Origin of the sequence: Novosphingobium bradum (assembly GCF_042646485.1) — a bacterium.
Taxonomy (GTDB): Bacteria; Pseudomonadota; Alphaproteobacteria; order Sphingomonadales; family Sphingomonadaceae; genus Novosphingobium; species Novosphingobium bradum.
Map to the genome: position 1 here is coordinate 1 of NZ_JBHRTQ010000013.1, position 102,264 is coordinate 102,264.

The 102,264-nt window shown below is 70.2% G+C and carries 106 protein-coding genes, 1 tRNA gene and 1 pseudogene; 47 read left to right on the plus strand and 61 right to left on the minus strand.

Features of this window, described 5'->3' with window-relative positions:
• Positions 1 to 60: 60 nt before the first annotated feature.
• The 4 genes from ACFOD9_RS13625 to ACFOD9_RS13640 form a co-directional block, all read right to left on the minus strand.
• Positions 61 to 2,379, minus strand: a complete 2,319-nt coding sequence (locus ACFOD9_RS13625) for a heavy metal translocating P-type ATPase (RefSeq protein WP_379510677.1) — start codon at positions 2,377 to 2,379, stop codon at positions 61 to 63.
• Positions 2,380 to 2,603: 224 nt separating this feature from the next.
• Entirely contained in the window at positions 2,604 to 3,278 is a 675-nt protein-coding gene (locus ACFOD9_RS13630; RefSeq protein ID WP_379510678.1) for a DUF2490 domain-containing protein, read from the minus strand.
• A gap of 38 nt (positions 3,279 to 3,316) precedes the next feature.
• Positions 3,317 to 4,777, minus strand: coding sequence for an amidohydrolase family protein (locus ACFOD9_RS13635; protein WP_379510679.1), 1,461 nt, complete (start codon positions 4,775 to 4,777; stop codon positions 3,317 to 3,319).
• A 32-nt stretch (positions 4,778 to 4,809) separates the two neighbouring features.
• On the minus strand, positions 4,810 to 6,597 hold the full coding sequence (locus ACFOD9_RS13640; protein ID WP_379510680.1) for a hypothetical protein: 1,788 nt from the start codon (positions 6,595 to 6,597) through the stop codon (positions 4,810 to 4,812).
• Between the two features lie 192 nt (positions 6,598 to 6,789).
• Here ACFOD9_RS13640 and ACFOD9_RS13645 point away from each other — a divergent pair, with 192 nt between their 5' ends.
• Positions 6,790 to 7,029 (plus strand): DUF3606 domain-containing protein, encoded by a 240-nt coding sequence (locus ACFOD9_RS13645; RefSeq protein ID WP_379510681.1) that lies wholly within the window; start codon positions 6,790 to 6,792, stop codon positions 7,027 to 7,029.
• Between the two features lie 68 nt (positions 7,030 to 7,097).
• On the plus strand, positions 7,098 to 7,529 hold the full coding sequence (locus ACFOD9_RS13650; protein WP_379510682.1) for a DUF983 domain-containing protein: 432 nt from the start codon (positions 7,098 to 7,100) through the stop codon (positions 7,527 to 7,529).
• A 55-nt stretch (positions 7,530 to 7,584) separates the two neighbouring features.
• Here the strand turns inward: ACFOD9_RS13650 and ACFOD9_RS13655 are convergent, their stop codons facing one another.
• The 3 genes and pseudogenes from ACFOD9_RS13655 to ACFOD9_RS13665 all read right to left on the minus strand — a co-directional run bounded on the left by ACFOD9_RS13655 (position 7,585) and on the right by ACFOD9_RS13665 (position 9,188).
• Positions 7,585 to 8,052, minus strand: a complete 468-nt coding sequence (locus ACFOD9_RS13655; RefSeq protein ID WP_379510683.1) for a MarR family winged helix-turn-helix transcriptional regulator — start codon at positions 8,050 to 8,052, stop codon at positions 7,585 to 7,587.
• A 126-nt stretch (positions 8,053 to 8,178) separates the two neighbouring features.
• Positions 8,179 to 8,739: pseudogene (locus ACFOD9_RS13660) on the minus strand (pseudouridine synthase); the annotation flags it as partial.
• A gap of 38 nt (positions 8,740 to 8,777) precedes the next feature.
• Entirely contained in the window at positions 8,778 to 9,188 is a 411-nt protein-coding gene (locus tag ACFOD9_RS13665; RefSeq protein ID WP_379510684.1) for a winged helix-turn-helix domain-containing protein, read from the minus strand.
• 255 nt (positions 9,189 to 9,443) lie between these two features.
• Here ACFOD9_RS13665 and ACFOD9_RS13670 point away from each other — a divergent pair, with 255 nt between their 5' ends.
• From ACFOD9_RS13670 to ACFOD9_RS13680, 3 genes are all read left to right on the plus strand, one after another.
• Complete coding sequence (locus tag ACFOD9_RS13670; protein WP_379510685.1) at positions 9,444 to 11,861, plus strand: TonB-dependent receptor; 2,418 nt, start codon at positions 9,444 to 9,446, stop codon at positions 11,859 to 11,861.
• A gap of 128 nt (positions 11,862 to 11,989) precedes the next feature.
• Positions 11,990 to 12,352: a hypothetical protein gene (locus ACFOD9_RS13675; protein WP_379510686.1), complete on the plus strand. Its 363-nt coding sequence runs from the start codon at positions 11,990 to 11,992 to the stop codon at positions 12,350 to 12,352.
• A 58-nt stretch (positions 12,353 to 12,410) separates the two neighbouring features.
• Positions 12,411 to 12,484, plus strand: a tRNA-Gly gene (locus tag ACFOD9_RS13680).
• Between the two features lie 47 nt (positions 12,485 to 12,531).
• On the opposite strand, the gene ACFOD9_RS13685 is transcribed toward ACFOD9_RS13680, so the two are convergent.
• Positions 12,532 to 13,830 carry an MFS transporter gene (locus tag ACFOD9_RS13685; protein ID WP_379510687.1) on the minus strand — a complete coding sequence of 433 codons (1,299 nt, stop codon included), beginning with the start codon at positions 13,828 to 13,830 and terminating at the stop codon, positions 12,532 to 12,534.
• 152 nt (positions 13,831 to 13,982) lie between these two features.
• Between ACFOD9_RS13685 and ACFOD9_RS13690 the strand changes: the two genes are divergently transcribed.
• A complete protein-coding gene (locus ACFOD9_RS13690) occupies positions 13,983 to 14,447 on the plus strand; it encodes a VOC family protein (protein WP_379510688.1) in 465 nt (154 codons plus the stop codon).
• Between the two features lie 43 nt (positions 14,448 to 14,490).
• Here ACFOD9_RS13690 and ACFOD9_RS13695 read toward each other — a convergent pair whose 3' ends face one another.
• Positions 14,491 to 14,829, minus strand: a complete 339-nt coding sequence (locus ACFOD9_RS13695; protein WP_379510689.1) for a rhodanese-like domain-containing protein — start codon at positions 14,827 to 14,829, stop codon at positions 14,491 to 14,493.
• 197 nt (positions 14,830 to 15,026) lie between these two features.
• Here ACFOD9_RS13695 and ACFOD9_RS13700 point away from each other — a divergent pair, with 197 nt between their 5' ends.
• On the plus strand, positions 15,027 to 16,097 hold the full coding sequence (locus ACFOD9_RS13700) for a tyrosine-protein phosphatase (protein ID WP_379510690.1): 1,071 nt from the start codon (positions 15,027 to 15,029) through the stop codon (positions 16,095 to 16,097).
• Positions 16,098 to 16,114: 17 nt separating this feature from the next.
• On the opposite strand, the gene ACFOD9_RS13705 is transcribed toward ACFOD9_RS13700, so the two are convergent.
• On the minus strand, positions 16,115 to 16,843 hold the full coding sequence (locus ACFOD9_RS13705; protein WP_379510691.1) for a pirin family protein: 729 nt from the start codon (positions 16,841 to 16,843) through the stop codon (positions 16,115 to 16,117).
• A gap of 138 nt (positions 16,844 to 16,981) precedes the next feature.
• On the opposite strand from ACFOD9_RS13705, the gene ACFOD9_RS13710 reads away from it, so the two are divergent.
• The 7 genes from ACFOD9_RS13710 to ACFOD9_RS13740 all read left to right on the plus strand — a co-directional run bounded on the left by ACFOD9_RS13710 (position 16,982) and on the right by ACFOD9_RS13740 (position 22,179).
• Positions 16,982 to 17,863: a cytochrome b/b6 domain-containing protein gene (locus tag ACFOD9_RS13710; protein ID WP_379510692.1), complete on the plus strand. Its 882-nt coding sequence runs from the start codon at positions 16,982 to 16,984 to the stop codon at positions 17,861 to 17,863.
• Entirely contained in the window at positions 17,856 to 18,620 is a 765-nt protein-coding gene (locus tag ACFOD9_RS13715; protein ID WP_379510693.1) for a molybdopterin-dependent oxidoreductase, read from the plus strand. Before ACFOD9_RS13710 ends, ACFOD9_RS13715 begins: the two co-directional genes overlap by 8 nt.
• Positions 18,621 to 18,658: 38 nt before the next feature.
• Complete coding sequence (locus ACFOD9_RS13720) at positions 18,659 to 19,657, plus strand: SDR family NAD(P)-dependent oxidoreductase (RefSeq protein ID WP_379510694.1); 999 nt, start codon at positions 18,659 to 18,661, stop codon at positions 19,655 to 19,657.
• Positions 19,658 to 19,727: 70 nt separating this feature from the next.
• On the plus strand, positions 19,728 to 20,282 hold the full coding sequence (gene dcd, locus ACFOD9_RS13725; protein ID WP_379510695.1) for a dCTP deaminase: 555 nt from the start codon (positions 19,728 to 19,730) through the stop codon (positions 20,280 to 20,282).
• Between the two features lie 111 nt (positions 20,283 to 20,393).
• The gene (locus ACFOD9_RS13730) at positions 20,394 to 20,930 is read left to right on the plus strand and encodes a hypothetical protein (protein WP_379510696.1); all 537 of its coding nucleotides are present in this window, start codon (positions 20,394 to 20,396) and stop codon (positions 20,928 to 20,930) included.
• 74 nt (positions 20,931 to 21,004) lie between these two features.
• Positions 21,005 to 21,667, plus strand: coding sequence for a 6-phosphogluconolactonase (locus ACFOD9_RS13735; protein WP_379510697.1), 663 nt, complete (start codon positions 21,005 to 21,007; stop codon positions 21,665 to 21,667).
• Positions 21,661 to 22,179, plus strand: coding sequence for an NUDIX domain-containing protein (locus tag ACFOD9_RS13740; protein WP_379510698.1), 519 nt, complete (start codon positions 21,661 to 21,663; stop codon positions 22,177 to 22,179). Before ACFOD9_RS13735 ends, ACFOD9_RS13740 begins: the two co-directional genes overlap by 7 nt.
• On the opposite strand, the gene dinB is transcribed toward ACFOD9_RS13740, so the two are convergent.
• The gene (gene dinB, locus ACFOD9_RS13745; RefSeq protein WP_379510699.1) at positions 22,139 to 23,284 is read right to left on the minus strand and encodes a DNA polymerase IV; all 1,146 of its coding nucleotides are present in this window, start codon (positions 23,282 to 23,284) and stop codon (positions 22,139 to 22,141) included. The two genes, ACFOD9_RS13740 and dinB, sit on opposite strands and share 41 nt — an antisense overlap.
• Before the next feature lie 94 nt (positions 23,285 to 23,378).
• Between dinB and ACFOD9_RS13750 the strand changes: the two genes are divergently transcribed.
• A complete protein-coding gene (locus tag ACFOD9_RS13750; protein WP_379510700.1) occupies positions 23,379 to 24,641 on the plus strand; it encodes a multidrug effflux MFS transporter in 1,263 nt (420 codons plus the stop codon).
• Here the strand turns inward: ACFOD9_RS13750 and ACFOD9_RS13755 are convergent.
• Genes ACFOD9_RS13755 through crtY form a run of 4 tightly spaced genes read right to left on the minus strand, consistent with a single transcriptional unit; the run spans position 24,604 to position 28,881 of the window.
• Entirely contained in the window at positions 24,604 to 25,587 is a 984-nt protein-coding gene (locus ACFOD9_RS13755; RefSeq protein ID WP_379510701.1) for a phytoene/squalene synthase family protein, read from the minus strand. The genes ACFOD9_RS13750 and ACFOD9_RS13755 overlap by 38 nt on opposite strands.
• Complete coding sequence (locus tag ACFOD9_RS13760) at positions 25,584 to 26,165, minus strand: LOG family protein (RefSeq protein ID WP_379510702.1); 582 nt, start codon at positions 26,163 to 26,165, stop codon at positions 25,584 to 25,586. Before ACFOD9_RS13760 ends, ACFOD9_RS13755 begins: the two co-directional genes overlap by 4 nt.
• On the minus strand, positions 26,162 to 27,688 hold the full coding sequence (locus ACFOD9_RS13765) for a phytoene desaturase (protein ID WP_379510703.1): 1,527 nt from the start codon (positions 27,686 to 27,688) through the stop codon (positions 26,162 to 26,164). The genes ACFOD9_RS13760 and ACFOD9_RS13765 overlap by 4 nt, the downstream gene beginning before the upstream one ends.
• Entirely contained in the window at positions 27,685 to 28,881 is a 1,197-nt protein-coding gene (gene crtY, locus ACFOD9_RS13770) for a lycopene beta-cyclase CrtY (RefSeq protein ID WP_379510704.1), read from the minus strand. The genes ACFOD9_RS13765 and crtY overlap by 4 nt, the downstream gene beginning before the upstream one ends.
• Positions 28,882 to 29,169: 288 nt before the next feature.
• Between crtY and ACFOD9_RS13775 the strand changes: the two genes are divergently transcribed.
• On the plus strand, positions 29,170 to 30,312 hold the full coding sequence (locus tag ACFOD9_RS13775; protein WP_379510705.1) for a Yip1 family protein: 1,143 nt from the start codon (positions 29,170 to 29,172) through the stop codon (positions 30,310 to 30,312).
• On the plus strand, positions 30,312 to 30,926 hold the full coding sequence (locus ACFOD9_RS13780) for a DUF2585 family protein (RefSeq protein ID WP_379510706.1): 615 nt from the start codon (positions 30,312 to 30,314) through the stop codon (positions 30,924 to 30,926). Before ACFOD9_RS13775 ends, ACFOD9_RS13780 begins: the two co-directional genes overlap by 1 nt.
• A 10-nt stretch (positions 30,927 to 30,936) precedes the next feature.
• Here ACFOD9_RS13780 and ACFOD9_RS13785 read toward each other — a convergent pair whose 3' ends face one another.
• Both ACFOD9_RS13785 and ACFOD9_RS13790 read right to left on the minus strand, forming a co-directional pair.
• Positions 30,937 to 31,413, minus strand: coding sequence for an MEKHLA domain-containing protein (locus ACFOD9_RS13785; RefSeq protein WP_379510707.1), 477 nt, complete (start codon positions 31,411 to 31,413; stop codon positions 30,937 to 30,939).
• Between the two features lie 59 nt (positions 31,414 to 31,472).
• Positions 31,473 to 31,784: a hypothetical protein gene (locus ACFOD9_RS13790; protein WP_379510708.1), complete on the minus strand. Its 312-nt coding sequence runs from the start codon at positions 31,782 to 31,784 to the stop codon at positions 31,473 to 31,475.
• A 306-nt stretch (positions 31,785 to 32,090) separates the two neighbouring features.
• Between ACFOD9_RS13790 and thiC the strand changes: the two genes are divergently transcribed.
• Positions 32,091 to 33,956 (plus strand): phosphomethylpyrimidine synthase ThiC, encoded by a 1,866-nt coding sequence (gene thiC / locus ACFOD9_RS13795; protein ID WP_379510709.1) that lies wholly within the window; start codon positions 32,091 to 32,093, stop codon positions 33,954 to 33,956.
• 76 nt (positions 33,957 to 34,032) lie between these two features.
• On the opposite strand, the gene ACFOD9_RS13800 is transcribed toward thiC, so the two are convergent.
• The 3 genes from ACFOD9_RS13800 to ACFOD9_RS13810 form a co-directional block, all read right to left on the minus strand.
• Positions 34,033 to 34,167: a hypothetical protein gene (locus ACFOD9_RS13800; protein ID WP_379510710.1), complete on the minus strand. Its 135-nt coding sequence runs from the start codon at positions 34,165 to 34,167 to the stop codon at positions 34,033 to 34,035.
• A gap of 67 nt (positions 34,168 to 34,234) precedes the next feature.
• The gene (locus ACFOD9_RS13805) at positions 34,235 to 34,714 is read right to left on the minus strand and encodes a YaiI/YqxD family protein (RefSeq protein WP_379510711.1); all 480 of its coding nucleotides are present in this window, start codon (positions 34,712 to 34,714) and stop codon (positions 34,235 to 34,237) included.
• 141 nt (positions 34,715 to 34,855) lie between these two features.
• On the minus strand, positions 34,856 to 35,044 hold the full coding sequence (locus ACFOD9_RS13810) for a hypothetical protein (protein ID WP_379510712.1): 189 nt from the start codon (positions 35,042 to 35,044) through the stop codon (positions 34,856 to 34,858).
• Between the two features lie 181 nt (positions 35,045 to 35,225).
• On the opposite strand from ACFOD9_RS13810, the gene ACFOD9_RS13815 reads away from it, so the two are divergent.
• Positions 35,226 to 35,714 (plus strand): glycine zipper 2TM domain-containing protein, encoded by a 489-nt coding sequence (locus ACFOD9_RS13815; protein WP_379510713.1) that lies wholly within the window; start codon positions 35,226 to 35,228, stop codon positions 35,712 to 35,714.
• Between the two features lie 3 nt (positions 35,715 to 35,717).
• Here the strand turns inward: ACFOD9_RS13815 and ACFOD9_RS13820 are convergent, their stop codons facing one another.
• Positions 35,718 to 36,833, minus strand: coding sequence for a potassium channel family protein (locus ACFOD9_RS13820; protein ID WP_379510714.1), 1,116 nt, complete (start codon positions 36,831 to 36,833; stop codon positions 35,718 to 35,720).
• 87 nt (positions 36,834 to 36,920) lie between these two features.
• A complete protein-coding gene (locus ACFOD9_RS13825) occupies positions 36,921 to 37,502 on the minus strand; it encodes a nucleotidyltransferase family protein (protein ID WP_379510715.1) in 582 nt (193 codons plus the stop codon).
• A gap of 167 nt (positions 37,503 to 37,669) precedes the next feature.
• Between ACFOD9_RS13825 and ACFOD9_RS13830 the strand changes: the two genes are divergently transcribed.
• Positions 37,670 to 39,022: an MFS transporter gene (locus ACFOD9_RS13830; RefSeq protein WP_379510716.1), complete on the plus strand. Its 1,353-nt coding sequence runs from the start codon at positions 37,670 to 37,672 to the stop codon at positions 39,020 to 39,022.
• A gap of 56 nt (positions 39,023 to 39,078) precedes the next feature.
• Positions 39,079 to 40,254, plus strand: coding sequence for a glycoside hydrolase family 68 protein (locus ACFOD9_RS13835; RefSeq protein WP_379510717.1), 1,176 nt, complete (start codon positions 39,079 to 39,081; stop codon positions 40,252 to 40,254).
• Between the two features lie 31 nt (positions 40,255 to 40,285).
• Here the strand turns inward: ACFOD9_RS13835 and ACFOD9_RS13840 are convergent, their stop codons facing one another.
• Entirely contained in the window at positions 40,286 to 41,320 is a 1,035-nt protein-coding gene (locus tag ACFOD9_RS13840) for a LacI family DNA-binding transcriptional regulator (RefSeq protein ID WP_379510718.1), read from the minus strand.
• 249 nt (positions 41,321 to 41,569) lie between these two features.
• Between ACFOD9_RS13840 and ACFOD9_RS13845 the strand changes: the two genes are divergently transcribed.
• Both ACFOD9_RS13845 and ACFOD9_RS13850 read left to right on the plus strand, forming a co-directional pair.
• Positions 41,570 to 42,727, plus strand: coding sequence for a pyridoxal phosphate-dependent aminotransferase (locus tag ACFOD9_RS13845; RefSeq protein WP_379510719.1), 1,158 nt, complete (start codon positions 41,570 to 41,572; stop codon positions 42,725 to 42,727).
• Positions 42,728 to 43,026: 299 nt separating this feature from the next.
• Positions 43,027 to 43,503, plus strand: a complete 477-nt coding sequence (locus ACFOD9_RS13850; RefSeq protein ID WP_379510720.1) for a hypothetical protein — start codon at positions 43,027 to 43,029, stop codon at positions 43,501 to 43,503.
• A gap of 278 nt (positions 43,504 to 43,781) precedes the next feature.
• Here ACFOD9_RS13850 and ACFOD9_RS13855 read toward each other — a convergent pair whose 3' ends face one another.
• The 19 genes from ACFOD9_RS13855 to ACFOD9_RS13945 form a co-directional block, all read right to left on the minus strand.
• On the minus strand, positions 43,782 to 44,384 hold the full coding sequence (locus tag ACFOD9_RS13855; RefSeq protein WP_379510721.1) for a response regulator transcription factor: 603 nt from the start codon (positions 44,382 to 44,384) through the stop codon (positions 43,782 to 43,784).
• 121 nt (positions 44,385 to 44,505) lie between these two features.
• Complete coding sequence (locus ACFOD9_RS13860) at positions 44,506 to 44,892, minus strand: flagellar export chaperone FliS (protein ID WP_379510722.1); 387 nt, start codon at positions 44,890 to 44,892, stop codon at positions 44,506 to 44,508.
• A gap of 22 nt (positions 44,893 to 44,914) precedes the next feature.
• Positions 44,915 to 46,372 carry a flagellar filament capping protein FliD gene (gene fliD / locus ACFOD9_RS13865; RefSeq protein ID WP_379510723.1) on the minus strand — a complete coding sequence of 486 codons (1,458 nt, stop codon included), beginning with the start codon at positions 46,370 to 46,372 and terminating at the stop codon, positions 44,915 to 44,917.
• An 82-nt stretch (positions 46,373 to 46,454) separates the two neighbouring features.
• On the minus strand, positions 46,455 to 47,594 hold the full coding sequence (locus ACFOD9_RS13870; protein WP_379510724.1) for an EscU/YscU/HrcU family type III secretion system export apparatus switch protein: 1,140 nt from the start codon (positions 47,592 to 47,594) through the stop codon (positions 46,455 to 46,457).
• Positions 47,591 to 48,388, minus strand: coding sequence for a flagellar biosynthetic protein FliR (gene fliR / locus ACFOD9_RS13875; RefSeq protein WP_379510725.1), 798 nt, complete (start codon positions 48,386 to 48,388; stop codon positions 47,591 to 47,593). The genes ACFOD9_RS13870 and fliR overlap by 4 nt, the downstream gene beginning before the upstream one ends.
• Positions 48,385 to 48,660 (minus strand): flagellar biosynthetic protein FliQ, encoded by a 276-nt coding sequence (locus ACFOD9_RS13880; RefSeq protein ID WP_379510726.1) that lies wholly within the window; start codon positions 48,658 to 48,660, stop codon positions 48,385 to 48,387. Before ACFOD9_RS13880 ends, fliR begins: the two co-directional genes overlap by 4 nt.
• On the minus strand, positions 48,660 to 49,502 hold the full coding sequence (gene fliP / locus ACFOD9_RS13885; protein ID WP_379510727.1) for a flagellar type III secretion system pore protein FliP: 843 nt from the start codon (positions 49,500 to 49,502) through the stop codon (positions 48,660 to 48,662). The genes ACFOD9_RS13880 and fliP overlap by 1 nt, the downstream gene beginning before the upstream one ends.
• The gene (locus ACFOD9_RS13890) at positions 49,499 to 49,780 is read right to left on the minus strand and encodes a flagellar biogenesis protein (RefSeq protein ID WP_379510728.1); all 282 of its coding nucleotides are present in this window, start codon (positions 49,778 to 49,780) and stop codon (positions 49,499 to 49,501) included. Before ACFOD9_RS13890 ends, fliP begins: the two co-directional genes overlap by 4 nt.
• The gene (gene fliN / locus ACFOD9_RS13895) at positions 49,780 to 50,049 is read right to left on the minus strand and encodes a flagellar motor switch protein FliN (protein WP_379510729.1); all 270 of its coding nucleotides are present in this window, start codon (positions 50,047 to 50,049) and stop codon (positions 49,780 to 49,782) included. The genes ACFOD9_RS13890 and fliN overlap by 1 nt, the downstream gene beginning before the upstream one ends.
• Before the next feature lie 25 nt (positions 50,050 to 50,074).
• A complete protein-coding gene (locus tag ACFOD9_RS13900) occupies positions 50,075 to 50,995 on the minus strand; it encodes a flagellar motor switch protein FliM (protein ID WP_379510730.1) in 921 nt (306 codons plus the stop codon).
• Between the two features lie 10 nt (positions 50,996 to 51,005).
• A complete protein-coding gene (locus ACFOD9_RS13905; protein WP_379510731.1) occupies positions 51,006 to 51,605 on the minus strand; it encodes a flagellar basal body-associated FliL family protein in 600 nt (199 codons plus the stop codon).
• Between the two features lie 34 nt (positions 51,606 to 51,639).
• Complete coding sequence (locus ACFOD9_RS13910; RefSeq protein WP_379510732.1) at positions 51,640 to 53,025, minus strand: hypothetical protein; 1,386 nt, start codon at positions 53,023 to 53,025, stop codon at positions 51,640 to 51,642.
• A 36-nt stretch (positions 53,026 to 53,061) separates the two neighbouring features.
• Positions 53,062 to 53,484, minus strand: a complete 423-nt coding sequence (locus ACFOD9_RS13915; RefSeq protein ID WP_379510733.1) for a hypothetical protein — start codon at positions 53,482 to 53,484, stop codon at positions 53,062 to 53,064.
• Entirely contained in the window at positions 53,481 to 54,827 is a 1,347-nt protein-coding gene (locus ACFOD9_RS13920; protein WP_379510734.1) for a FliI/YscN family ATPase, read from the minus strand. The genes ACFOD9_RS13915 and ACFOD9_RS13920 overlap by 4 nt, the downstream gene beginning before the upstream one ends.
• 10 nt (positions 54,828 to 54,837) lie before the next feature.
• Entirely contained in the window at positions 54,838 to 55,431 is a 594-nt protein-coding gene (locus tag ACFOD9_RS13925) for a FliH/SctL family protein (RefSeq protein ID WP_379510735.1), read from the minus strand.
• Positions 55,424 to 56,467 carry a flagellar motor switch protein FliG gene (gene fliG / locus ACFOD9_RS13930; protein ID WP_379510736.1) on the minus strand — a complete coding sequence of 348 codons (1,044 nt, stop codon included), beginning with the start codon at positions 56,465 to 56,467 and terminating at the stop codon, positions 55,424 to 55,426. Before fliG ends, ACFOD9_RS13925 begins: the two co-directional genes overlap by 8 nt.
• Positions 56,464 to 58,122: a flagellar basal-body MS-ring/collar protein FliF gene (fliF, locus tag ACFOD9_RS13935; RefSeq protein ID WP_379510737.1), complete on the minus strand. Its 1,659-nt coding sequence runs from the start codon at positions 58,120 to 58,122 to the stop codon at positions 56,464 to 56,466. The genes fliG and fliF overlap by 4 nt, the downstream gene beginning before the upstream one ends.
• Before the next feature lie 3 nt (positions 58,123 to 58,125).
• On the minus strand, positions 58,126 to 58,500 hold the full coding sequence (fliE, locus tag ACFOD9_RS13940) for a flagellar hook-basal body complex protein FliE (RefSeq protein ID WP_379510738.1): 375 nt from the start codon (positions 58,498 to 58,500) through the stop codon (positions 58,126 to 58,128).
• Positions 58,497 to 59,843, minus strand: coding sequence for a sigma-54 interaction domain-containing protein (locus tag ACFOD9_RS13945; RefSeq protein ID WP_379510739.1), 1,347 nt, complete (start codon positions 59,841 to 59,843; stop codon positions 58,497 to 58,499). The genes fliE and ACFOD9_RS13945 overlap by 4 nt, the downstream gene beginning before the upstream one ends.
• Before the next feature lie 246 nt (positions 59,844 to 60,089).
• On the opposite strand from ACFOD9_RS13945, the gene ACFOD9_RS13950 reads away from it, so the two are divergent.
• Positions 60,090 to 60,914, plus strand: a complete 825-nt coding sequence (locus ACFOD9_RS13950) for a flagellin N-terminal helical domain-containing protein (RefSeq protein ID WP_379510740.1) — start codon at positions 60,090 to 60,092, stop codon at positions 60,912 to 60,914.
• Between the two features lie 173 nt (positions 60,915 to 61,087).
• Positions 61,088 to 62,311, plus strand: a complete 1,224-nt coding sequence (locus tag ACFOD9_RS13955; protein WP_379510741.1) for an MFS transporter — start codon at positions 61,088 to 61,090, stop codon at positions 62,309 to 62,311.
• Positions 62,312 to 62,339: 28 nt separating this feature from the next.
• Here ACFOD9_RS13955 and ACFOD9_RS13960 read toward each other — a convergent pair whose 3' ends face one another.
• From ACFOD9_RS13960 to ACFOD9_RS14020, 13 genes are all read right to left on the minus strand, one after another.
• Positions 62,340 to 63,173 carry a flagellar motor protein MotB gene (locus ACFOD9_RS13960; protein WP_379510742.1) on the minus strand — a complete coding sequence of 278 codons (834 nt, stop codon included), beginning with the start codon at positions 63,171 to 63,173 and terminating at the stop codon, positions 62,340 to 62,342.
• Positions 63,174 to 63,176: 3 nt separating this feature from the next.
• A complete protein-coding gene (gene motA, locus ACFOD9_RS13965) occupies positions 63,177 to 64,040 on the minus strand; it encodes a flagellar motor stator protein MotA (protein ID WP_379510743.1) in 864 nt (287 codons plus the stop codon).
• A gap of 40 nt (positions 64,041 to 64,080) precedes the next feature.
• On the minus strand, positions 64,081 to 64,998 hold the full coding sequence (locus ACFOD9_RS13970; RefSeq protein WP_379510744.1) for a flagellin N-terminal helical domain-containing protein: 918 nt from the start codon (positions 64,996 to 64,998) through the stop codon (positions 64,081 to 64,083).
• A 32-nt stretch (positions 64,999 to 65,030) separates the two neighbouring features.
• A complete protein-coding gene (gene flgK / locus ACFOD9_RS13975) occupies positions 65,031 to 66,389 on the minus strand; it encodes a flagellar hook-associated protein FlgK (protein ID WP_379510745.1) in 1,359 nt (452 codons plus the stop codon).
• 3 nt (positions 66,390 to 66,392) lie between these two features.
• Positions 66,393 to 66,698, minus strand: a complete 306-nt coding sequence (locus ACFOD9_RS13980; protein ID WP_379510746.1) for a rod-binding protein — start codon at positions 66,696 to 66,698, stop codon at positions 66,393 to 66,395.
• Positions 66,695 to 67,786: a flagellar basal body P-ring protein FlgI gene (locus ACFOD9_RS13985; RefSeq protein WP_379510747.1), complete on the minus strand. Its 1,092-nt coding sequence runs from the start codon at positions 67,784 to 67,786 to the stop codon at positions 66,695 to 66,697. The genes ACFOD9_RS13980 and ACFOD9_RS13985 overlap by 4 nt, the downstream gene beginning before the upstream one ends.
• An 11-nt stretch (positions 67,787 to 67,797) precedes the next feature.
• Positions 67,798 to 68,598, minus strand: coding sequence for a flagellar basal body L-ring protein FlgH (locus ACFOD9_RS13990; RefSeq protein WP_379510748.1), 801 nt, complete (start codon positions 68,596 to 68,598; stop codon positions 67,798 to 67,800).
• A 31-nt stretch (positions 68,599 to 68,629) separates the two neighbouring features.
• Complete coding sequence (gene flgG, locus ACFOD9_RS13995) at positions 68,630 to 69,418, minus strand: flagellar basal-body rod protein FlgG (RefSeq protein ID WP_379510749.1); 789 nt, start codon at positions 69,416 to 69,418, stop codon at positions 68,630 to 68,632.
• Positions 69,419 to 69,512: 94 nt separating this feature from the next.
• On the minus strand, positions 69,513 to 70,256 hold the full coding sequence (locus tag ACFOD9_RS14000; RefSeq protein WP_379510750.1) for a flagellar basal body rod protein FlgF: 744 nt from the start codon (positions 70,254 to 70,256) through the stop codon (positions 69,513 to 69,515).
• Between the two features lie 167 nt (positions 70,257 to 70,423).
• The gene (locus ACFOD9_RS14005) at positions 70,424 to 71,233 is read right to left on the minus strand and encodes a flagellar hook-basal body protein (RefSeq protein ID WP_379510751.1); all 810 of its coding nucleotides are present in this window, start codon (positions 71,231 to 71,233) and stop codon (positions 70,424 to 70,426) included.
• 17 nt (positions 71,234 to 71,250) lie between these two features.
• Complete coding sequence (locus ACFOD9_RS14010) at positions 71,251 to 71,616, minus strand: flagellar hook assembly protein FlgD (RefSeq protein ID WP_379510752.1); 366 nt, start codon at positions 71,614 to 71,616, stop codon at positions 71,251 to 71,253.
• Positions 71,613 to 72,026 carry a flagellar basal body rod protein FlgC gene (flgC, locus tag ACFOD9_RS14015; RefSeq protein ID WP_379510753.1) on the minus strand — a complete coding sequence of 138 codons (414 nt, stop codon included), beginning with the start codon at positions 72,024 to 72,026 and terminating at the stop codon, positions 71,613 to 71,615. The genes ACFOD9_RS14010 and flgC overlap by 4 nt, the downstream gene beginning before the upstream one ends.
• A 2-nt stretch (positions 72,027 to 72,028) precedes the next feature.
• A complete protein-coding gene (locus ACFOD9_RS14020) occupies positions 72,029 to 72,376 on the minus strand; it encodes a flagellar basal body rod protein FlgB (RefSeq protein WP_379510754.1) in 348 nt (115 codons plus the stop codon).
• A 251-nt stretch (positions 72,377 to 72,627) separates the two neighbouring features.
• Between ACFOD9_RS14020 and ACFOD9_RS14025 the strand changes: the two genes are divergently transcribed.
• From ACFOD9_RS14025 to ACFOD9_RS14065, 9 genes are all read left to right on the plus strand, one after another.
• Complete coding sequence (locus tag ACFOD9_RS14025) at positions 72,628 to 73,329, plus strand: MotA/TolQ/ExbB proton channel family protein (protein WP_379510755.1); 702 nt, start codon at positions 72,628 to 72,630, stop codon at positions 73,327 to 73,329.
• The gene (locus tag ACFOD9_RS14030) at positions 73,329 to 73,760 is read left to right on the plus strand and encodes a hypothetical protein (protein ID WP_379510756.1); all 432 of its coding nucleotides are present in this window, start codon (positions 73,329 to 73,331) and stop codon (positions 73,758 to 73,760) included. The genes ACFOD9_RS14025 and ACFOD9_RS14030 overlap by 1 nt, the downstream gene beginning before the upstream one ends.
• Before the next feature lie 58 nt (positions 73,761 to 73,818).
• Positions 73,819 to 74,346 (plus strand): flagella basal body P-ring formation protein FlgA, encoded by a 528-nt coding sequence (locus tag ACFOD9_RS14035; protein WP_379510757.1) that lies wholly within the window; start codon positions 73,819 to 73,821, stop codon positions 74,344 to 74,346.
• Positions 74,347 to 74,456: 110 nt separating this feature from the next.
• Entirely contained in the window at positions 74,457 to 74,780 is a 324-nt protein-coding gene (locus tag ACFOD9_RS14040; RefSeq protein ID WP_379510758.1) for a flagellar biosynthesis anti-sigma factor FlgM, read from the plus strand.
• Positions 74,777 to 75,124, plus strand: a complete 348-nt coding sequence (locus tag ACFOD9_RS14045; RefSeq protein ID WP_379510759.1) for a flagellar protein FlgN — start codon at positions 74,777 to 74,779, stop codon at positions 75,122 to 75,124. Before ACFOD9_RS14040 ends, ACFOD9_RS14045 begins: the two co-directional genes overlap by 4 nt.
• 68 nt (positions 75,125 to 75,192) lie before the next feature.
• Entirely contained in the window at positions 75,193 to 76,053 is an 861-nt protein-coding gene (locus tag ACFOD9_RS14050) for a lytic transglycosylase domain-containing protein (protein ID WP_379510760.1), read from the plus strand.
• Positions 76,054 to 76,056: 3 nt separating this feature from the next.
• Positions 76,057 to 78,171: a flagellar biosynthesis protein FlhA gene (locus ACFOD9_RS14055; protein WP_379510761.1), complete on the plus strand. Its 2,115-nt coding sequence runs from the start codon at positions 76,057 to 76,059 to the stop codon at positions 78,169 to 78,171.
• The gene (locus tag ACFOD9_RS14060) at positions 78,168 to 78,932 is read left to right on the plus strand and encodes a sigma-70 family RNA polymerase sigma factor (protein ID WP_379510762.1); all 765 of its coding nucleotides are present in this window, start codon (positions 78,168 to 78,170) and stop codon (positions 78,930 to 78,932) included. Before ACFOD9_RS14055 ends, ACFOD9_RS14060 begins: the two co-directional genes overlap by 4 nt.
• A 107-nt stretch (positions 78,933 to 79,039) precedes the next feature.
• Complete coding sequence (locus tag ACFOD9_RS14065; protein ID WP_379510763.1) at positions 79,040 to 79,738, plus strand: Crp/Fnr family transcriptional regulator; 699 nt, start codon at positions 79,040 to 79,042, stop codon at positions 79,736 to 79,738.
• A gap of 69 nt (positions 79,739 to 79,807) precedes the next feature.
• Here the strand turns inward: ACFOD9_RS14065 and ACFOD9_RS14070 are convergent, their stop codons facing one another.
• Complete coding sequence (locus ACFOD9_RS14070) at positions 79,808 to 80,503, minus strand: OmpW/AlkL family protein (protein WP_379510764.1); 696 nt, start codon at positions 80,501 to 80,503, stop codon at positions 79,808 to 79,810.
• Positions 80,504 to 80,722: 219 nt separating this feature from the next.
• Between ACFOD9_RS14070 and ccoN the strand changes: the two genes are divergently transcribed.
• The 10 genes from ccoN (at position 80,723) to ACFOD9_RS14120 (ending at position 90,290) form a co-directional block, all read left to right on the plus strand.
• Positions 80,723 to 82,393 carry a cytochrome-c oxidase, cbb3-type subunit I gene (gene ccoN / locus ACFOD9_RS14075; protein WP_379510765.1) on the plus strand — a complete coding sequence of 557 codons (1,671 nt, stop codon included), beginning with the start codon at positions 80,723 to 80,725 and terminating at the stop codon, positions 82,391 to 82,393.
• 12 nt (positions 82,394 to 82,405) lie between these two features.
• Positions 82,406 to 83,191: a cytochrome-c oxidase, cbb3-type subunit II gene (gene ccoO, locus ACFOD9_RS14080; protein WP_379510766.1), complete on the plus strand. Its 786-nt coding sequence runs from the start codon at positions 82,406 to 82,408 to the stop codon at positions 83,189 to 83,191.
• Entirely contained in the window at positions 83,188 to 83,349 is a 162-nt protein-coding gene (locus ACFOD9_RS14085; RefSeq protein ID WP_379510767.1) for a cbb3-type cytochrome c oxidase subunit 3, read from the plus strand. The genes ccoO and ACFOD9_RS14085 overlap by 4 nt, the downstream gene beginning before the upstream one ends.
• Entirely contained in the window at positions 83,342 to 84,283 is a 942-nt protein-coding gene (gene ccoP, locus ACFOD9_RS14090; protein ID WP_379510768.1) for a cytochrome-c oxidase, cbb3-type subunit III, read from the plus strand. Before ACFOD9_RS14085 ends, ccoP begins: the two co-directional genes overlap by 8 nt.
• A gap of 73 nt (positions 84,284 to 84,356) precedes the next feature.
• On the plus strand, positions 84,357 to 85,826 hold the full coding sequence (gene ccoG / locus ACFOD9_RS14095; RefSeq protein ID WP_379510769.1) for a cytochrome c oxidase accessory protein CcoG: 1,470 nt from the start codon (positions 84,357 to 84,359) through the stop codon (positions 85,824 to 85,826).
• Complete coding sequence (locus ACFOD9_RS14100) at positions 85,823 to 86,290, plus strand: FixH family protein (RefSeq protein ID WP_379510770.1); 468 nt, start codon at positions 85,823 to 85,825, stop codon at positions 86,288 to 86,290. Before ccoG ends, ACFOD9_RS14100 begins: the two co-directional genes overlap by 4 nt.
• Complete coding sequence (locus ACFOD9_RS14105) at positions 86,287 to 88,446, plus strand: heavy metal translocating P-type ATPase (RefSeq protein WP_379510771.1); 2,160 nt, start codon at positions 86,287 to 86,289, stop codon at positions 88,444 to 88,446. Before ACFOD9_RS14100 ends, ACFOD9_RS14105 begins: the two co-directional genes overlap by 4 nt.
• A 36-nt stretch (positions 88,447 to 88,482) precedes the next feature.
• Positions 88,483 to 88,638: a cbb3-type cytochrome oxidase assembly protein CcoS gene (ccoS, locus tag ACFOD9_RS14110; RefSeq protein WP_379510772.1), complete on the plus strand. Its 156-nt coding sequence runs from the start codon at positions 88,483 to 88,485 to the stop codon at positions 88,636 to 88,638.
• Positions 88,635 to 88,901, plus strand: coding sequence for a hypothetical protein (locus tag ACFOD9_RS14115; protein WP_379510773.1), 267 nt, complete (start codon positions 88,635 to 88,637; stop codon positions 88,899 to 88,901). Before ccoS ends, ACFOD9_RS14115 begins: the two co-directional genes overlap by 4 nt.
• Positions 88,902 to 88,928: 27 nt before the next feature.
• Positions 88,929 to 90,290, plus strand: coding sequence for a radical SAM protein (locus ACFOD9_RS14120; RefSeq protein ID WP_379510774.1), 1,362 nt, complete (start codon positions 88,929 to 88,931; stop codon positions 90,288 to 90,290).
• A 234-nt stretch (positions 90,291 to 90,524) separates the two neighbouring features.
• On the opposite strand, the gene ACFOD9_RS14125 is transcribed toward ACFOD9_RS14120, so the two are convergent.
• Together ACFOD9_RS14125 and ACFOD9_RS14130 are read right to left on the minus strand one after the other, a co-directional pair.
• Positions 90,525 to 90,968, minus strand: coding sequence for a response regulator (locus ACFOD9_RS14125; RefSeq protein ID WP_379510775.1), 444 nt, complete (start codon positions 90,966 to 90,968; stop codon positions 90,525 to 90,527).
• Positions 90,969 to 91,116: 148 nt separating this feature from the next.
• Positions 91,117 to 93,210, minus strand: coding sequence for a protein-disulfide reductase DsbD family protein (locus ACFOD9_RS14130; RefSeq protein WP_379510776.1), 2,094 nt, complete (start codon positions 93,208 to 93,210; stop codon positions 91,117 to 91,119).
• Positions 93,211 to 93,255: 45 nt separating this feature from the next.
• On the opposite strand from ACFOD9_RS14130, the gene ACFOD9_RS14135 reads away from it, so the two are divergent.
• Together ACFOD9_RS14135 and ACFOD9_RS14140 are read left to right on the plus strand one after the other, a co-directional pair.
• The gene (locus tag ACFOD9_RS14135) at positions 93,256 to 94,923 is read left to right on the plus strand and encodes an alkaline phosphatase family protein (RefSeq protein WP_379510777.1); all 1,668 of its coding nucleotides are present in this window, start codon (positions 93,256 to 93,258) and stop codon (positions 94,921 to 94,923) included.
• A gap of 58 nt (positions 94,924 to 94,981) precedes the next feature.
• Entirely contained in the window at positions 94,982 to 96,211 is a 1,230-nt protein-coding gene (locus ACFOD9_RS14140) for an FAD-dependent monooxygenase (RefSeq protein WP_379510778.1), read from the plus strand.
• A gap of 205 nt (positions 96,212 to 96,416) precedes the next feature.
• On the opposite strand, the gene ACFOD9_RS14145 is transcribed toward ACFOD9_RS14140, so the two are convergent.
• A complete protein-coding gene (locus ACFOD9_RS14145) occupies positions 96,417 to 98,237 on the minus strand; it encodes an ABCB family ABC transporter ATP-binding protein/permease (protein ID WP_379510779.1) in 1,821 nt (606 codons plus the stop codon).
• A gap of 122 nt (positions 98,238 to 98,359) precedes the next feature.
• Here ACFOD9_RS14145 and ACFOD9_RS14150 point away from each other — a divergent pair, with 122 nt between their 5' ends.
• Positions 98,360 to 99,277, plus strand: coding sequence for a hypothetical protein (locus ACFOD9_RS14150; protein WP_379510780.1), 918 nt, complete (start codon positions 98,360 to 98,362; stop codon positions 99,275 to 99,277).
• On the opposite strand, the gene ACFOD9_RS14155 is transcribed toward ACFOD9_RS14150, so the two are convergent.
• Both ACFOD9_RS14155 and ACFOD9_RS14160 read right to left on the minus strand, forming a co-directional pair.
• Positions 99,274 to 100,806, minus strand: a complete 1,533-nt coding sequence (locus ACFOD9_RS14155; RefSeq protein WP_379510781.1) for an oligosaccharide flippase family protein — start codon at positions 100,804 to 100,806, stop codon at positions 99,274 to 99,276. The genes ACFOD9_RS14150 and ACFOD9_RS14155 overlap by 4 nt on opposite strands.
• Before the next feature lies 1 nt (position 100,807).
• Positions 100,808 to 101,809 (minus strand): glycosyltransferase, encoded by a 1,002-nt coding sequence (locus ACFOD9_RS14160; protein WP_379510782.1) that lies wholly within the window; start codon positions 101,807 to 101,809, stop codon positions 100,808 to 100,810.
• Positions 101,810 to 102,264: the final 455 nt, after the last annotated feature.

Below are 102,264 nucleotides of genomic sequence, written 5' to 3' on the forward strand. Positions count from 1 at the left end.
TTCCTATCCGCTGTCCTCATCGTCGCCGCCATCATCTGGTGGGCCAATTGAGTCCGGACCCTAGAGCCTCACCGCGCGCAGGCGCAGCGAATTGCCGATCACCGCCACCGAGCTGAAGGCCATGGCCGCCCCTGCGATCACCGGGCTGAGCAGCAGGCCGAACAGCGGATAGAGCGCGCCGGCCGCGAGCGGGATGCCGGCCGAGTTGAACACGAAGGAAAAGAACAGGTTCTGGCGCACGGTCCGCATCACCGCGCGGCTCAGCCGGCGGGCGCGCACAATCCCGGCCAGATCGCCGCCGACCAGGGTGATGCCCGCGCTTTCCATGGCAACATCGGTGCCCGTGCCCATGGCGAGGCCGACATCGGCGGCAGCCAGCGCGGGGGCATCGTTGATCCCGTCGCCGGCCATGGCCACCCGCGCGCCAGCTGCGCGCAGGGCCGTGATCACCGCCTGCTTGGCTTCGGGCAGGACCTCGGCGCGGACCTCGTCGATCCCGCCGATCTGCCGGGCCACGGCCTCGGCCGTGGCCCGGCTGTCGCCGGTGAGCATGACCACGCGCAGCCCTTCCGCGCGCAGGGCGGCAAGCGCCTCGGCCGCGCCGGGCTTGACCGGATCGGCCACGGCGACCAGCCCGGCGAGGCGGCCATCGACCGCCACCAGCATGATCCCCTCGCCGCCATGCCGCCGGGCCTCGGCGGCGGAGTCCAGCGGCGCCGGATCGGCCCCGGCCTGCCGCATCAGCGCCACATTGCCGAGCGCGACGGCGCGCCCGCCCACCGTGCCGCTGACCCCAAGGCCGGGGTGCGCGCGGAAACCGTCGGCCCTGGCGAGGGCCAGCCCGCGCGCCTGTGCTCCGCCGACGATCGCAGCAGCCAGCGGATGCTCGCTGGCCCGTTCGAGCGCGGCGGCCAGTGCCAGCAGATCGTCCTCGGCAAAGCCGGGCAGCGCCGCCACGCCCACCAGCCGGGGCTTGCCGAGCGTGAGGGTGCCGGTCTTGTCGATCACCAGGGTGTCGATCCGCTCCATGGTTTCCAGTCCCTGGGCATCGCGGAACAGCACACCCGCGCCCGCCCCCCGGCCGGTGCCGACCATGATCGCCATCGGCGTGGCCAGGCCCAGCGCGCAGGGGCAGGCGATGATCAGCACGGCGACCGCATTGACCAGGGCATGGACCAGCCGCGGCTGCGGCCCGAGCAGCGCCCAGGCGAGGAAGGTGAGCAGGGCCACGCCGACCACCGCCGGCACGAACCAGCCCGAAACCCGATCAGCGATGGCCTGGATCGGCGCACGCGAGCGCTGGGCCTGCGCCACCATCCGCACGATCTGCGCCAGTATGGTATCGCGGCCAACCCGCTCGGCCCGCATCAGCAGCGCGCCGGCGCCGTTGACCGTGGCTCCGGTGACCGGGCTGCCGGGGTGCTTTTCCACCGGGACCGGTTCGCCCGAGATCATCGCCTCGTCGACCGCGCTGTGGCCCGCGGTCACCGTGCCGTCGACCGGCACCTTCTCGCCCGGGCGCACCCGCAGGGTCTGGCCGGGCTGGACCTGGTCCAGCGCGATGTCGGCCTCGCTGCCGTCGACGCGGACCAGCCGGGCGGTCTTCGGGGCAAGGCCCAGCAGGGCGCGGATCGCCCGGCCGGTGGCCGAGCGGGCGCGCAGTTCCAGAACCTGGCCCAGCAGGACCAGCGCCACGATCACCGCCGCCGCCTCGAAATAGACCGGCACCATCCCGCCCATGGTGCGGAACTGGGCGGGAAAGGCGCCGGGCCGCAGGACCGCGACCAGGCTGTAGCCATAGGCCACGCCCACCCCCAGCGAGATCAGGGTGAACATATTCAGGTGCCCGCTGCGAAGCGAGGCCGCGCCGCGCTGGAAGAAGGGCGCCGCGCCCCACAGCACCACCGGCGTGGCCAGGGCCAGTTCGGCCCAGGGCGCGACGGCCATCGGCAGGAGATGCAGGCCCGCGAGGTCGGCCGCCATGGTCAGCACCAGTAGCGGCAGGGCCAGGACCGCGCTGACCGCGAAACGGCGGGTCATGTCGGCCAGTTCGGGATTGGGCGCTTCATTCAGCGCGGGTTCGAGCGGTTCGAGCGCCATGCCGCAGATCGGGCAGGCGCCGGGGCCGGCCTGGCGCACCTCGGGGTGCATCGGGCAGGTCCAGATCGCGCCGTCCGGTGGCGGTGGGGCCGGCGCCGGGGCATCGGGCGGGGCGAGATAGCGCTGGGGGTCGGCGGTGAACTTCGCCGCGCAGCCCGCGCTGCAGAAATGGTAGTCCACGCCCGCAACGACCGCGCGGTGGGGCGAGCGGGCGGGATCCACGGTCATCCCGCAGACGGGATCCTTCACCGTGGCCGTCCCGTGGTGTCCGTCCGTCATGCCATGGCCTCGCTACCGGCAGGTCCGGGGGCAAGGAAAGGCCTGTGCGCCGACGGCGTCAACCGGCAATTGCGAGGAGGATGCGGGGGAAAGGGTGACGATCCGGCGGATTGGAACCTGGGGCTGGTAGGTCGGGGTCTGCCGGATCGTCGCTTGCAGCCTTAGCGCTGCCGGTGCCCCGGCAGCGTGAAGGGCGCATTACCGATTGGTAAGGGTCGGACTTTTCAGAAGCTGGCGGTCAGGCCCAGGGTCGCCACGTGATCGTCGGTATCCGGCCCGCTCCGCACGAAGCCGTGCTGGTTGAGATAGCCCAGGTCAACCGAGATGTTCTTGGCCACAGGGGTGCTGATCGAAACCCCGGTCCGCCAGCGATCGTAGCCCGACACCTTCTGGAAACCGGTGGTGTTGAGGTTGATGAAGCTTTCGTGGGTGAGGTTGAGGTTGGTCTTGCCGTGGATCGGCAGCGACAGCTTCACATAGGGGCGCAGTCGCCAGCCGGTGCCGGCCAGGCCATCGCGCCAGCGCTCTTCCAGCCGCAGCCGGGCATTGACGTTGACCGGACCGATCTTGGCGATGTTGTCGAAGCTGACCTGCTGGCGGAAGCGGTGCTCCGTGATGGTGAGGTTGCCGTGGGTGTACTGGGGATCGAGCGTGTAGCCGAGCCAGTAGGTCACGTGCTTGTTGGCCTTGTAGCCGAGCATCAGGTTCTGCTCGACCTCGTAGAAGCCCTTAGCGTCGCTGGTCCGCAGGACCGTCTCGCTCGATGCCTTGAGCGGGCCGCCAAGCCCGGCATTGAGCGTGACCGTGCCCCAGGCCTGGGTATCGTCGGCAAGGGCCGGGGTGGCCGTGGCCAAGGCGGCGGCGGCGGTGGTCAGCGCCAGGCAGGCAGTCATTCGCATCGTGGTAAGCTCCGTGGCCTTGTCTCGTGGGCTGGCCACTATGACGGGTTTGTTACACTTCCATGACCATGATCTGACCCGTTTGCGACCTTCCGCTCGAACCACACCGCGCCCGCGCCCACGGTCATCCGCACCAGCCCGGCGCCAAGGCTCTCGCGGGCCTTGGCCCAGCCGCGATCAAGCAGGCACAGGTCGGCCGGGGCGCCGGGGGCCACGGTTCGCTGGCGTTCGGGCGCCTCGCCGTGGCCCAGGAACAGGGCCAGCGCCGCTTCGGGCGACAGCGCCTCGCTGGCGCCGATGACCTGCCCGGCCAGGGTTTGGCGCGAAACGGCGGCGGCCATCGCCGCCCAGGGGTCGGGCCGGCCGAACGGGGCATCGCTGCCCGCCGCCAGCGGCACCCCGGCGTTCAGGAAGGCGGCGGCGCGATAGAGCCAGGGTCGGTCGGCCGGATCGACTGCGGCGAGATAGGCATCGCCGCGCTCGGCGATGAAATGGGGCTGGGTGACGACGATCAGGCCCAGCGCGGCGATTTCGGCCACCTGTTCATCGGGCGCGATCGAGGCGTGTTCGATCCGGTCGCCGGCGAGCGGCCCGGCTTCGCGCAGCGCGGCCAGCGCGAAGACCAGCTCGGCCAGGGTCACGCAGTGGACGGCGACCGGGCGCCCCGCCGCATGGCTGGCGGCGACAAGGCCCACGGTTGCCTCATAGTCGGGCAGGCGGGCATCGTGGAGGTGCAGCTTGGTGTAGCGCACGCGCAGGCGCGGATCGGCGCTGGCGGGAAGATCCGCCCGCCCGGCCAGGACCAGCCGCTGGCGCAGCGCGCCGCTGTCCTGCTGGGCGGCGAGACAGGCTAGCGCGGCGGCATCGTTGGAGGGGGTCATCTCGGTCAGGCCGGTCAGGCCCAGCCGGGCAAGGTCGGCGCTGGCCGGGGCAAGATCGGGGAACTGGCCCGTCAGCCGGGCGCGCAGCCATTCGTCGCCATCGTCGATGTGGCCTCGCGCGCGGTCGAGCCGGGGCGGTGGCGAGGCACCGCCGGCCAGCAGGAGATCGAGCGCGGCAGAGTTGACGATCCAGCGCCGCCCGCCGCGATGCTGCACGCGGATCGGCCGGTCGGGGCCGTGGGCATCGAGCCAGGCGCGGTCGAGCCAGTCGGGGCCAAGATCGCCCGCCACGCTTTCGTGATAGCCGGTCCCGCGCAGCCAGCCGGAGCCGGGGGCTTGCGCGAGGCGGCGGGCCAGCGCTTCGGCCCCGTCCACCTCGGGCGGCCCGCAGAATACCGAGGTGCGCGCGGCGGCCAGGGCGAAGAGATGGCAGTGGTGATCGTGCAGCCCCGGCAGCAGCGCGCCGCCCGCCGCATCGATCACCCGCTCACCGTCGGCGGGGTCCAGCCGCCCGATCGCGGCGATGCGCCCGCCGGCCAGCCGCACGTCGGCCAGTTGCCCGCCGCCCCGCCATGGGTTGCCGGCATATCCTTCCAGTTCGGCATTGCGGATCAGCACCTGGCGCAGCCTTCCCGGCGGTTGCCCGCGCGTCAATCGGCCCGGCCGAAGGGGACGATGCGGCAGCCGGCCTTCGTTGCCGCCCGGCGCAGCGCGATCTGGGCCGGCCCCGGCCCGATCCGGGGCGGATCCTCATAATAGCGCGAAAGTTCGGCGAATTCACTGGCATCGGCAAAGGCCAGGCTGTGGCGCGGGCACAGGGCGGCCAGTCCATCCGGGGTGATCACGTCACCCGCCAGGACCAGCGGCCGGTTGCCGAGGTCGGGCCGGTTGGACACGAAATTGTGATCGAACGGGATGCGCCCGCTCTCGAACACCACGAAATCGGCATCGGTGCGCGCCACCGCCTGGCGCGCCTCGGCGAAGGGGGCGATGAAGCCGCGCACCATCAGCGCGTGCAGCGGCAGGAGCACCACCAGCGAAACCAGGGTCGCCGCCTGAAAGGCCCGCACCGGCGCGGCTCCGCGCGCGGCCAGCCAGCGCCAGCCATATCCGGCCAGCAGGCAGCACGATCCGATCAGTCCGTGGAGGTAGCGATAGCCCCAGCCGTGGCCCTGGGGGGGCAGGAGGATGGTCATCGCTGCCACGGTCAGCACCACGCCCCCGGCCAGCGCCCGGGCGAGATCGTCGGTCCCGGCCAGCTTGCGCGCGCCGACCAGCGCCAGCGGCACGAGCAGCGCGTGCTGCCAGGTGCAGAAGCGCAGGAGATTGCCCGCCATGACCCACAGCGCATCGAGGTTGGGCGCGATGGCCACCAGGGCGAACAGCCGGTCGACCAGCCCGGTCGGGCCGGCGAGCGCGCCGGGGCCGGGGCCGGACGCGATCGCGGCGGTGATCCAGTGCGGCCAGGCCAGCCAGAAGGCGCCGATCGCCGCATAGGCCGCGATGTAGCCCGCCAGCAGGCGCCATTGCCGCCGGCGGTGCAAGAGGTCGAGAAAGGGCAGGACGAACAGGGGGTGGAATACCGGCTGGTGGATGCCGGTGGCCAGCAGGCCGGTGATCATCGCCCCGGCGTGGCCGGCGCGCGTGCCGCGCAGGAAGCAGGCCAGCCACAGCAGGTTGAGCGCGAGATGCGTGGTCATCGCGAAGGTCGCCGTGCCGGTCAGAACGACCTGCGAGGAGCCGGCCAGACACAGCAGGACCACCGCTTGCGTGGCCCGGTCGTCCGGCCAGATCCGCCGGGCCACGCGCCACAGGAGCAGCCCGGCCATGCCGGTGAGCAAGGGTGAAACCAGCGCAGGGGGGATAACCTTGCCCAGCATGGCGCGGATCGCCGCGTTGACCGGCAGGTAATTCGACACCCAGGCCGAATGATCGGGCACCGGGAACAGGAACAGGTCGTTCAGCGGGGCGTACAGCGGGCGCACGGCCTCGGGCAGGCGCCAGAACAGGTGGCCGGCGCCGTAGATCGCCGCGTCGAAGCTGGCCATCTGTTCGTCGCGGGTGAAATCGTGATCGAACAACACCAGCACCCGGATCGCCCAGGCACCCAGAACCAGGCCGGCAACCAGGATCGCCACGCGCCGCCCGCTGGCCTCGGCCATGGCTCGCGCGGCGGGTGGGTGCGCGCGCAGCAGGCCCGAGGCGACGAACAGTCCGGCCAGGCCAAGCGCTACCGGGATGTCCTGGCGGCGGGCGCACAGTTCGGTCAGATACAGGAGGTTTCCGGGATAGCGCGGGCTGGGGAAGATCAGCAGCGCACCCAGCGCGGTGGAGACCAGCAGCAGCAAGGTGGCCAGGGTCGCCCGGCGCAGGGTTCCGACAGGATCGCTTTCGTTCTGCACCCCGTCCGCATCGGCCATCGCCGGCAAGCCCCGCATTGCCCCATCTCCAGCCACCGCCCCTTGGCGCCCGCCTTGCGCCATAGGGCGGCGGCAGGGGCGGGGCAAGGTGGCGCCAGGCCGCGGATCGCCCCGCCTGGGAACTTCCCGCGGCGCGCCAACGTTGGACGTGGCGAGAGGGTGGGCACGGTGGCTTCGGGTCACCGCGCCCGGGCACCCGCGGAGACAGTGATGGCAGACGATCCAGGCAAGCGCGCGCCTTCGGCAAGGAACCGCGCCGCGACCGACCGGGGCTACGAATTGCGCTATTTTGCCCGCAAGCACGGGCTGACCACGGCCGAGGCGAACGACCTCATCCGACGGATCGGCAATGACCGGGCCAGGCTCAACGAGGCGGCGGTCCGCCTGAAGCGCAGCCAGGCGCCGCCGCGCGCCCGGCACGAGGGCGGATCGTCGGCATCCGGCCAGTAGCGCGGGCCGGTTGCCGGGGGGCGGGCGGGGCTTGACGCGCGATGCCCCGGGGCCGAGGGCTGGCCGTCATGGCCGAATCGACCTCGCAGCGTGCGTCCGCCCCGCCGCCGGCAACCGCCGGCGCGCTTCCCAGCGGCTTCGGCGCGGCCATGGCGCGCGGCCTGCGCTGCACCTGCCCGCGCTGTGGTGCGCCGGGCCTGTTTCGCCGCTGGCTCAAGCCGGTCGATCGCTGCGCGGCCTGCGACATGGACTGGAGCCTGCAACGGGCCGATGATTTTCCCGCCTATATCGCGATCATCGTTACCGGGCACCTGCTGGCCCCGATCATGATCGCGCTGGCCACCGATGCCGCGCTTGGCCCGCTGGGGCTGGCCGCGGTTCTCTTCCCAAGCGCGATCGCCATGATGCTGGGCCTGCTCCAGCCGGCCAAGGGCGTGGTCATCGCGCTGCAATGGTGGCACGGGATGCACGGCTTCGTGCGCGAACGCGCCGGCGGTTGATTTCTGTTTCAGTCAGACTGAAACAGTTGCCGCCTCCTCGTCAGTGGACCAAATTCTAGGCCGGCACGGCCTCGGGCACCAGGTTGTCGCGCAGGCGATTGAGCAGGCCGACCAGTTGCTGGAATTCCTCGGGCGCGAAGTTCGAGAGGGTCTCGGCCATCAGCGCCTCGGCCATCTTCTGCAATTCGACCAGCAGGCTTTCGGCCGCCGGGGTGATGTAGAGCAGCCAGGCGCGGCGGTCGGCCGGGGCGGGGCGGCGCTCGACCATGCCGGATTTCTGGAGTCGGTCGATCATCCGGCCCACCGTGATCGCCTCGACGTCGAGCAGGCCGGCCAGGGCCGCCTGGGTGATCCCCGGGCAGAAGTTGAGCGCGGCCAGCACCCGCCATTGCGGGCCGGTCACCCCGAGCGCGCGGGCGGTGGTGTCGAACCGCTTGCGATAAAGGCGCCCGATATCGTTCGCGAGAAACGCGATGTTGGTTTGCACGGGCCGGGTCGGCCCCGGGCGGTCGCCGGTGGACATGGCGCCTTACCTAGCACCCGGGTGCCGCTTGTAAACGCTTGCCGTCCGCTGGCCCCGTGCCTCACTGCGTGACTGACTGCGCGACTGGCCGCGCGACTGGCCCTCCGGCTGGCCCGGCGATTCGACCGCGACCTCGCGCCATTCGCCCGGCCCCAGCCCGGCCAGCGTCCATTCCCCGATCCGCCAGCGCACCAGCCTGAGCGTCGGGTGGCCCACGGCGGCGGTCATCCGGCGCACCTGGCGGTTGCGTCCTTCGCGGATGGTCAGTTCCAGCCAGCAATCGGGCACGGTCTTGCGGAAGCGCACCGGCGGATCGCGCGGCCACAGCGCGGGCGGATCGATCCGGCGCACCTCGGCCGGCCGGGTCGGGCCGTCGGCCAGGGTCACACCCCGGCGCAACTGCTCCAGCGCGGTGGCTTCCGGCTCGCCTTCCACCTGGACCAGGTAGGTCTTGGGCAGCTTGAAGCGGGGATCGGCGATGCGCGCCTGGAGCCGGCCATCGTCGGTCAGGAGGAGCAGTCCCTCGCTGTCACGGTCGAGCCGTCCGGCGGGATAGACGCCCGGCACCGCCACCAAGCCCGACAGGGTCGCGCGCGCGCCGTCGCCGGCCTGGTCGCTGAATTGCGAAAGCACGCCATACGGCTTGTTGAGGAGGATGAGCCGCGAGGCTGGCGATCCGTCAGGCATGGTGCCGCCATAGGCCGCGCCGGCCGCGTGCGACAGGCCTATTCGGCCCGGTCGTCGTGGATGCTGTCGAGCACGTAGCCGCGCGAGCGCACGGTCCGCAGCGGATCGGGCACGCCCTGTTCGCGCAAGGCCCGGCGCAGGCGGCCGGTCCAAACGTCGACCGTCCGCTCGTCGATGAGGCCGCTGTCCTTGCCGAGGCTGTCGATCAGGGCCGTGCGGCTGAACACCCGGTCGGGATTGGCGACGAAATGGGCGAGCAGGCGAAACTCGTTGGGCCGCAGCGCCAGGACCTGGCCGCGGAAGCGCGCGGCGAAGGCCACCGGATCGATGGTCAGCTCGCCATGCCGCAGCCGCCCGGCCAGATTGGACTCAGGCGTCTGCGCCAGCTGGGGCGCCGGTTGAGGTGTCATCTGGGGCTGGTGCGAGGCGACAGCAGGGTGATCGCTCATGGGGGGCTGCATGAATGTGGACACTGCGACGGTGATGCAGCCCCCGCATGACGAACTCATGACGGTTTTTTGACAGGCGCACCGCCCGCCCGGCGTGCGGGCCGCGTGTCATATTGCGGTCATCGAACTGTCCACGAACTGCAACGCGGGAGGCCTAGCCGGGCCGTGGCCAAGGGGGTTCCGGCGCTGCCGAATCGACCATGAGGGTTTGTCCCCCCGCGTGCCGGAACGAAAGCCTCCCCGGAAGGGAACACCATGCACACGTCCATCAAGTTTTCCGCCTCGCTCCTCGCGCTTGCCAGCGCCTGGATCGCCGCCCCCGCCTTCGCCGAGGAAGCGCCCGCCGCTCCGGTCGAATCCGCCGTCGAAGGCGATGCCTCGCGCCTGACCGAGATCGTCGTCACCGCGACCAAGCGCGAGACCAACCTCCAGAAGACCCCGATCGCCATCTCGGTCCTCGCCCCCGAGGCGATCAAGGATCGCCACGTGCAGAGCCTGATCGATATGGCCGATGGCGTGGTGCCTTCGCTGCGCGTCGCTACCTTTGAAGCCCGCCAGTCGGCGCTGGTCGTCGGCATCCGCGGCATCGTCCCCTTCGACCAGAACCAGACCGCCCGCGATGGCGGTGTCGGCGTCTATGTCGATGGCATCTATCTCGGCCGCTCGCAGGGCTTGAACGCCGCCCTCCTCGACGTGCAGCGCCTTGAAGTGCTGCGCGGTCCCCAGGGGACCCTGTTCGGCCGCAACACCGAAGGCGGCGCGCTCTCGATCGTGACCAAGGCGCCCACCGGCGAATTTGGCGGCCGGGTTACCGCGGGCGTGGGCAATTATGGCGCCTACAATGGCGAAGTGCACATCGACTTCCCGGCGATCTACAACATCGCCTTCAAGCTCGATGGCGTGATCCAGCACCAGGGCGCAACGGTCTCCAACCCGCTGTCCGGCCAGTTCGGCTGGAACTACAAGAACAGCAAGGGTGGCCGCGTCAGCGCGCTGTGGAAGCCGGTCGACGGCCTGTCGATCGATGTCGCCTACGATCGCGGCCGCGACGAGAACACCCCGTTCTACAGCCAGCTGGTGAGCTACAACCCCAACAAGTACAACGTCGGCAGCTTCGTCGGCTCGACGCTGACCTATAACAACACGGCCTGCAACGTGGTGGTCAACAAGGTCACCACCAACCCCTGCATCCGTCCGCTTTCCTCGATTGTCACTGTCGGCGGCACCCGCCAGTCGGCGGCCGAGATCGGCGTGCCGCAGCAGCCCAGCACTGACGATACCGACGGCACCTCGATCACCGCCAAGTACAAGGTCTCGCCCGACCTTGAACTGCGCTCGATCACCGGCTGGCGCGGCGTCACCACCTGGCAGTGGGACAATTCGGGCGGCGCGCATCGTTCCACCTTCGGCCCCAATGCCACCTTCAGCCGCTACAGCCTGTCGTACCTGCGCCAGCGCCAGTTCAGCCAGGAGCTCCAGGCCGTCGGGCACCTGACCGACATCGACTATGCGGTGGGCCTCTACTACTTCACCGAAAACGTGCGCGAATATGCCGCTACCCCGCAGACCAACACCTGGAACGCGACCGGCACGGCCTATACCATCAACAACGCGCTCAACTGGGATCCGGCCAACTGGTCGCGCCAGCGCGACAGCAACGCCACCGCGCACTCCTATGCCGCCTTCGCCCAGGCCACCTGGACCCCGATCGATCCGCTCCACATCACCGTGGGCGGGCGCTACACCAAGGACAAGCGCCGCGGCGCGCTTACCTTCGTGCAGGGCAAGGTCGCCAACTTCCCGTTCACCTTCAGCAATGGCCGCTTCGATCCGATGGTCACCCTGGCGGTGGATGCGGCCGACGGGGTCAACCTCTACGCCAAGTACTCGACCGGCTACCGTGCCGGCGGCGCCAACTCGCGTTCGTCGACCTTCACCGCCTTCAATCCGGAATCGGTCAAGGCCTACGAAGTCGGCGCCAAGCTTGACCTGCTCGATCGCAAGCTGCGCCTGAACCTGGCCGCCTATGCGATGGACCGCACCGGCACCCAGATCGATTTCGACAATGTCGACACGGTCATCGGCAGCCCGACGCTGGGCCTCCACACCGAGGAAACCCGCAACGCTCCGGGCGTTTCGAAGATCCGCGGGCTGGAAGCAGAGCTGACCGCCCGTCCGGTCGAGAACCTGACCATGGGCCTGTCCTATGCCTATACCGACGCGAAGATCCCGCTGACGCCGAACCCCTTCTTCGCCAATGCCCCGACCCAGGTCTTCGTGGTGTTCACCCCGAAGAACGCGGCCTCGGGCTATGTCGACTATGACCTGCCGCTTGGCGGCGCCGGCGCCCGCCTGCGCTTCCACGTGGATGCCAACTACGCCAGCAGCGCCTATTCCTTCCAGAACCAGGCGACCAAGGTCGATGGCAGCTTCGTGGTCAACGGCCGCCTGGCGCTGGTCGATATTCCGATGGGGTCGGGCAGCAACCTGGTGACGATCTCGGCCTGGGGTCGCAACCTGTTCAACGAACAGCACATCTACCGCCGCGATGCGTCGAACTCTTCGCCGACGCTGAGCGCCGATGGTTCGCTGAGCTACAGCGGCATCCTGGGCGACTATGCCAACTTCAACGCCCCGCGCACCTTCGGGATCGACGCGACCGTTCACTTCTGATCGGTTCGGGATAGTTCCACCCTGACTGGGGCGGGAGGTCGCATGGCCTCCCGCCCCTCTTTTTTGCGGGGGCCGGCCAGCGCGCGCGGAGCCTTGCGGGCAAGGTAGTCATTCCCCGCTTGCCTGCCTTGGACGCGCTTCTCATCGAGCTGCGAAGTCGGCTGCGACAAGAGGAGTCAAAGACCGTGCTCGTTAACAGCTTCGGCCTGCCATGGACGCCAGATGGCTTCGGCGGCAGCTTCAACCGGGTGCGCGACAAGGCCAAGATCGTGCACATCGACCCTCATTCGGGAAAGGCGATCAAGAAACACCTCCACGATGTGCGCGGCACATTCTGCACCAAGCTGATCACCCTGGCGAAACTTACCGACCAGGAGGCCGCCGGGATCATGGGCTGGTCACCCGAGCAAGTCGCCGGAATTCGCAGAACTTATGTTGACCAGGGCGCCGTGAATGTGGCAATCGCGGCGCGCCTGCGGGACAGCTTGTAAACCTTGCTGTAAACCGCCAGCGCACGCCATCAGCGAAACCACGGTTTCCTGCGGGCTTGCGGGTGTAGCTCAATGGTAGAGCAGAAGCTTCCCAAGCTTACGACGAGGGTTCGATTCCCTTCACCCGCTCCAGCCCTCCGCTCGATCGGCCCCCATCATCGCCCCGGCCCCGCGTCCGGTTATCCGGCGGGCAGCAGTTCGCCCTCGCACGGTTCGGCGGTGGGGGTTTCGAAGGCGGGGTAGGGCTTGAGCGCGGCGATCACCGCCGCGATCGCCAGCGACCAGGGAATGCCGGCCAGCAGCAGCGGCCGGTAGCTGCCGGCCACGTCGAAGACGAAGCCGGCCAGCATCGGGCCAAAGCCGCCGGTCAGGGCCAGCAGAGCCGTGGCGATGCTGTAGACCTGGGCGAAGCTTCGCATCCCGACATAGCGGGCGACCAGATAGGCCGAAAGCTGGAGCAAGGAACCCGCGCCCAGTCCGGTCAGGAAGATCGCGGCGAGGATCAGCAACCCCGGCCCCTGCGCCAGCAGCAGCAGCAGGCAGGTCGCCCCGGGCACGGCGAAGCAGGCGGCGGGCACCAGCCGGCTGGCGGTCCGGTCGGCGATCCAGCCCACGGCCAGCTTGCCGACGATCGAGCCGATGGCGATCCCGGCCGCCATCGGCGCGGCTGTGGCCAGGGGAATGCCGCGTTCGCCCAGGATCGGGATCATGTGCACGGTCAGCGAAACGACCAGAACCATGATCAGGAAGATCCCGGCCAGCAGCGCGATCACCCACCTGTCGCGCATGGCTTCCTGGAAGGTCAGCCCGGACTGCACCGGGCCGTCGCCCGGGGCAGGGGGCGCGCCATGGGCTCCGGCAGCCTGGCCCTCGGCGGCGGGCGGGGCACCGTCGACGCAGGTGACGACCAGCAGGCAGGTGATGAGCGAATAGGTCATGCCGACCACGCCAAAGGCCAGGCGCCACCCGAAGGCGTCGATCGCCCAGCGCGTCAGTAGCGGGGTACAGGCGGCGCCAAGCGCCGAGCCGCACATCATCACCCCGATCGCCAGGCCCCGACCGCGCACGAACAGCCGCGAGACGATGGTCGCCCAGATGACCGGGTTGGCGGCCGCGGAGCCCAGGGTGAACAGCACCCACAGCGCCCACCACAGGGCCAGCGAGCCATTGACCAGGCCCAGGGCGGCGAAGCTCGCGCCCATCAGCACGGTTCCGGGCATGGCCACCCGCCGCGGCCCGACCCGGTCGACCAGGCGGCCGACCATGGGCAGGGCGAACAGCGAGGTTATGGCGAAGACCATCAGGCCCGAGGTAATCTGGGTGCGCGACCAGCCCAGTTCCGCGCTCATCGGCGCCATGATCTGGCCGATCGAGTAGACCGCGATCCCGGTCAGTGCCATGCCGGCCATGCCGACCAGGATGCTGGGCCAGCCGCGTGCCCATTCGCTCTGCGCCGCTGTGTCCGGTTGACCGGCCATGCTGCTCTCCCTGTCATTTTTCTGTTCTCGCGCCGCTTGCCTGCGCCGCGTCGAATCGGGATATGACACAAGTCGGCGCGCACGAGCCACGAATATTCACGCGCGGCGCCGACGGATCGCGCGTCGGGTGGTCGCACAGGGGAGAATGCCGGATGAAACGATTGCTGCTGGCTGGCGCTTGCGCGCTCATCGCCGTCACAGGGACCGGGGCCGCCACCGGGGCCGGGGCGCAAACCGCGCCCGTCGCGCCGACCATGGTCGGGGTCAAGATCGCCGTGGCCGACATGGCGCGCACCAGCGCCTTCTATGGCGCGCTCGGGATGAAGCCGGGCCTGCGCTACAATGATCATGAAACCGCGCTCACTTGGGGCGCCAGTCCGCTCCCGATGGTGGTCATGGTGCGCGATGACCAGCACCGGATGGTGCGCGGCGGCGCCTTCCTGATGGTCAGCGTGGCCGATTTTGACGGCACCCTCGCGCGGCTGGCCGCTGCAGGCTTCCCGGCGTCGGGCAAGCCGCTGGTCACGGCGCGCTTCACCCAGCTCATGCTGACCGACCCGGACGGCAACCGCATCGAACTGCTCGGCCCGGGCACCGCCGGTCGGACCCAGCCTTAGGCGCGGCTCCGGCCCCAGCCCCGGTTCGCGCCGGCCGCGCGGCTCAGCGTTCGACCGGCAGGCCGGCGCCGGTCCAGGCGCCGAAGCCGCCCGCCAGATGGGTATCGACCAGCACTTGCGCCGTGGAGCACTGGTCCAGCGCCATGCCGGACCGCTTGCCGCCCAGGCAATTGAGCACCAGCCGGCGCCCCTGCGGATCGGGCAGGAGCGACACCTGGAAGCGCGAGAGCGGCAGGTTGACCGCGCCCGGAATGTGCCCGGCGGTAAACTCGTCGGCCTCGCGCACGTCGACCACCATGGCCTCGCCAGCGTCAAGCATGGCCGCCAGTTCCTGCGCGCTGACCTGCCTGTGGGCGCCGTCCTTGCTGAAACCGAAAACCATGGCCCAATCTCCTGCCAGCCCGGCTCACCCCGCGGGGCGGTGAGCCACTGTTTCATTCGCCTTATAATATAACCAAGCCATTATATAAGTCAACGGCGATGCTGTCGGCCTGGCGGCCGCTCCCTCGCGCCGCCTGTTCAAGCCGTGCAAGCTTCGCTAGGCCTTGCACCTTCCCGCGTGCCCAAGGAACCGCGCCGATGTCCCGCACCCGCCTTTCGTCCGTTTTCGCCATCGGCCTGCTGGCCGGGTTCGCCGGCCTGTCCGCCGCCGGGGCCACCCCGCCGGCCGATCCCGTGGCCCAGCGCCAGGACGCCGGCACGGTCATGGTCTCATGGCAGGCCGCCGGCCCGGTCGACGTGCTGGTGGCCGATCGCGCCGATGCGCCGGTCAAGGCGGCGCGGCTGGTCGCGGCGGGTGATCGCGACGGCCGGGCACTGGTGCCCGAGGCCGCCGGCACCCGCCGCTACATCCTCCTGCGCGATGTCCGCAGCGGCGATGTCGCGCGGGTGGCCGAACGCCTGCTGCCGCTCGAGGCCGGCTCCAACTTCCGCGATATCGGCGGCTATCCGGCGGCCGGCGGGCGGCACGTGAAATGGGGCCTGATCTACCGCTCGGGCGCCACGCCCCGGCTGACCCCGGCCGATCAGCAGCAGATCGCCAGGCTCGGCCTTGCCAACATGATCGACCTGCGGTCCGACGAGGAGCGCGTGGTTGCCCCCACCCGCATCGATGGCGTGCCCTATGTCGCGGTCGGCTATTCGATGGGCCAGCTCATGGGCAAGGTCACCATGGCCGGGATGTCGGATGGGCTCTATCGTGGCCTGCCCGGGCTGATGGCCCCGCACCTGCGTCAGATCTTCGCCCGGCTACTGCGCCAGGAAGGTCCGCTGGTCTACAATTGCTCGGCCGGGCAGGATCGCACCGGCTTCGTCTCGGCGGTGATCCTCTCGGCGCTGGGCACCCCCTACGCCACCATCGTCGCGGACTATCACCTGTCGACCGCCTGGCGCCGGCCCGAATTCGAGATGCCCCATCTTACCCCCGAACAGGTCGCGGCCAACCCGGCGATGGGGATTTTCGCCCGGATGCAGGACGATCCGCGCGCCCGCCAGCCCCAGCCGCTCAAGACCGCGCAAGGCAAGCCCTACCTCGATTTCGCCTTCGCCGAGATGACCGACCGGTGGGGCGGGGTCGAAGGCTACCTGCGCCGCGAGATCGGCCTCGCCCCGCGAGACATCGCCCGGCTGCGCGCGCTCTACACGATGTAGGATGCAGCTGGGCGGGGCTAGCTGGCGTCGACCAGCACCAGCTCGGCATCCTCCAGCGCGGTCACCGTGATCGCCCCGGTCCCGGTGATCGCCACGCCGTCGCGCGCGCCGGCCTCGACCTGTGCGCCGCCTTCTGTCGCCGCGATCCGCACCCGGCCGGTGGCGGGAACGAGATAGAGGTGCCGCTCCGGCCCGGTCGCATGGGTCACGCTGCCGCCGGCACGCACCATCGCGCCCAGCACCCGCGCCCGGGCATTGATCCGCAGCGCAGCCTCGTCGCCCGGCAGGCCCGAGGCGAGGGGGACGAAAGCCCCGGCGCGATCATCCCGGGGGAAGGGGCGCGTGCCCCAGCTCGGCGCCGCCCCGCGCGCGTCCGGCAGGATCCAGATCTGGAACAGCCGGCATTCCTCGTCCTCCAGGTTGAATTCGGCGTGCTGGATGCCGGTCCCCGCGCTCATCACCTGGACGTCGCCGGCCCCGGTGCGGCCTTCGTTGCCCAGGCTGTCGCGATGCGAGATCGCGCCTTTCCGCACATAGGTGATGATTTCCATGTCGCGGTGGGGGTGCGGCGGAAACCCGCTTTTCGGCGCAATGGCATCGTCGTTCCACACCCTGAGCGCGCCCCACTGGTCACGCGCCGGATCGCGGTAGTCGGCGAAGGAAAAGTGGTGGTGGGCATCGAGCCAGCCGTGATTGGCCGCGCCCAGCGAGCCGAAGGGACGCAGTTCGATGGTGGGGTCGCTCATGGGGCCGGTCTCCGGGGCGGAACGCCCAAGGCTCCGCCGCGCGTGCGAGATAGGCATCGCCGGGCGATCCACAACCGGCAGGGCGGATTTGCCGCCGCGCCGCGCTTGCGGTAAACCGTGCGCCAGAGGAGATCGCGCGTGCAGTCAGCCGCCGCTTCCCGGAGTGCCGAAGCCTTGCCCGATGCGCCGCCCGCCCCGCGCGGCGGGGATCGCGTGCGCCGCCACCGCCTCTCCACCCGGCTGTGGCACTGGACCAACCTTGTCGTCCTCACCATCATGCTGATGAGCGGGCTGATGATCTTCAACGCCCACCCCCGGCTCTACTGGGGCGCCTATGGTGCCAATCCCGACCGGGCCTGGCTCGAGGTCACCGCCGAAAACGGACGCGGCAGCCTGCGGATCGGCACCCATGCCTTTGATACCTCCGGGCTCATCGGCACGGCCACCGATGCCCATGGCGCCGTCCAGGCCCAGGCGTTCCCCGGCTGGATGACCATCCCCTCCACCTACAGCCTCGCCGATGCGCGCCTCTGGCACCTGGCCTTCGCCTGGCTGCTCGCTCCGGCCCTGCTGCTTTACCTGCTGTGGTCGCTGGCCAACGGGCACCTGCGCCGCGACCTGCACATCACCCGCGCCGAATGGTCGCCGCGCCACCTGTGGCACGATGTGGCCGCCCATGCCCGCCTGCGCTTTCCCACCGGCGCCGCGGCCCTGCGCTACAACGTGCTCCAGAAGCTGGCCTATTGCGGCGTCCTGTTCGGGCTGATCCCGCTGGCGATTTTTACCGGCCTCACCATGTCGCCGGCCATGAACGCGGCCGTGCCCGGGTTGCTCGACCTGTTCGGGGGGCGCCAGTCGGCCCGCTCGCTCCATTTCCTCGCCGCGCTGGGGCTGGTCCTGTTCGTCGTGGTCCACCTTGTCATGGTGGTCCTGGCCGGGCCGATCAACGAGGTGCGTTCGATGCTCACCGGCTGGTATCGCCTGCCGCCCGATCGCACTGGAACGGGCGATCATGGCTGATCCGCTCACCCGCCGCCGCCTGCTCGCGCTTGGTGCCGCTGGGGCCGGGGGGCTGGCGCTTTCGGGGTGCGATCGGCTGAGCGGCTCCCCCGCTTTCCGCAGCCTGCTGGAAAGCGCCGAAGATGCCCACCGCGCCAGCCAGCGCCTGCTCGGCGGCGGGGCGCTGGCGCCGGAATTCACCGCTGCCGATCTTTCCCCCCAGTTCCGTGCCAACGGCAACCGCACCGCCGCCGCCAATGCCGAATGGGCGCGCCATGCCGCCACCGGCTTCGCGCGTTGGCACTTGCGGGTCGATGGGCTGGTCCTGCGCCCGCTCGATCTCTCGCTCGAAGCGCTCGGGTCCCTGCCCCAGCGCACCCAGATCACCCGCCATGATTGCGTCGAAGGGTGGAGCGCCATCGGCCAGTGGACCGGGCCGCAGCTGGGACACGTGCTCAAGGCCGCCGGCCTGCTCCCCGCCGTGCGCTTCCTGGTGTTCCACTGCGCCGACAGGTTCGGCGCCGATCCCTATTACGAATCGATCGACCTGATGGATGCCTTCCACCCGCAGACCATCCTTGCCCACACGATGAACGCCGCGCCGCTCACGGTTGCCCACGGCGCCCCCCTGCGCCTCCGGGTCGAACGCCAGCTGGGCTACAAGCAGGCCAAGTTCGTCCAGCGGATCGAGGCTCGCGCCACGCTGGCAGGCCTTCATGGCGGGAAGGGCGGCTTCTGGGAGGACCGGGCCGACTATGCGTGGTATGCCGGCATCTGATTAACCCTTCGCTCAAACGGTTGCGCTAGGGGGCGCTCATGCAGGTTCTCGTCACCGGCGCCGCCGGCTTCATCGGCTTCCACGTCGCCCGCGCCCTCCTCGCCCGGGGCGACAGCGTCGTCGGCGTCGACAATTGCAACGACTATTACGAGCCCGCGCTCAAGCAGGCGCGCCTTGCCGTGCTGCACGAGGAAGGCGGCGCGCGCTTCACCTTCCTCGCCCACGACATCGCCGATCATGCCGGCCTCGTCGCCGCGCTCGCGCCCCATGGCTTTGAACGGATCGTCCACCTCGCGGCGCAAGCCGGGGTGCGCTATTCGATCCAGAACCCCCACGCCTATGTGCAGTCGAACCTGGTGGGTCACGTCAACCTGCTGGAGATCGCCCGCCAGCGCGGCACGGCCCACATGGTCTATGCCTCCTCCTCCTCGGTCTATGGCGGCAACAGCAAGGTGCCCTTCGCAGTGGAAGACCGGGCCGATCACCCCGTCTCGCTCTATGCCGCCACCAAGCGGGCGGACGAACTGATGAGCGAGGCCTACGCCCACCTCTACCGCCTGCCGCTCACCGGCCTGAGGTTCTTCACCGTCTATGGCCCCTGGGGCCGCCCCGACATGATGCTCTGGATCTTCGCGCAGAAGCTTTATGCCGGCGAGGCGCTGCCGGTGTTCAACCACGGCGAGATGTTCCGCGATTTCACTTATATCGACGATATCGTCGCCGGCGTCCTCGCCAGCCTTGATCATGCCCCGCCCGATGATGGCCAGGAAAAGGCCGGCGGCAGCAAGGCGCCCCACCGGCTCTACAACATCGGCAATCACCGCAGCGAACACCTGATGAAGGTCATCGGCCTGCTCGAACAGGCGACCGGCATCGCCGCGCGGCTCGATCTCCAGCCGATGCAGGCCGGCGACGTGCCGCGCACCTATGCCGATATCGAGGCGATCGCCGCCGATCTCGGCTACCAGCCCACCACCGCGATCGAGGCCGGCGTGCCCCGGTTCGTGGAGTGGTACCGGCAATACCATCGCCTCTGAGCCGTGCGGGCAGGGGGATAAGTCCGCGCCCAGCCTTGCCCGCGGCCGCCCCATCGGGAATCACCGCGCCATGACGATTCTCTCCGACCGCTGGATCCGCAACGAAGCCGTCCACAACGCCATGATCGAGCCGTTCGTGGAGCGCCAGCAGCGCGACGGCTGCATCTCCTACGGCCTCTCCTCCTACGGCTACGACGCCCGCGTGGCCGATGAATTCAAGATCTTCACCAATGTCGACAGCGCGGTGGTCGATCCGAAGAACTTCTCCAGCAATTCCTTCGTCGATCGCAAGACCGACATCTGCGTGATCCCGCCCAATTCCTTCGCACTGGCCCGCACGGTCGAATATTTCCGCGTGCCCCGCGACGTGCTGGTGATCTGCCTGGGCAAGAGCACCTATGCCCGCTGCGGGATCATCGTGAACGTCACCCCGCTCGAACCGGAATGGGAAGGCCACGTCACCCTGGAATTCTCCAACACCACGCCCTTGCCCGCCAAGATCTACGCCAACGAAGGCGCCTGCCAGTTCCTGTTCCTCAAGGGCAACGAACCCTGCCAGATCAGCTATGCCGATCGCGCCGGCAAATACATGGGCCAGCGCGGCGTCACGCTTCCTCGTCTGTGAAAGGAAAGGCCATCCGGCCTTTCCCAGCGGCCCGGTGCCGCAAGCCCTTGGCGGATGCCAAGGGCGTACCCAACAAATGACTCGCGCTCACCCGCCTGCTAGTCCGGGGCGGTGAGCGGCTTCCTCTTCGCCCTGATCGCCTGCCTTCTCGCCAGCCTCGGCGCGCGCGACCAGGTGCTGCTCGCCCGGTTGACCGTGGCGCAAGGGCCGCGCCCGCTGCTGCTTGCCGTGGCGCTCATCTCCGCCGCCGCCACCGCCGCCTTCGCCGCCTGGGCCGGGGCGCGCGTGCTGGCCGATCTCGCCCCGCCGCTGCGGACCATCGCCGCCGCCCTCGCCCTGCTGCTGGCCGGCGGCGAGATGCTCCTCCTCGGCCCCGGCAAGCCCCCGGCCGAGCCGACCCGCTCGCTGTTCGCCGCCTTCCTGGTCCTCGCCGCGCAGCAGGTCACCGACAGCGCCCGCCTGCTGGTCCTCGCCTTCGCCGTGGGCACCGCCGCGCCGATCCCGGCGGGGCTGGGCGGGGCGCTGGGCAGCGGCGCGGCGCTGGTTCTCGCCTGGCTCGCGCCCGTGCTGCCCGCCCGCCTCGGCCGCGCCCGGCCGCTGGCCGGCGCCCTGATCGCCCTCATCGGCGCGGTGCTGCTGGTCCGCTGAATCGTCCGGCAACCCGCGGCGCATAGCAATGCACCGCCGTTCCGCCCCCGCCCGTCCGGTGATAGATTGCCCCCATGGCCATAACCCTCATTGACGCCGCCCCTGATGCGGCCATCGCCGACTGGATTGCCGAACGCCTGCTGATCGCGCTTGGTCGCGCCGCCGGCGGGCCGGAGCGGGGCGGCATCGCCATCACCGTGCCCGGCGGCACCACCCCGTTCCCGATCCTGGCCGATCTTGCCGCGCGGCCCCTGCCGTGGGAGCGGATCACCGTCTGGCCGGGGGATGACCGGATCGTGGCGGAAGATCACCCGGCCAGCAATGTCGGCCGCATCCGCGCCTTGCTCCAGCCGGTGGGCGCGCAGATTGCGCCTCTGGCGCAAGGCGCGGTCCCGCCGCGCTTCGCGCTGGCCTGGCTGGGCATGGGCAATGATGGCCATGTCGCCTCGCTGTTCCCCAACACCGATCCGCGCGCCGATGCGCCGGCCCATGTCGTGCGGATCGTGCCCGATCCGCTGCCGCCCGAAGCCCCCTTCGAACGGCTGAGCCTGACCATCCCCACCCTCATCGCCAGCGATGCCCTGCTGTTCGTGATCCGGGGCGCGGACAAGCGCGCGCTGTTCGAGGCCGCGGCCTCGGGCGCCCATGGCGTTGCGGCCCATGATCTCCCGGTCGGCCGCCTGCTTGCCGCCGCGTCCCATGCCGTGCCGCCGGTCCCGGTCACCTGCTTTTGCTGATCCGCCTGCTGCCCGCGCCGGTCCACATCGCCGGCCTGCGCCTGGCCCATGCGGTGCGTCGCCAGTGGTGGCGGCTGGGCGGACGGCTCGGGCGCCCGCCGGTGCGCGGCTGCCGGGTGCTGGTGTTCGATGCGGCCGACCGCCTGCTCCTGATCCGCCATTCCTACGGCGCCCCGCACTGGACCCTGCCCGGCGGCGGCCTGGGGCGCGGGGAAGACGCGCTGGCCGCCGCGCGCCGCGAAGTGCGAGAGGAAACCGCCTGCCACATGGCCGAGGCGGTGCTGCTCGGTCTGGCGGGGCAGGGGGCGGGCGAAACCCTCACCGGCCGCCACGAGGTTCACCTCGTCGCCGGCTGGACCGCCGATGCGCCCTGCGCCGATGGGCGCGAGATCGTCGCCGCTGCCTTCTTCGCGCTCGATGCCCTGCCCCAGCCGATCTCGGCCCGCCTCGCCGCCGACCTGCCCGGCCATGTCACCACAGCGAAAGCTGCCCGGCCTTCGCTTCCGGGCTGACCGGCGGGGCTTCCGGCTCCTCACCGACCAGCGCCGAAAGGGTCAGCCCCATCAGCCGCACCGGCTGGGGCAGGGGCAGCAGGTCGGCCAGCAGGCCATGGCCCAGCGCGGCGAATTCGGCCTTGTCGGCCACCGGGCGGGGTAGCGAACGGGCGCGGGTCAGGGTGGAAAAATCGCTGTGCCGCAGCTTTAGCGTCACCGTTCGCCCTTGCCCGCGCGCGCGCTCGATCCGCTCCCACACGATGTCCACGATCCCGTCCAGCGTCTCGCGCAGGGCCGGGCCAGAGGAGATGTCGTGATGAAAGGTCCGCTCGCCCCCGATCGACTTGCGCGGCCGGTCGGCGCGCACGGCCCTGAGGTCGATCCCTCGCGCGGCGCGATAGAGATAGTCCGCCAGGCTGCCGAAATGCTGGCGCAGGAACGGCAGGTCATGGCCGCGCAGGTCGGCGCCGGTGTGGATGCCCAGCCGCGCCATCTTTTCCGCGCCCTTCGGCCCCACCCCGTGGAACCGCTTCACCGGCAGCCCGGCCACGAACCGCGCCCCTTCGCCCGGACGGATCACGCACAGGCCATCGGGCTTGTTCTGGTCGCTCGCCAGCTTGGCGATGAACTTGTTGTAGGAAACCCCGGCGCTGGCGGTCAGCCCGGTTTCGGCCCTGATCCGCGCGCGGATCAGCTCGGCGATGCGCGTGGCCGAACCGATCCCGCGCCGGTCCTCGGTCACGTCGAGATAGGCTTCATCAAGGCTAAGCGGCTCCACATGGGGCGTATAATCGAGGAAGATCGCCCGGATCGCCTGGCTCACCGCGCGGTAAACCTCGAAGCGCGGCTTCCTGAACACCAGCTCCGGGCAGAGGCGCAGCGCCTTGGCCGAAGCCATGGCCGAACGCACCCCGAAGGCCCGCGCCTCGTAGCTGGCGGCCGCCACCACCCCCCGCTCGCCGGCAAAGCCCACGGCCACCGGCCGCCCGCGCAGGTCCGGTTCGTCGCGCTGCTCCACGCTGGCGAAGAAGGCGTCCATGTCGACATGGATGATCTTGCGAAGGCCCGGCGCGCCGCCAGCGGCCTGGTCCGCTCCGTCTTCCGGCTCCGCGCGCAAGGTCATCGCCCGATCATATCCGCCTGCGCCGGGGCTGCAAAATGCTGTTTGCGGCCAAAGGGGGTGGCCTCGTTCGCGGCTTGCCCCCAAAGAGCCGGGCATGGCACGTTCACAGGCACCCTCCGGCAAGGCCGATTTTCCCATCGGCATTCGCGAACTGGTCGCCATGCTGGCCTTTTCCCAGGCGCTCCAGGCGCTGGCGATCGACTCCGTCCTGCCCGCCCTGCCCGATCTGGCCGCCGATCTGCGCGTGGGCGATCCCAATCACCGCCAGCTGGTGGTCGGCCTGTTCATGATCGGGATGGGCGCGGGCGCCCTGCTGCCGGGCACCCTGGCTGATCGTTATGGCCGCAAGCCGGTCCTGCTCGGCGCGATCCTGGCCTATACGCTGACCGGCGCGGCCTGCGCGCTGGCCACCGATTTCAGCGTCCTGCTCGCCTTGCGCCTGCTGGGCGGGCTGCTCTCGGGCGGATTGAGCGCGGTCGGCAGCGCCATCGTGCGCGATCGCTTCGAGGGCGATCGCATGGCCAGCACCCAGTCGCTGATCTTCGTGGTGTTCATGGTCGTGCCGATGCTCGCGCCCACTGTTGGGCAAACGGTCCTGCTGGTGGCCGGCTGGCGCTGGATCTTCGGGATGACCGCGCTGCTCGGCGCGGGCATGGCGCTGTGGATCGGCCTGCGCCTGCCCGAAACCCTCGCCCCGGAAAACCGCCAGCCGATCTCGTGGCGGCGCGTGTTCGGCAGCACCGGCGAAGTCCTGCTGAACCGGGGCTCGATCGGCTACGTGCTGTCCAGCGCGCTCACCATGGGGGTGATGTGGGGCTACATCCAGTCGTGCCAGCAATTGCTGGGCGAACATTTCGGCGCCGGCCAGGCCTTCCCGCTGGTCTTCGGCGGCATGGCCCTGTCGATGGCCGTGGCCAATTTCACCAATTCGCGGGTGGTCATGCGCTTCGGGGCGCGGCGCACCGGCCATGCCGCGCTGATCGTCTACCTGCTGAGCGGCTGCGTCCAGTTCTGGCTCGCCCATCGCGGCGGCGAAACCCTGTGGCAATTCGTACCGGTGATGGTGGTCAACCTGATCTGCGGCGGCTTCATGGGGGCCAACTTCTCGTCGATCGCGCTCCAGCCCTTTGCCCGCATCGCCGGCGCGGCCAGCTCGCTCCAGCTGTTCATCCGCACCCTGCTGGCCTCGGCGATGGGCGCGGTGATCGGCCAGGCCTATGACAACAGCGCCCGTCCGCTTTCCACCGCGATCGTGCTGGCCGGCGTCGGCGGCCTCGCGCTGATCCTGTTCAGCGAACGCGGACGTCTGTTCCGCCGGCTCAACCCGCCCGGAACGCCACCCCACCCCGAGCCCTGAGCGCCAGCTCCCGGCGCGACCACCGGGGCCGCGCCGCCTCGGCGCCCGGCCCGCGCAGTGCCGCCACGAAGCCGCGCGCCACGTGGCCCAGCTTGGCCCAGCCGCTCGTCGTCACCCGCCGGTCCCAGGCGTGCGGCCCGCGCGCCGCCACCTCGCGGGCGATCGCGCCATAGATCCCGGCGGCGGCCAGCACCGCCCAGCGCTGGCGAAAGGCCAGCCGCGCGGCCCCGATCCGCGCCGAAGCCTCGTAAACCGCCGCCAGCCCGGCCATCCGCAAGGCGATGGCCGCCAGCGCCTTGCGGTAGGGCGGCTTCAACTGCTCGCCCGGCGGAATGTCGGCCTCGGCCAGCCACTCGGCCGGCACATAGCAGCGCCCGGCCCGGTCATCCTCGGCGAGATCGCGCGCCACGTTGCCGAGCTGGAAGGCCAGGCCCAGGTCGCAGGCGCGGGCCAGAGTATCCTCGTCGTCCGCCGCCACCCCCATTACCGCGGCCATCATCACCCCCACCGCGCCGGCCACGTGATAGCAATAGCGCAGGAGGTCGGCCTCGCCGCGCGGCTGCCAGCCGTCCGCGTCCAGCGCGAAACCGGCGATCACGTCCTCGGCCATGTCCGCACTGATCCCGCACTCGCGCGCCACCACGGCGAAACAGTCGAAACTGGGCCGTCCGGTGGGTTCGCCGGCCAGCGCCAGCGCGGTCAAGGCGCGGATCGTCGCCAGCCGCTCCGCCGCGCCGCTCTGGTCCCCCAGCGCCCCGCCCAGATCCTGGGCATCGGCGATGTCGTCGCATTCCCGGCACCAGGCATAGAGCAGCCACACCCGCTCGCGCGTTTCCCGGTCGAACAGCCGCGAGGCGGCGGCGAAGCTCCTCGATCCGCGCGCGATCACCTGCCGGGCATGGTCCACCAGCGCCGCGCGGTCGAAAGCCTCGCGCCCCGCGCTCACAAGTCCCCGGCCAGCATCCGGAAGATCGGCAGGTGCGGGCGATAGGCCGCCATGCGGGTCAGCAGCAGGTCCAGCTCATGCTCGGCGATCAGGATCGCCTCGTGCGCCGGACGGATGAACCCGGTCTCGATCATCTGGCGGTTGAAGGCGAGCAGGGCATCGAAGAACCCGAAGGCGTTCAGCAGTCCCACCGGCTTGTCATGATAGCCCAGCTGCGCCCAGCTCACCGCCTCCCACAATTCGTCCATCGTGCCGACCCCGCCGGGCAGCGTCAGGAACCCGTCGGAAAGATCGGTGAAGGCCTGCTTGCGCGCGTGCATTCCGGGCACCACGATCAACTGCGAGCAATCGGGATTGGCGATCTCGGCCTGGGCCAGCGCCTCGGGGATCACCCCGATGACCTCGCCGCCGGCCGCCAGCGCCGCCCCGGCCACGGCCCCCATCAGCCCCCGCCTGCCGCCGCCATAGACCACCCCGATCCCGCGCTCGGCAAGGCTGCGCCCCACCGCGGTTGCAAGGGCCATGTAGCGCCCGTCCGCCGGCGTTGCAGAGCCGCAGTAAACCGCCAGCCGCTTCACGCAGAAAGATCCCCGATCATCAGCCCCGCCGTCGCCTTGGCACTGCCGACCACGCCGGGAATCCCCGCCCCGGGATGCGTGCCCGCGCCCACCAGGTAGAAGTTGCGGATGCGGTCATCCCGGTTGTGCCCGCGAAACCACGCGCTCTGCGTGAGGATCGGCTCAAGGCTGAAGGCGCTGCCCAGGTGCGCGTTGAGATCCAGCGCGAAATCGCGCGGGGCATAGTGGAACTTGGTCACGATCCGGTCGTGGATGTCGGGGATCAGCCGCCGCCCCACCTCGTCGAGAATGCGCTTTTCGAGAACGGGGCCGAACTCGTCCCAGTCGATCGGCAGCTTGCCCTGGTGCGCCACTGGGACCAGCGCATAGAAGGTGCTCTTGCCGGCCGGCGCCACCGAGGGATCGGTCACCGTCGGATGGTGAAGATAGATCGAGAAGTCGCGCGGCAGCACGCCGTGCTGGTAGATGTCGTCGAGCAGACCCTTGTAGCGCGGGCCGAACAGGATCGAATGGTGCGGAATGCCCGGCCAGGTCCCCTCCATCCCGAAGTGGACCACGAACAGGCTGGGCGAAAACCGCTTGCGCGCCAGCTTCTTGGCCTGGTCCTGAGCGGTGAGGTTGTCGGCCAGCAGGTCGCGGTAGGAATGGACGATGTCGGCATTGCTGGCCACGGCGTCGAACCGGTGGGTCCAGCCGCTCTGGCATTCCACCTCGGTCGCCCGGTCGCCCAGGGTGTGGACCCGCAGCACCGGGTCGTGAAGCCGCATGGTCCCGCCGATCCGCTCGAAATGCCGAACCATCCCGGCCACGAGCCGGTTGGTGCCGCCCCTGGCCCACCACACTCCGCCGTCCTTCTCCAGCTTGTGGATCAGGGCATAGATCGCGCTGGTGGTCATCGGGTTGCCGCCCACCAGCAGGGTGTGGAACGACAGCGCCTCGCGCAGCTTCTCGCTCTTCACGTAACCCGAGACGATCGAATAGACGCTGCGCCAGGCCTGGTGCTTGATCAGCGCCGGCGCGGCCTTGATCATGCTGGCGAAATCGAGGAACGGCACCGTGCCCAGCTTGACGTAGCCTTCCTCGTAGACCCCGGCGGCATAGCGCGAAAAGGCGTCGTAGCCATCGAGATCGCCGGGCGCCACGCGGGCGATCTCGGCGCGCAGGGCCGCTTCGTTGTTGGAATAGTCGAAATTGGTCCCGTCGGGCCAGTTGAGCCGGTAGAACGGCATGACCGGCATCAGCTCGACATCCTGCGTCATGTCATGCCCGGTCAGCGCCCACAGCTCCTGGAGGCAGGCCGGATCGGTGATCACCGTTGGCCCGGCATCGAAGGTAAAGCCCTCGCGCTCCCAGAAATAGGCTCGCCCGCCGGGCTTGTCGCGCGCCTCGATCACCGTGGTGGCGATCCCGGCCGATTGCAGGCGGATCGCCAGGGCCAGCCCGCCGAAGCCCGAACCGATCACGCAGGCCGTGCGCCCGCCGTCCACCACCTTGGCCACCGCCTTGCTCGCCGTGCCGGTCATGCCCCGCCTCCCAGCGAGCCGAGCGGCACGCGCCCCGCGATCACCTTCAGGGCCGCGCCCAGCGGAACCGGCGGCTTGCCCGCCAGGATTCGTGCCTTGTCCATCATGGTCGATCCGCCCGCATAGAACCGCTCGATCAGCCCCGGAGAAAGGCGATAGAAGCGCTGCATTACCCGCCAGCGTGCGCCGGGTGGCGCCGCGCCCAGCAACATCGCCGCCAGGATGCGATAGAACGCCCCGGCGCGCCAGTGCCGCTCTGCCCATGCCCGGCTGGCCGCCGCAAGACCAGTGCCCGAAAGGTCCGGCAAGCCGGCCACCATCAGCGCGAAACGCACCGCATCGGGCAGCGAATAGCTTGTCAGCGGCTGGAACAGCCCGGCCCGCACCCCGGCCAGGGCCACGCCCCCGTGGCTCCCGGCCTCCATTGTCGCCCGCCAGGCCGCGAAGTCGCCCCCGGCCACTACGGGGAGCACGCCCGTCTCTTCCGAGAGAACCTCGGCCACCTGCCAGCCTTGCGCCGCCGCCCATTCGCCGATCCGCCCGCGCAGGGCGCCCGGGTCAAGCTGTGGCCCGTCGCTGTAATAGGTATCCTCGATGAACACCGTGTCGGCCGAGAAGGGCAGGGCATAGACGAAGCGGTAGCCGTCCGCCTGCGCCACGCTGGCATCCATCACCACTGGCCGGACCAGGCCATGCGGCGCGGCGGTCCGCACCATCTGGCCAACGAACTTCTGCCATCCGCCCACCAGGTGCGGCAGGCGCGCCGCCCCGCGCGCATCGATCACCGCGCCGGCGCGCAGGGTCCGCCCATCGGCCAGGGTCACCCGGCCCGGCTCCACCGCCGCCACCTCGCCCTGGACGATCGCCCCGCCAGGCAGGCGCTCGCGCAGCACCGCGTCCAGCTTCGCGCTGGTGATCGAGCAGTAGGGCGTTGCCAGGGTGCGGGAGAAGGCCGGAAACCGCACGTCGTAGCCCGCGTCCCACCGCGCCGCGATCAGCGGCTCGACCAGCGCCGCCCCGCCGTCGGCCAGGTCGCTGGCGAAGAACGACCACAGGTGGTTTCCGCCCAGCCGCGCCTCGCGTTCGATCACGGCCAGGCGCAGCCCGGGCCGCCGCTCGGCCAGGGCCAGCGCGATCAGCCCCCCGGCCAGCCCGCCGCCAAGGATCGCGATATCGGTGTGTCCCGCCTCCATCTGGCCCGCTGTCTAGAGCCTGTTTCAGTAAAACTGAAACAGGTACGGCACCGGCCCACTCCCCCTCCCGGCCACCCATAGGGTACTATCGTTGGGTGGCCGGGAGGGGGAGTGGGCCGGTGCCGATTCCACGTGAGTGGAAACCTCTCTAGCCGCCCCGCGCCCCCGCGCCAATGCGGCTGGCTGGTTGGCGCCCCTTTTTCTCTGGCCAAACCGGGGCGCCCGTGAAACATTCGGGCCATAACGCCGCATGGGGTCGCTCTCCTTCACCACCCAGGGGGCCAGCTGATGACCGACCTTTCCGCCACCACCACCCCGCTCATCGCGCGGGTCAGAGCCATCCTGCTCAATCCCGCCGAAGAATGGCCGGTCATCGCCGCCGAACCGGACGACACCGCCGGCCTGTTCACCCGTTATGCCCTGCCGCTGGCCGCGATCGGCCCGGTCTGCACCTTCCTCCATGGCCAGCTGTTCGGCTACGGGATGCTGGGCGTCACCTGGAAACCCAGCCTGCTGGGCGGCCTCGCCGGCATGGTTTCCAGCTATGTCGTCGCGCTTGCCGGGCTTTATGTCCTGGCGCTGATCGTCGATTTCGTGGCGCCCAAATTCGATGGCCAGGCGGGGCGCGGCCCGGCGCTCAAGCTGGTCGTCCATGGCGCCACGGCCAGCTTCCTTGCCGGCTTCGCCCAATTGCTCCCGGGGCTCGGCATCCTGGGGCTGCTCGGGCTTTACAGCTTCTACCTGTTCTACACCGGCGCCACCCCGCTGATGAAGGTGCCGCAGGCCAAGGCGCTGTCGTTCACTGCGGTCACCGTGGTCAGTGCCCTGGTCGTCTCGATCGTCGCGGGTGCCGTCTCGCGCCCGGTGATCGGCCTTTTCGGCGGCGCGCCGGGCCTGTCCGATAGCGGCGAAGTCAGCGGCAAGCTTACCGTCCCGGGCATGGGCGCGGTCGATCTCGACAGGATGAAGGCCGCCTCCGCCCAGATGGAGGCCGACAGCAAGAAGCCGCCGATCCCCGCCGCGCAGCTTCAGGCGCTGCTGCCCGCCGCCATCGGCGCCTACCAGCGCACGGCCACCGAAAGCACCGGCGCCGGAGTGATCGGCTCCTCGGCGCAAGGCACCTACAGCGCGGCTGATCGCAGCTTTACCCTGCGGATCGTCGACATGGCCGCGCTTGGCGGCATCGCCGGCTTTGGCGCGGCGCTCGGCGTCGAACAGAACAAGGAGGATGCCTCCGGCTACGAGAAGACCGGCACGGTCGATGGCCATATGCAGACCGAAGCCTGGCGCCAGGGCGATCACAATGGCAAGTTCGGCGTGGTCCTGGGCCGCTTCTCGATCGAGGCCGAAGGCTCGGCCCAATCGATCGACGAACTCAAGGCCGCCGTCGCCGCGATCGATCCGGGAAAACTGGCGAGCCTCGGTTCCTGATGCACGGCCCCCCGCCGGCGAGAGTCCCGGCCAGCCTCCTGCCCAATCGCGCCGGGATTGCCCTGTCGCTCGCCATGGCCGCCGCCCTGGCCGCGCTGCTCCTCGCTATGAGCCGGGTGCCGATCTGCGCCTGCGGCCACGTGGCCCTGTGGACCGGCGATGTGAACGGCCCCGAAAACAGCCAGCAGATCAGCGACTGGTATTCGTTCAGCCACGTGATCCACGGCTTGCTGTTCTACTTCTTCGCCCACCTCCTGTGGCGCAAGTGGAAGCTGTTCGGCGGCCGCCCGGCCTTGTGGGCCTTGCCCATCGCGGTGGCCTTCGAAGGCTTCTGGGAACTGCTCGAAAACTCGCCGCTGATCATCGACCGCTACCGTTCGGTCACCGTGAACTATGGCTACAGCGGCGACAGCGTGCTCAATTCGGTCTCCGACCTTGCCTGCATGGCCCTCGGCTTCCTGATCGCCAGCCGCCTGCCGGCCTGGGCCAGCGTGGTGCTCGCGCTGGCCTTCGAGCTGCTCACCTTGTGGACCATCCACGATAACCTGACCCTCAACGTGGTCATGCTGCTCTGGCCACTTCAGGCCATCCGCGACTGGCAGGGCATGGTCTGAACCGGCGGGCCTAAAGCTCGGTCCATCGGCTGAAGGCCGCCGCCTGGCCGTGAACCGTCCCGTCCGGGTCCACCAGGTTCCACACGGTCGCCGCCTCGATCCGGAAGCGGCGGCCATCGGCGGCGATCCGCACGCCGGCATAGTCGTCGATGAACCCGTCGCGGCTTACCCGTTCCAGCAGCGCCTGGCGCTCGTCGCGCAGCGGCGCCTCGGCGGAAAACCGGCTGGGCATTCCGATGAATTGCGCCGCATCCATTCCGAAACGCGCCAGCGCCATCCGGCTGGCGAAGAAGAACAAGGGATCGGTCTCGGTCCCATGAGCCACGATCGCCAGCGGCGCCTCCCACAGCGCCCGCACCGGAGCGGTCACCGGCTCGGCGCAAGGCCCGACCAGCGGCCGCCCGGTCAGTGCGACATGGCTGGTGGCGATCCGGGCGATCGCGGCGCGGCGATCGTGGTCAAGGTAAGGGGCGGGGAGGTCGGTCATGCCGCGATCCGTTGCGCGCGTCCACTCGTGCGCGCAAGTCCTCTCCCGCCCCTGTTCGGTCAGCCCCTGGGCCTGGCCGGGGTGGCCGCGGCATGGTGCCGGTGCGCCATGCGGTGATGCCGGGCCTTGGCGTGGTGCCGGGCGTGGCCCCGGGCATGATGCCTGCCGTGATTCTGGCCGGGATGCGCCGCCATGCCGTGGTGACCCATCGCCGCGTGGCCCGAGCCGCCGCGCTGCACGCAGTGATCGGTCACCGTGGCCGAACAGGTCGGCAGGCCGGCGGCCGACGGGGCATCCTGGGCCATGGCGGGAACGGCCACCATGGCGGCGGCGGGGGCCAGCAACGAAAGCAGGATCGACTTGAATGCCATCAGGAAATCTCCTTGGATCCCGCCCGTGGCCAACCTGCGGTTGCCAGCATGGGCGCCCCTTGGCCGGATGATTACCCTTTCGTCATGAACCGCCCGGCCGGGGCTTCCCAAGGACGCCGCCCATGCCTAAAGTCGCGCCCATCCCCGGGGAGCCTGTGGCCGTGGCGATCGTTCGCGCATGGCAGTCATCATTGGCTGAGAGGGGCTGGTCACGCAGCCCGACCCGTCGAACCTGAACCCGTTAGCACGGGCGGAGGGAGTGGCCGTTTTCCGCCATTTTCCGCCGTCCGTCACAGGAGTACGCACATGGCGGACATCAATTCCAAGCTCGAAATCGGCGTCACGACCGGCCCGATCCGTGGGTCCGCCAAGATCCACGTCGAATCGCCACGCCTGCCCGGTGTGCGCGTCGCCATGCGCGAGATCGCGCTGGAACCGTCGTCGGGCGAGCCGCCGGTCCGCGCCTACGATACCTCCGGCCCCTACACCGATCCCGCCGCCACGATCGACATTTCCGCCGGCCTGCCCACCTTGCGCCGCGAATGGATCATGGCGCGCGGCGATGTCGAGGAATACCAGGCCCGCGCCGTCAAGCCGGAAGACAATGGCCTCAAGGGTCCTGATCGCTCCGCCGGCGTCCCGGGCTTCCCCAAGGTCGTCCAGCGGCCCCTGCGCGCCAAGGCCGGCCAGAACGTCAGCCAGATGCACTATGCCCGCCGGGGCATCATCACGCCGGAAATGGAATATGTCGCGATCCGCGAGAACCTGGGCCGCGCCGCGCTGAAGGAACAGCTCATCCGCGATGGGCAGGATTGGGGCGCCGAGATCCCCGATCACGTCACCGCCGAATTCGTCCGCGATGAAGTGGCGCGCGGCCGCGCCATCATCCCGTCCAACATCAACCACCCGGAAAGCGAGCCGATGGCGATCGGCCGCAACTTCCTGGTCAAGATCAACGCCAACATCGGCAATTCCGCCGTGGCGTCGGATGTGGCGCAGGAAGTGGAAAAGATGGTCTGGTCGATCCGCTGGGGCGCGGACACCGTGATGGACCTCTCCACGGGGCGCAACATCCACGATACCCGCGAATGGATCCTGCGGAACTCGCCCGTGCCCATCGGCACCGTGCCGATCTACCAGGCGCTGGAAAAGGTTGGCGGGATTGCCGAGGATCTCACCTGGGAGATCTTCCGCGATACCCTGATCGAACAGGCCGAACAGGGGGTGGACTATTTCACCATCCACGCCGGCGTGCGCCTGCCCTACATTCCGCTGACCGCCAAGCGCGTCACCGGCATCGTGTCGCGTGGCGGTTCGATCATGGCCAAGTGGTGCCTTGCCCACCACAAGGAATCGTTCCTCTATGAACGGTTCGACGAGATCACCGAGATCATGAAGGCCTACGATGTCGCCTATTCGCTGGGCGATGGCCTGCGCCCCGGCTCGATCGCCGATGCCAACGACGAAGCCCAGTTCGCCGAACTCTACACCCTTGGCGAACTGACCAAGCGCGCCTGGGAACAGGACGTGCAGGTGATGATCGAAGGCCCCGGCCACGTGCCGATGCACAAGATCAAGGAGAACATGGACAAGCAGCTCAAGGCCTGCGGCGAAGCCCCGTTCTACACCCTCGGGCCGCTCGTCACCGACATCGCGCCGGGCTACGATCACATCACCAGCGGCATCGGCGCGGCCATGATCGGCTGGTTCGGCACGGCCATGCTCTGCTACGTCACGCCCAAGGAACACCTCGGTCTGCCGGATCGCGATGACGTGAAGGTCGGCGTGGTCACCTACAAGCTCGCCGCCCACGCGGCCGATCTTGCCAAGGGCCACCCGGCGGCCAAGCTGCGCGACGATGCCCTGTCGCGCGCGCGCTTCGAATTCCGCTGGCGCGACCAGTTCAACCTCAGCCTCGATCCCGACACGGCCGAGCAATACCACGACCAGACGCTCCCGGCCGAAGGCGCGAAAACCGCGCACTTCTGCTCGATGTGCGGTCCCAAGTTCTGCTCGATGAAGATCACCCAGGAAGTGCGCGAATTCGCCGCCAGGCAGAACGCCGAAATCGAAACCTTCGTCGCGGCTGGGGATGCCGAGGCCGGCATGACACGGATGAGCGAAGTCTACCGCGAGAAGGGCAGCGAACTCTACCTGCCGGCGGCCGAATAACCCGTCCCTGTTCCTCCCCATTTCCGCGCAGCGCAAATGGGGAGGGGGATCGTCCGGCAAAGCCGCGCCAGATTCGTCACTTGTTCCGGATATTGTCCAGCCCCGGCAGCACCCCGGGCTTGGTCGATGGGTTGGAAGCATTGAGCTTCCTGGGCTTCTCCGCCTTGGGCTTGCGCGCTTCGCGGGTCGATTTCTTCTGGCCCTTGGCCATGATCGTTCTCCAGCGGGCCAATGCCCGCCCATGCAGCCTAGGCTCTAATCGCCGGCAAGGCGAACGCTCATCCCCGCGCCAGGCGCACCAGCGCCTCGTCAAGCGCGGATAGAAACCGCGACCGGTCCTCGCGCGAGAACGGCGCCGGACCGCCCACGATGTCGCCGCCCGCGCGCAGGTCGGCCATGATCGCCCGCGTGGCGATCTTCCCGCCGATCGAACTGGTCGTAAACGGCTTGCCCGCCGGCGAAAGCACCGTGGCCCCCGCCTTCAGGCATCGCTCGGCCAGAAGGATATCTGCTGTCACCACCACCGACCGCGCCCCGGCCTCCGCCGCGATCCAGTCATCCGCCGCATCGAACCCGTCGCTCACCACCACCCGGCGCACCAGAGGATGGACCGGAATGCGAAAAGCCGAATTGCTCACCACCACCACCGGCACATTGCGGCGGAAGGCCACCTTGTAGATCTCCTCCTTCACCGGACAGGCGTCGCCATCGACAAGGATGGTCGGGGTGGCGGGGAGAGGAACGGGCGAACTATTCATTCCACCCCGCTGCCACGCCAGCCCCACCAAGCGCAACCCAAACTCCCCTCTCGCAGGCGGGAGGGTTTGGGGGTGGGCAGGCGCCCCGGCACCACTGGCTGGAGCCACTTTGCCGCCCGAACCCAAGATTTCCATGTGGTGTCAGTGCGACCTGTTGCCGCCCAGGTCGGTCAGGTAGTCGCCGCTCTCGATCGACCACAGGATCGCCCGGGCCGCGTCCAGTTCGCCCGCTGCGCGCGCTGCCGCGCCCGTTGGGCCAGCTTCGGCCAGGATCTCCAGTTCGGCGATGTAGCGCTCAAGCCAGGCGCAGATCAGGGCGCGTTCGTCCATCCTCGCAAGAACGGCCGCGCGGGGTTTCGGTTAACTTCAGGTGTGCGGTTAACGGGGGCGATGAAGGGCTGCGCGGAACAACCTGCGCCTGGCGGGCGTTCTGGCTGACGGCGACGGATGCCCACCGCGCCCGCCCGCCGGCGCTCCCGCGCCCCGGTCCGGATGGCCTGCCATGGTCCGGATGACCAGAAGGAGACTCCCCGTGAACAAGGCCTTCCTCCTCCCCCTTGCCGCCCTTGCGGCGACCACCGCGCTGGCGGGCTGCGATACCTATGGCAATGGCGAAGGCCCGGGCTATGCCTCGCAGGACAACGGCTGGGGCTACTATGACCGGAACTACTCCAGCCGCTACGGCCACTACGACTGGAACGCGCCCGATCCGCGCTACAACGGCTACTATGCCGACAACTACTACCGCCAGGATCGCCGCTACCGCGAGAACCATCTGAACCCCAACGATCGCATCTATCGTGGCCGCGACGGGCGCTACTATTGCCGCCGTTCGGATGGCACCACCGGCCTGATCGTCGGCGCGATTGCCGGCGGCATCCTTGGCAACATCATTGCGCCGGGCGATTCGCGCACGCTGGGCACCGTGCTGGGCGCGATCGGCGGCGGCGCGGCCGGGGCGGCGATCGATTCCGGCAATCCCGACGTGCGCTGCCAGTAGGGCTCAGTCGGGGAGCCGGGCGGCGCGCGGGGCGTTGAACACCGCGCCCGCAGCCACCCGGCTGCCGCGAATAACCAGGACCAGGGTGTCGCCGGCCTCGATCTTCACCTCCTCGCCGGGGTGGACGAAACTCTGTCCTCCGGAACCGTTGGCGCCCTCGCCGCCGCCCCGGTCAAGCTGGACGATGAAGAACGAGCCGCAGCCCAGCCGCTCCGCCTCGCCCACCGTGCCCCCGGCCAGCCCCGAATGGGCCGGCACGGTCACCGCCTCCAGTTCCAGTCCGAATTCGGCAAGCCCGGTCTTGAACTGGCGCAACTGCGGGCTTTCCCCCAGGAACTGCGCGGTGCGCGGATAGAGGATCAGCTCGGCCATCCGTTCCGCGCCGATATGGGTGGGCAGCACCACCTGGTCGGCCCCGGCCTGGATCAGCTTGCTCTCGGTGCTGGGAACCTCGCCCCGGGCGATGATGTGGAGGCGCGGGTTGAGGCTGCGGGCCGAGAGGGTGATGAACACGTTGCTGGCATCCGATGGCAGCACGGTCGCCAGCACCCGGGCGCGGGCGATCCCGGCCTGGGCCAGGCCCGCCTCGTCGGTGGCGTCGGCCAAGAGGGTGAGGTAACCGAGCGCTTCGGCCTCGGCCAGCTTTTCGGGGCTGCGCTCCATGATCACGAAGGGCGAGCGGGCGGCATGGAGTTCCTTGGCGAGCTGCACGCCGATCCGGCCGAAGCCGCAGATGATGGCATGGTCGGTCAGGCGTTCGATCTGGGTCTGCATACGGTCGATCCCGAGGAGGCGCTTGAGCTGGTAATGGGTGAAGGCCTGGACGAGCGCGCCGGTCAGAACGATCATCCCGGTGCAGCCCAGCACGATGGTGGCGATGGCAAGGCCGCGCAGGTAGGGCGTGGCCACCGGGTGAACCTCGCCGTAGCCCACCGAGAAAATGGTCAGCGTGACCATGTAGGCCGCATCCCCGGCGGGCCAGCCGGCGGCCATGAAGCCCAGCGTGGCAGCCATGAACACCACCGCCATGTAGGCCACGATGCCCAGGATGTTTCGCAGCGGCGAATGGAACAGCGATTGCGCCGCCCTGCCGAGTTCCTGCCTGGTGTATTGCGTCATGCCGACCCCCATCGGCCAGAGTGGCTAGCCGATCGGGTCCTGTCCAGCATGGACGCAGGTCAAATTCGGAGGGTCAAATTCGGAGGGTCACATTCGCCGCCCGGCAAGGATCGCCTCGGCCCGGGCCAGCGCCACGGGCGTGTCGACGTCGACCAGGTCTTCGGCCGGGCAGGCCAGCAGCAGCACCGCCGGATCATCGGCGAGCAGGGCGCCCGCCCCCCGGTCGCCGGTGAGGGCGCAAAGTTCGGCGAAGCGATCGGCTGGAAACCGCGCCGGAACCCCGGCGCGGCCCGATGGATAGTGGCAGGCGGCCAGCCCCGGCACGGCGGCCAGCGCCAGCAGCAGGGCGGCCGGAACGCAGGGCATATCGGCCAGGTGGATGATCAGCGCCGGCGCCTTGCGGGCCAAGGCCTCGCGCGCGGCAAGGGCAACCGAGGTCGCCAGGCCGTCGGTCGCCGCCGGATTGGCGATGGCCGGGATGCCCTCGGGCAGCCAGGCGGGGCGCGGGCCGGGCGCGGTGATGCACAGCGCGGGCAGGCCGGTGGCGAGCACCGCGCGGGCGGCATGGCTCGCCAGCGGCTGCCCGGAGCAGGGCGCGGCCAGCTTGTCCGCCCCGAACCGGCTGGCCCGGCCGGCGGCGAGCAGGGCGATGAGCGGGGCTTCGGTCATGCCCCGGCGATAGCGGGCGCGCGCGCCGGCGGGAAGGCCTTCGCGCCGGCCCCGACTCCCGCCCCGCCCCCCCCGACCATCCGCCCCGCCTGAAGCTGTTGCCATGTGCTGCCGATCTGGCATGACCCTGCCGGGGGTGGCCATCCCGTGGCTGGCCGGAGAACACGATGAGCCTGTCCGTCACGCGATCGCGTCCCCGCCTGTCGGGACTGCAACTGGTGGAGATGAACCTCGGGTTCCTTGGCCTCCAGTTCAGCTTCGGGCTCCAGCAGGGCAACATGGGGCCGATCTATTCCTGGCTCGGCGCTCACGAGGGCGAACTGCCGATCCTCTCGCTGGCCGGGCCGGTCACCGGGCTGATCGTCCAGCCGCTGGTCGGCGCCCTGTCCGACCGGACCGGCGGGCGCTGGGGCCAGCGCACCCCCTGGCTGGTCGCCGGCGCCCTGCTCTGTGCCCTGGCCCTGTTCTGGATGCCGCTGGCCTCGTCGCTGGTCATGGCCGCCAGCCTGCTGTGGCTGCTTGATGCCGGCAACAACATGACCATGGAGCCCTACCGCGCGTATGTCGCCGATCGGCTGACGCCCGACCAGCGGCCCGCCGGGTTCCTGGTGCAAAGTGCGCTGACCGGGCTGGCGCAGATGCTGGCCCTGGCCACGCCCGTGGTGCTGGTCGGCCTCGGGATGTCGCGCGACAGCGTGGATGCCCACGGCGTTCCCCACACGGTCCGGGCGGTGTTCTGGCTCGGTTCGGTCCTCTCGCTGGCAACGATCCTTTTCTCGTTGCGCCGGGTGCCGGAACTGCCGCTCGCCCGGGCCGAGCGCGAACGGATCGCGGCGGCGCCGCGCGGGCTGGGCGCGGCGCTGGTGGAAGTGGGCGCGGCGATCCGCGCCATGCCGGCGCAGATGTGGCGGCTGGCGCTGATGAACCTGTTCCAGTGGTTCGCCCTGTGGGGCTACTGGCACTATGCGGTCTATGCGATCGCCCGGCGCCTCTATGGCGTGGCCGAGCCGGCCAGCCCGGGTTTTCGCCAGGCCGTGCTCACCTATGGGGCCATGGCGGCGGCGGCCAATGCGATCGCCTTCGTCTCGGCGCTGGCGATGATCCCGCTGGTGCGCCGCTTGGGGCCGGCGCGGCTCCATGCCGCCTGCCTGGTTGCGGGGGGCATGGCCATGCTCGCGGTTCCGCAGGTGGCCGAGCCGGCCTGGCTGGCCCTGCCGGCGCTCGGGATCGGCCTTGCCTGGGGCAGCATCATGGGCAATCCGCTGGGCATCCTGGCCGCGGCGATCCCCCCGGCCCGCACCGGGGTCTACATGGGCATCTTCAACATGATGATCGTGATCCCGATGCTGCTGTTCGCCTTGACCATGGCCCGGCTCGACCTCGGCTTTGCCGCGCTGGGCCTCGGGCTCTACGATCGCGTGCTGGGCGGGGAACCGTTCCGGCTGCTGGCCGTTTGCGGGGGATGCATGATGCTGGCCGCCTTGGCGAGCCTGCGCTTGCGTGTTGATGCAATGGATTGAATTCCTGCCGGATCGGGGCCGATGGGCTTGGATACGGTAGATCGGGCGCCAGGAAGATGAAGCTGGAAGTCGGCAATCACGGTCCGGGTCGCGCCGCGAACCCGCCCGGGGCAACCACCACCGCGTGGCGCCCCACCCCGCTTGCCGGCCAGGTTCCGGCCGATCGCTTCCCCACGATCCCGGCCGACCAGGCCCGCCCGCTGCTGCCGGGCCTTGACCTGTGGGATTGCTGGCCGCTGGCCCACGAGGACGGGCACACCGCCGCCGTCATGCTTGGCGGGGAGAGCCGCAGCCTGTGGTTCTTCCTCAGCGCGCCGCGCTTTCCCGATCCGGCCGACCGCCACGCCCATGCCCGCATCCGCCTGCTGTCGCGCGGGGCCGGCGGCTGGCGCGACCATGGCCCGGCCCTGCCGGATGGCTGGTGCCCCGGCTCGCGCGAATGGGCCGGCTCGGCCGTGCTTGGCGCCGATGGCCACACCGTCACCCTCTACCTGACCGCCGCCGGCCGGCGCGGCGAGGCGCGGCCCACCTTCGAACAGCGGCTGTTTGAAGGTGGCGCCAAGCTTGGCCCTGACGGACTCGCCGCCTGGCGTGAGCCGGAGGAACTGGTGCGCGCCGACGGGCACCATTACCTGCCGGTCACCGCGCGCGAGGAAGGGGCGCCCGGCACGCTCAAGGCCTTCCGTGATCCCTTCTGGTTCCGCGATCCGGCCACGGGTGGCGAACACCTGGTGTTCACCGCCAGCGCGGCCTGGTCGGCCGATCCGCACAACGGGGTGGTCGGCCTCGCCACGCGCACCGCCCGGGGCTGGACCCTGGAGGCGCCGCTGGTCGAGGCGGTGGGCGTGAACAACGAGCTGGAGCGCCCGCAGCTGGTGGTGCGCGGCGGGCGCTATTACCTGTTCTGGTCCACCCAGGCCCACACCTTCTCGCCCCGCGCGCCGGGCTACCCCACCGGGCTCTACGGCATGGTGGCCGATCGCCTGCGCGGGCCGTGGCGTCCGCTCAACGGCCATGGCCTGGTTGCCGCCAATCCGGCGGACGAACCGGCCCAGGCCTATTCCTGGTGCGTGACCGGCGAGGACGAGGCCTGGAGCTTCGTCGATTACTGGGGCATGGCGGGACGCAGCCTGGCCGATCACCCCGATTGCCGGCGCGGCCAGTTCGGTGGAACCCCGGCGCCGGTGCTGCGCCTGCGCTATGCGGGCGACCGGGTGCGGCTGGAGCGCTGACCCGCGCCGCCACCAGCCGGGCCGCCGCCGATCAGGCGGTTTCGCGCACGATCACCCTGGGTTCCAGCACGGTCGGGCCGGCATCCTCGCCGCGCAGCCGGGCAAACAGGTTGTCGACCATGGCCCGGGCGCCGGCGGCGATGTCCTGGCGCACAGTGGTAAGCCGGGGCACGGTCTGCATGGCCATCGGCAGATCGTCGTAGCCGATCACCGCGATCTCCTCGGGCACCTTGCGGCCCCGTTCGCGCAGGATCCGCAGCACGGCCATGGCGATCACGTCGGAGGCGGCGAAGATGCCGTCGGTTTCAGGGGCCATGCGGTCGATATGCTCGGCCACCTGGGCGGCGGTCTCGTCCACCGCCAGTCGGGTGGGGAAGGCTTCAAGACTGGCCCCGGCGCCGAACCGGTCAACCGCGGCCCGGGCGCCGGCCAGGCGCTCGGCGATTTCGATTCCGGTGGTCTCGCCGAAGAAGGCCAGGTGCCGGGCGCCGCGCGCCAGCAGGTGTTCCGCCGCCAGCCGGCCGCCAACGAAGCTGTCGGTCCCGACCGAACAGTGGTGCTGGCCCGCGCGGTGCGTGCCCCAGACCACCAGCGGACGATAGTGCCGGGCCACGCGCTCGATCGTCGTGAACTGGTCGGACTGGCCGATCATCAGCACGCCCTCGAGCATCCCGGAATCGGTGATCCGCTCCAGCCAGTCGTCCTCGTCCGAGGGGATCACCCGGCTGAGCATCAGATCATAGCCGCGCTCGGTCACCGCGTCGGCAAGGTGGCCGATCAGGGTCATGAAGAACGGATCGGACAGAAGCTGCGCGCGTTCGTGGCCCAGCGGGACCACCACCCCGATCACCCCGGTCTGCCCGGTCCGCAGGCGGCTGGCCATCTGGTTGGGCCGAAATCCGTGTTCGCGGGCCAGGGCCTGGATCCGCTCGCGCGTTTGCCGGTTGACGAGATCCTTGCCCGCCAGTGCCCGCGAGACGGTGCCGGCCGACACGCCAGCAAGCTTGGCCAGCTCGCTGATGTTGCGGATGCGGCGGCCGTTCTCCCCCATTTTCATAGATGTCATGGATTGCGACCCCCAGGACGAAGTTACATCGATGCAAGCATGGTCGCGCCGGCTTGCCAACCCCGGGTGCCGATCTGGTGGACCATGAATACGTTCAATGACTTACGGATGGTTCCTGATGAAGGCAAGCCTTTGCAGAAACGGGTCCGCAAGGCAGGCCGGCTGGCCCTTCGGGCGCCCCCGGCGCCGGAGGGGCGGGCCGTGGCGATCCGGCTTGTCTCGCTCCCGCGCCGGCCCTAGCACCGGGACATGAAGATAGCCCGGGTCCAGCCCTTCGAAGCGATTGCCATCAGCCGGCTGGCGCACGAGCTGGCCGAGGCCGGGCTCGACGTGATCCACATGGAATTCGGCCAGCCGTCGACCAGCGCGCCCGCCGCCGCCATCGCCGAGGCCCACCGGGTGCTCGATGCCGAGGCCATGGGCTATTGGGAAAGCAATCCGCTGAAGGCGAGGATCGCCCGCCTCTATGCCGATCGCCACGGCGTGACGGTGGACCGCGAGCAGGTGATCCTGACCTGCGGCGCCTCGCCGGCCTTTGTCCTGGCCTTGTCCTGCCTGTTCGCGCCGGGCGCGCGGGTGGCCCTGGCCCGGCCGGGCTATGTCGCCTACCGCAACACCCTGAGCGCGCTCTACCTCGAACCGGTGGAGCTTCCCTGCGGCGAGGCCGAGCGCTACCAGGTCACCGCCGCCGCGCTGGCCGCCCTTGATCCGGCGCCTGAAGGGCTGATCGTCGCCACCCCGGCCAACCCCACCGGGACCATCATCCCGCCCGATGAACTGGCGGCCATCGCCCGGGTCTGCCGCGCCCGCGGCATCCGCATCGTCTCGGACGAAATCTACCATGGTCTGAGCTTCGGCGCCCCGGCGGCCTCGATGCTGGAGCACGAGCCGACGGCCTTCATCGTCAACTCCTTCTCCAAGTACTATTCGATGCCGGGCTGGCGGCTGGGCTGGGCCGTGGTCCCGCCCGATGCCATCGATGCGGCGCGAGCGCGGATGGGCAACCTGTTCCTGACCCCGCCGGTCATCGCCCAGCGGGCCGGCCTCGTCGCGTTCGACTGCGACAGTGAGCTGGAAGGCCACCGCGCCACCTATGCCCGCAATCGCCAGCTGATGCTCGATGCCCTGCCGGCGCTGGGGCTCAGCCATGTCGCCCCGCCCGATGGCGCCTTCTATCTTTATGCCGACATCGGCCACCTCACCGCCGACAGCGTGGCCTTCTGCACCGCCCTCCTGCGCGATACGGGGGTGTGCACGGCGCCGGGGGTGGATTTCGATCCGGTCGATGGCACCCGGTTCATCCGCTTCAGCTTCGCCGTGTCCACGCCCGAGGTGCGCGCGGCGATCGCCCGGATGACCCCCTGGTTCGCGCGGCGCCAGGCGGAGGCGCGCGGCACCCGAGCCTGAGCCTGAGCCTGAGCGGAGCCGGGGCTGGCGTCCGCCGCCGCCCCCATCCGGCCGGCACGCCGGGCCACTCCGGCCTTTCATCGCGAAAATCCGCCCGCTTGTCGGAACGCACCGGCTTTCGCGGGGTTGGACTCGCGTGCGTGAAGGTGGGTTCACCTCTGCTTCAGGCAGCGTCGCGGAATGGGACACCGGCGCAGATCGCGGCAATTCCCGTGATTGACCGGAAGGCCGGGCGCGCGAAGGAAGCGGGCGATCTTGCGGCGGTTTTCCGCGAGCGATGGCGAAGGAATGCAGTCCCGATGAACCAGTCCGATCCACGCCGGGGTTCCAGCCCGAACGCGGCCGGCACCGGCGCCGGCGATGGGTGGCGGCGCCGATTGGGTGAACTGGCCCTGGCCTGCGCCGGCTCGTTCGCGGCCGAGGAAGCGCAGCGCCTGCACGAATTGCGCCGGCTGCTGGCCGAAGCCCCGGTGCCGGCCCTGTTGCGCGGCCTCGCCGTGCCGAGCGAGGAACGGCTCGACCAGCTGATCGCCGCCGATGCGGCGCAAAGCGCGGCCCTGGCCATGCTTGGCCCCGATTGCGGCTATCTCCTGTCGCGCGGGGCGGGCGGGCAACACCTGGCCTCGGTCATCCTGCCGGGCGCGACGGAAGAGGCGAGTGCCAGCGGCGACAGTTTTGCCCTGGCCCTGGTCAGCGCGCTGGGCCTGGCCCTGATCGAGGCCGAACCCGGCCCGGTGGACCGGCGCCATCCCGCCCGTGCCTCGCGCCTGAACTGAGCGGCATTCGGGCCGAACCTGCCAGCCGGCCAGCCGGCGCGATGAACCCGCCGCACGCGCGGGCTGGCAGCGAGCGCCAGGCCGACCGCCCTGGCCAAGCCAAGCCCCACCGACGCAGCCACAAGCCCCACCGGCGCAGCCAAGACGCATCCGGCGCAGCCAGGCCCAGCCGCGCCGCACCAACGGCCACGCAGGCGGCCATCCCCGACCACGCTGGGCGCCCCCCCGAACCCATCGCCACGCGGCCCCGGCAACAGCCCGGCCGGGCGCCCCGCCGGTCAGTTGACCAGCGAGGCCTCGATGGCGATGCGGATCGCTTCGGAGGTGTGGTTGGCGCCCATCTTGTTGAGCATATTGGCCCGGTGGATTTCCACCGTACGCGGGGAAATGGCGAGCTTTTCGCCGATCAGGCGGTTGGACAGGCCGCCGGCCACCCCGGCCAGCACCTCGCGCTCCCGCCGGGTGAGGCGTTCGACCCGGCTGCGGGCCACGGCTTCGCGCAGCTTGGCCCCGGCGACCGACCGGGCGCGTTCCTCGGCCACGGCCATGCTTTCGATCACCTGGGCATCCTCGAAGGGCCAGACCAGGTAATCGACCGCACCTTGCAGCACGGCCTCGACGATGCGGCTGGTGGCGGGGGCTTCGGCGAAGGCGATGATTGGCAGCCAGTCCCCGGTCTGGCTCATGTGGGTGATGAGATCGGCGATCGCGCTGTCGCTGTCATGGACCAGAAGGACGCCATCGCTGGGCCAGCGCGAATAGAGTTCGCGCACGTCCTCGAACGGTTCGACGTGGAGACCGCTGCCCGAAAGGCAGTGCGAGATGGCGGCCCGGCGGCGGAGATCGCCATCGACGAGGAGGAGATTGGAGCGTCGCATCATGGAAATCTCTTAGCGGATCACGCCTAGGGGATAAGCCTGAGACGAATCCGAATTGGCGGCGAATTGAACCAATCCTGAAAGGTCGCGGTCAAGTCGGGCCGCAAGTTGCCGGCCCGGCGCTTCAGGCGGTCCGCGCCGAATGGAGCGCGCTGGCGATTTCCAGCACGTCGCCGCGCACCTTCCCGATCCGGTCGGGATCGAACGACAACACGCTGTCGAGCAGGGCGTTCTTGGCCGCCTGGTAGAACTGGAGCAGGGCCGCGGCCACGCCCTCGGTCCCCTTCACCCCCAGTTGCAGCGCGGTCAGCGCCGACAGCGCGCGGGTCAGCGCCTCGCTCTTGGCGGCATTGTCGCGGCGCTCGTGGGCAAACAGGGCCGAGCCGAGCGCGGCGACCAGGTGCTCGTAGCACAGGCCCACCAGCTCCATCGGGTCGGCGCCATTGACCCGCGCGTCGAAATCCACCCGGCGATAGACGGAATCGGGCGTGCGGCGGGCAAGCATGGTCATGGCGGGTCAGGCTCCGTCTGGTTCAGGCGTTCTTGCCGTTCCACGCATCGATCTGGTTCTTGAGGAACGTAAGGGTCGAGGTGGAGGCGGAAACGGCGGTCTGGGTGGTGGCGAAGCGGGTGACCAGCTGCTGGCGGAAGGCCTCCTGCTTGTCTGCCAGCTTGGCGAGATCCTCGCTCGCCTGGGTCTTCTGCCTGGCATAGCGCGCGATCGAGGCGGCCAATGACGTGGCGCTGCCGGTGGCGGCCATGGTGCGGCTAAGCCCGTCGATCGTGCCGTAGACGCCGTGGAGGCCATTGGTGAACATGGCGGCAACCCCGGTGGGATCGGCGGCCAGGGTCTTGGTCAACTTCGCCCCGTCGAGTGCGAAAGTGCCGTCGCGCTGGATCGCCAGCCCCAGGTCGGCCAGGGTGCGCGGCGCGCCGGCCGGGGCATTGGGCATGATCACCGCGCCGGACAGCTGCGAGAGCGCCCGCTTCAACGCCCTGGCCCCGGGATCGGAGGCAAGGTCGCCGGTCAGCGGATCGGTGGCCGTCTTGATCATGCCGGCCAGCTCGTTGAGCGCGCCGGTCAGGTCCTGCATGGCGCTGGAAATCGCGCCGGTATTGTCGGTGAACGAAAGTGTCGCCGGCGCGCCCGCATTGGTCGCGGCAAAGGTCGCGTCAAGCCCGGCGACAAGGCCCGTCACCGTGTTCGAGGGCGAGGTCATGGGCAGCCCGTCCAGCTTGTAGGCGGCGTTCTGCGCGCCGGTCAGGAGCTGCGCGGCTGGGCCGGTCGCCGGCTGCCAGGCGAGCTGCGAAAGCCCCGGGCTGGCCGGGTCGAGCGGATCGGACGTGGCCTCGATAATGAAGCCGTTGGCCGCGCCCTGCTGGCCCTTGATCACCAGCCGGGGGCCGTCGCTCGTGTTCGCCACATAGGCGGAAAGGCCGGCATTGGCGTTGGAGATCGCCGTGGCCACGTCGGCCAGCGTGGCGCCCTGCGGGATCGTCAGGTTGACCGGCGCATGGCTGCCATCGGCGGCAAAGGCGCTGCCTGCCACCGAGCCGTAGCGGATGGTCAGCGTGCCCGCGCCGACCGGCGCCTCAGCCGAAGCCAGCGCCGGGCTGGCCAGGGTCTGCGCCTTGGCCAGCTGGGTCACCTCAAGCGAATAGGTTCCCTTGGGCGTGGCCGCGCCGTTGAGCTTGAGCGCGGCAAGGCCGGCGTTGCTCAGCGCGGGCTGGGGCGAAAGGTCGCCGGCGCGCACCCGGTCGCCCAGCGAGGAGGCAAGGCTGAGCAGGGCCGACTTGATGTTGCCGGCGTCGGTGATGCGCTTGTCGAGCGAGTCCGACCTTGCGGCCAGCCGGTCGGTCTGGCCCGCGAACTGGGCGACCGAGAGGTTGCTCGCCAGCGAATTCCAGTCAACCTGGTTGCTGCCGCCCAGCGCCGTCAGGATCGAGCTTGCCGCGCTGCTCTGGGTCGCCGAGGTGCCGGAAGTTGCCATGGCGGGTAGGACGGTTGGCGCGCGGCCGGATTAAGGGCTTGTGCGGGTATTCTTCCTGCCTCTCTCCCCGCCGGGGAGAGAGCTAGATGGCCGCCGCCGCCTCGGGCCGGCCCTCCGGATCGAAGCGCAGGTCCAGCGGCACCACCACCTGCGGCAGCGGCCTCGGTTCCCCGCGCTTCAGGGCCATGACGAAGCCGAGCACGCCGGCGACCGCGGCATAAAGCTCCTCGCGGATCACCTGGTTCTCGCGCGTGGTGAAATAGACCGAGCGGGCCAGCGCCGGATATTCGAGCAGCGGCACGTCCAGCTCGCGCGCCAGCTCGCGCATGGCCAGCGCCTTCTCGCCCCGGCCCTTGGCCACCACGATCGGCGCGGCGGCGCGGTCCGGGTCATAGACCAGGGCCACCGAGAAATGGGTCGGGTTGGTGATGACGAACTGCGCCGCGCGCATCGCCTGCTGGAGCGAACCCATGGCCAGCTGGCGCTGGCGGCCCCGGATCGCGGCCTTCTTCTCGGGGCTGCCTTCGCTGTCCTTATGCTCGTCGCGCACCTCCTGGAGGCTCATCCGCAGGCGCAGGAACCGGCGGACGAACTGGATCGGAAAGTCGATCCCGGCAATCACCAGAAGACCGAAGGACAGCGCGAAGATCAGCCCGGTCAGCGCGTCCCAACCCGTCGCCAGCTGGCCGGCGAGCGGCGCGCGCCCAAGGTCGAGCAGGTCGGGCAGGTGGCTGCGGCCCCAGAACCAGCAGATCGCCAGCAGCAACCCGGCCTTGGCCAGGCTCTTGCCCAGCTCGACCAGCCCCTGCGTGCCGAACATCCGCTTCAGCCCCGACAGCGGGTTGATCCGGCTGGTCTTGGGGGCAAGGTTGCCCGCGAGCCAGCGCCCCTCGCCGAAGCCGAGCTGCGAGGCCAGGCTGGCCGCGCCGACCGCGAGGCCCAGCAGGATCACCGGCGGCATCACGGCCAGCCCCATGGCCAGGGCCAGCCGGCCGGGGGCGAAGTCGGCGATGGCGGCGCGGTCGAAGCTCAGGCCGGTGGCCAGCGTGCCGAGCAGCTCACCAAACAGCCAGGGACCGGCGAACTTGAGCCAGGCCGCGCCCGCCAGCATGGCGGCGGCGGTCGCCAGCTCGCGCGAGCGCAGGACATCGCCTTGTTTGGCGGCATCGCGTTTGCGCTTGTCGGTTGGGGCAAGCGTCTTCTCGCCGGCGCTCTCGCTCACGGTTGGGTTCCGTGGGGCTGGATCACCATGCGCGCGGAATCAAGCGCCTGGGCGGCAACGTCGGCCATGAGATCGCCGGTCAGCGGCGCCGAGACGATCAGCGCGGCAAGTCCGGCCAGCACGCCGGCGGGCAGGCCCAGCGCGAACAGGTTGAGCGAAGGCGCCGAGCGGCTGATCACGCCTGCGGCGAGCTGGACCGCCAGCAACACCAGCGTGACCGGCAAGGCAATGGCCAGCGCGGTCAGGAACATCTGGCTGCCGAACCCGGCGATGGCCGCCAGCCGCTCGGCCCCCAGCCAGGTGTGGTCCGGCGGGAAGGTGGTGTAGCTGTCAAGCACCAGGCGGATGAACAGCAGGTGCCCGCCCAGGCCGAGGAACACCAAAACCAGGACCACGCCGTAATACTGGCCCAGCGCCGGGGAATGGGCGCCGGTCTGCGGATCGGCGGCGCTGGCGATCGACATCCCCATGCCCGCGCCGATCACCTCGGCGGCGATGGTGGGCGCGGCGAAGGCCAGCTGGAGAACGAAGCCGAGCGCCAGGCCCACCAGCACCTCGCCGGCCACGGCCAGCAGGCCGGGGAGCGAGAGCAGGGCCGGCGGCGCGGCGATCGGCAACCAGGCGCAGGCCATGGCCGCGACCGCGCCGGTCACGATCACCCGTGCCTGCATCGGCACCGAGGCCGCCCCGAAGAACGGCGCGGCCAGCAGCGCGGCGCCGATCCGGGTCATCACGAAGAGCCAGCGCCAGAACTCGGCCTCGACCGGGCCGAAGCCGAAGGTGAGGGCGCTCATTCGCGGCCCATCCGGGCGATCTCGGCGAAGATGTCTTGCATGAAATCGCCGACCATCCCCAGCATCGAGCCGCCCAGAACCACCAGCAGCAGGGCGATCACCGCCAGCTTGGGGACGAAGGTCAGCGTCTGCTCGTTCACCGAGGTCGCCGCCTGGACGATCCCGACGACCAGGCCCACGGCCAGGCTGGCCAGCAGCACCGGCCCGGCCACCAGCGCGGTGATCCACAGCATCCGGTCGGCCAGCGAAAGGAGGGAGGCGGTATCGTCCATCACCCGAAGCTCGCCGCGAGGCTGCCCATCAGCAGCGCCCAGCCATCGACCAGCACGAACAGCAGGAGCTTGAAGGGCAGCGAGACGATGGTCGGGCTCATCATCATCATGCCCAGGCTCATCAGCACCGAGGACACGACCAGGTCGATCACCAGGAACGGCAGGAACAGCATGAAGCCGATCTGGAAGGCGGTCTTCAGCTCGCTGGTGACAAAGGCGGGCAGCAGGACCGAGAACGGCACGTCCTCGCTGCGGGCGAACTTCGGCGCGTGGGCCATGTCGGCGAACATGGCGAGATCGTGCTGGCGGGTCTGGCGGATCATGAAGGCGTGGAACGGCTGGCCGGCCTGGCCGATCGCCTGCTCGGCGTTGATCTGGCCGGCGGCATAGGGCTGGATCGCGGCGGCGCTGACCTTGTCGAGCGTGGGCGCCATGACGAACAGCGAGAGGAACAGCGAAAGGCCGACCAGCACCTGGTTGGGCGGGCTCTGCTGGAGGCCCAGCGCCTGGCGCAGGATGCCCAGCACAACCAGGATGCGGGTGAAGCTGGTCATCATCAGCACGAGGCTGGGCAGGATCGTCAGCAGCCCCATGACGACGAGGAGCTGGAGCGACAGGGTCATCCCGCCGCCGGGGCCGCCATTGGCTTGCTGGAAGGCGCGATCAAGCGCGCCGGGGATCGCGCTCTGCGCGAAGGCGGCGGTGGGAGCGAGAAGGAGGGCGAGGGCGACGACGAGGCGGGTCAGCCTTCCTCCCCGGCACGGGGAGGGGGACCGGCTAAGCCGGTGGAGGGGGGCCGCGGCCGGGCGCGGCGGATTGGGGCGGATCTGCCGCGCGCTCATTCGCCCTGCTCCCGCGCCGATCCGGTCATGGGCACTTCGGCGAGGCGCACCAGCCCCTGGCGCGAGGCGGAAACCAGGATTTCCCGGCCCCGGAACTCGATCACCGCCAGCTTGAGCGTGGGCGAAAGCATGGTGGTTTCCACCACGCGCACCGCGCGCGGGGCGCCGACGGGCGCGCCGACGCGGGCCTGGAGCCTGTGGAGCAGCGTCATCGAGCCCCAGATCAGCGCGCCGATCACCGGCAGCAGGAGGATCAGCTTGACGACATACCAGAGCATCACGCCGCCTCCGCCGAGGCATCATCGCCGGCCAGCTCGACGATCCGCAGGGCGAAGCGGCCATTGTCGGCCACGATCTCGCCCCGGGCGATCAGGGTGCCGTTGACCATCACGTCAAGCAGTTCGTCGGTCAGCCGGTCGAGCATGACCACGCTTTCCGGGCCGAGCGTGAGCACGTCCTTGAGCTTCATCGCGGTGCGGCCAAGCTCGACGGTAAGGCGCACGTCGACATCCTTGAGGAGATCGAAGCCGCGGGCAGGAAGGGTCATGAGGGCAGGTCCTTGGGTGTCCGGCTCAGAAAGCCGTGTTGATCTGGAGGGCGACGCGGTCTTCGGCCGCGCCCACGGTGCCGGTGGCGAGGATCGGGCCATCGCCGCCCCCCGCATCGCTCGCTGAATCGCAGATCCGCAGCGGCACCTGGCGGGCGACCGCCACGGGCAGCAGCGTGCCGGGGCGCAGCGCGGCCAGGGTCTTCATCGACATCCGCATATCGACCAGCACCGCCGAGCAGGCGAGGCTGACATCGGCGAAGGGGCGGGCCAGCGGATCGGCGGCGCGGCGCGGGGAGGCAGGGCGCGGCGCGGGGCCGGCGAACAGCGCGGCAAGCGTTGCGGGCGGGACCAGCAGGGTGATCGGCCAGCTGTCGCCGCCCGGTTCGGTCACCTGGAGATCGACCAGCACCAGCCTGTCGTGGCCGGGAAAGGCTTCCAGCTCGTCAAGCAGGCCGGCGCGGCGCAGCGGCAGCAGCGGGGCTGTTCCGGGCAGGGCGAGGGCAGCGGCGAGATGGGTGGCGACCAGGCCTTCGAGCCGGCCGATCATCAGGTCGGCCGAGCCGGGGAACTCGGCGGGGAGTGGTTCGGGCGCCGCGCCGCGCCCGCCGAAGGTGCGATCGACCATCCGCAGAACGGCGGCGGCATCGAGCGCGGCGACCAGCGGCAGGGCTTCGGCGCCAAGGCCCATGAGGGTGCAGGCGGCCAGCCCCGGCAGTTCGAGGATGAGATCGCCCACGCCGACCTGGCGCGCCGGGCGGGCCTTGATCGCCAGCCCCTTGCCGCCGGCCAGCGGGGCGAGCGCGGCGACCAGGCTGCGGGCCAGCTTGCCGGCGCAGGTTTCGAGCCGGGCGGTGAGATCATCGATGCCCGGCGCGGCGCGCACCAGCTCCGCGCAGTGCTGCGCGAGCGGGCGGGCAGCGACGATGCTGCGGTCGGGCTTCACGCGCGCCTCCTCACTGCATCAGGAAGGATTTGAAGTAGACCTCGTCGACCCCGCCGAAGCCTTCCTCCTTGGTGAGCACGTCGTTGATCGCCTTGGTCAGGCGCTTCTGGAGGCGCTCCTTGCCTTCGAGCGAGGCGATGTCTTCCTCGGGCGTATCGGCCAGCACGTTGAGCAGGGCCGAACGGATCGCCAACTCGTGCTTCTTGAGCCAGATCAGCACCCGGCCATCGCGGCGGGTGGAACAGGCCAGGCTGATCTGCACCAGGGCGTCGGAATTCTTGAGGTTGGAGGTGAATTCCTCGGAAAAGGTGAAGTAGCTGGTCTTGTATTCGCTGCCGCCATCGCCCTCCACTTCGGGCGGGCCACCTTCCTCGCCATGGCCGCCCTCGCCGCCCTTGGCGGCGAAGGGATCGACCTCGCCCTTGCGGACGAGCTTGGGGTTGTTGTCTTCCTTGACCTTTTCATGGCCGCCGCCGCCGATCACGCCGGCCGCGACCAGACCATAGACCCCGCCGCCGCCCAGTCCGAGCAGGACGACCGGAATGGCCAGCTTGAGCAGCATTCCGCCGCCCTTCTTCTTCTTTTCCTTGGGTTCCTTGTCAGTGCTCATGGTCGGGCCTCACTGGTGCAATGCGATGTCGGGATTAGGCGTAGATGCCGCGCGCGCGGGCCGAGCCCGGCGGGGTGGCGGTGGCGGGTTCGCCCGCCCCATCGCGGCCCGGCCCGGGGAAACGGCCGGCCTGGGCGGTGCCGTTGCCGCGCTGGCCCTGCTGGGCCGGGGCGCCCGAGCCGGAACCGGTGCCGGCCTGGGCAAGGGGGCCATTGGCGCCCGGTCCGGTGGAACCCGACTGGCCGGCATCGGCGCTGCCGGCCGAAGGCGCGGCGGCCTGGACGGCGCGGGCGAAATCGGGATCGGGGCTGGCCAGGGCGACCGACAGGCCATCGGCGCGCTGTTCGAAGCGCACCGAGACCTCGCCGAATTCGGCATGGCGCAGGTTGAGCGCGACCGTCTGGGCCGGGCTGTCGGCCCGGGCGGCCTCGCGGGCGGCCATCAGGCGATCGACGACCGCGCCGAAATCGTGGCCAAAGCCGGTCGGCGCCGGGCCGGTCGCGGCTGGACTCATCGCGGGGCCGGCGGCGGCGGGTGCGGCACCGGTGGAATCGGCGGTCGGCGCGGGCATGGGCATGGCGGTCGGGACGGCATCGGCCAGAGCGGCCTTGGCCCCATGGTCGATCACCGGGCGCAGGCGCAGGGCTTCGGACGCGGCGGGGGCGGCCGGACTGGCGAGGGTGAACTGCGGAGCCTGGGCCTGGTCGCGGCCCTCCGCCGGGTCCGGGGCGGGGCTGGCCGGGAGGCGCAGGCTGCGTTCCTCCGCGCGGGCGACGGCGGCCTGCTGCTGGAGCGCCGCCGTTGGCTGGGGCTGGGCGGGCTGGGGCTGGCCGGGAAGGGGTTGGCCCAGGACCTGCGCGGCAATGGCCGGCGGAAGCAGGGTCGCGGCGGGCGCGCCCGGCTGGGTGGAGGCCGGATCCGGGGCGGCCTGGGCCGGCGGCGCCAGGGTGAGGACCAGCGCCGGCAGCGCCGGGGCCGCAGCCTCCGGATCGTTGGCCGGGGCCGGCGTGGAGGCGCCGTCGTCGGCCGGTTCGGCCTGGGCGGGGGGCGTGGCCTCGGCGGCGTCGCGCAGGCGGACGGCGCGCAGCAGCGGCAGGACGGGCACCGGCAGGCCGGCGGCAGGATGGGTGGCCGGGTTGCCGGCAGGGTCGGCGGCAGGGTCCGGCAAGGGCTTGCCGGTGGCCATGGCGCTTGCCGGCAAGGCGGCAAGGTCTTGCCGGTCGGCGGCAGGGGTGACGATGGCGGCAAGGGGGAGCGCTGCCGGTGCGGGGCTGGCCGGTGCCGCGCCCTCGCCATGGGCGAGCAGGGCGGCGAAAGCGGCGGGATCGGCGGAATTGCCCGGCGCGGCAAGGATGCCGCCACTGCCGGAAAGGGTGCCGGCAGGGCTGCTGGCGGTCGGCGGGGCGGCGGGGTTGATCATGAAGCGGCAGATCCTCGAGACAGGTGTCGAGGATGGTTAATCAAGATCCGTGCCAATTGCCTTGCGGGCACCCAGCGGCGGCAGCGCGCCCACGGCGGCGATGGCGCGGCGGACCGCCTCGGCGCGGTCGGCGGCGGCTGCGCGGCGACGCTCGGCCTGCGAGAGTTCGCCCAGCCGCGCATCGGCCACGCGCTGCGCGCGCGCGGCATCGGCGCGGGTGGCCTGCTCCACCCCGGCCAGGCCCGAGCGGAAGCCGGCGAGGCGGCGCAGGCCGTCGCCATCCTCGGGCGCGGCCCTGGCCGCATAGTCGGCGGCGAGCCGGCCGGTGCGTTCGGCGAGCGCCATCAGCTGGGCGAGCGTGCCCTCGGCCTCGGCGGCCTCGGCGGCGGCGGCCTGCCTGGCCACGGCGCGCACGGTCTCCAGCCGCTTGAGCCGGGCGAGGCGGCGCTTGTCGCTCACTGGCCGCCCTCGCCGATCAGGCGGGTGAGCGCGGCCAGGCTCTCGTCAAGGCCGACCACCTCGTGCTGCTCCTGGCCAAGGAAGCCCCGAAGCGCCTCCTGCATGGCGATGGCGCGATCGAGCAGGGGATCGGCCCCGGCGCGGTAGGCGCCCATCAGGACCAGGTCGCGGTTGGCCTCGTAGGAGGCGACCAGCGCGCGGAAGGTGCGGGCCATGCGCTGGTGATCGGGCGCGGCGATGTCGCCCATCACGCGGCTCAGCGAAGCGCCGACATCGATCGCGGGATATTGCCCGCGCTGGGCGAGATCGCGGCTGAGCACCACGTGGCCATCAAGGATCGAGCGGGCGGTATCGACCACCGGATCGTCCTGCGAATCGCCATCGGCCAGCACGGTGTAGAGCCCGGTGACCGAGCCGCCGCTGGCCGCCGAATTGCCGGCGCGTTCCACCAGCTTGGTGATCGTGGCCAGCGCCGAAGGGGGATAGCCGCGCGCCGCGCCCGGTTCGCCCAGCAGCAGCCCGATCTCGCGCGCGGCGTGGGCCACGCGGGTCAGGCTGTCCATGATCAGCAGCACCTTGCGGCCATGGGCGCGGAAATGTTCGGCCAGGCTCGTGGCCATCAGGGCGCCGCGGATCCGCAGGTTGGGTGCGTGATCGGCCGGGACCGCGATCACCGCGGTGCGCGCGCGCTTCTCGCCGGCCATGTGGCGCTCGACGAAATCGGACACCTCGCGGGCGCGCTCGCCGATCAGGCCGACGATGACGATCTCGGCCTCGGCCCCGCGCGCGATCATGTCGAGCAGGACCGACTTGCCCACGCCCGAGCCTGCCATGACCCCGATCCGCTGGCCCACCCCGAAAGTGGTCAGCGCATTGAGCGCGCGCACCCCGGTATCGAAGGGTTCGCGCACGCCCGAACGATCGAGCGCGCCGGTGCGGATGCCGCCCGCGGGCCATTCGTCGCGCCAGTGGAGCGGCCCCAGGCCATCGATCGGATGGCCCTCGCCATCGACCGCGCGACCCAGGAACGCCTCGCCCACTGGGAGCATCCCGGGCCGGCCCTCGGGCCGCACGCGCGAGCCGGGACGCAGCATGACCGTATCGCCCAGCAGCATCATCAAGGTGCGCCCGTTGCGAAAGCCGATCACCTCGGCCAGCGGCTCGCCGCCGAATTCCGTCCGTGGCCCGTGAGCCACCCGGCACAGGGCGCCCACCGGCACCGATAGCCCCGAAACCTCGATCAGCCCGCCGTCGCAGGCGGCGACCAGGCCGAAGCGATGGGGGGTGAAATCGGGCTGGGCCGCGCCGAGTTCATCGAGCAGGGGGGCGAAAAGGTTCAACATGGGGGCAGGTTCAGCACGCGTTGAAGGCCTCGGTCAGGGCGCGGCGCCACTGGGCCGGGCCGTCCTCGACCCCGCCCGACTGGCTTTCGACGCGCAGGGCACCGCGTTCGAGTGCGGGATCGGGAACCACGGTCCAGCCGGCGCCAAGGCCGTCGGCGATGAGCGCGATATCGTCGGGATGGAGGCGGATCACCCGCTCGTCCTCGGCGCGGGCGAACATGGCGACCGCGCGTTCGATCCGCCGGGCGAGCACTTCGGGATCGAGGGCATAGGGCGCCAGGGTCTGCTCGCACAGGGCCAGCACGGTGTCCTGGAGGCGCTGGCGCAGGCTCTCGGCGAGGTCGGCATCGAGCCGGGTGAGCGAGAGGGCCAGTGCGCCGCGAGCCTCGGCCTCGGCCTTGGCGGCTTCGCCGGCCTCGGCGCGGGCCTCGTCCCTGCCCCTGGCATAGCCCTCGGCCCAGGCGAGCGCGACCGGGTCGGCAATCTGGACCGGCTCGGGTTCCGCTGGCGCACGCGCGGCGCGCACCGGCAGGGCAAAGCGCGCGTCCGAGCGGAAGCCGCCCGGCTCCCCCCCGCCAGCGGCAAGCGCGGCGAGGCTAGACATAGTCGTCGCCGCCCGAGCCGAAGACGATCACGCCTTCGGCGGCGAGGCGCCGGGCCACGGCCACGATCGCCTTCTGCGCGGCGAGCACGTCGGCCATCTTGAGCCGGCCGCGCCCGGCGATCTCGTCCTTGATGCCATCGGCGGCGCGGCTCGACATGGCCTTGAAGAACACGTCGCGCTGCGCCTCCTCGGTGCCCTTGAGCGCGTCGATCAGGGTGTCGCTCTCGACCTCGCGCAGCAGGGCACCCATCGCCTGGGCATCGAGCACGAACAGGTGCTCGAACTTGAACATCTCGGCCTCGATCTCCTTGGCGAGCGCCTTGTCGAGCCGGTTGATCTCGGGGATGACCCGCTTTTCCACCGCCTTGCCGGCGCCGTTGATGATCTCGGCCGCCTCGCGCGGGCCGCCCATGGTGAGCGGGGCCGAGCCGTGGCAATCGCGGATGCGGGCGGCCAGCAGGTCTTCCAGCATGGCCAGCGCCTCGGGGGCGACCGGGCCAAGCGTGGCAATGCGGTGGACCACCTGCGGCTGGATCTCGGACGGAAGCTGGTGAAGCACTTCGGCGGCCACTTCGGGATCGAGCTGCACCAGCAGCACGGCGATGGCCTGGGGATGTTCGGCGCGGATCAGCGGGACCAGCGCCGAAGGATTGAGCCATTTCGCCAGCTCCAGCGGGCTGGGCGGCCGGTGATCGGGCGGGAGGATGCGCTCCATCAGGCTGCCGGCCTTCACCTCGCCCACGGCGCGCGTCATCAGCGAACGGACCTGGCCGAGCCGGTCATGGGCCTTCAGGCCCAGCCGCTCAGTCTTCTCGACGAAGCCGGCGATGGCATGGGCGATCACCTCCGGCCCGATCTCGCCCAGCGCGCACATCTTCTCGCCCAGCACGCGCAGTTCGGCCGGTTCGAGCCGGGAAAGGATCTGCGCGGCCTGGTCTTCCTCCAGCAGCATGACCATGACCGCGGCGCGATCGGCCTCGCTCAGGCTGGCGGGATCGAGCAGGGTGGCACCATCGAGCGTGGCGGGGGCGTTCATGCGGCGGATTCCCGGGGGGCGTGGTTGAGCATTTCGCGCAGGGCGAGCACGGCGTCGTCGGGCCGTTCGGCGGCGATGCGCTGGGCAAGGCCCAGCTGTTCGCCAAGCTCGGCCGGATCGACCGGGCTGGCGAGCGCGGGCCGCGGCCGGCCGGGAACTTCGCCGGCTTCGCTCGCGGCGGCCGCCTCGTCGTCCTCGGCTGCCACCACGGCGGCGGGATCGCGTTTCAGCGCCTTGATCAGCGGGCGCACGCCCAGCAAGAGCACCAGCAGCACGCCGAGCAGGGCCACGCCATAGCGCACATAGCCCTGGAACCAGGGCTGTTCCCAGAGCGGCAGGCTTTCCACCGGCGCGGCCTGGAAGGCGCGCAGCACCACGGCAACCTGGTCGCCGCGCGCCGGATCGACGCCGACCGCCGCGCCGATCAGCTGCTTCAACTGCTCGATATCCTGCGGCTTGGTCTTCTTGAGCGCATCGGCGCTGAGCGCGACGGCGACGGTCAGGCGCTTGATCCTGCCCGGTGTGCCGTTGGACACGGCCACCTCGCGGCCCAGTTCATAGGTGCGCGTGGCGCTGGATTCGCCGTTGTTGGCCGTGCCCTGCGCGGGCGCCGGCGCCGAGCCTTGCGGCGGCCCGGGCGAGGCAATGGGCGCGGGCGGGGGGGTGTTGGCGGTAACGCCGGGCACGCCCGCCGCGCCGCCGGGGCCGCTCGTCTGCGACTGGGCCTGGGTCTCGCTTCGCAGCACGCCCTGCTTGTCATAGCTTTCGCGCGCGCTGGTCACCTGGTCCATGTCGAGTTCCACCTGGACCTCGCTGGAGAAATTGCCCTGGCCGAGCATGGGGGTGAGCAACTGGTCAAGCTGGGCGCGCAGCTTGTCTTCCATCTGGCCCTGGAGTTCGAGCCGTTCGGAATTGCCGCTGGCCTTGTCGGTCAGCAGGCGGCCGTGCTGGTCGATCACTCGCACCGCATCGGGGCTGAGCCCGGGGACCGAGCCGGCGACCAGGTTGACGATCGCGGCGGTCTGGCTGTCGCCAAGCTGGCGGCCGCGCGCCAGGCGCACCATGACCGAGGCACTGGGAGCCACGGTGTCGCGCACGAAGACCGATTTCTCGGCCTCGGCCAGGTGGACGCGAACCGCTTCCACCCCGTCGATCTCCATGATCGACAGGGTCAGGTCATGCTCGCGGGCGGCGCGCAGGTGGTCGGTTTCCACCGCGCGGCTGGCGCCCAGCGGCAGCTTGTCGATCCCGCCGGACGCCGCATCGGGCGAGGCGAGCGCACCGTCCGAGGCCACCAGCATCCGCGCCTTGTAGAGATCGTCCTCGCCCACGGTGAGCGCGCCGGTCTGGTTGTCGATGTGGTAGGTGATCCCGGCCTTCTCGAGGCTGGTGGTGACCTTGGCGCGTTCGCCGTCGTCAAGTTCGGAATAGAGCGTGCGCTGGGCCTGCGGGGCCAGCGTGGCCCAGGCGAGGGCCGCCATGCCGATCCCGGCCATGCCGGCAAACCACGGCAGGGTCTTGCGAACCGCCGGCTGGCGGGTGAAGGCGCCAAGCCGGGTGAGCACCGGGCCGCCGGCCGGATCGGTCAGCGGGGCGATCAGCGAAGGGGCGGGGGCGGGCGGCAGGCCGTCGCCGGCCGGGACAAGGTCGGCCATCTATCAGACTCCCATCCGCATGATGTCCTGGTAGGCCGAGAGCAGGCGGTTTCGCACCTGCAAGGTGGCCTCGAAGGCGACCCCGGCTTCCTGGCGGGCAAGCATGACCTTGGCGATGTCGGTGACCTCGCCCTTTTCATAGCCGGTCGACAGGTCCTCGGCCTTTTGCTGGGTGGCGCTGACGCTGTCGAGCGCGTGCTTCAGCGCACCCGAAAAGCCTTCGGCCGGGCCGGCCGCGCCGGTGGCGCCGGGCGCTTCGGGCGCGGGCGAGGCGCCGCGCACCTGCTGGAGCAGGTTCGAGCGGTCGATGATCTGCTGGCGCATCGCCAGGATCTGCTGGATCCCGCCGGCCCCGCCAATGGCGCCAACCCCGCTCATCGCCGGCCGCCAGCCGCGGCGACGGCGATGCCGGCCTCGCGGAAGGCGGCGAGGCGATAGCGCAGGGTGCGTTCGGAGATGCCCAGCTTGCGTGCGGCGGCCACGCGGTTGCCGCCGGTTTCGCTGAGCGCGGCCATGATCGCGCGGGCTTCATGGATCTGGACGATGTTGGATAGCGTGCGCTCGCCGGCCTCCGTGGTGGGGACGGTGCCAGGCCAGGCCTGGCCATGGCCGGCGAGCGCAGCGCCGGGGGAGACGCCGTGGGAGACTGTGGAGGAGGATGGGGCAACCATGTCCGCCGCTTCGCCGACCAGGCGGGCGGGACGGTCGAAATGGATGTGGCGCGGCTCGATCTCGGCTTCGCCGCCGGCCAGCAGCAGCGCGCGACGGATGACGTTTTCCAGCTCGCGCACGTTGCCCGGCCAGCCATGGGCGGCCAGCAGGTCGAGCGCGGCATCGGACAGCCACGGGATCGGGCCTGTGGCCGGCGCGTGGCGCAGCAGCAGGGCAAAGGCGAGCGGGGCCACGTCGTCCGGCCGTTCGCGCAAGGGGCGCAGGGCGAGCGGGAAGACGTTGAGGCGATAGAACAGGTCGGCGCGGAAGCGGCCTTCCTGGACTTCGAGCGGCAGGTCGCGGTTGGCGCAGGCGATGATGCGGACATCGACCTTGATCGGGTGGCTCGCGCCGACCGGCACCACTTCGCCTTCCTGGAGCGCGCGCAGCAGCTTGGCCTGGAGGGCGAGCGGCATCTCGGCGATCTCGTCGAGCAGGAGCGTGCCGCCATCGGCGGCGCGGAAGAAGCCTTCGGCCGCGCCGGTCGCGCCGGTGAAGGCGCCCTTCTGGTGGCCGAACAGCATGGCCTCCAGCATGGTTTCGGGCATGGCCGCGCAGTTGACCGCGATGAACGGGCCGGAGGCGCGGGGGCTGCGGGCGTGGATGTAGCGGCTGAGCACTTCCTTGCCGGTGCCGGTAGGGCCGTTGATCAGCACCGGGATGTCGCTGGCGGCGAGCCGTTCGGCCAGCGCCAGGATCGAGAGGCTTTCCGGATCGGCCGCGATCGGCAGGCCGGCCGGGGTGGCCGCGGCGATCAGCGCGGCCAGCGCGGCCTCGCCTTGCGCCCCGGTGTGGGAAAGCAGCCAGCCGGCGCCGCGGCGAGCCAGCGCGGGGCGCGGACCGCGCTCCAGGACCACGGCGGTGCGGGCGCCCGATTTCACCATCGGCTCCATCGCATCGGCGATCCGGACCGGCTCGGGCAGGCCCAGCGCGGCGAAGATGCCCGCGGCGCGCTGCACCAGGGGGGCATGGGCGGCGGCGGTGGTCGCGGAAAATTCGAGTGCAGACATCGGTGGCGGTCCCAACAGTGTTAACCATCCTGTGGAGCCAATTCTGGCGCGGGAACGACAAAGGGTTCGGTAATTTAAGTCCCCGATTAAACACTTAGGTGTTTCCCCGGGGAAACCGGCAGCGCCTTGCCGGCCTGGTTGCCGGGGCGGCTTAACTTTGCCGCCGGATTGCCGGTCTTTGGCCTGGCAGCCGAGCCGGATGGTCTGGCAGGCGCCCGGAACTCGGACTGTACACGGGAGTAAACCATGTCGGTAATCAACACGAACATCAGCGCCATCCGCGCCGCCAATGCCTCGAACTCGGCCAGCAAGATGCTCGGCACGGCCATGGAGCGCCTGTCGACCGGCAAGCGCATCAACAGCGCGAAGGACGATGCCGCCGGCCTTGCCATCGCCACCTCGATGACCTCGCAGATCAAGGGCATGAGCCAGGGCATCCGCAACGCCAACGACGGCATCAGCCTGGCGCAGACGGCCGAAGGCGGCCTGTCGGAAGTGTCCAATATGCTCCAGCGGGTTCGTGAACTGGCGGTCCAGGGCTCCTCGGGCACCTATCAGGCCAGCGACCGCACCGCGATGCAGTCGGAAGTGACGAACCTCACCCAGCAGATCGGCGACGTGCTGGCCAACACCAAGTTCAACGGCAATGCGCTGTTCTCCACCACGGCCGGCACCGATGTCACCTTCGACATCCAGACGGGTGCGAACAACGGCGACACCGTGACGCTCACCTCCACCGCGATCGACGGCGGCAACATCGACGCCACCGCGCTCGACGTGACGACGGCCGCCCTGGCCACGACCACGATCGACAACGTCGACCTGGGTCTTGCCGATGTGAATGCCACCCGCGCTTCGCTCGGCGCCGGCCAGAACCGTCTTGAATCGGCGGTCAACAACCTGACCAACAACGTGGCGAACCTGTCCGACGCCCGTTCGCGGATCGAGGACGCCGACTATTCGAGCGAAACGACCGCCATGGCCAAGGCCCAGATCCTTTCGCAGGCGTCGACCGCGATGATCGCCCAGGCCAACCAGAGCCAGCAGAACGTGCTGTCGCTGCTGCGCTAAGCAGCCAAGCCATAGCCTCTCCCGGGGCGCGACTGGCCCGGCGGACCTCCACTCCGCCGGGCCTTTTGGCGTGCCGGGCCGGGACCGGCACGCCGATTTCCCGCTTTTCAGCCGCGGGATTCCTGCGTAACCCCGTGCCGGCAAGCGGCGGGGACCGCGAGGGGCGAGACAGCATGACAACAGGAAACCCGGCGGCAACGCCGGCACCAGTGCGCCTGACGGCGGCGCAGCACCGCGCGGTCTGGGCGGGATTCCTGGGCTGGACGCTCGATGCCTTCGACTTCTTCCTGATGGTGTTCATGCTGAAGGCCATCGCGGCGGACTTCGGCGTGGGGGTGAAGGACGTTTCGGAAGCGCTGTTCCTCACGCTGGCCGCGCGGCCGCTGGGGGCGCTGGTGTTCGGCCGGCTGGCCGACAAGGTGGGCCGGCGGCCGGTGCTGATGGGGGTGATCCTGGCCTTCTCGGTGCTGTCGGCGCTGTCGGGCGCCGCGGCTACGCTCACGCAATTGCTGCTCATCCGCGCGCTGTTCGGCTTTGCCATGGGCGGCGAATGGGGGCTGGGCGCCAGCCTCGTGATGGAGACGGTGCCGGCCGCCGCGCGGGGACGCGTATCGGGGCTGCTCCAGGCGGGCTATCCGGCCGGCTACCTGCTGGCGAGCCCGGCCTATTTCCTCGCCTTCGATGCGATCGGCTGGCGCTGGATGTTCGTGCTGGGCCTGATCCCGGCGCTGCTGGTGGCCTTCATCCGCATGGGCGTGGCGGAAAGCCCGGTGTTCCTGGCCCGCCGGCACGAACCGGCCCCGCCACCGCTGCGCGTGCTGGCCGCGCACTGGAAGCGCGGGCTTTACCTGGTGGTGCTGATGACCGCCTTCACCACCTTGAGCCACGGCACCCAGGATATGTACCCGACCTTCCTGCAGGAGCAGCACGGCTTCTCCACCAGGGTGACGGGCACGATCGCCCTCCTGATGAACCTTGGCGCGATCTGCGGCGCGCTGGCCTTCGGCGCACTGTCGCACCGGCTCGGGCGGCAGCGCACGATCATCGCCGCCGCCGTTCTGGCCGCGCCGGTGATCCCGCTGTGGGCCTGGGGCGATGGCCTGGCGCAACTGGCGCTGGGCGCGGTGCTGATGCAGTTCGCGGTGCAGGGAGCCTGGTCGATGGTGCCGGCCTGGCTCAACGAGCTTTCGCCCTTCGCCATCCGGGCAACCTTCCCGGGCGTGGTCTACCAGCTGGGCAACCTGCTGTCCTCGCGCAACGTGGTGTTCCAGGCCGATCTCGCCGCCGCGCGGGGCGGGGACTATGCCTTCGCCCTGGCCACGGTGGCCGGGCTGACGATCGCCGTGCTGGTGGCCTGGACCGCCTTCGGTCCGCACCCCCAGGACGACCTCGCATGACTATCCGCCCCCGCCGGGGGCGAGGCGTTCAGGGCGCGACCACGATCGAGATGCGGCGGTTGCGCGGGTCGTGCGGGTTGGCCGGTATGAGCAGTTCGCGGTCGGCGACGCCTTCGATGCGGCGGAAGCGGTCTTCGCGGACGCCGTTCTTCATCAGCGACTGGCGGGTGGCCTCGGCCCGGCCGGCCGAGAGCGACCAGTTGTTGGCGAGCTCGCCCGGGCGATAGGGCACGGCATCGGTATGGCCGCGGATGGTGACCGTGCCGGCCTCGGGCGCGATGGTCTGGCCGATCGCCATCAGCAATTGCGCGGCCTCGGGCGTAAGCACCGTGGTGCCAAGGCGGAACATGGCGAACTGGGCATCGTCGACAAGATCGATCCGCACGCCCTCGGTGGTGTCCACCATCTTCACCTGCCGGGAAAGGCGGCGCAGGGTTTCGGATTTCTCCAGCTTCTGCTTCAGGCTTTCCTGCATCCGCTTGACCTTGCCGCCGCCCTCCTTGGGGCCGCCGGTGGTATCGCGCGGGATGGTCATCGCCTTGCTCCCGGTCTGGCCGGCGCGGTTGGGATAGTTGTCGACATCGGTGATCGAGGAGCCGCCGAGCAGGCCGTTGGAGCCGGCGCTGCCTTCCTTCATCTTGACCAGCGTCGGCGTGAAATAGTCGGCAATGCCCTTGCGCTGCTTTTCGGTGGTGGCACCCAGCAGCCACATCAGCAGGAAGAAGGCCATCATCGCGGTCACGAAATCGGCATAGGCGACCTTCCAGGCGCCGCCATGATGGCCGGCGGCAACCACGGTGACCTTCTTGACGATGATCGGCGGGGGCAGCTCGTTCTTGCCGCGTTTTGCAGGGCCGGCCATGGGTCAGCGGCCCCGCAAGGAATCGAGGAGTTCGGAGAGGCCCGGGCGGAAGGCGTGGCCCAGCCCCGAGCGCGCGCTTTCCACCACCAGCGGCTGGGGCCAGCCGTGCAGGCTCGCGATGATCACCTGCTTGACCGCGTGGAAGATCTGTTCGTCCTGGTCGATGATCTGCTTGAGGCGCCCGGCCAGCGGGGCGACCATGCCATAGGCCAGCAGCACGCCCATGAAGGTGCCGACCAGCGCCGAGCCGATCATCCCGCCGAGGATCGCCGGCGGCTTGTCGATCGAGCCCATGGTCTTCACCACGCCCAGCACGGCCGCGACGATGCCCAGCGCGGGGAGCGCGTCGGCCAGGGTCTGCAGCGCGTGCTGGGGTTCGTGCATCTCGTGGAAGTGGGTTTTCATCGCATTGTCCATCACCTCTTCCACCGCGTGGACTTCGAGCGTGCCCGAGGAGACGACGATCAGGGTGAGGGTGTCGCAGATCAGGTCGACCAGCGCGTGGTTGCCCAGCAGGCGGGGGAATTCGGCGAAGATCGTGGAGCTCTTGGGATCGGCGACATGGCCTTCGAGCGCGACCGGGCCTTCGGAGCGCAGCAGCTTCATCAGCCGCGAGGTGAGGATGATCGCGTCCACGTGATCCTGCTTGTTGTGCTTTGGCCCCTTGAAGATCTTGCCGAAGCTGGCGCCGATCAGCTTGAGTTCGTGGAGCGAGTTGCCGGTGATCGTGGCGCCCACCGCGGCGCCGCCGATGATCAGCATTTCGTGCGGGATGGCCTCCATCACCGGGCCGAGCGCGCCGCCGGTGAAGGCGAAACCCCCGAAGACCATGACGAGGAGGACGACGATGCCGATGCCAGCGTACATTGCTAATCAGTTCCTGTCGGTTTGCGGGGCTTGGGCAGCGTCAGTTCAGCAGGCTGAACAGCGAGAGCGAGGCGAGCTTGGTGAAGCTGGCCTGGCTGGCTTCGAGCACGGTCATCGTTTCCTGAAGCCGCGCGACGGTGGAGGCGATGTCGGTGCCGCCAACGTCGCTTTCCTCGTTGGCGCGCATTTCGGTAAGGTTGGTGCGCCGTTCGGTGGTGAGTTCGACCCAGGCCAGGCGGGTGCCGACCACGGTCTGCGCGGTGGTGATCTGGTCCATCCCCTGGTCGAGCGCGGCGAGGCCATCGCGCGCGGCCTGCTGGGCGGCGGTGCCGCCGGCCTGAAGCCCGTCGGACAGGGTCTTAAGCGCGGCGAGCAGGTCGGGCGAGGCGCCGCCGGCGGGGAAGGCGAGGAATTCCGGGCCGGTAAGCCCGCGAGTGACGTTCTGGCCATCGCCCAGCGGCAGGTCGCCGGCACTGCCGGTCCCGACATAGCCGGCAACGCCCGCGGTGACGGCATAGGCATCGCCCGCCGATTGCCCGCCGAACAGGGCGCCGCCCTGGGCATCGCGGGAATTGGCGAGCTGGATCATGTTGTCGCGGATCTGGCCGATCTCGGCGCCCAGGCTGGCGCGCGCCGCATCGGTCATGGTGCCGTTGGCCGCCTGGGTGGTCAGTTCCTGGATGTGGGTGACATAGTCGGCGAAGGAGGCCAGCGCGGTGTCGGTCAGCTGGAGGTTGGTGCTGGCCTTGGCGGCATTGGCGACATCGATGGTGCTGGTTGCATCGGCCCGCTGGAGCTGGCGCAGGCGCGAGGCGCCGACCGGATCATCCGACGAGCGCGCGATGCGCTGCCCGCGCGAAAGGTCCGCCTGCATCGCTTCGGCCCGCGCGCGCAGGTCGGCGATGTCCATCGCGGAGCGATCGTAGAAGGCGCTGGTCGAGTTGGAGATGGTGGTCATGGCGGCTTGGTCCTAAGGGCGGCGGATCGGGCTCAGCGGATGGCGAGGAGGGTGTCGAAGATGTCCTTGGCGGTCTGCATGACCTTGCCCGAGGCCTGGAAGGCCTGCTGGAAGCGAATGAGGTTGACCGCTTCCTGATCGAGATCGACCCCGGCCTGGGCCTGGAGGCTGACCTGGGCGCCGTTGGCGATGGTCAGAAGCGCGTCGCGGGTGACGGTGCGGCCCTGGACGGTGCCGGAAATGTCGAACAGCAGCGCGTCCATCCCGCCAACCGGATCGGCGGTGGCCAGAGCGGTCCGCAGGGCGTTGAGGTTGGCCGGATCGCGGCTTCCGGCCACGCTGGTGGCCGTGGCGATGCCGGCGCCATCGGTGAGCGCCAGGGTGATCGAGGCGGCGGTCACCGGGGTGGTGGCCGAACTGAACATCGGCTGGCCCGGCGCCCCGGCAAGGCCGACCCCGCTGCCCTGCGCGGCATTGACCGTGGTGGCGACCGTATTGGCCAGGCCGTCGAGGCCGGTCCGGACGGCGGCGAGCTTGGCGAGCGCCTGGGCCTTGCCGGCGAGCGATCCGCCGGTGAGCGCGGCGGCGGCCGGCGCCGGGGCAAGGCCGGTGACCGCGAAGGTGATGGTGCCATCGCCGGCCGTGGTCATGCCCAGGGTGCCGGCGCTGCCGCCCTGGACCATCAGCGGCCCGGCGCTGCCGCCGAGGCGGACCTCGACCGTGCTGTCGACGCTGATCTTCGTGGTGACGTCGGTGAAGGCGGACAATTGCTGGAGCAGGCTGTCGCGCTGGTCGAGCAGGGCGGTCTGGTCGCTGGTGGCATCGGCGGCGCGGGCAAGGCGCAGGTTGACCCGGGCCAGTTCGCCCGAGAGCGTGTTGACCTGGCCGGCCGCGTCGCTCGCCTCGAAGCGCAGGCCTTCGCCGACCGAGGACAGCGCGGTGGCGGCGATGTTGAAGGTGCCCACCATGGTGCGCGCGTCCTCGATCACGTTGGCGCGCAGCGAGGCCGAGGTGGGATCGCCGACCAGCTGCTGGAGCGCGCTTTCGAAGCCGACCATGGCATTGAACACATTGGACTGTTCGACCGCGGCCTGGATGTTTTCGAGGCCCGCCACTTCGGCATCGGCGCGGGCGGCATCGGCTCCGGTGCGGCGCACCTCGGCCTGGCGGAACAGGTCGGCGTTGCGGACCACGCTGTCGAGCCGGACGCCCGAGAGCGAGACGTCGCCGATGGTCCCGATCCCGCCCGAGGAGGAGACCTCCTTGAGTCGGGCCGAGCGGCGCACGTAGCCTTCGGACGAGGCATTGGCGATGTTCTGCGCGGTGACATCCAGAGCGACGCGCGCGGCCTGGGCGCCCGAGCGGCCGATCGAGAGGAGGTCGGAGGCCATGGCTTAGCGGCCCTTTGCCAGATTGAGCTGGGCGGCGAGCTGGGTTTCGATCGACTTCGCCAGACCAAAGGCGCCGGTATCGGCGGCAATCTGGGCGAAGCGTTCGTCCTGCATCCCGTTGAAGGTGTCCATCGCCTGGCCGCCGAACAGAGGATTGTCGCCGCCCAGCCTGGCCGCGCGGGCGCTGCTGAGCATCTGGCGCACGAAGATCGCCTCGAACTGTTTCGCGGCCTGCCTGAGCTGGGTGCGGTCGGTCGGAGCCTGGGGGGCAAGCGCGAGGCTGGCGCTGATCGGGGCGGGGCTGCTCACAGGACCTCCATCTCGGCGCGCAGCGCGCCGGCCTGCTTCAAGGCCTGGAGGATTTCCACCAGGTCGGAGGGGCCGACGCCGAGCAGGTTCAGCGCATCGACCACCCGGGCCAGCGAGGCGCCGCCGCGGGTGTAGATCAGGTGGCTGCCCGTTTCCTCGCCCGAAACCGCGCTTTGCGGGGTGACCGTGGTCTGGCCGCCCGATAGCGGGCCGGGCTGGCTGACGTTGAGCTTCTCCTCGACCTTGAGCACCAGCTTGCCGTGGCTGATCGCGGCGGGGGCGAGGCGCACGGCGGAGTTGATCACCACCGTGCCGGTGCGGCTGTTGACGATGACCCGGGCCGGGGTTTCCGCCGGGGTGACCGAGAGCATCTCGACCGCGGCCATCATCGAGGCGCGGGCATCGGCTTCGACGGGGAGCGCGAGGGCAAGGCTGACCCCATCCTCCACTCGCGCCGCGCCCGGATAGTGCGCGTTGATCGCATCGCGCACGCGGGCGATGGTGAGGAAATCGGCCTGGTAGAGGTTCCAGTTCAGCGAGGGCGCGCTGTCGAACCCGGTGGCGACCGCGCGTTCGACGCTGGCCCCTTCCGGCACCCGGCCCACGGTGGGCACGTTCACCGAGAGCTTCGAACCGTCGCGGCCCGAAACGCCAAGGCCGCCCACGGCGAGGTTGCCCTGGGCCATGGCGTAGATCTGGCCATCGGCGCCATAGAGCGGGGTGAGGATCAGCGCCCCGCCGCGCAGGGACTTGGCCTTGCCGATCGCCGACACGGTGATGTCGATGTGCTGGCCGGGCTTGGCGAAGGCCGGCAGTTCCGCGGTGATCAGCACCGCGGCGGCGTTCTTGAGGCCGGGCGAGACGCCGGGCGGAAGCTGGACGCCAAGCCGCCCGGCGGTGCCGCGCATGGCCTGGGTGAGGTATTCGAGGTTGTCGTCGCCGGTGCCATCGAGGCCGACGACCACGCCGTAGCCGGTGAGCTGGTTGGAGCGCACGCCCTGGAAGGCGCCGAGATCGCGGACGCGCTCGGCGGCCAGCGGGCTGGCGACCAGCGCGACGGCGAGAGCGAGAAAGAGGCGCTTGAGCATGGCCAGTCCCCTCAGAATGGACTGAGCATATTGAAGAACCGGCTCAGCCAGCCTTCGCGGCCCGCGCGCTGCACGGCGCCGTTGCCGGCATATTCCATGCGCGCATCGGCCACCTGGCTGGAGCGCACGGTGTTCTGCGGGTCGATATCGGCCAGGCGCACGATCCCGGAAAACTGGATCCATTCCTGACCCTGGCTCAGCAGCAAGCGCTTTTCTCCTTTGACCAGCGCGGTCCCGTTGGGGCGCACTTCGGCGATGGTCACGCCGACCGTGCCGTTGAAGGAACTGGTCTGGCTGGCCGTGCCGTCTCCCTTGAACGACGATTGGCCCGAGGCATTAAGGGCATCGGGCTTGAGGATCGACAGCGGGCCGGCCGTGGGCGGGGTCAGCGAGAAGCCGCCGTTGCGGCTGGTTTTCGAGCCGGCGGCCTTGGAGGTGGAGGTGCTTTCGACCAGCAGGATGGTCAGCGGATCGCCGACCCGCCGGGCCAGCGTGCCCTGAACGAGGCCGGCATAGCCCTGGCTTGCATCGAAGATCGCGCCAGTGGCCGGGCGCACTGCAGCCGGCAGGGGGGCGACCGGCAGGCTGGCCGCGAAGCCCGGGCGCGGGCGGGCGGCCTGGCCGGGCGCGCTGAGCGCCAGGGCGGCAAGGCTGAGCGCGGCGGCCGGCGCGGTGAAGGTCAGCCCGGCAAGGCGGGCCGGGGTCCGGCGACGGCGCAAGGCACGCGGCAGGGTGATGCCGAGCGAGGCCGGGGCCGGGCCGGCGCCGGCCGCCAGCGGCAGGGTGAGGTGGGCGGAGCGGTGGTTGGTCATGGCATAGGGTTCCGGTTCAGGATCGGGCGGATCACAGGGTCTGGTTCGCGTTCTTGAGCATCTCGTCGACCGCCGAGATCATCTTGGAATTGATCTCGTAGGCGCGCTGGCATTCGATCATGTCGACCAGCTCCTCGACCACGTTGACGTTGGAGCTTTCGAGGAAGCCCTGGCGGATGTTGCCGCGCCCTGCCTGGCCGGCGGGGCCGATCTGGGCCTGGCCCGAGGCGGCGGTCTCGCCGAGGAAATTGTCGCCCATGGCCTTGAGGCCGGCGGGATTGGTGAAGCTGGCCACGGTGATCTGGCCAAGCTGGGCGGGTTCGGCCTGGCCCGGCAGGGTGGCCGAGACCGTGCCATCGGCCGCGATGGTGATCGCGGTGGCGCCCTCGGGCACGGTGATCGCCGGCTGGAGCGGATAGCCCTGGGCGGTGACGAGCTGGCCCTCGGCGGAGCGGGAGAAGTTGCCCGCCCGGGTATAGGCCAGCTGGCCGCCGGGCATCTGCACCTGAAAATAGCCATCGCCATCGAGCGCGAGATCGAGCGCGTTGCCGGTGGTCTGGAGGGTGCCTTGCGTATCGATCCGGCTGGTCGACTGCATCCCCACCCCGGTGCCGAGATTGAGGCCCGTGGCATAGGCGGTTTCGCTCGACGACTGCTGCCCGGCGATCCGCGCGTCCTGGTAGGCCAGCGTGGCGAAATTGGCGCGATCGCGCTTGAAGCCGGTGGTGCCGACATTGGCGAGATTGTTGGCGATCACCCGCATCCGCTGGTCCTGGGCCTCGAGGCCGGTGCGGGCGACGTGAAGGGCGGAACTGGGCATTTCTGGTTTCTCCTGCTGGAGGTCGCGCCGGTTGGCCGGCCCCCTCCGTCAGCGGCTGCGCCGCTGCCACCTCCCCCACGGGGGGAGGGTCTGGTTAGGTGAGCCGCATCAGGGCGGTGCCGCCTTCGTCGAGATCCTTGGCGGTGCTGATCAGTTTGGTGCGGATGTCGAACAGGCGCTGGGCCTCGACCATCTGCACAAGGACGTCGCTGGGCCGCACGTTGGACTGTTCGAGCGCGCCGGGGATCACCTTGGCTTCCAGGTCCGCCGGCAGGGCGCCGCCGCCATAGACGCGCAGCAGGCCATCAAGCCCCTTCTCGATGCGGGTGCCGGCGGGGCTGGTGAGCTTGATCCGATCGACCCGGGCGGGCGGCGCATCGGGCGTGGCCGGATCGCGCACCAGCACCGCGCCGTCCTCGCCGATGGCGACCTGGCCACCGGGCGGGATGGAGATGGGGCCGCTGTCGCCGATCACCGGGGCGCCGTCGCCGTTGACCAGCACGCCGGCGGGGGAAACCGAAAGGTCGCCCCGGCGGGTGTAGCTTTCGCTGCCATCGGCGGCCTGGACCGCGAGCAGCGCCTTTCCGGTCATCGCCACGTCGAGCGGCTTGCCGGTCTGGGTCAGCGTGCCCTCGTGCATATCGGCCCCGCGCACCTCGCCATCGGACAGGGCGCGCACTTCCAGGGATTCGCCGTCCTTCACGGTCATCGGCGTGAACTGGAGGGTGTCGGCGCGAAAGCCGATGGTCTGGGCGTTGGCCATGTTGCTGGCGATGACCCGCTGGCGGACCATCGAGGCGTTGAGGCCGGAGAAGGCGGTGAAGATCAGGCGGTCCATTGGGCGGGGTTCCGTGGGGGCTGTGGTGCAAGCGCTGCGCCAGCACCCTTCGACAGGCTCAGGGTGAGCGGGAATTGGGAACCGGTCCCGGGTCCGCTCGTGCTGAGCCTGTCGAAGCACGCTGGCACCGCGCTTCATCAGGTTCGCAGGTTGATGCCAGCGCACGTTTACGTGCGGAGGTTGATTATCGTCTGCGAGATCTGGGTGGCGGTATCGATCGCCTTGGCATTGGCCTGGAAATCGCGCTGGGCGGTGATCAGGCCGACCAGTTCCTCGGCGATGTCGACGTTGGAGCGTTCGAGCGTGCCCGACAGCAGTTCGCCGTACTGGCCGTTGCCCGGCTGGCCATAGGTGGGCGTGCCGGAAATGCCGGTCGATACCCAGTTCGCCGAGCCGACCTGCTTCAGGCCGTTGGGGGCGACGAAGCTGGCGAGCGCCGCCTTGCCGATCACCGTGTTCGAGCCGTCGGCATAGGAGGCGGTGACATCGCCATTGGCGGCCACCGAGACCCCGGCGAAATCGGCGCCCGCGGCATTGGTGGGCGGGATCTGCGCCGACGACGGGGTGGTGGCATAGCCGCCGCCGGTCTGCGCGGCGAAGACCTGGAGGCGGTTGTCCGAGCTGTCATGGATGAAGCCGGCGCCGTCCATGGTGAAGGCGCCGTTGCGGGTGAAATAGGTCTGCCCGGTGGCGGCATTGGTGGTGGCGAAGAAGCCATCGCCGTTGATGGCGAGATCAAGCGCCGAGCCGGTCTGCTCGATCGGCCCGAGCGCGAAGTTCTGCTGGATCGCCTCGACTGTGGCGCCCACCCCCTGGATCAGCTTGGGGTTGGTATAGGCCGTGCCTGCGACGATATCGGAAAACTCGACCCGGCTTTTCTTGAAGCCGTTGGTCTCGCCGTTGGCGATGTTGTGCGAGATCACGTTGAGGCTGGTCTGGGCGTTCTTGAGCCCGTTCAAGGAGGTGTAGAAGGACATCGGGTTTCTCCTGTGGATCAGGCCGCGGCGGCGGTGGTGCTGGCGGAAGTGGTGCTGGCCTGGGCGGCGGCCGGGGGCGCGGCCTGGGTTTGCGCCAAGGCCTGCTGGGCGGCGACGACCGCATCGAGCTTGCGGGAAATCTCGGCCAGGCGCGTGTTGAGGTCGGCCACGCCCTTGTTGGTGTCGGAGGCCTGCGACAGCGACGAGAACTGCGCCATCTGCGCCAGCATCTGGGTGTTGTCGGTCGGGTTGAACGGGTCCTGCTGCTGGAGCTGGGTGGTCATCAGCTTGAGGAAATCGGCCGAGCCAAGCTGGCCCAGGCTGGACTTGCCGGGGGAGGCGGCCGTGGAACTGGCGGCGGAAGTGGAGGCTATGGCGGTCATTTCATCCTCATCGTTTCGAGCATGAGCTGCTTGGCGGTGGAGAGCGCCTCGACCAGGTTCTGGTATTGGCGCGAGCTATCGAGCATCTCGATCATCTCGGCGTTCTCATCGACCGGCGCGGTCCAGACATCGCCATTGGCATCGGCCATGGGATGATCGGGATCGTGCTGGCGGATGGCTTTCGCCTGGCTTTGCTGGACGGCGCGAACATCGACCGTGGCAAGGCCCGAGGCGGCGTCGAGCGCGGTGGCGAAGACGGCGCGCAGCGGCTTGTAGGCGCCGCTTTCGCTGCCCGCGACCGTGCCGGCATTGGCCAGGTTGGAGGCCGCCGCGTTCATCCGCACCAGCTGGGCCGAAAGGCCGCGCTGGGCGAGGCTGAACAGGGTGAGGGGGCTGCCGGGCGCGCTCATGGTCAATCGCCCTTGAGCGCGCGGGTGATGGTTTCGACCCGGCCCTTGATGAACTGGAGCGTGGCCGAATAGCCCACCGCGTTTTCGGCGAAGGCGGTCTGCTCGGTCATCATCTCGACCGTGTTGCCATCCATGCTTGGCATGGTCGGCACGCGGTAGCGCAGGGCGCCGGCGGCGGCGGCAGCGTCCGAAGCGCCGCCCGCGCTGGCCTTGAGCGCGGCGGCGAAATCGAGATCGCGCGCCTTGTAGCCGGGGGTGGCGGCATTGGCGATGTTGGAGGCGAGGATCCCCATGCGCTGCGAGCGCAGCGACAGGGCCGTGCCATGAATGCCGAACAGGGTCTCGTTCATCTCTTCCTCGTCCTTGCCAGAGGGGGCGGATTGCGGTGCAGGGTTGTTTGCAAAGGCCGTGCCAATTGGGCCGGGCCGGAGTTTCCGGTCGTTTCCGGCCGGGCCGACGGCAAGTCCGGCCTGGCCGGCGGCAAGCATTTGCCGGGGGCGGCAGGAAAGCGCCGGGCGGGCCTGAATTCTGCCGGGCGCTGCCGTTCTATGGCTTGACCCGCCCGGTTCCGGCGCGGGCAAGCAAGGACGCGGCGCCCCCCATGCATTTTCCCCTGATCGATCCCACCGCCGCGCTGATCGTGATCGGGGGCATGCTGCTGGCGACCCTGCTGCGCTGCGGGCCGGGCGAGATCGGCGTGGCCCTGCGCGGCTTCAGGGCGGCGCTGGGCCGGGGCTATCGCGCCGACGACGGCAGGGCCGAGCTGGCCGCCTCGGTGCGCGCGATCCGCGAGGACGGGCTGCTGCGCGCGCGCCCGGCCGATCATGTCGATCCGGCCTTCGCCGAGGCAACCGAGGCGCTGGTTCACGACCGTTCGCTCGACGCCCTGCTGGCCGCGCTGGAGCGGCACCGTGCCCGCCGCCTGGCCGAGGCCGGGACCGCGGTGCGGGTCTTCGTCCAGGCGGCGGAGCTGGCGCCGGTGTTCGGCATGGCCGGGACCCTGGTGGCGCTGAGCCGGCTTTCGGCCAGCGACCTTGCGGCGCCCACCCTCAATTCCGGCGAGGCGATTACCGGGGCGATCGCGCTGGCGGTGGTTACCACGCTCTATGGCATCCTGCTGGCCAACCTGATCCTCGCGCCCGTCGCTCGCCTGGTGGAGCGGGCGGCGGCGCGCGAGGAGACCGCGCGGCAGGAGGTGGTCGACTGGCTGGCCGCGCAGGTGGCCGAAGCCCTGCCGCGCCGCCATCCGGTCCACGCCCGGCACCATGCGCTGGAGCAGGCCTTCGGCGCGGAGGCCGCGTGATGGGCACCGCGCTGGCCGCGCGGGCCGATACCGGCTGGCAATATGCCCTGGCCGACCTGTCGCTGATCCTGTTCATGGTCTGCGCCCTGGCGCTGGCCCAGGCGCCCAAAGGCAAGGCCCATCCCGCCCCGCCGCCGCCGCCGCCCGCGCGGGCCGAGGCCGTGGCGCTGGGCGAGGCGGCGGCGGTGTGGCGCGCCGGGCCGGGGATGCCGAGCCTGGCCGAATGGATCGCCGGCCAGGCCGCCGATCCGCGCCAGCGGCTGACGATCGTTGCCCGCTACAGCCAGGGCCGCGCGGCCGAGGCCTTCGCGCGGGCCGATGCGGCCCTGCAAGGGGTTCGCAAGCGGCCTGCATCGGCGCGCATCGTGGTCGAACCGGGCGCGCAGGACGATCTGGGCGCCATGCTGACCTGGGATGTCGGCCAGACCTGAGGGAGGATGTGGCACGGCTCTTGCTGAACCCGGGGAACGTCCCTTTGAGGTTCCTGTCATGAAGCCTGTTGCCGCCGCCCTGCTTGTTCCCGTCGCCGTGCTGCTGATGGCGCCGGCCCCCGCGCGTGCGGCCAGCCCGGGCGCGGCCTTTGCCGATCCTGCCCGGATCGATGGGGAGGTGGCGCGGTTCACCGGGATGCCGCCGGGCACGACCGGGGGCGCGGCCCAGCCGGCCGACCGGCGGCTGCGGCTGGCGGCCTGCGCCAATCCGCTGAGCCTGGGCTGGTATGCCGGGCGCCGCGACACGGTGCTGGTGCAGTGCCCGGATGCCGGGGGTTGGCGCCTGTTCGTGCCGGTGCTGCAACCGGCCGCCGGGGCCGCTGCCGAAGGGCCGGCGGTGCTGCGCGGCGAGGCGGTGACGATCGCCGTGGCCGGTCCCGGCTTTTCGGTGACCCAGCCCGGCGAGGCGCTGGAGGCCGGCGCGGTCGGCGCGTGGATCCGGGTGAGGACCGCAGCCAATGTCCAGCCGATGCGCGCGCGGATCGTGCGCCCGGGGCTGGTCTCGGTGGCCGTGGGCGAGGAATGATGTCCTTTCCCGGCAATGTCTTGCCGGCAAGTACGGCAAAATCCTGCCCGACCCCTTAAAGCCTGTCGCAAGGTGCCGTTCTACCGCTCGCAGAACCACGGAGCGGCACCATGCCCATCGACAAGAGCCAGTCCCTGTCCGCAACCGGTATCGCCGGCCTGCGCGCGACCGGGCTGATCGACGCGCGGACCTTGCGGTCCGCCAGCGGCGTCAAGGACAGCCCGGCGAGCAGTTCGCCAGCGGGACTCGCTGGCGCGACCCCGGCCGTCACCTTCCAGCCGAGCGAGGCGCTTGATCCGGGCCAGCCCCCGGTCGACGTCGAGCGCGTGGCGGTGATCCGCAAGGCCATCGAATCCGGCGCCTACCCCGTCATCCCGACCAAGATTGCCGACGCGATGATCGCCGCCGGCCTGCTGCTGAGGGCTACCGCATGAGCCAGAACCCGTCCCAAGGCGCGAGCTTGCGCGAAACCCTGCGGCAGATGGTTGCCGTCCTGCAGGACGAGCGGCAGGCGCTTGCCGCGCTGGACCTTGATGCGATCATGGGCGCGGCGGTCGGCAAGTCGGGCCTGTGCGACGTGCTGGCCGGTGCCGAGGAGGCTGCGGTTGACGAGGAATGCCGCGGGCTGCTTGATGCGGCGCGGCGCCTGAACGAGGTCAACCGCCAGGTTCGCAACCTGATCGCGGCCAATGTGGCGCAGCGGCTGGATGCGATCGTGGGCTCGCCCGCGCTCTATCGCGCGGCGCCGGCCTATGCCTATGCCGGGGCGCGGGGCTGACGCCCGGCCCATTCTGGCACGGCTCTTGCTGAACGGTTCCCGAAGCATTTTGCATTCGGGGACTTCGCTTGAGCGGAACTGCCATTACCGGGGCCGATCGGACCCAGGGCCAGACCCAGACCCGGACGACGCGGGCCGCCATCGCTCAGGCCGCGCAGGCGACCGGGGTTGATTTCGACTACCTGCTCGCCCAGGCGCGGCTGGAAAGCGGCCTCAACCCGCAGGCCCGCGCCGGCTCTTCAAGCGCGCGCGGGCTTTACCAGTTCCTCGGCGGCACCTGGCTGGATACCCTGCGAAAGCACGGGGCCGAGCATGGGCTGGGCTGGGCGGCGCAGGCCGCCGCCGATCCGGCGCGCCGGGCCGAGATCATGGCCCTGCGCGATGATCCCCAGGCCTCGGCGCTGATGGCGGCCGAGCTGGCCGGCGACAACCGGGCGGCGCTTTCCGGCGCGCTTGGGCGTGAACCGGACGGGGCCGAGCTCTATCTTGCCCATTTCCTCGGCGTCCAGGGCGCGACCCGGATGCTTGCGGCCGAGGCCGACGATCCTTCGCAGAGCGCCGCGGCGCTGCTGCCGGCGGCGGCCGGCGCCAACCGGGCGATCTTCCATGGGCCGGGCGGGGCACCGCGCTCGGTGGGCGAGGTGCTTGGCCTGGTGCGGGGGCGGTTTGCCGCCGCGATGAGCCGCAGCGATGGCCTGCCCGCCGACTTCCCCTTGGCTTCCGCCGCTTCGAGCGGCGCCGTGCCCGCCGGCGGGCCGGTGGCGCGCGAGTTCCATGCCCTGGCGGGAAGTGCCGTGACGCCAGCACCCGCGCGCCCGTCGATGGCCGAGACCCTGCGCCAGGCCTTTGCGCTGGGCGGCGGGCAGGACGGCGCCGTGCCGGCCCATGTCCGCTCGGCCTATGGCCGGCTGGCGGCGCTGGGGCTCTAGGCGATGCTGAAGCTTTCCAACCTCTCCGCCGTGGCCCTGCCCGCCGGGATCATGACCCTGATCGGGCTGATGATCGTGCCGGTGCCCACGGTGCTGCTCGACGTGTTCTTCGTGCTCAACATCGCGCTTTCGGTGGCGGTGCTGATGGCGGCGATGAACGCGGCCAAGCCGCTGGATTTCTCCTCGTTCCCCAGCGTGCTGCTGTTCGCCACACTGCTGCGGCTTTCGCTCAACGTTGCGTCCACCCGCGTGGTGCTGGTCAATGGCCACCTGGGCGGGGCGGCGGCGGGGCACGTGATCGAATCCTTTGGCGCCTTCCTGATCGGCGGCAATTTCGCGGTCGGCCTGTTCGTGTTCATGATCCTCATGATCATCAACATGGTGGTGGTGACCAAGGGCGCGGGCCGCGTTTCGGAAGTTTCGGCGCGCTTCACCCTTGATGCCCTGCCGGGCAAGCAGATGGCGATCGACGCCGACCTTGCCGCCGGCCTGCTCACCGCCGACGAGGCCAAGGCCCGCCGCCGCGAGGTGGCCACCGAGGCCGATTTCTACGGTTCGATGGACGGTGCCTCCAAGTTCGTGAAAGGCGACGCGATTGCCGCCCTGCTGATCCTGGCGGTCAATATCCTCGCCGGCTTCGCGCTGGGCATGATCAGCCACGGGCTGAGCGCGGGCGAGGCCGCGGAAAAATACGTGACCCTGGCCGTGGGCGATGCGCTGGTGGCGCAGGTGCCGGCCCTGCTGCTGTCGATCGCCGCGGCCGTGATCGTGACCCGCGTTTCCGACAGCCGCGACCTGGCCGGGCAGATCGGCGGCCAGTTCGCCAATCCCGCGACCTGGCTGCCGGTGGCGGTGATCCTGGGCGGGATCGGCCTGATCCCGGCCATGCCGCAAACCGTGTTCCTGCCCGCCGCCGGCCTGGCCTTCTGGCTCTACCGCAAGCTCAGGCAGCGCGCCGACCGGCCCGAGCCGGTGGTGGACATGGCGCCGCCGGCCGACCCGCAGCGGATCGTGCTGGATGATGTTTCCGACCACACGCTGGTCACCATCGAGCTGGGCTATGGCCTGGTGCACCTGGTTGACGATCGGCGCGGCTCGCCGCTGGTCTCGCGGATCACCGGGGTCAGGAAGCAGCTTTCGCAGATGTTCGGCTTCATCGTGCCGCAGTTCCGTGTGCGCGATTGCCTGGATATGCCGCCGCACGATTATCGCGTGCTGCTGGGCGGGGTGCCGCTGGGCCAGGCGACGGTGCGCGCCGAGAAGATCCTCGCCATCGATGCCGGCGAGGCGCGCGACAACCACACCCTGGCGGGCGAGGCGACGCGCGATCCCAGCTTCGGCTGCCCGGCGCTGTGGATCGACCCGGCCCAGCGCGACCATGCCATCGCCGAGGGATTCCTGACGGTGGATGCCTCCACGGTCATCGCCACCCATCTCAACCAGGTCCTGGCCGAACGCTCGCAGGCGCTGCTGGGGCCGGACGAGGTGCGCGCGATCCTCGATGCGGTGAAGGACCATTCGGCCGGGCTGGTCGAGACGGTCTATCCCGCGCCGCTGACCCTGGCCGCGGTGACCCGCCTGCTGCGGACCCTGCTGGAAGAGGGCGTGCCGCTGGGCCACCCGGTGCCGATCCTCCAGAGCCTGTCGCAGGGCGTGCAGGTGACCCTGGAGCACGACCGGCTGGTCGACCTGCTGCGCGCCGACCTGGGCGCGATGATCGTGGGCCGGATCTGCGCGCCGCACGAGCGGCTGCCGGTGCTGACGCTGGATGCGCGGCTCGAAGGGGCCATCGTCTCGGGTCTGCAGGATCCGGTGACCGGCCAGCCGGTGATTGAGCCGGATCTCGCCCGCACCATCGGCGCCCACATCGCCGAGCTGATCGCCGCGCGCGGGCCAAGCGCCTGTCCGCCGGCGCTGATCGTCCAGCCGCGCGCGCGCCGGCCGCTGGCCGCACTGCTGCGCCTGCGCGCGCCGCAGTGCCTGGTCCTGTCGATTTCCGAACTGCCGCCCAGCCAGCCGATCGAGGTGCTTGCCGTGATCGGCGAGGACCCGGCGCACACCCCCACTCCCGCGCTGCCCCAACCCGGCGGCGCCCTTGCCCAAGAGCTTGCCGCATGAAACACGATCACAAGTCGTTTGGCGCCACTTCCGCCCAGCGGGCCTATGGCGCGGGGCCGGCCGCGGCCTATCGCGGCGATGTCGCCGACCGGGTCCGGCGGTTCCTGCCGATGGTCCGGCGCCTGGCCTGGCACGTCCACGGTTCGGGCCGGCCGGGGATCGAGCTGGAGGACCTGGTCCAGGCCGGCCTCGTCGCGCTCACCGAATGCGCCCAGAAGCACAGCGGCCCGGGCGAGGACGGCTTTGCCGCCTATGCCAAGATGCGGGTGCGCGGGGCCATGGTGGACCTGATCCGCCGCTCGGTGCCGCTCTCGCGCGGGGCGAGCGAGCGGCGCCGGCAATTGCGGGCCAGGGAAGACGTGCTGCGCGGCCAGCTGGGGCGCGATCCGACCCCGGCCGAACTGGCCGCCGCGCTGAATATCGGCGCCGCCGAGCTGGCGGATCTCAGGGCTTCAAGCGAGCCGCTGCGTTTCGAATCGATCGACGAGGCCTATTCCGACAGCGACATGGCCTTCGCCGATGGCCAGGCCGACATTCTCGACCAGCTTGGCGATGCCGAACTGCGCGGCCAGGTAGCCGAGGCGATCGCCGCCCTGCCCGAGCGCCTCCAGCTGGTGGTGCAGCTCTATTTCGTGGAGGAGCTCAACCTCTCGGAGATCGCCGGGGTGCTCGAAGTCTCGATCCCGCGCGTCCACCAGTTGAAGGCCCAGGCGCTCGACCACCTGCGAAAGGCGCTGAGCGGGGTGGCCGACCTGATCTGACGATTTGATCTGGCGCAGGGCGCTGCCCGGCCAGATGTGCCAGCGAATTCGCGCGTTTGCGCGGGCCGTCATTGCCCCGGAACCGATCCGGTGGTAATCGGACCCCCATGTCTTCCTGCGATACCTGCGTTGTCCGCAACCGCGCCATCTGCTCCGCGCTTGATTCGCAGGAGATCGGCGCGCTCAATACCATCGGCCGGACGCGCACCCTGGCACCCGGCGAATCGCTGATCTGGGAGGGCGACGATTCCGTGCTTGTCGCCAATGTGATCGACGGCGTGCTCAAGCTTTCCACTGGCACCGAAGACGGCCGCGAGCAGATCGTGGGCATGGTCTTCCCGTCGGATTTCATCGGCCGGCCCTTCGGCAAGACCACCGGCCACGGCGTGACCGCGCTGACCGAGGCCAGGGTCTGCGTATTCAATCGCCGCGATTTTGACAGTTTCGCGCGCGAACATCCCGCGCTCGAACACAAGCTGCTCCAGCGCACCCTGGGCGAGCTGGACCGGACCCGGCGCTGGATGCTGCTGCTGGGGCGCAAGTCGGCCAGCGAGAAGGTGGCCAGCTTCCTGCTGGAAATGGGCGAACGGATCGGCGGAACCTCGTGCGAGGACAGCGACGGGCCGGCCGAGATCCTGCTCGAACTGCCGGTTTCGCGCCAGCAGATCGCCGACGTGCTGGGCCTGACCATCGAGACGGTGAGCCGCCAGTTCACCCGGCTCAAGGCCGAAGGGGTGATCGACCTGCCCTCGCGCCGGGCGGTGCTGATCCGCGACCGGTTCGCGCTTGCCGCCGAAGCGGGCTGAACTGCAACGCCAATGACGAGAGAAAGGGCGCTCCGAACCGAAGTTCGCAGCGCCCCGTTTCCCTTGCCATCAGAAGCGGTAGGCGACGCCCGCGCTCAGCACCCACGGGTCGAGCTTGTGGCGGGTCGACAGCTGTTCGACGCCGGCCGCATTGTACCAGCGGGCATTGGTCGACACCCAGTACTTCTTGGCATCGAGGCTGAGCGCGTAACCGCTGCTGCCGAGCGGAACGTCCACGCCCGCCTGGACCACGACGCCGGCTTCGCTCGAAAGCTTGGTCGTGGACGAGAAGGTCGCCGCGGTGGCGCCCGGTTCGCTGTCAAGCACCAGGAACAGGGTCGGACCCACGCCGAGGTAGGGTTTGATCGGGCCGAGCGGCGCGTGATACTTCACGGTGACCGTGGCCGGAATGATCGAGATGTTGTTCACCAGGTTGGTCGTGGCGAGCGAGCCGGCGCCGTTCACGTGGTGCTTGGTGACGCAGCAGATCGTTTCCACCGACACGTTCGGCGTGAAGAAATATTCGATCGCCACGGTCGGCACGACATTGTCGCTGGCGTAGGTGTGCGGATTGGCGGCCAGCGCGGCATTGGCCGGCAGCGCGAGAACGCCGGGATTGTTGATCCGGCTGATATCGCCATCAGGCAGGACGCCGGTGGCGAGCAGCTTGACCTGAATCTTGCCCTCGGCGCTGCCGGCATGGGCGGCGGCGGGAACGGCGAGCGCGGCGAAGGCGGCCGCGGCAGTGAGCATGGTCTTCTTCATATCCCTCATCCTGTGCGCCGCGACCTGCCCCTCGCAGGCCGTTCATGCGGCGTCGCACACAAGGGTGCGCCCAAAACGGCGCCGCACATTGATCGAGAGCAAATTACGACTTTGGTCGCATTCACACCTTTGCAGGGGCCTGTTTTGATCCCGGTCAATGCTGCACTGCGGGAGCGGATGCACCGCATCGGGGATCACTTGACGTGAGAGGGAAGGTTCATGGTTACCTTGACCGGGCGCGCCGGCATCTGGCTGGCTGCGCTGCTTGTTGCTATTCTGGCGGTCGCCGCCGCTGCTGATACCGGCTTTGCCATACACATGGGCATTGTCGCGGCGGCGTGCCTCGTCGGCCTGTATTTCACGCTGACCAGGGCCGATTACTCGGCGCTGGCCCGCGGGCTGGGGCCGGTCCACGACCAGTCCCGCTACGATGACGATCCGATCCGGTGGGGGGTCATCGCCACCGTGTTCTGGGGCATGGCGGGCTTTGCCGCGGGGCTGTTCATCGCCCTGCAACTGGCGTTCCCCGTGCTCAACCTCGGGTTCGAATATACCACCTTCGGGCGCCTGCGGCCGCTGCATACCAGCGCGGTCATCTTTGCCTTTGGCGGCAATGCGCTGATCGCGACCTCGTACTACGTGGTCCAGCGCACCTGCCGGGCGCGGCTGGCCTTCCCCGGCCTCGCCCGATTCGTGTTCTGGGGCTACCAGCTGTTCATCGTGCTGGCGGCCACCGGCTATCTCCTGGGGATCACCCAGGGCAAGGAATATGCCGAGCCGGAATGGTACGTCGACCTGTGGCTGACCATCGTCTGGGTGGCCTATCTCGCGGTCTTCGTCGGCACGCTGGTCAAGCGCACCGAGCCGCACATCTACGTGGCCAACTGGTTCTACCTCTCGTTCATCCTGACCGTGGCGATGCTCCACATCGTCAACAACGTGAACCTGCCGGTCTCGATCGTCGGCGCGCGCAGCTATCCGCTGTGGGCGGGCGTCCAGGGGGCGCTGGTGCAGTGGTGGTATGGCCACAACGCGGTGGGCTTCTTCCTGACCGCCGGCTTCCTGGCCATGATGTACTACTTCGTGCCCAAGCAGGCCGAGCGCCCGATCTACTCCTACCGGCTGTCGATCATCCACTTCTGGGCGCTGATCTTCCTCTACATCTGGGCCGGTCCGCACCACCTCCACTACACGGCGCTGCCCGACTGGGCGCAGACCCTGGGCATGGTCTTCTCGGTCATGCTGTGGATGCCGAGCTGGGGCGGGATGATCAACGGCCTGATGACGCTCAACGGCGCCTGGGACAAGGTTCGTACCGATCCGATCATCCGGATGTTCGTGATCAGCCTGGCGTTCTACGGGATGAGCACCTTCGAAGGCCCGATGATGAGCGTGAAGAGCGTCAACTCGCTCTCGCACTACACTGATTGGACCATCGGCCACGTCCACTCCGGCGCGCTGGGCTGGAACGGGATGATCACCTTCGCCTGCATCTACTACCTGACGCCGCGCCTGTGGGCCAGGAGCCGGATGTATTCGCTGCGGATGATCAACTGGCACTTCTGGCTCGCGACCGTGGGGATCGTGTTCTACGCGGCCTCGATGTGGGTGGCCGGGATCATGCAGGGCCTGATGTGGCGCGAATACGGCGCCGACGGTTACCTGGTGAATTCCTTCGCCGAGACGGTCCACGCCATGTTCCCGATGTACGTGCTGCGCGCCTTTGGCGGCCTGCTCTACCTCTCGGGCGCGGTGATCATGACGATCAACGTGTGGAAGACCATCGCCGGCTCGCCGCTGCGCGAGGAAGCGCCGCTGCGCGACGCCGCCTACGACGCGGAGAAGGACCGGCCGCTGGCCCGGCCCGCCTTTGCCGCCGCTGCTGAATAAGGGGTTCGGAAAATGACTTCTGCAACCAACGAAAAGCCCCGCAAGGAGCCCTTTGCCGGCCACAAGAAGCTGGAGCGCAACGTGACCCTGCTGGGCGTTCTCGCCTTCGCGGCGGTGACCGTGGGCGGGATCGTCGAGATCGCGCCGCTGTTCTGGATCGACAACACGATCGAGAAGGTGGAGGGGGTGCGCCCCTACACCCCGCTGGAACAGGCCGGGCGCGACATCTACGTTCGCGAGGGCTGCTACCTGTGCCACAGCCAGATGATCCGCCCGTTCCGCGACGAGACCGAACGCTATGGCCACTACAGTCTCGCCGCGGAATCGATGTACGACCATCCCTTCCAGTGGGGCTCCAAGCGCACCGGACCGGACCTGGCCCGCGTGGGCGGGCGCTATTCGGATGAATGGCACGTCCAGCACCTGACCGACCCGCGCGCCGTCGTGCCGGAATCGGTCATGCCGATGTATGCCTTCCTCAAGGACCGCGATCTTTCCGAGAGCGACGTGGAAGGTTCGATGGGCAAGGAGCTGACCGCGCTCTACCGCGTGGGCGTCCCTTACTCGAAGGACCAGATCGCCCACGCCGACGAGGACATGAAGGCCCAGGCCGGCATGGGTGATGCCACCGAGCTGGCCAAGCGCTGGCCCAAGGCCCAGGCGCGCGACTTTGACGGCGATCCTGCCCGCCTGACCGAGATGGACGCGCTGGTCGCCTATCTCCAGGTGCTGGGCACGATGGTCGACGTCAATGCCGCCGCCGCCCAGGAGGATCTCGCCAGGGAGACCGGCCGGTGAACCAGTACGACACCCTGCGCCATCTGGCGGACAGCTGGGGTCTCGTCGCCATGGGCGTCGTGTTCCTTGCCCTGTGCCTGTGGCCCTTCCGCCCCGGCGGGCGCGAACACAGCGACGCCGCCGCGACGATGATCTTTGGGGATGAAGACAATGGCTGACAGAAGAGTCGACGAAGCCACCGGGGTCGAGACGGTCGGCCACGAGTGGGACGGCATCGAGGAACTCGACAATCCGATGCCCCGCTGGTGGGTGCTGACCTTCTACGCGACGATCCTGTTCGCGATCGCCTATGTGGTGGTTTATCCGGCAATCCCGGGCCGCCACAAGGCCAGCGACGGGCTGTGGAACTGGTCGAGCCGGGGCGCGCTCGCGGCCGAAACCGCCGCCGCCGAGAAGGCGCGCGGGCCGGTGATCGCCGCGTTGGCCGCCACCCCGATCGAGCAGCTTCCGGCCAATCCCGACCTGATGGAAAAGGCCGTGGCCGGCGGCAAGGCCGCCTTCCGGGTCAACTGCGTCCAGTGCCACGGCTCCGAGGCGCAGGGCAATCGCGGCTACCCGAACCTGGCCGATGACGACTGGCTGTGGGGCGGCGATCTCAAGACGATCGAGACCACGATCGCCCATGGCATCCGTTTCGCCGGCGATGGCCAGACCCGCCAGAGCCTGATGCCCAGCTTCGGGCGCGATGGCATCCTGCCGCCGGACCAGGTGAGCGACGTGGCCGACTATGTCCGTTCGCTGTCGGGAGAGCAGGCCGCCAATGCCGCCACGCGGCGCGGGGCGGCAATTTTCGCGGCCAATTGCGCGGTGTGCCACGGGGCCGACGGCAAGGGCGGGCGCCAGGTCGGCGCGCCGAATCTGGCCGACCAGATCTGGCTCTATGGCGGTGCCAAGGCCGATGTGGCGGCCAGCGTGACCAATGCCCATGCCGGCGTGATGCCTGCCTGGGGGCAGCGCCTCGATCCGGTAACGGTCAAGATGCTGGCTGCCTATGTCCACTCGCTGGGCGGCGGCGAGAAGTTTGCCCCGGCTCCGGCTGCACCAGTGGCGGCGGCTCCGGCCGCGGCCCCGGCGGGCGCCGCCGCGAAGTAACGGGGCTTCATGTCCCGAACAGGGCGGTCCGGACCGGGGGGGCCGGACCGCCCACCACCGAAGGTGATGCAAGATGCGTAACCCAGTCCCGGTCGCCACTGGGCTCTATGAAAAGCGCAAGGCTGTTTTCCCCCGCCAGATCGACGGCAAGTTCCGCCGCCTCAAGTGGGCGATCATGGCCGTCACGCTCACGATCTACTACGCCACCCCCTGGCTCAGGTGGGATCGCGGGCCTTATGCTCCCAACCAGGCGGTGCTGATCGATCTCGCCCACCGCCGCTTCTATATGTTCGCGATCGAGATCTGGCCCCAGGAGTTCTACTTCGTGGCCGGGCTGCTGATCATGGCTGGCATCGGGCTGTTCCTGGTGACCAGCGCGGTGGGCCGGGCCTGGTGCGGCTATGCCTGCCCGCAGACCGTGTGGACCGACCTGTTCCAGCACGTCGACCGGTTCATCGACGGCGACCGCAATGCCCAGATGCGCCTGGCCAAGGCGCCCTGGGGGCCGGAAAAGGTCGCCAAGCGCGGGCTCAAGTGGTCGATCTACCTGGCCATCTCGTTCTGGACCGGCGGCGCCTGGATCATGTATTTCGCCGACGCGCCCAGCCTGGTGCGCGAATTCTGGGCCGGCCAGGCCGCGCCGGTGGCCTACGCCACCGTGGCCGTGCTGACCGGCGTGACCTTCTGGTTCGGCGGCTTCATGCGCGAGCAGGTGTGCATCTATATGTGCCCCTGGCCGCGGATCCAGACCGCCATGCTCGACGAGAAGAGCCTGCTGGTCACCTACAAGGACTGGCGGGGCGAGCCGCGCGCCAGCGTGAAGGCGACCAAGGCCGATCCGGCCGGCAAGTTTGGCGACTGCATTGATTGCAACCAGTGCGTGGCCGTCTGCCCCACCGGGATCGACATCCGCGAGGGGCCGCAGATCGGCTGCATCACCTGCGCGCTGTGCATCGATGCCTGCGACCGGGTGATGGGCCAGGTGGGCCGTCCGCGCGGGCTGATCGACTATGCCACGCTGGAGGATGCCGCGCGCGAGCAGGCCGGCGCTCCGCCCACGCCGCACCTCAAGCTGATCTGGCACCCGCGCACCCTGGTCTATCTCGGCATCTGGTCGGCGATCGGTGCCGGCCTGCTGTTTGCCCTGGGCGCCCGCCAGCACCTTGACCTTGCCGTGCAGAAGGACCGCAACCCGCCCTTCATGCGGCTGAGCGACGGTTCGGTTCGCAATGCCTGGACCTTCAAGCTCAAGAACATGGAAGGCCGGCCCCGGCGCATGACCATCGCGCTTGAAGGCCTGCCCGGCGCGGTCATGTGGACCGACACCATGGGTCGCGACCAGGCGGCGCGCCACTTCACCGAGGAAGTGCCTGCCGATACGATCGAGCCAGTGCGGGTCTATGTGTCCGCGCCCAGGGGCACGGGCGAAGGCGAGATTGCCTTCACCATGACCGCGCAGGACAAGGAGGGCGGCAGCGACCGGGTGGAAACCCGATTCGACGCACCCGGCGGCGGCCATGACGGCGAAGGAGACGACCGATGAGCAGCGGCAATCCCGGCAAGCCCGTGCGGCCCTTCACCGGACGGCACATGGCCCTGATCATGGTGGCCTTCTTCGGCGTGGTGATCGCGGTCAACGTCACCATGGCCCGGCTCGCCACCTCGACCTTCACCGGGGTGGTGGTGGAGAATTCCTATGTGGCTAGCCAGCACTTCAACCGCTGGCTCGACGAGGCCCGCCGCGAGGATGCGCTGGGCTGGCGGGCGCAGGCGGTGCGCGATGGCGATGGCCACGTGCGGGTGACCCTGGCCGGCGCCCCGGCGGGCGCGGCGGTGCGCGGCGATGCCTGGCATCCGCTGGGCCGCGCGCCCGACCATGAACTGCGCTTCGTTCCGGACGGAGCCGGCTTCCGCTCGGTCGAGCCGCTGGCGCCGGGGCGCTGGCGAATCCGGCTGGATGTGAGCGCTGGCGGCCAGCGCTGGCGGACCGAGGACATGGTGGGATGAGCATCGCGGCCGAGAGCCGGGCCGCGCAGGAGCGCACGGTGCTGATCGTGCCGGGGATGCATTGCGCGGGCTGCATGGCCAAGGTCGAGCGCGGGCTGGGCGCCGTGGCCGGCGTCAGCGCGGCGCGGGTCAACCTGACCGCGCGGCAGGTGAGCGTGGCTCATGATGCGGGGGTGACCACGCCGGCGCTGGTCGATGCCCTGGCCGCGCTGGGCTTTCCCGCCCAGCCGCGCGCCGATGAACTGGCCCCGCCGCCCTCCGCGGTGAAGCCGCTGCTGGCGCCGCTCGGCGTGGCGGGCTTTGCCGCGATGAACGTGATGCTGCTGTCGGTCAGCATCTGGTCGGGCGCCGACGGGGCGACCCGCGAGCTGTTTCACTGGCTTTCGGCCGCGATCGGCATTCCGGCAATCGCCTATGCGGGGCGGGTGTTCTTCGCCTCGGCCTGGGGGGCGCTCAAGCACGGGCGCACCAACATGGACGTGCCGATCTCGATCGGCGTGACGCTCGCCACCGTGCTCTCGCTCTACGAGACGGTGACCGGCGGGGCCGACGCCTGGTTCGACGGCACCTTGATGCTGCTGCTGTTCCTGCTGGCCGGCCGCGCGCTCGATGCGGCGATGCGCGACAAGGCGCGGGCCGGGGTGGACGCGCTGCTGCGCCAGGCCGCGCCCGGCGCGCTGGTGGTGGGGCGCGATGCATCGGTCGAATGGATCGCGGCGCACGAACTGGTGCCCGGCATGGTCATGCGGGTTGCCGCCGGCGAGCGCCTGGCGGCCGACGGCGAGATCGTCAGCGGGCTGAGCCGGGTCGACAATTCGCTGCTGACCGGGGAAAGCGCGCCGGTTGCCGTGGGCCTTGGCGGCACGGTTCATGCCGGCACGCTCAACCTTGATGGCGCGATCGATGTGCGGGTGACGGCGGCGGGGCAGGGCACGACGCTCGCCGAGATCGCCAAGCTGATGGACGCTTCCGGGCAAGCGCGCTCACGCTATGTGCGGATCGCCGACCGGGCCTCGCGGCTCTATGCGCCGGCGGTACATACCTTGGCGGCGCTGTCGTTCGCGGGGTGGATGATCGCCGGGGCCGGGCTGCACCAGAGCCTCGTGATCGCCATTGCCGTGCTGATCATCACCTGCCCCTGCGCGCTCGGCCTGGCCGTGCCGGTGGCCCAGGTGGTGGCCTGCGGGGCGCTGATGAAGCGCGGGATCATGGTCAAGGACGGCTCGGCGCTGGAACGGCTGGCGGGCGTCGACCGCGCCCTGCTCGACAAGACCGGCACGCTCACCCTGGGCCGGCCGGTGCCCGATCCGGCGGTGCTCGATGCGCTGGATGGGCAGGCGGCGGGGGTGGCCCTGGCGCTGGCCTCGCACAGCCGCCATCCGCTGTCACGCGCGCTGGTCGAGGCGCTGGCGGCGCGCGGGATCAGGGCGGCGGACCTGGCCGACGTGGCCGAGGAGCCGGGGCTGGGCATCCGCGGAACCTGGGCCGGCAAGGCCGCCGCGCTGCGGCGCCCGGGCGAGGGATCTGGCGCCGCGATCGGTTCGGCAGCCGGTTCGGGCGCCGGGGGCGGCATGGCCACGGCGCTCGATATCGCCGGCCAGCCGGTATGGCTGATCCCCTTTGCCGACCGGGTGCGGCCCGATGCCGACGAGGCGCTGGCCGATCTCGCGCGGCTTGGCGTCGAAGCTTCGATCCTGTCGGGCGACAATGGCGTGGCCGTGGGCGAAGTGGCCCGGTCCACGGGGCTGACCGCCCAGGCCTCGGCCAGCCCGATCGACAAGCGCGATGCCATCGCCCGGCTCCAGGGCGCGGGCCGCAAGGTGCTGATGGCCGGCGACGGGCTGAACGACGGGCCGGCGCTGGCCGCCGCCGATGCCTCGATCGCGCCGGGCACGGCCAGCGACGTGGGCCGGCAGGCGGCGGACTTCGTGTTCCTGGGCGACAGTCTCGATGCCCTGCCGCGCGCGGTGCGGGCGGCGCGGCGGACCATGGCCGTGGTCCGCGAGAACTTCGCGCTGGCCATCGGCTACAACGTGCTGGCCGTTCCGCTGGCCATGGCCGGCAAGGTCACCCCGTTGATCGCGGCGGCGGCGATGAGCCTGTCGTCACTGATCGTCATCGCCAATTCGCTGCGCCTGGCGAGGGCGGCGCGATGACCGGGAGCTTTCTGTCGTGACTGGGATCTTTCTGCCGTGACCGGGCTGGCCCTGCTCATTCCCATCGCGCTCGGCATGGGGCTGTTCGGCCTCGCGGCCTTTTTCTGGGCGCTGCGTAGCGGCCAGTTCGAGGATATGGACGGCGCGGCGGCCCGCATCCTGATCGACGAGGAGGGCGACAGCCTGCCATGACCGGACTGCGAAGCTCATGGCTGAAGAACCCGGCCCTGTTCGGCCTGGTCGCGCTGGTTCCGGCGGCTTTCAACGTGACCCCGGCCATGGGGCGCGGGCTGGCCATTCCGCTGTGCACCGGCGATGGCGCGGCGCGCAGCGTGACCGTGCCGGTTCCCGCCAGCGACCTGCCCGGCGGCGACCAGCCGGGGTGCTGCGCCAAGGGCTGCCACACCGGCTCGCGCAAGAAGGGCCAGGGGCGCCAGGACCTGCCGGCAGATTGATAGCACGCTTTATATTGATGCGTGACAATGACCGTTGACAGCCCGTTCGACCAGATAGCCGTCATGTGGCCATACCACCCCGATCTGCTGGCCCGGCCCGTGCCGCGCTACACCAGCTTCCCCACCGCCGCCGAGTTTTCCGGCGCTGTCGGCGGGGCGGAACAGGCGGCCGCGCTCGGGCGGGTGACGGGCGATGTCTCGCTCTATGTCCACATCCCGTTCTGCGAGGAAATCTGCTGGTACTGCGGGTGCAACACCAGCCGGACCAACCGCGCGGCAAGGCTGACCAGCTACCTCGATGCGCTGCACCGCGAGATCGCGGTGGTCGGCGCGCGGCTGGGGGCGGAATCCGACGGGGAAGTGGCGGTGCGCCGCATCGCCTTTGGCGGCGGCAGTCCCAATGCGATCAGCCCGCTCGATTTCGTCCGCCTGATCGATGCGCTGACCCTGGCCCTGCCGCTGCGCGACCCGGTGATCTCGATCGAGCTTGACCCGCGCACGCTCGCGCCGGACTGGGGCATGGTCCTGCGCCATGTCGGGGTGACCCGCGCCAGCCTTGGCGTGCAGACCCTTTCGCCCCGGCTCCAGGCCGCGATCGGCCGGGTCCAGTCGCGCGAGGTGATCGAGGCCGGCACCGACCTCCTGCGCCGGGCCGGCGTCACCTCGCTCAACTATGACCTGATGTATGGCCTGCCCGGCCAGACCGATGCCGACCTTGCCGAAAGCGTGGAGGCCGCGATCACGCTGGGCGCCGACCGGATCGCCCTGTTCGGCTATGCCCACGTGCCACAGGTCAACCCTCGCCAGCAGCGGATCGATGCCAGCGCCCTGCCCGGGCAGGAAGACCGGTTCCGCATGGCGTGGAACGGGTGGGAGCAATTGACCGGGGTCGGCTACCGCCCGATCGGGTTCGATCACTTCGCCCTGCCGGGCGACGCGATCGCGCGGGCCGCCGATGCCGGCCGGCTGCATCGCAATTTCCAGGGCTTCACCGAGGACGAGGCGCCGGTCCTGATCGGGCTGGGCGCCTCATCGATCAGCCAGTTCCCCGATCTCTATGTGCAGAACGAGAAGAATTCCGGTCGCTACCGGATGCTGCTTTCGCAGGATCTGCTGCCGGGCGCGGTGGGCGTGGCGCGCAGCCCGGCCGACCAGGCGACCGGGCTTATCATCGAGCAGCTGCTCTGCGCCGGCGAGGCCCGCGTGGGCCAGGAACGGCTGGTCCAGTTGCATGGCGCGCTGGCGCCCTTTGCCGAGCGCGGCCTGGTGGAGGTTCGCGGCGACTGGCTGGCGATCCGTTCCGATGGCCTGCCCTATGCGCGCACCATCGCCGCGCTGTTCGATCCCTATCGTCAGGATTCGCAGCGGCGGTTCAGTTCGGCGGTCTGACCGCTTCCTTCAGGGCCGGGCAATGGGGCGGCGCCCGGCGCGCCGGGCTTTGCCGCGCGGTGCCCGTCGGCCTGCCCCTGCGCCACGGAAAAAGGGCGGCTACCCGAGGGCAGCCGCCTTTGAAGGTGGGGAGATTTGCATATGAGACCCGGGCCGGTGTCGCGCTGGGCGTGTGCCAGTTCGCGTCTCGCCATCCGGAATAGGGCGCGATCCGGGGCGGCTCTTTGCGCGCGATCAAATTGGCAGACGCGGCGCACTTTTCTGCATGGCGCTGCCATAGGGGCCGGACCAGGTGGCCTGGACGAGGTGCTGGGCGATGATCTCGGCCGGGCAGGGCTTGCCGGCGCTGCGCGAGCTGGGATAGCGGGCAAGCAGGTGGCCGCTGTCGGCATGGCCCGAATGGAAGATGATCGGCACGCCCAGTTGCATCAGCAGGTCGGCCAGCGGGAAAACCTCGCCATCGGCCAGCTGGACATCGAGGATCGCGGCGTCGGGGCAGTGCACGGCAACCGCGCTCGTGCCTTCGGCCAGGGTGGCGAAGGGGCCGTCGACGCGGAAGCCCAGATCCTCGGCCATGCCCGACAGGTCAAGCGCGACGATAAATTCGTCTTCCATGATCAGCACGCAGGGCGATCCCGGCGCCTGGTCGATTCCCATCCCCTGTTCAAAATAGTTCATCGGACCGTGCGACCTGTTTTCCCGTGCCCGACTGCCCGGCGGAAAATCGTTTCCGTGCTGCCGGACAGCCCGTTTGGCGGCTGATTGAAAACGATAATGCAACACGCTGCGGAAGGTTCCGCAGTGCGCGGCAGGACGCCGGGTCGGTTCAGCGGGCCAGGTCGGGGAGCGTGTCGGGGTTGAGCAATTGGGGCAACACGCGCGGCGCGCCGCCGTGGGCCGGATACCACACGTAGAGCGGCACGCCGGCCGCGCCCTGGCTGGCGAGGTAGCGGGCGATGGCCGGATCGCGGCGGGTCCAGTCGCCCCGAAGGACCACGACGCCCGCCCGGGCGAAGGCCTGGGCCGTGGCGGCGCGTTCGATCGCCACTTCCTCGTTGACCTTGCAGGTCAGGCACCAGTCGGCGGTGAACCAGGCGAAGACGGGCTTGCCCGAGGCGCGGGCGCGGGCCAGTTCGGCCTCGCTGAACGGCCGGCTGGCAAGGATCCCGCCAAGGCTGGCCGGGCGCTCGGGCGCGGCGGCCAGCGGCAGGGCGGCCAGCGCGGCGAGGACGGCGAGGGCGCCGCCCAGCGCCAGGCCGCGCGCGGAGCGGCCGCGCCGCTGGGCCTGGCCGATGGCCCCCAGCAAGGCCAGCAGGGCGAGGGTCAGCCCGAGGGCCAGCCCGGCAAACAGCGCGCCGCCCAGCCGCCAGGCCAGCCAGGCCAGGGCCAGGGCGGTCAGCGCCATCGGCAGGGCCAGGCCATGGCGCAGCCTGGTCATCCAGCGCCCGGGCCGGGGCAGGGCGCGGCGCAGGGCCGGCACGAAGGCGATGGCCACGAACGGCAGGGCAAGGCCCAGTCCCAGCGCCACGAACAGGGCCATGGCCTGGGCGGCGGGCAGCAGCAGCGCCGCGCCCATCGCCGTGGCCATGAACGGGCCGGTGCAGGGAGTGGCGACGAAGGCGGCGAGCAGCCCGGTGGCGAAGGCGCCCTGGGTGCTGCCGCCGCGGGCAAAGCCGGGCACGGCGAATTCGAACAGGCCGGCAAGATTGGCCGCGATGGCTGCCACCAGCACCAGCAGGGCGGCCACCACGCCCGGTTCCTGCAACTGGAAGGCCCAGCCGATCTCGTGCCCGGCGGCGCGCAGGGCAAGCAGCAGCGCGCCCAGGGCGGCGCAGGCGAGCACGACCCCGGCCGTGTAGGCCAGCCCCTCGGCTCGGGCCTGGGCCGGGCTTTCCCCGGCGCGGGCCAGCGACAGCGCCTTGAGGCTGAGGATCGGGAAGACGCAGGGCATGACATTGAGCAGCAGCCCGCCAGCCAGCGCGGCCAGCACCAGCAGGGCGAGGCGGGCGGCGGTGCCGCCAGCGGCCAGCGGTTCGCCCCCGGCCGGGACCATGCCCGGCGTGGCCGCGAAGGCGAGGCCGTTGCCGCTGCCATCGAGCCGCAGCACGCCCGAAAGCGCGGCGGGCGCATTGGGCGAGGAGCGCTTGAGGGTTATCACCAGCAGATCACCCTGGCGGCGGAAGTCCTGGGGCGCGGCATAGGCGATCGCCCCGTCCTGATCGGGGAAGACATGGGGGGCATCGAGCGCAAGGCCGCGCGGGAGCGGCAGGCCGAGGCGCAGGCTGTCGCCCGCCACCTGGAACCGGGCCGGTGCGCCCAGCGGCGCGGGCAGTTTCGCGCGCCAGGCATCGAACTGCGGATCGGGGCGTCCGGCCGGGCCGATGGTCAAGGTGGTGGCAAGTTCGGCGCGTTCGGGCACGCAGACCTGGTCGGTGCAGGCCAGCCATTCGGCCTTTACGCGCACCGGCAGGCGGGTGCCGGGGGCGAGGCCGGCGGGCAGGCGCAAGTCGACCAGCACGCCGTAGGCCTGTTCGAACACGTGGTTCATCAGTCCGGCGACCACCAGCGTGCGCGGCACCGGATAGCGCGGGGGGGCAGCCTGTGCCCCGGCGGGCAAGGCCCAGTCCAGCGTCATGCCGAAGCCGGCGTCGCCCGGGTTCGACCAGTAGCCGTGCCAGCCCGGTTCCGGGCGCATGGCGATGGCCAGGGTGGCCGTGCCGCCCGCCTGGACCGGCCCTTCGGCCAGCAAGCGCGCGGCGATGTGGGTGGGCGCGGCACTGGCCGGGGCGGCAAACGCTGCCAGCAGCACGACCAGCGCCTGCAACAGAACGGCAATGGAGCGGCGGTAGCGAAGCGGCATGAAGGGCGGCCCGGGCTTTGCGCGAAACATCGGCTTGCGCGGATCCTCGCGGCCCGGCATCCCTGCCTCAGTGCCGCTTTGCCGGCCGCAATTCAAGGAGCGATCATGGTCCGCCGCTTTTCCGCCTGGCTTGCCCGTGCCGCGCTGGCTGCCGCGCTTGGTGCGCTTCCGGCCTGCGCTTCGGCCGAGCCGGCCGCCGCCCCGGCGCCCTCGGCCCCGCCCCGGCTGGTGGTCGCCATCGCGGTGGACCAGTTCTCGGCCGACCTGTTCGCCCAGTATCGCCAGCGCTTCACCGGCGGCCTCGCCCGGTTGACCCAAGGGGCGGTGTTCCCCAGCGCCTTCCAGAGCCACGCGGCGACCGAGACCTGCCCCGGCCATTCGACCATCCTCACCGGCGATCACCCGGCGCGCACCGGGATCGTGGCCAATTCGTGGTTCGATCTTGGCGTCGCGCGGGCCGACAAGCGGATCTACTGTGCCGAGGACGAGACCGATCCGGCCAGCACCGCGCGCGATCCGGTGGTTTCCGCCGGGCACCTGCGGGTGCCCACCCTGGGCGAATGGCTGAAGCGCGCCGATCCGCGCAGCCGCAACGTGGCCGTTTCGGCCAAGGACCGCGCGGTGATGATGATGGGCGGCCACCAGATCGACGAGGCCTGGTGGTTCCTGGGCGGACGCTTCGTGACCCTGCGCGGCCGGGCGGAGCCGCGGGCGGTGGCCTCGGCCAATGCCGCGCTGGCCAAGGTGATCGCTGCCGGTGCCCCGGCCCTGCCGGTCCCGGCCTGGTGCGCCCCGCGCGACCGCGCGGTAACGGCGGGGCGGGTGACCGTGGGCCAGGGGCGCTTTGCCCTGCCGGCGGGCAATGCCGATGCCTTGCGCGTCTCGCCCCGGATGGACGCGGCCACGCTCGATCTCGCCACCCGGCTGGTGGCCGACATGGGGCTGGGCCGGGGTCCGGCGCCCGATCTCCTCTCGGTCAGCCTTTCGGCGACAGACTATATCGGCCACGCCATGGGCAACGAGGGGCTGGAGATGTGCATCCAGATGGCCCGGCTCGATGCGGCGCTGGGCAGCTTCTTCGCCCGGCTCGATGCGGCGGGGATCGACTATGCGGTGGTGCTCACCGCCGATCATGGCGGGTTCGATATGCCCGAGCGGCTGGATCAGCAGGCCTTGCCCGCCGCCGCCCGGGTCGATCCGGCGGCCATGCCGGGGGCGCTGGGCAAGGCGCTGGGCGCCGAACTGGGCCTGGCCGCGCGCGGCGGGCCGCTGGTCTATGGCGATGGCGCGGGCGGCGATTTCTACCTCTCGCGCGAGATTCCGGCCGAGCGGCGCGATGCCGCCCTCGCCGCGCTGGCCGCGCTGGCGGCGCGCCAGCCGCAGGTGGCCGCGGTGTTCACCGCCGCGCAGCTTTCCGCCATGCCCATGCCGCATGGCGAACCGCAGGACTGGACCCTGGCCGAGCGCGCCCGCGCCGGCTTCGATCCCCGGCGCTCGGGCGACGTGGTGGTGCTGCTGCGCCGGGGCGTGGTGCCGATCCCGATGGCCGTGCCCGGCTATGTCGCCACCCATGGCAGCCCGTGGGACTATGACCGGCGCGTGCCCTTGCTGTTCTGGCGCAAGGGGCTGGCCGGGTTCGAGCAGCCCGCGCCGGTGGAAACGGTCGACATCGCCCCCAGCCTGGCCGCGCTGCTCGGGCTGAAGCTGCCGGCGGGAACCTTCGACGGGCGCTGCCTCGATCTCGATGGCGGGGCCGGGGATACCTGCCGGTAGGGGCAAGGCGGTTGCGGGCGCTTGCCCTACCTTGCCGGCCGGGGGTAAGGCCTGTGGCATGACTCAGGACATTCCTCGTGGGGACAAGCGCGATCTCGTGATCCTTGGCGGCGGGCTGGTGGGCATGACCCTGGCCCTGGCTGCGGCGCGCGAGGGGATTTCTGCCCACGTGGTGGAGCGCGGCGATCCGGCGCAGATCACCGCCGCCGGGGCCGATGGCCGGGCCTCGGCGATCTCCACCGCCAGCTGGAACCTGTTCGCCAATATCGGCCTCGGGGATCGGCTGGAGCCGCTGGGCTGCCCGATCGACGCCATTGCCGTGACCGACCAGCTCAAGCCCGGGCGGATCGATTTCCGCCCCGAGCCGCACGAAGGTTCGCTGGGCCGGATGTATGCCAACCGCGACCTGCGGATCGCCCTGTTCGAAGCGGCCAGGGACGAGCCGCTGATCGCCTGGCACACCCGCGCCGATGCGGTAGGCCGCGAGCGCGGCGACCACGGGGTGAGCGTGACGCTTGCCGATGGCCAGGTGCTGGAGGCGAGCCTGATGGTGGCGGCGGAAGGGCGCCAGTCGCCCACGCGTGATGAGGCCGGGTTTGGCCTCGCCAAATGGGACTACAGGCACCGGGCCATGGTGACCGCGCTGTGGCACGAGAAATCGCATGACAACGTGGCCTGGGAAATCTTCTTCCCGGCCGGACCGTTTGCCCTGCTGCCGCTGCTCGATGAAGGCGGGCGCCACCGCTCGGCGCTGGTCTGGACCGTGGCGGAAAAGGATGCCGCCGGGTGGACCGGCCTGTCCGACCGGGCGTTCCTTGCCGAAGTGCAGAGCCGGGTCGAGCCGATCCTCGGGCCGATCGAACTGGCCGCGCCGCGCATGGCCTATCCCCTGAACTTCCACCACGCGGGCCGCATCGTCGACCATCGGCTCGCCCTCATCGGCGATGCCGCCCACGGGATGCACCCCATCGCCGGGCAGGGGCTGAACCTGGGCCTGCGCGATGTGGGGGTGATGGTGGAAGTGCTGGTCGAAGGGATGCGGCTCGGGCTGGAGCCGGGCGACGCGCAGGTGCTGGCCCATTACGAGCGCTGGCGCAGTGTCGATGCCGTCACCGTCATGGCCGCGACCGATGCGATCACCCGCCTGTTCGGCATTCCCGGCAAGCTGCCCTCGCTGCTGCGCCGCGCCGGCATGGGCGTGGTCCAGCGCACGCCGGCGCTCAAGCGCTTCTTCATGGACGAGGCGCGGGGAATGAGCGGGAAATTGCCGGCGCTGTTGCAGGCCTAGCGGGTTCCGGGCGATCTGGCCCTCATGGCTATCCGTCGCCCCGTGCCTGACACGGGGCCTGGCTGTTCCTTGCGGTCGGGCGCGAGGTGCACAGGCCGGTTTGTGAGCGCCGGCGTGGCGAAGGCATCCCAGCCCCGTGTCAGGCACGGGGCAACGAGGGGTCTTGGTGCAGGGGGCGGGGCGCCGGCGGCGTTCGGCCCGCCGCCTACTCCGCCGCCTCGCTCAGTTCCTCCTTCTCCGCCGCCTGGCGCTGCCACATTTCGGCATAGAGCCCTTCGCGGCGCAGCAGGTCGGCGTGGGTGCCCTGTTCGGCCAGCCGGCCCTGATCGAGCACGAAGATCGTGTCGGCATCGGCGATGGTGGAAAGCCGGTGGGCGATCGAGATCGAGGTGCGGTGTTCGGCCACGGCGTGGAGCGTGGCGAGGATGTCCTGTTCGGTGCGGGTATCGAGCGCGCTGGTGGCTTCATCGAGCAGGAGGATCGGCGGGTTCTTCACCAGGGTGCGGGCGATGGCCACGCGCTGCTTTTCGCCGCCCGAAAGCTTGAGCCCGCGTTCGCCCACTTGCGTGGCCAGCCCCTTGGGCAGGCGCTGGATCAGCGGCCAGAGCGCGGCGGCGCGGGCGGCCTTTTCCACCTCGGCATCGCCGGCGCCGTCGCGGCCATAGGCGATGTTGTAGCCGATGGACTCGTTGAACAGCACCGAATCCTGCGGAACGATGCCCAGCGCCGCGCGCAGCGAGCGCTGGGTCACGGTCTTGATATCCTGCCCGTCGATCAGGATGCGGCCCGAGGTGGGATCGTAGAAGCGGAACAGGAGCCGGCCGATCGTGCTCTTGCCCGCGCCCGACGGGCCGACGATCGCCACCTGCTGGCCGGCGGGGATTTCGAGGGTGAGGCCGTGGAGGATGGTGCGATCGGGATCGTAGCCGAACACCACGTTGTCGAACAGCACCGAGGGCTGGCGGATGATCAGCGCCGGCGCGCCCGGGGCATCGGCCACTTCCTCCGGCTCGTCGATCAGCTTGAACATGGCCGCCATGTCGATCAGCCCCTGGCGGATCGTGCGGTAGACCATGCCGAGCATATCGAGCGGGCGGAACAGCTGGGTGAGGTAGGTTTGCACGAAGACCAGCTGGCCGGCGGTATACTTGCCCTGGGTCCAGCCCCACACGGTCCAGGCCAGCGCGCCGGCCATCAGCAGGTTGACCACCAGAGCCTGGGCAATGTTGAGCAGGCCGAGGCTGTTCTCGCTCTTCACCGCGGCATCGGCATAGGCGCGGGTGGCCTGGGCGTAGCGGGCTTCCTCGCGCGCCTCGGCGACGAAATACTTCACCGTTTCGTAGTTGAGCAGCGAATCCACCGCGCGGGCCAGCGCCTGGCCATCCAGCCGGTTCATCTTCTCGCGCAAGGCCGTGCGCCATTCGGTGATCGTGCGCGTCACCCAGATATAGGCGACAACCGCCAGGCCCGTGGCCGCGACCAGCCCCCAGCCGAAGTTCAGCCAGAAGATCACCGCGACGATGCCGAGCTGGAGCACGGTCGGCGCGATGTTGAACAGCATGAAGTAGAGCATCGTGTCGATGCTTTTGGTCCCGCGCTCGATCACCTTGGTGACCTCGCCGGTGCGACGGGCGAGGTGGAAGCGCATCGACAGCTTGTGGAGCCGCGCAAACACGTTCTCCGCCAGCGCCCTGGTGGCATCCTGGCCGACCCGCTCGAACACGATGTTCCTGAGGTTGTCGAAGCCCACGCCAAGGAACCGCCCGGCCGAATAGCCCAGCACGGTGAGCATGACGAAGGCCGGCAGACGCGGCCCCGTCACGTTCATCGCATCGACCGCCCACTTGAGCAGGTAGGGCAGGGTCAGCTGCACCCCGGTCGAGGCGAGGATGAGGAGGGAGGAGACGACGATCCGCCAGCGCAGCGCCGGATTTTCGCGCGGCCACAGATAGGGGAGGAAGCGGCTGAGGGTGTTCCAGCCGTCATGGCGGCTTGTTGCCGGGTTGCTATAGGTTTCAGGAGGCATTGCAGCGCCAATGTAGGCCGGTTGCGGCAAATGGGAAGGCGAAGGGCCGCGATGGCCCGGCGCGGGGCGCGGCGTTGGCGCGGTTTTGCCTTTCCTTAAGGCGCCGCTGCTAGGGCGGCGCCATGGAAAGCCTGGCCCAACGCGTGATCCGCAAGCTGCGCGAACGCCGCTTCGCCGCCGCTGCGCGGGCGATCGTCGCCACCCCGCCGGTGGTCGCGGCCGATGATGGCGTGGTGATCTTCTCGATGATCGGCACCCGGGTGCTGCATCCCTATCTGATCGCGGCCAAGTCGCTCCACGCCCGGCTGCGGCGCGGGCGGTTCGTCATCCTTGACGACGGGACGCTGACCGGCGCGGACAAGGCCGTGCTGGCCGAGCATCTCGATGGCCCGGAAATCCGCAGCCTTTGCGATGTGGACACGGGCGATTGCCCGCGCGGTGGGTGCTGGGAGCGGCTGCTGACCCTGCTCGAACTGCGCCGGAAATCCTATGTCATCCAGCTCGATTCCGACACGGTGACCCTGGGGGCGGTGGCCGAGGTGGCCCAAGCCATCGCGGCGGGGCGCAACTTCACCCTCATGGGTGATGCCAGCGTGGCGCTCCGGCCGGTCGAGGCCTTTGCCGCCGACCTTGCGGGCATTCCCGAGGGCGCACACGTCCAGGGGCGGATCGAGGCGGTGCTGCACCGGATCGACGCCGGCCTGCCGACCCCGCGCCGCTACGTGCGCGGCTGCGCGGGCTTTGCCGGCTTTGCGCCCGGCGGGCTGGGGCGTGAGGTTGCCGATGCCTTCAGCCGCGAGGCCATGGCCCTGCTGGGCGCGGCCAAGTGGGCCGAATGGGGCAGTGAGCAGGTCATGTCGAACGTGATCGTCGCCAACGAAGGCGACCTGCTGCTGCTGCCCTACGAGCGCTACATGAATTACTGGAACGAGCCGGCGCTGGGCGGCGTTTCGCTCGCCCACTTCCTTGGCACCTGCCGCTATCATCGCGGCCTGTACCTGCGCGCCGCGCGCGAGGCGATGGCGGCGCTGGCCGGCTAGGCGGGCAGCAAGCGCCCGGCAGCGGGCAGGATCCGCTGCGCCATGTGGCGGATTTCCTCGCGCAGCGGGTGGCGCACCAGCCACAGCGTGGCCAGCCAGGCCAGGATGCCCAGCGCGCTGACGACGGCCAGCGGCACGAGGCCCATGCGTTCGGGCGGGAGCCAGAACCGATAGGCCAGCGCCATCGGGGCCAGAGCGGCGAGCGTCGCCACCGCGCTACGCAGGTGGATGCCAAGCAGGGCGCGCACGTCGAAGCCGACCACCTGGTGCATGAAGCGCGCATAGAGGGCGATCCAGCAGGCGCCGTAGACCAGCCGCGAAGAGGCCGCGCCTTCCACGCCGCCCAGCCAGCAGCCCAGCGCCAGCAGGCTGACCGAAAGCAGGGTATCGACGAGGTTGAGCGCCATCAGCCGGTGGATCCGCCCGGCCAGGATCGGCAGGTCGATGTGGAGGGGCAGGGTGACGACGAACAGTTCGAGCAGGGCAATCCGCTGGAGCAGCGGCACCGCGCCCAGCCATTGCTCGCCATAGAGGCTGCGAACGATCGGTTCGGCGGCGAGCGCGAGCGCGGCCATGCTGGGCCAGAGCACCCCGGTATAGCCAGCGCAGACCCGCAGGTAGGCCGGACCGAGCGGCTCGCCCCGATCGCGCAGGCGGGCGAAGGCGGGGAAGAACACCCCGCCGATCGCCCCCGCGACGAGCACGCGCAACTGGTCGGCCAGGCTCGAGGCGCGGCTGTAGAGGCCGACCGCGGCCAGGGAGAGCAGCTTGCCGACGATGAGATCGGGCGAGCGCGTGCCGAGCGCGCCGGTGAGGTAGAGCGCGCTCGACCGTGAGCCGAAGTGCAGAACCTCGGCCACGCCGCCCAGGCGCAGCGGCCAGGGGGGCGCCGGACGATGCCACTGGGCGATGAGCCCGCGCGCCAGCGCCGCGGCGAGCGTGGCCCAGGCCAGCGCCATCGCCGACCAGCCGGCTGCCGCCAGTGACAGGGCGACCGACCCTTGCGCCACCGCGCCGCCGACATTGACCATGAAATGGCCGCGAAACTGGAGATTGCGGGCCATCAGCGCCAGCGGGACCACCGAGAGCGGCACGAACAGGTAGCTGGCGGCGATCACCAGCAGGATCGGCGCGAGGCCGGGCTGGGCATAGGCCCGGGCCATGGGCCAGGCGGCGGCGGCGATGATCACGGCGATCGCCAGCGAGAACAGCAGGGCGACCGACGAGCAGCGCTCGACTTCGGCGCGTTCGAGCCGGGGCAGGGCGGAGATATAGCGGTAGAGGCCGAAGTCCTGGAGGATCGAGACCAGCAGGGCCGCGGCCAGGCCGATCGAGAACAGTCCGACCTCGGCCGGGGTGAGGAACAGCCGCGAGATGATCACCGAGCTGGCGAACTGCACGGCGAACGAGATGTATTGCCCGCCCATCGACCATATGGCCGCGCTGCGTACCCCCATGGCGGCCGGTTCGCGGTCGGTCTGGGCGGCGGCCGTGGCGCCGGCTTCGGGGGCGGCCTCGGCCACGGTCATGCTAAGCCACCGTGGTCAGGGCGAGGGTGGCGGCCAGCCGGGCGGCACGGACCGGATCGCCAAAGCGCATCAGCCGGGCCACGGTGCGCCACATCCCATCACGGGCACCGCCCTCGCGCAGGTAGTCCACCACCAGGTCGAAACCGTGGTCGCCCAGGCCCGCGCGCGAATAGAGCAGGCCGGGCGCGACGCGGGCGCGCACCCGGCTGGCGGCATCGGGGCGGCCGAACAGGGCATTGAGGTCTTGCAGCGGCGGGAGCTCGGAAAGGGTGGCGGTCGGATCCGGCCGGCCTGCCTGGCGTTCGTCCCAGGCGAGGCGGGCGACGGCGGCGCCGATCTGTTGCTCGGTGGCATGGCGGCTGGACACCTGGTCGGCATAGTGCCGGTAGCGGATCAGTCGCTCGGGCAGAGAGCACAGACGCGTGATCGAGGCGAGCCGCAGCCACAGGTCGAGGTCTTCGCAGTGGCGGAACGCGGCATGGTAGCCACCGACCGAGCGGACCAGGTCGCGCCGGTACATGACGGCAGGGTGGCACAGCAGCGGCCAGCCGTTCTCGATCGCGGCGAGAAAACCCTCGTGGCTGTCGGGGTGTTCGGGGCCGGTGACCGAATAGGGCTCACCGTTCTCGTCGATGTCCTCGCTCCACGAGCCGACCACGCCGTGATCGGGATTGCCGGCGAGGAAGGCGATCTGGCGGGCGAACCGTTCGGGCCGGCAGATGTCGTCGGCGTCCATGCGCGCGACGAGCGGGGCGCGGGCTTCGGCCAGGAGCTGGTTGAGGCTGGCGACCAGGCCGCGATTCTCGCGCAGGATCGGGCGGATGCGGGAATCGCGCGCGGCGGCCGCACGGATGATGTCGGCTGTGGAATCGCGTGAGCCATCATCGAGAATCAGGAACTCGAAGTCGCCAAAGGTCTGGGCCAGCACGCTTTCGATCGCAGGTGCGAGAAAGCGTTCGCCGTTGAAGACGCTCATTGCGATGCTGATCGCGGGGGTGTTCATTGCTCGAAAATCCACGTTTTCTGCGGGTTTCGCGCCCGCCAGCGAGGAGCCCTTCCTAGGCGCGCGGGGTAAAGAAACCGTCACTTGGACGTGCTTGGGTGCGGGTGGCCCGATCGGGCGATTCGATGCGATTCGGTGTGAATCACGCCGTTCAGGGCGCTGAAAAGGGCCGGAAACCCGCGGAATTCCGCGGTTGCGAAACATTTTGCGTAAAAGGCGTTGACGGGTCCGAACCCCCTCCATATATGCCGCTTCACCGGACGGGAACGCCGCTTCAAACGGCTGAAACGCCCGGTCGCCAACATAGTCGGACGCCAAGTCCCCCGGTAGAAAAATCGGGGAACGCTGGTTGTCCGCCTGATTTTGTCGCTCCGGTGGCTAAAGCGGGTTGGTTGTTCTTTGACATTGTTGGAAAGATGAAGGGACATGTGGGCGACGGCGCCTGCTTCCGGGGC

Excerpts from the sequence above, each read along its gene's own strand:
- ACFOD9_RS13640 (WP_379510680.1), bottom strand. The coding sequence starts at position 6,597 with ATGCGGGGCTTGCCGGCGATGGCCGATGCGGACGGGGTGCAGAACGAA.
- ACFOD9_RS14045 (WP_379510759.1), top strand. The coding sequence starts at position 74,777 with ATGAGCCAGAACCCGTCCCAAGGCGCGAGCTTGCGCGAAACCCTGCGG.
- ccoG (WP_379510769.1), top strand. The coding sequence starts at position 84,357 with ATGCGTAACCCAGTCCCGGTCGCCACTGGGCTCTATGAAAAGCGCAAG.
- ACFOD9_RS13960 (WP_379510742.1), bottom strand. The coding sequence starts at position 63,173 with ATGGCCGGCCCTGCAAAACGCGGCAAGAACGAGCTGCCCCCGCCGATC.
- crtY (WP_379510704.1), bottom strand. The coding sequence starts at position 28,881 with ATGGAGGCGGGACACACCGATATCGCGATCCTTGGCGGCGGGCTGGCC.
- ACFOD9_RS14160 (WP_379510782.1), bottom strand. The coding sequence starts at position 101,809 with ATGAACACCCCCGCGATCAGCATCGCAATGAGCGTCTTCAACGGCGAA.
- ACFOD9_RS13805 (WP_379510711.1), bottom strand. The coding sequence starts at position 34,714 with ATGAATAGTTCGCCCGTTCCTCTCCCCGCCACCCCGACCATCCTTGTC.
- ACFOD9_RS13820 (WP_379510714.1), bottom strand. The coding sequence starts at position 36,833 with ATGACGCAATACACCAGGCAGGAACTCGGCAGGGCGGCGCAATCGCTG.
- ACFOD9_RS13790 (WP_379510708.1), bottom strand. The coding sequence starts at position 31,784 with ATGGCATTCAAGTCGATCCTGCTTTCGTTGCTGGCCCCCGCCGCCGCC.
- ccoN (WP_379510765.1), top strand. The coding sequence starts at position 80,723 with ATGGTTACCTTGACCGGGCGCGCCGGCATCTGGCTGGCTGCGCTGCTT.
- ACFOD9_RS13690 (WP_379510688.1), top strand. The coding sequence starts at position 13,983 with ATGAAACGATTGCTGCTGGCTGGCGCTTGCGCGCTCATCGCCGTCACA.
- fliF (WP_379510737.1), bottom strand. The coding sequence starts at position 58,122 with ATGGCCGACCTTGTCCCGGCCGGCGACGGCCTGCCGCCCGCCCCCGCC.
- ACFOD9_RS14030 (WP_379510756.1), top strand. The coding sequence starts at position 73,329 with ATGGGCACCGCGCTGGCCGCGCGGGCCGATACCGGCTGGCAATATGCC.
- ACFOD9_RS13810 (WP_379510712.1), bottom strand. The coding sequence starts at position 35,044 with ATGGACGAACGCGCCCTGATCTGCGCCTGGCTTGAGCGCTACATCGCC.
- ACFOD9_RS13880 (WP_379510726.1), bottom strand. The coding sequence starts at position 48,660 with ATGGACGATACCGCCTCCCTCCTTTCGCTGGCCGACCGGATGCTGTGG.
- fliE (WP_379510738.1), bottom strand. The coding sequence starts at position 58,500 with ATGAGCGGGGTTGGCGCCATTGGCGGGGCCGGCGGGATCCAGCAGATC.
- fliR (WP_379510725.1), bottom strand. The coding sequence starts at position 48,388 with ATGAGCGCCCTCACCTTCGGCTTCGGCCCGGTCGAGGCCGAGTTCTGG.
- ACFOD9_RS13970 (WP_379510744.1), bottom strand. The coding sequence starts at position 64,998 with ATGACCACCATCTCCAACTCGACCAGCGCCTTCTACGATCGCTCCGCG.
- ACFOD9_RS13850 (WP_379510720.1), top strand. The coding sequence starts at position 43,027 with ATGAACCAGTCCGATCCACGCCGGGGTTCCAGCCCGAACGCGGCCGGC.
- ACFOD9_RS14025 (WP_379510755.1), top strand. The coding sequence starts at position 72,628 with ATGCATTTTCCCCTGATCGATCCCACCGCCGCGCTGATCGTGATCGGG.
- thiC (WP_379510709.1), top strand. The coding sequence starts at position 32,091 with ATGGCGGACATCAATTCCAAGCTCGAAATCGGCGTCACGACCGGCCCG.
- ACFOD9_RS13630 (WP_379510678.1), bottom strand. The coding sequence starts at position 3,278 with ATGCGAATGACTGCCTGCCTGGCGCTGACCACCGCCGCCGCCGCCTTG.
- ACFOD9_RS13705 (WP_379510691.1), bottom strand. The coding sequence starts at position 16,843 with ATGAGCGACCCCACCATCGAACTGCGTCCCTTCGGCTCGCTGGGCGCG.
- fliD (WP_379510723.1), bottom strand. The coding sequence starts at position 46,372 with ATGGCAACTTCCGGCACCTCGGCGACCCAGAGCAGCGCGGCAAGCTCG.
- ACFOD9_RS13860 (WP_379510722.1), bottom strand. The coding sequence starts at position 44,892 with ATGACCATGCTTGCCCGCCGCACGCCCGATTCCGTCTATCGCCGGGTG.
- ACFOD9_RS14105 (WP_379510771.1), top strand. The coding sequence starts at position 86,287 with ATGAGCATCGCGGCCGAGAGCCGGGCCGCGCAGGAGCGCACGGTGCTG.
- ACFOD9_RS14115 (WP_379510773.1), top strand. The coding sequence starts at position 88,635 with ATGACCGGACTGCGAAGCTCATGGCTGAAGAACCCGGCCCTGTTCGGC.
- flgC (WP_379510753.1), bottom strand. The coding sequence starts at position 72,026 with ATGAGCGCGCCCGGCAGCCCCCTCACCCTGTTCAGCCTCGCCCAGCGC.
- ACFOD9_RS13920 (WP_379510734.1), bottom strand. The coding sequence starts at position 54,827 with ATGTTGAACCTTTTCGCCCCCCTGCTCGATGAACTCGGCGCGGCCCAG.
- ACFOD9_RS13830 (WP_379510716.1), top strand. The coding sequence starts at position 37,670 with ATGAGCCTGTCCGTCACGCGATCGCGTCCCCGCCTGTCGGGACTGCAA.
- ACFOD9_RS13835 (WP_379510717.1), top strand. The coding sequence starts at position 39,079 with ATGAAGCTGGAAGTCGGCAATCACGGTCCGGGTCGCGCCGCGAACCCG.
- ACFOD9_RS14040 (WP_379510758.1), top strand. The coding sequence starts at position 74,457 with ATGCCCATCGACAAGAGCCAGTCCCTGTCCGCAACCGGTATCGCCGGC.
- ACFOD9_RS14055 (WP_379510761.1), top strand. The coding sequence starts at position 76,057 with ATGCTGAAGCTTTCCAACCTCTCCGCCGTGGCCCTGCCCGCCGGGATC.
- ACFOD9_RS13925 (WP_379510735.1), bottom strand. The coding sequence starts at position 55,431 with ATGTCTAGCCTCGCCGCGCTTGCCGCTGGCGGGGGGGAGCCGGGCGGC.
- ACFOD9_RS14070 (WP_379510764.1), bottom strand. The coding sequence starts at position 80,503 with ATGAAGAAGACCATGCTCACTGCCGCGGCCGCCTTCGCCGCGCTCGCC.
- ACFOD9_RS14125 (WP_379510775.1), bottom strand. The coding sequence starts at position 90,968 with ATGAACTATTTTGAACAGGGGATGGGAATCGACCAGGCGCCGGGATCG.
- ACFOD9_RS13955 (WP_379510741.1), top strand. The coding sequence starts at position 61,088 with ATGACAACAGGAAACCCGGCGGCAACGCCGGCACCAGTGCGCCTGACG.
- ACFOD9_RS13650 (WP_379510682.1), top strand. The coding sequence starts at position 7,098 with ATGGCCGAATCGACCTCGCAGCGTGCGTCCGCCCCGCCGCCGGCAACC.
- flgK (WP_379510745.1), bottom strand. The coding sequence starts at position 66,389 with ATGGCCTCCGACCTCCTCTCGATCGGCCGCTCGGGCGCCCAGGCCGCG.
- ACFOD9_RS13700 (WP_379510690.1), top strand. The coding sequence starts at position 15,027 with ATGTCCCGCACCCGCCTTTCGTCCGTTTTCGCCATCGGCCTGCTGGCC.
- fliN (WP_379510729.1), bottom strand. The coding sequence starts at position 50,049 with ATGACCCTTCCTGCCCGCGGCTTCGATCTCCTCAAGGATGTCGACGTG.
- ACFOD9_RS13715 (WP_379510693.1), top strand. The coding sequence starts at position 17,856 with ATGGCTGATCCGCTCACCCGCCGCCGCCTGCTCGCGCTTGGTGCCGCT.
- ACFOD9_RS13905 (WP_379510731.1), bottom strand. The coding sequence starts at position 51,605 with ATGAGCACTGACAAGGAACCCAAGGAAAAGAAGAAGAAGGGCGGCGGA.
- ACFOD9_RS14000 (WP_379510750.1), bottom strand. The coding sequence starts at position 70,256 with ATGGACCGCCTGATCTTCACCGCCTTCTCCGGCCTCAACGCCTCGATG.
- dinB (WP_379510699.1), bottom strand. The coding sequence starts at position 23,284 with ATGACCTTGCGCGCGGAGCCGGAAGACGGAGCGGACCAGGCCGCTGGC.
- ACFOD9_RS13775 (WP_379510705.1), top strand. The coding sequence starts at position 29,170 with ATGACCGACCTTTCCGCCACCACCACCCCGCTCATCGCGCGGGTCAGA.
- motA (WP_379510743.1), bottom strand. The coding sequence starts at position 64,040 with ATGTACGCTGGCATCGGCATCGTCGTCCTCCTCGTCATGGTCTTCGGG.
- ACFOD9_RS13945 (WP_379510739.1), bottom strand. The coding sequence starts at position 59,843 with ATGTCTGCACTCGAATTTTCCGCGACCACCGCCGCCGCCCATGCCCCC.
- ACFOD9_RS13890 (WP_379510728.1), bottom strand. The coding sequence starts at position 49,780 with ATGCTCTGGTATGTCGTCAAGCTGATCCTCCTGCTGCCGGTGATCGGC.
- ACFOD9_RS13990 (WP_379510748.1), bottom strand. The coding sequence starts at position 68,598 with ATGACCAACCACCGCTCCGCCCACCTCACCCTGCCGCTGGCGGCCGGC.
- ACFOD9_RS13910 (WP_379510732.1), bottom strand. The coding sequence starts at position 53,025 with ATGATCAACCCCGCCGCCCCGCCGACCGCCAGCAGCCCTGCCGGCACC.
- ACFOD9_RS13720 (WP_379510694.1), top strand. The coding sequence starts at position 18,659 with ATGCAGGTTCTCGTCACCGGCGCCGCCGGCTTCATCGGCTTCCACGTC.
- ACFOD9_RS13655 (WP_379510683.1), bottom strand. The coding sequence starts at position 8,052 with ATGTCCACCGGCGACCGCCCGGGGCCGACCCGGCCCGTGCAAACCAAC.
- ACFOD9_RS14155 (WP_379510781.1), bottom strand. The coding sequence starts at position 100,806 with ATGACCGTGGCCGAGGCCGCCCCCGAAGCCGGCGCCACGGCCGCCGCC.
- flgG (WP_379510749.1), bottom strand. The coding sequence starts at position 69,418 with ATGCCCAGTTCCGCCCTTCACGTCGCCCGCACCGGCCTCGAGGCCCAG.
- ACFOD9_RS14020 (WP_379510754.1), bottom strand. The coding sequence starts at position 72,376 with ATGAACGAGACCCTGTTCGGCATTCATGGCACGGCCCTGTCGCTGCGC.
- ACFOD9_RS14065 (WP_379510763.1), top strand. The coding sequence starts at position 79,040 with ATGTCTTCCTGCGATACCTGCGTTGTCCGCAACCGCGCCATCTGCTCC.
- ACFOD9_RS13645 (WP_379510681.1), top strand. The coding sequence starts at position 6,790 with ATGGCAGACGATCCAGGCAAGCGCGCGCCTTCGGCAAGGAACCGCGCC.
- ACFOD9_RS13985 (WP_379510747.1), bottom strand. The coding sequence starts at position 67,786 with ATGCTCAAGCGCCTCTTTCTCGCTCTCGCCGTCGCGCTGGTCGCCAGC.
- ACFOD9_RS14150 (WP_379510780.1), top strand. The coding sequence starts at position 98,360 with ATGGAAAGCCTGGCCCAACGCGTGATCCGCAAGCTGCGCGAACGCCGC.
- ACFOD9_RS13840 (WP_379510718.1), bottom strand. The coding sequence starts at position 41,320 with ATGACATCTATGAAAATGGGGGAGAACGGCCGCCGCATCCGCAACATC.
- ACFOD9_RS14130 (WP_379510776.1), bottom strand. The coding sequence starts at position 93,210 with ATGCCGGGCCGCGAGGATCCGCGCAAGCCGATGTTTCGCGCAAAGCCC.
- ACFOD9_RS13750 (WP_379510700.1), top strand. The coding sequence starts at position 23,379 with ATGGCACGTTCACAGGCACCCTCCGGCAAGGCCGATTTTCCCATCGGC.
- ACFOD9_RS13845 (WP_379510719.1), top strand. The coding sequence starts at position 41,570 with ATGAAGATAGCCCGGGTCCAGCCCTTCGAAGCGATTGCCATCAGCCGG.
- ACFOD9_RS13815 (WP_379510713.1), top strand. The coding sequence starts at position 35,226 with ATGACCAGAAGGAGACTCCCCGTGAACAAGGCCTTCCTCCTCCCCCTT.
- ACFOD9_RS14035 (WP_379510757.1), top strand. The coding sequence starts at position 73,819 with ATGAAGCCTGTTGCCGCCGCCCTGCTTGTTCCCGTCGCCGTGCTGCTG.
- ACFOD9_RS13695 (WP_379510689.1), bottom strand. The coding sequence starts at position 14,829 with ATGGTTTTCGGTTTCAGCAAGGACGGCGCCCACAGGCAGGTCAGCGCG.
- ACFOD9_RS13785 (WP_379510707.1), bottom strand. The coding sequence starts at position 31,413 with ATGACCGACCTCCCCGCCCCTTACCTTGACCACGATCGCCGCGCCGCG.
- ACFOD9_RS13765 (WP_379510703.1), bottom strand. The coding sequence starts at position 27,688 with ATGACCGGCACGGCGAGCAAGGCGGTGGCCAAGGTGGTGGACGGCGGG.
- ACFOD9_RS13855 (WP_379510721.1), bottom strand. The coding sequence starts at position 44,384 with ATGATGCGACGCTCCAATCTCCTCCTCGTCGATGGCGATCTCCGCCGC.
- ACFOD9_RS13780 (WP_379510706.1), top strand. The coding sequence starts at position 30,312 with ATGCACGGCCCCCCGCCGGCGAGAGTCCCGGCCAGCCTCCTGCCCAAT.
- ACFOD9_RS14005 (WP_379510751.1), bottom strand. The coding sequence starts at position 71,233 with ATGTCCTTCTACACCTCCTTGAACGGGCTCAAGAACGCCCAGACCAGC.
- fliP (WP_379510727.1), bottom strand. The coding sequence starts at position 49,502 with ATGAGCGCGCGGCAGATCCGCCCCAATCCGCCGCGCCCGGCCGCGGCC.
- ccoP (WP_379510768.1), top strand. The coding sequence starts at position 83,342 with ATGGCTGACAGAAGAGTCGACGAAGCCACCGGGGTCGAGACGGTCGGC.
- ACFOD9_RS13685 (WP_379510687.1), bottom strand. The coding sequence starts at position 13,830 with ATGGCCGGTCAACCGGACACAGCGGCGCAGAGCGAATGGGCACGCGGC.
- ACFOD9_RS14010 (WP_379510752.1), bottom strand. The coding sequence starts at position 71,616 with ATGACCGCCATAGCCTCCACTTCCGCCGCCAGTTCCACGGCCGCCTCC.
- fliG (WP_379510736.1), bottom strand. The coding sequence starts at position 56,467 with ATGAACGCCCCCGCCACGCTCGATGGTGCCACCCTGCTCGATCCCGCC.
- dcd (WP_379510695.1), top strand. The coding sequence starts at position 19,728 with ATGACGATTCTCTCCGACCGCTGGATCCGCAACGAAGCCGTCCACAAC.
- ACFOD9_RS13825 (WP_379510715.1), bottom strand. The coding sequence starts at position 37,502 with ATGACCGAAGCCCCGCTCATCGCCCTGCTCGCCGCCGGCCGGGCCAGC.
- ACFOD9_RS14100 (WP_379510770.1), top strand. The coding sequence starts at position 85,823 with ATGAGCAGCGGCAATCCCGGCAAGCCCGTGCGGCCCTTCACCGGACGG.
- ccoO (WP_379510766.1), top strand. The coding sequence starts at position 82,406 with ATGACTTCTGCAACCAACGAAAAGCCCCGCAAGGAGCCCTTTGCCGGC.
- ACFOD9_RS14120 (WP_379510774.1), top strand. The coding sequence starts at position 88,929 with ATGACCGTTGACAGCCCGTTCGACCAGATAGCCGTCATGTGGCCATAC.
- ACFOD9_RS13665 (WP_379510684.1), bottom strand. The coding sequence starts at position 9,188 with ATGAGCGATCACCCTGCTGTCGCCTCGCACCAGCCCCAGATGACACCT.
- ACFOD9_RS13800 (WP_379510710.1), bottom strand. The coding sequence starts at position 34,167 with ATGGCCAAGGGCCAGAAGAAATCGACCCGCGAAGCGCGCAAGCCCAAG.
- ACFOD9_RS14060 (WP_379510762.1), top strand. The coding sequence starts at position 78,168 with ATGAAACACGATCACAAGTCGTTTGGCGCCACTTCCGCCCAGCGGGCC.
- ACFOD9_RS14140 (WP_379510778.1), top strand. The coding sequence starts at position 94,982 with ATGACTCAGGACATTCCTCGTGGGGACAAGCGCGATCTCGTGATCCTT.
- ACFOD9_RS13950 (WP_379510740.1), top strand. The coding sequence starts at position 60,090 with ATGTCGGTAATCAACACGAACATCAGCGCCATCCGCGCCGCCAATGCC.
- ACFOD9_RS14145 (WP_379510779.1), bottom strand. The coding sequence starts at position 98,237 with ATGCCTCCTGAAACCTATAGCAACCCGGCAACAAGCCGCCATGACGGC.
- ACFOD9_RS13670 (WP_379510685.1), top strand. The coding sequence starts at position 9,444 with ATGCACACGTCCATCAAGTTTTCCGCCTCGCTCCTCGCGCTTGCCAGC.
- ACFOD9_RS14135 (WP_379510777.1), top strand. The coding sequence starts at position 93,256 with ATGGTCCGCCGCTTTTCCGCCTGGCTTGCCCGTGCCGCGCTGGCTGCC.
- ACFOD9_RS13735 (WP_379510697.1), top strand. The coding sequence starts at position 21,005 with ATGGCCATAACCCTCATTGACGCCGCCCCTGATGCGGCCATCGCCGAC.
- ACFOD9_RS13625 (WP_379510677.1), bottom strand. The coding sequence starts at position 2,379 with ATGACGGACGGACACCACGGGACGGCCACGGTGAAGGATCCCGTCTGC.